General features: G+C 57.2%; 97 protein-coding genes, 2 tRNA genes, 3 rRNA genes and 1 riboswitch (1 of these 103 running past the window's edge). Of the genes, 55 read left to right on the top strand and 47 right to left on the bottom strand.

Translation table 11 applies throughout. The annotated features are described in order from the left end of the window. Positions 1–1,117 carry the 3' portion of a hypothetical protein gene (locus HY010_21585; protein MBI3478332.1) on the top strand. Its footprint begins 440 nt before the window's first position, so 1,117 of the gene's 1,557 nt are visible here — the last part of the coding sequence; its start codon lies beyond the left edge, outside the window; its stop codon occupies positions 1,115–1,117. A 107-nt stretch (positions 1,118–1,224) separates the two neighbouring features. Here HY010_21585 and HY010_21580 read toward each other — a convergent pair whose 3' ends face one another. The 3 genes from HY010_21580 to HY010_21570 all read right to left on the bottom strand — a co-directional run bounded on the left by HY010_21580 (position 1,225) and on the right by HY010_21570 (position 3,910). Further along, the gene (locus HY010_21580; GenBank protein ID MBI3478331.1) at positions 1,225–1,749 is read right to left on the bottom strand and encodes a DinB family protein; all 525 of its coding nucleotides are present in this window, start codon (positions 1,747–1,749) and stop codon (positions 1,225–1,227) included. A 23-nt stretch (positions 1,750–1,772) separates the two neighbouring features. Next, positions 1,773–2,963: a hypothetical protein gene (locus HY010_21575; GenBank protein ID MBI3478330.1), complete on the bottom strand. Its 1,191-nt coding sequence runs from the start codon at positions 2,961–2,963 to the stop codon at positions 1,773–1,775. Between the two features lie 188 nt (positions 2,964–3,151). Continuing rightward, on the bottom strand, positions 3,152–3,910 hold the full coding sequence (locus HY010_21570; GenBank protein MBI3478329.1) for an ATP-binding protein: 759 nt from the start codon (positions 3,908–3,910) through the stop codon (positions 3,152–3,154). A gap of 406 nt (positions 3,911–4,316) precedes the next feature. Between HY010_21570 and HY010_21565 the strand changes: the two genes are divergently transcribed. From HY010_21565 to dusB, 5 genes are all read left to right on the top strand, one after another. Beyond that, entirely contained in the window at positions 4,317–4,598 is a 282-nt protein-coding gene (locus tag HY010_21565; GenBank protein ID MBI3478328.1) for an HU family DNA-binding protein, read from the top strand. Positions 4,599–4,753: 155 nt separating this feature from the next. Next, positions 4,754–5,164: a hypothetical protein gene (locus HY010_21560; protein MBI3478327.1), complete on the top strand. Its 411-nt coding sequence runs from the start codon at positions 4,754–4,756 to the stop codon at positions 5,162–5,164. 29 nt (positions 5,165–5,193) lie between these two features. Then, on the top strand, positions 5,194–7,173 hold the full coding sequence (locus HY010_21555; protein MBI3478326.1) for a S9 family peptidase: 1,980 nt from the start codon (positions 5,194–5,196) through the stop codon (positions 7,171–7,173). Between the two features lie 79 nt (positions 7,174–7,252). Further along, a complete protein-coding gene (gene rpmE, locus HY010_21550; protein ID MBI3478325.1) occupies positions 7,253–7,501 on the top strand; it encodes a 50S ribosomal protein L31 in 249 nt (82 codons plus the stop codon). A 280-nt stretch (positions 7,502–7,781) separates the two neighbouring features. Continuing rightward, positions 7,782–8,717 carry a tRNA dihydrouridine synthase DusB gene (gene dusB, locus HY010_21545; protein MBI3478324.1) on the top strand — a complete coding sequence of 312 codons (936 nt, stop codon included), beginning with the start codon at positions 7,782–7,784 and terminating at the stop codon, positions 8,715–8,717. Here the strand turns inward: dusB and HY010_21540 are convergent. The 4 genes from HY010_21540 to leuC all read right to left on the bottom strand — a co-directional run bounded on the left by HY010_21540 (position 8,704) and on the right by leuC (position 14,369). Next, positions 8,704–9,543, bottom strand: coding sequence for an MBL fold metallo-hydrolase (locus HY010_21540; GenBank protein MBI3478323.1), 840 nt, complete (start codon positions 9,541–9,543; stop codon positions 8,704–8,706). The genes dusB and HY010_21540 overlap by 14 nt on opposite strands. 104 nt (positions 9,544–9,647) lie before the next feature. After that, positions 9,648–11,909 (bottom strand): DPP IV N-terminal domain-containing protein, encoded by a 2,262-nt coding sequence (locus HY010_21535; GenBank protein MBI3478322.1) that lies wholly within the window; start codon positions 11,907–11,909, stop codon positions 9,648–9,650. 333 nt (positions 11,910–12,242) lie between these two features. Further along, positions 12,243–12,866, bottom strand: coding sequence for a 3-isopropylmalate dehydratase small subunit (leuD, locus tag HY010_21530; protein MBI3478321.1), 624 nt, complete (start codon positions 12,864–12,866; stop codon positions 12,243–12,245). Positions 12,867–12,959: 93 nt separating this feature from the next. Continuing rightward, a complete protein-coding gene (leuC, locus tag HY010_21525; protein ID MBI3478320.1) occupies positions 12,960–14,369 on the bottom strand; it encodes a 3-isopropylmalate dehydratase large subunit in 1,410 nt (469 codons plus the stop codon). Between the two features lie 249 nt (positions 14,370–14,618). Here leuC and HY010_21520 point away from each other — a divergent pair, with 249 nt between their 5' ends. Beyond that, positions 14,619–15,428, top strand: coding sequence for a glycosyltransferase family 2 protein (locus HY010_21520; protein ID MBI3478319.1), 810 nt, complete (start codon positions 14,619–14,621; stop codon positions 15,426–15,428). Between the two features lie 7 nt (positions 15,429–15,435). Here HY010_21520 and HY010_21515 read toward each other — a convergent pair whose 3' ends face one another. Further along, complete coding sequence (locus HY010_21515) at positions 15,436–16,875, bottom strand: hypothetical protein (GenBank protein MBI3478318.1); 1,440 nt, start codon at positions 16,873–16,875, stop codon at positions 15,436–15,438. A gap of 259 nt (positions 16,876–17,134) precedes the next feature. Here HY010_21515 and HY010_21510 point away from each other — a divergent pair, with 259 nt between their 5' ends. The 3 genes from HY010_21510 (at position 17,135) to HY010_21500 (ending at position 20,723) form a co-directional block, all read left to right on the top strand. Beyond that, the gene (locus HY010_21510) at positions 17,135–18,370 is read left to right on the top strand and encodes an ABC transporter permease (protein MBI3478317.1); all 1,236 of its coding nucleotides are present in this window, start codon (positions 17,135–17,137) and stop codon (positions 18,368–18,370) included. Between the two features lie 102 nt (positions 18,371–18,472). Continuing rightward, positions 18,473–18,982: a hypothetical protein gene (locus HY010_21505; protein ID MBI3478316.1), complete on the top strand. Its 510-nt coding sequence runs from the start codon at positions 18,473–18,475 to the stop codon at positions 18,980–18,982. A 475-nt stretch (positions 18,983–19,457) separates the two neighbouring features. After that, on the top strand, positions 19,458–20,723 hold the full coding sequence (locus HY010_21500; GenBank protein MBI3478315.1) for a c-type cytochrome: 1,266 nt from the start codon (positions 19,458–19,460) through the stop codon (positions 20,721–20,723). 172 nt (positions 20,724–20,895) lie between these two features. Here the strand turns inward: HY010_21500 and HY010_21495 are convergent, their stop codons facing one another. After that, a complete protein-coding gene (locus tag HY010_21495) occupies positions 20,896–22,779 on the bottom strand; it encodes a RecQ family ATP-dependent DNA helicase (protein ID MBI3478314.1) in 1,884 nt (627 codons plus the stop codon). 114 nt (positions 22,780–22,893) lie between these two features. Here HY010_21495 and HY010_21490 point away from each other — a divergent pair, with 114 nt between their 5' ends. Next, positions 22,894–23,361, top strand: a complete 468-nt coding sequence (locus tag HY010_21490) for a metallophosphoesterase family protein (protein ID MBI3478313.1) — start codon at positions 22,894–22,896, stop codon at positions 23,359–23,361. Positions 23,362–23,447: 86 nt separating this feature from the next. Here the strand turns inward: HY010_21490 and HY010_21485 are convergent, their stop codons facing one another. After that, entirely contained in the window at positions 23,448–23,744 is a 297-nt protein-coding gene (locus HY010_21485; GenBank protein ID MBI3478312.1) for an HU family DNA-binding protein, read from the bottom strand. 464 nt (positions 23,745–24,208) lie between these two features. Here HY010_21485 and HY010_21480 point away from each other — a divergent pair, with 464 nt between their 5' ends. Then, positions 24,209–25,054, top strand: coding sequence for a hypothetical protein (locus tag HY010_21480; GenBank protein ID MBI3478311.1), 846 nt, complete (start codon positions 24,209–24,211; stop codon positions 25,052–25,054). A 136-nt stretch (positions 25,055–25,190) separates the two neighbouring features. On the opposite strand, the gene HY010_21475 is transcribed toward HY010_21480, so the two are convergent. From HY010_21475 to HY010_21465, 3 genes are all read right to left on the bottom strand, one after another. Next, positions 25,191–25,928 carry a DUF2071 domain-containing protein gene (locus HY010_21475; GenBank protein ID MBI3478310.1) on the bottom strand — a complete coding sequence of 246 codons (738 nt, stop codon included), beginning with the start codon at positions 25,926–25,928 and terminating at the stop codon, positions 25,191–25,193. Positions 25,929–25,983: 55 nt separating this feature from the next. After that, on the bottom strand, positions 25,984–26,493 hold the full coding sequence (locus tag HY010_21470; GenBank protein ID MBI3478309.1) for a hypothetical protein: 510 nt from the start codon (positions 26,491–26,493) through the stop codon (positions 25,984–25,986). Positions 26,494–26,681: 188 nt separating this feature from the next. Further along, positions 26,682–27,746: a hypothetical protein gene (locus HY010_21465; protein ID MBI3478308.1), complete on the bottom strand. Its 1,065-nt coding sequence runs from the start codon at positions 27,744–27,746 to the stop codon at positions 26,682–26,684. 213 nt (positions 27,747–27,959) lie between these two features. On the opposite strand from HY010_21465, the gene HY010_21460 reads away from it, so the two are divergent. Further along, positions 27,960–28,511 (top strand): TetR/AcrR family transcriptional regulator, encoded by a 552-nt coding sequence (locus HY010_21460; protein ID MBI3478307.1) that lies wholly within the window; start codon positions 27,960–27,962, stop codon positions 28,509–28,511. On the opposite strand, the gene gluQRS is transcribed toward HY010_21460, so the two are convergent. Further along, positions 28,495–29,355: a tRNA glutamyl-Q(34) synthetase GluQRS gene (gluQRS, locus tag HY010_21455; protein ID MBI3478306.1), complete on the bottom strand. Its 861-nt coding sequence runs from the start codon at positions 29,353–29,355 to the stop codon at positions 28,495–28,497. The two genes, HY010_21460 and gluQRS, sit on opposite strands and share 17 nt — an antisense overlap. Then, complete coding sequence (locus HY010_21450; GenBank protein MBI3478305.1) at positions 29,352–29,738, bottom strand: hypothetical protein; 387 nt, start codon at positions 29,736–29,738, stop codon at positions 29,352–29,354. Before HY010_21450 ends, gluQRS begins: the two co-directional genes overlap by 4 nt. A 172-nt stretch (positions 29,739–29,910) precedes the next feature. Here HY010_21450 and HY010_21445 point away from each other — a divergent pair, with 172 nt between their 5' ends. Next, positions 29,911–30,825 carry a hypothetical protein gene (locus HY010_21445; GenBank protein MBI3478304.1) on the top strand — a complete coding sequence of 305 codons (915 nt, stop codon included), beginning with the start codon at positions 29,911–29,913 and terminating at the stop codon, positions 30,823–30,825. Positions 30,826–30,928: 103 nt separating this feature from the next. Continuing rightward, a complete protein-coding gene (locus tag HY010_21440; GenBank protein ID MBI3478303.1) occupies positions 30,929–32,068 on the top strand; it encodes a sterol desaturase family protein in 1,140 nt (379 codons plus the stop codon). Here the strand turns inward: HY010_21440 and HY010_21435 are convergent. Continuing rightward, on the bottom strand, positions 32,057–32,911 hold the full coding sequence (locus HY010_21435; GenBank protein ID MBI3478302.1) for a fatty acid desaturase: 855 nt from the start codon (positions 32,909–32,911) through the stop codon (positions 32,057–32,059). The genes HY010_21440 and HY010_21435 overlap by 12 nt on opposite strands. 300 nt (positions 32,912–33,211) lie before the next feature. On the opposite strand from HY010_21435, the gene HY010_21430 reads away from it, so the two are divergent. After that, positions 33,212–34,642 carry a hypothetical protein gene (locus tag HY010_21430; protein ID MBI3478301.1) on the top strand — a complete coding sequence of 477 codons (1,431 nt, stop codon included), beginning with the start codon at positions 33,212–33,214 and terminating at the stop codon, positions 34,640–34,642. A gap of 247 nt (positions 34,643–34,889) precedes the next feature. Continuing rightward, entirely contained in the window at positions 34,890–35,774 is an 885-nt protein-coding gene (locus HY010_21425) for a hypothetical protein (protein ID MBI3478300.1), read from the top strand. A 148-nt stretch (positions 35,775–35,922) separates the two neighbouring features. Here the strand turns inward: HY010_21425 and HY010_21420 are convergent, their stop codons facing one another. The 3 genes from HY010_21420 to HY010_21410 form a co-directional block, all read right to left on the bottom strand. Further along, positions 35,923–37,164 (bottom strand): DUF1624 domain-containing protein, encoded by a 1,242-nt coding sequence (locus tag HY010_21420; protein ID MBI3478299.1) that lies wholly within the window; start codon positions 37,162–37,164, stop codon positions 35,923–35,925. A gap of 196 nt (positions 37,165–37,360) precedes the next feature. After that, the gene (locus tag HY010_21415; GenBank protein ID MBI3478298.1) at positions 37,361–38,350 is read right to left on the bottom strand and encodes a VWA domain-containing protein; all 990 of its coding nucleotides are present in this window, start codon (positions 38,348–38,350) and stop codon (positions 37,361–37,363) included. A gap of 59 nt (positions 38,351–38,409) precedes the next feature. Then, the gene (locus tag HY010_21410; GenBank protein ID MBI3478297.1) at positions 38,410–40,203 is read right to left on the bottom strand and encodes an amidohydrolase; all 1,794 of its coding nucleotides are present in this window, start codon (positions 40,201–40,203) and stop codon (positions 38,410–38,412) included. Positions 40,204–40,651: 448 nt separating this feature from the next. Between HY010_21410 and rplU the strand changes: the two genes are divergently transcribed. The 3 genes from rplU (at position 40,652) to obgE (ending at position 42,740) form a co-directional block, all read left to right on the top strand. Further along, complete coding sequence (gene rplU, locus HY010_21405; GenBank protein MBI3478296.1) at positions 40,652–41,110, top strand: 50S ribosomal protein L21; 459 nt, start codon at positions 40,652–40,654, stop codon at positions 41,108–41,110. Between the two features lie 96 nt (positions 41,111–41,206). Continuing rightward, complete coding sequence (rpmA, locus tag HY010_21400) at positions 41,207–41,476, top strand: 50S ribosomal protein L27 (GenBank protein ID MBI3478295.1); 270 nt, start codon at positions 41,207–41,209, stop codon at positions 41,474–41,476. 217 nt (positions 41,477–41,693) lie between these two features. Next, complete coding sequence (gene obgE / locus HY010_21395) at positions 41,694–42,740, top strand: GTPase ObgE (protein ID MBI3478294.1); 1,047 nt, start codon at positions 41,694–41,696, stop codon at positions 42,738–42,740. 53 nt (positions 42,741–42,793) lie between these two features. Here obgE and HY010_21390 read toward each other — a convergent pair whose 3' ends face one another. From HY010_21390 to HY010_21380, 3 genes are all read right to left on the bottom strand, one after another. After that, positions 42,794–44,320: a hypothetical protein gene (locus tag HY010_21390; GenBank protein MBI3478293.1), complete on the bottom strand. Its 1,527-nt coding sequence runs from the start codon at positions 44,318–44,320 to the stop codon at positions 42,794–42,796. A 407-nt stretch (positions 44,321–44,727) separates the two neighbouring features. Continuing rightward, complete coding sequence (gyrB, locus tag HY010_21385; GenBank protein MBI3478292.1) at positions 44,728–47,322, bottom strand: DNA topoisomerase (ATP-hydrolyzing) subunit B; 2,595 nt, start codon at positions 47,320–47,322, stop codon at positions 44,728–44,730. Between the two features lie 248 nt (positions 47,323–47,570). Continuing rightward, entirely contained in the window at positions 47,571–48,158 is a 588-nt protein-coding gene (locus HY010_21380) for a hypothetical protein (protein MBI3478291.1), read from the bottom strand. 166 nt (positions 48,159–48,324) lie between these two features. Here HY010_21380 and HY010_21375 point away from each other — a divergent pair, with 166 nt between their 5' ends. From HY010_21375 to HY010_21365, 3 genes are all read left to right on the top strand, one after another. Continuing rightward, positions 48,325–49,365, top strand: a complete 1,041-nt coding sequence (locus tag HY010_21375) for a DUF4105 domain-containing protein (GenBank protein ID MBI3478290.1) — start codon at positions 48,325–48,327, stop codon at positions 49,363–49,365. An 87-nt stretch (positions 49,366–49,452) separates the two neighbouring features. After that, complete coding sequence (locus HY010_21370) at positions 49,453–50,109, top strand: YceH family protein (GenBank protein ID MBI3478289.1); 657 nt, start codon at positions 49,453–49,455, stop codon at positions 50,107–50,109. Between the two features lie 18 nt (positions 50,110–50,127). Then, complete coding sequence (locus HY010_21365) at positions 50,128–50,799, top strand: CPBP family intramembrane metalloprotease (GenBank protein ID MBI3478288.1); 672 nt, start codon at positions 50,128–50,130, stop codon at positions 50,797–50,799. Positions 50,800–50,920: 121 nt separating this feature from the next. On the opposite strand, the gene HY010_21360 is transcribed toward HY010_21365, so the two are convergent. Beyond that, positions 50,921–52,129 carry a threonine ammonia-lyase gene (locus HY010_21360; protein ID MBI3478287.1) on the bottom strand — a complete coding sequence of 403 codons (1,209 nt, stop codon included), beginning with the start codon at positions 52,127–52,129 and terminating at the stop codon, positions 50,921–50,923. Between the two features lie 227 nt (positions 52,130–52,356). Here HY010_21360 and HY010_21355 point away from each other — a divergent pair, with 227 nt between their 5' ends. The 3 genes from HY010_21355 (at position 52,357) to HY010_21345 (ending at position 56,799) form a co-directional block, all read left to right on the top strand. Continuing rightward, on the top strand, positions 52,357–53,073 hold the full coding sequence (locus tag HY010_21355) for a PilZ domain-containing protein (protein ID MBI3478286.1): 717 nt from the start codon (positions 52,357–52,359) through the stop codon (positions 53,071–53,073). A 127-nt stretch (positions 53,074–53,200) separates the two neighbouring features. After that, positions 53,201–53,953 (top strand): lysophospholipid acyltransferase family protein, encoded by a 753-nt coding sequence (locus HY010_21350; GenBank protein ID MBI3478285.1) that lies wholly within the window; start codon positions 53,201–53,203, stop codon positions 53,951–53,953. 374 nt (positions 53,954–54,327) lie between these two features. Then, a riboswitch (cobalamin riboswitch) is annotated at positions 54,328–54,553 on the top strand. A 26-nt stretch (positions 54,554–54,579) separates the two neighbouring features. After that, positions 54,580–56,799 carry a TonB-dependent receptor gene (locus tag HY010_21345; protein MBI3478284.1) on the top strand — a complete coding sequence of 740 codons (2,220 nt, stop codon included), beginning with the start codon at positions 54,580–54,582 and terminating at the stop codon, positions 56,797–56,799. Positions 56,800–56,837: 38 nt separating this feature from the next. Here HY010_21345 and HY010_21340 read toward each other — a convergent pair whose 3' ends face one another. Then, a complete protein-coding gene (locus HY010_21340; GenBank protein ID MBI3478283.1) occupies positions 56,838–57,518 on the bottom strand; it encodes a class II aldolase/adducin family protein in 681 nt (226 codons plus the stop codon). Between the two features lie 132 nt (positions 57,519–57,650). Between HY010_21340 and queA the strand changes: the two genes are divergently transcribed. The 4 genes from queA to HY010_21320 all read left to right on the top strand — a co-directional run bounded on the left by queA (position 57,651) and on the right by HY010_21320 (position 61,598). Next, positions 57,651–58,751, top strand: a complete 1,101-nt coding sequence (gene queA, locus HY010_21335) for a tRNA preQ1(34) S-adenosylmethionine ribosyltransferase-isomerase QueA (protein ID MBI3478282.1) — start codon at positions 57,651–57,653, stop codon at positions 58,749–58,751. 67 nt (positions 58,752–58,818) lie between these two features. Further along, positions 58,819–59,388: a cysteine dioxygenase family protein gene (locus HY010_21330; protein MBI3478281.1), complete on the top strand. Its 570-nt coding sequence runs from the start codon at positions 58,819–58,821 to the stop codon at positions 59,386–59,388. A 98-nt stretch (positions 59,389–59,486) separates the two neighbouring features. Further along, entirely contained in the window at positions 59,487–60,179 is a 693-nt protein-coding gene (locus HY010_21325) for an outer membrane beta-barrel protein (protein ID MBI3478280.1), read from the top strand. Positions 60,180–60,467: 288 nt separating this feature from the next. After that, the gene (locus HY010_21320; protein ID MBI3478279.1) at positions 60,468–61,598 is read left to right on the top strand and encodes a deoxyguanosinetriphosphate triphosphohydrolase; all 1,131 of its coding nucleotides are present in this window, start codon (positions 60,468–60,470) and stop codon (positions 61,596–61,598) included. 153 nt (positions 61,599–61,751) lie between these two features. Here the strand turns inward: HY010_21320 and HY010_21315 are convergent, their stop codons facing one another. Further along, positions 61,752–62,684 carry a PQQ-dependent sugar dehydrogenase gene (locus HY010_21315; GenBank protein ID MBI3478278.1) on the bottom strand — a complete coding sequence of 311 codons (933 nt, stop codon included), beginning with the start codon at positions 62,682–62,684 and terminating at the stop codon, positions 61,752–61,754. Between the two features lie 537 nt (positions 62,685–63,221). Here HY010_21315 and HY010_21310 point away from each other — a divergent pair. From HY010_21310 to HY010_21280, 7 genes are all read left to right on the top strand, one after another. Then, positions 63,222–64,100, top strand: a complete 879-nt coding sequence (locus HY010_21310; GenBank protein MBI3478277.1) for an OmpA family protein — start codon at positions 63,222–63,224, stop codon at positions 64,098–64,100. A gap of 109 nt (positions 64,101–64,209) precedes the next feature. Continuing rightward, the gene (locus HY010_21305) at positions 64,210–64,728 is read left to right on the top strand and encodes a methylated-DNA--[protein]-cysteine S-methyltransferase (GenBank protein ID MBI3478276.1); all 519 of its coding nucleotides are present in this window, start codon (positions 64,210–64,212) and stop codon (positions 64,726–64,728) included. 68 nt (positions 64,729–64,796) lie between these two features. Beyond that, on the top strand, positions 64,797–65,594 hold the full coding sequence (locus tag HY010_21300; protein MBI3478275.1) for a prolyl oligopeptidase family serine peptidase: 798 nt from the start codon (positions 64,797–64,799) through the stop codon (positions 65,592–65,594). 40 nt (positions 65,595–65,634) lie between these two features. Next, positions 65,635–66,969, top strand: coding sequence for an APC family permease (locus HY010_21295; GenBank protein ID MBI3478274.1), 1,335 nt, complete (start codon positions 65,635–65,637; stop codon positions 66,967–66,969). Between the two features lie 188 nt (positions 66,970–67,157). Then, entirely contained in the window at positions 67,158–68,258 is a 1,101-nt protein-coding gene (locus tag HY010_21290; protein ID MBI3478273.1) for a hypothetical protein, read from the top strand. Positions 68,259–68,576: 318 nt separating this feature from the next. Then, the gene (locus tag HY010_21285) at positions 68,577–69,023 is read left to right on the top strand and encodes a hypothetical protein (GenBank protein ID MBI3478272.1); all 447 of its coding nucleotides are present in this window, start codon (positions 68,577–68,579) and stop codon (positions 69,021–69,023) included. A 173-nt stretch (positions 69,024–69,196) separates the two neighbouring features. Next, positions 69,197–70,573, top strand: coding sequence for an amidase (locus HY010_21280; GenBank protein ID MBI3478271.1), 1,377 nt, complete (start codon positions 69,197–69,199; stop codon positions 70,571–70,573). Between the two features lie 189 nt (positions 70,574–70,762). Here the strand turns inward: HY010_21280 and HY010_21275 are convergent, their stop codons facing one another. Then, the gene (locus HY010_21275) at positions 70,763–72,778 is read right to left on the bottom strand and encodes a Zn-dependent oligopeptidase (GenBank protein MBI3478270.1); all 2,016 of its coding nucleotides are present in this window, start codon (positions 72,776–72,778) and stop codon (positions 70,763–70,765) included. Positions 72,779–73,014: 236 nt separating this feature from the next. Here HY010_21275 and HY010_21270 point away from each other — a divergent pair, with 236 nt between their 5' ends. Then, positions 73,015–73,674, top strand: coding sequence for a hypothetical protein (locus tag HY010_21270; GenBank protein ID MBI3478269.1), 660 nt, complete (start codon positions 73,015–73,017; stop codon positions 73,672–73,674). Between the two features lie 102 nt (positions 73,675–73,776). On the opposite strand, the gene HY010_21265 is transcribed toward HY010_21270, so the two are convergent. From HY010_21265 to HY010_21245, 5 genes are all read right to left on the bottom strand, one after another. Further along, positions 73,777–75,816 (bottom strand): M13 family metallopeptidase, encoded by a 2,040-nt coding sequence (locus HY010_21265; protein MBI3478268.1) that lies wholly within the window; start codon positions 75,814–75,816, stop codon positions 73,777–73,779. A 49-nt stretch (positions 75,817–75,865) separates the two neighbouring features. Then, on the bottom strand, positions 75,866–76,654 hold the full coding sequence (locus HY010_21260; protein ID MBI3478267.1) for a DUF4097 family beta strand repeat protein: 789 nt from the start codon (positions 76,652–76,654) through the stop codon (positions 75,866–75,868). Between the two features lie 107 nt (positions 76,655–76,761). Further along, positions 76,762–77,208 (bottom strand): DUF2231 domain-containing protein, encoded by a 447-nt coding sequence (locus HY010_21255; GenBank protein MBI3478266.1) that lies wholly within the window; start codon positions 77,206–77,208, stop codon positions 76,762–76,764. Between the two features lie 69 nt (positions 77,209–77,277). After that, complete coding sequence (locus tag HY010_21250) at positions 77,278–77,610, bottom strand: cupredoxin family copper-binding protein (GenBank protein ID MBI3478265.1); 333 nt, start codon at positions 77,608–77,610, stop codon at positions 77,278–77,280. 162 nt (positions 77,611–77,772) lie between these two features. Beyond that, positions 77,773–78,741 carry a metallophosphoesterase gene (locus HY010_21245; protein ID MBI3478264.1) on the bottom strand — a complete coding sequence of 323 codons (969 nt, stop codon included), beginning with the start codon at positions 78,739–78,741 and terminating at the stop codon, positions 77,773–77,775. 92 nt (positions 78,742–78,833) lie between these two features. Here HY010_21245 and HY010_21240 point away from each other — a divergent pair, with 92 nt between their 5' ends. Both HY010_21240 and HY010_21235 read left to right on the top strand, forming a co-directional pair. Further along, entirely contained in the window at positions 78,834–79,457 is a 624-nt protein-coding gene (locus HY010_21240; protein ID MBI3478263.1) for a sigma-70 family RNA polymerase sigma factor, read from the top strand. Continuing rightward, on the top strand, positions 79,454–80,212 hold the full coding sequence (locus HY010_21235; protein ID MBI3478262.1) for an anti-sigma factor: 759 nt from the start codon (positions 79,454–79,456) through the stop codon (positions 80,210–80,212). Before HY010_21240 ends, HY010_21235 begins: the two co-directional genes overlap by 4 nt. Before the next feature lie 182 nt (positions 80,213–80,394). On the opposite strand, the gene HY010_21230 is transcribed toward HY010_21235, so the two are convergent. Further along, positions 80,395–81,117: a S24 family peptidase gene (locus HY010_21230; GenBank protein MBI3478261.1), complete on the bottom strand. Its 723-nt coding sequence runs from the start codon at positions 81,115–81,117 to the stop codon at positions 80,395–80,397. Between the two features lie 287 nt (positions 81,118–81,404). On the opposite strand from HY010_21230, the gene HY010_21225 reads away from it, so the two are divergent. Then, entirely contained in the window at positions 81,405–82,307 is a 903-nt protein-coding gene (locus tag HY010_21225; GenBank protein MBI3478260.1) for an IS1595 family transposase, read from the top strand. Here HY010_21225 and HY010_21220 read toward each other — a convergent pair. Further along, on the bottom strand, positions 82,297–82,935 hold the full coding sequence (locus HY010_21220; GenBank protein MBI3478259.1) for a hypothetical protein: 639 nt from the start codon (positions 82,933–82,935) through the stop codon (positions 82,297–82,299). The genes HY010_21225 and HY010_21220 overlap by 11 nt on opposite strands. 151 nt (positions 82,936–83,086) lie before the next feature. Here HY010_21220 and HY010_21215 point away from each other — a divergent pair, with 151 nt between their 5' ends. The 3 genes from HY010_21215 (at position 83,087) to HY010_21205 (ending at position 84,238) form a co-directional block, all read left to right on the top strand. Beyond that, positions 83,087–83,317, top strand: a complete 231-nt coding sequence (locus HY010_21215; protein MBI3478258.1) for a hypothetical protein — start codon at positions 83,087–83,089, stop codon at positions 83,315–83,317. Positions 83,318–83,573: 256 nt separating this feature from the next. Further along, entirely contained in the window at positions 83,574–83,801 is a 228-nt protein-coding gene (locus HY010_21210) for a zf-TFIIB domain-containing protein (protein ID MBI3478257.1), read from the top strand. 71 nt (positions 83,802–83,872) lie between these two features. Further along, positions 83,873–84,238, top strand: a complete 366-nt coding sequence (locus HY010_21205; GenBank protein ID MBI3478256.1) for a hypothetical protein — start codon at positions 83,873–83,875, stop codon at positions 84,236–84,238. Between the two features lie 397 nt (positions 84,239–84,635). Here HY010_21205 and HY010_21200 read toward each other — a convergent pair whose 3' ends face one another. The 3 genes from HY010_21200 to HY010_21190 form a co-directional block, all read right to left on the bottom strand. Beyond that, complete coding sequence (locus HY010_21200; protein ID MBI3478255.1) at positions 84,636–85,448, bottom strand: hypothetical protein; 813 nt, start codon at positions 85,446–85,448, stop codon at positions 84,636–84,638. A gap of 45 nt (positions 85,449–85,493) precedes the next feature. After that, entirely contained in the window at positions 85,494–86,066 is a 573-nt protein-coding gene (locus HY010_21195) for a hypothetical protein (GenBank protein MBI3478254.1), read from the bottom strand. Between the two features lie 451 nt (positions 86,067–86,517). Further along, positions 86,518–87,504 carry an IS1595 family transposase gene (locus HY010_21190; protein MBI3478253.1) on the bottom strand — a complete coding sequence of 329 codons (987 nt, stop codon included), beginning with the start codon at positions 87,502–87,504 and terminating at the stop codon, positions 86,518–86,520. Between the two features lie 148 nt (positions 87,505–87,652). Between HY010_21190 and HY010_21185 the strand changes: the two genes are divergently transcribed. The 6 genes from HY010_21185 (at position 87,653) to HY010_21160 (ending at position 94,365) form a co-directional block, all read left to right on the top strand. Beyond that, positions 87,653–88,099: a hypothetical protein gene (locus HY010_21185; protein MBI3478252.1), complete on the top strand. Its 447-nt coding sequence runs from the start codon at positions 87,653–87,655 to the stop codon at positions 88,097–88,099. 28 nt (positions 88,100–88,127) lie between these two features. After that, positions 88,128–88,577: a dual specificity protein phosphatase family protein gene (locus HY010_21180; GenBank protein MBI3478251.1), complete on the top strand. Its 450-nt coding sequence runs from the start codon at positions 88,128–88,130 to the stop codon at positions 88,575–88,577. A gap of 84 nt (positions 88,578–88,661) precedes the next feature. After that, positions 88,662–92,471, top strand: a complete 3,810-nt coding sequence (locus tag HY010_21175; protein ID MBI3478250.1) for a hypothetical protein — start codon at positions 88,662–88,664, stop codon at positions 92,469–92,471. Positions 92,472–93,380: 909 nt separating this feature from the next. Further along, positions 93,381–93,602 (top strand): hypothetical protein, encoded by a 222-nt coding sequence (locus tag HY010_21170; protein ID MBI3478249.1) that lies wholly within the window; start codon positions 93,381–93,383, stop codon positions 93,600–93,602. Positions 93,603–93,632: 30 nt separating this feature from the next. Beyond that, complete coding sequence (locus HY010_21165; protein ID MBI3478248.1) at positions 93,633–93,809, top strand: hypothetical protein; 177 nt, start codon at positions 93,633–93,635, stop codon at positions 93,807–93,809. Between the two features lie 364 nt (positions 93,810–94,173). Beyond that, positions 94,174–94,365, top strand: coding sequence for a hypothetical protein (locus HY010_21160; protein ID MBI3478247.1), 192 nt, complete (start codon positions 94,174–94,176; stop codon positions 94,363–94,365). Between the two features lie 60 nt (positions 94,366–94,425). Here HY010_21160 and sucB read toward each other — a convergent pair whose 3' ends face one another. Then, the gene (gene sucB / locus HY010_21155) at positions 94,426–95,685 is read right to left on the bottom strand and encodes a 2-oxoglutarate dehydrogenase, E2 component, dihydrolipoamide succinyltransferase (protein ID MBI3478246.1); all 1,260 of its coding nucleotides are present in this window, start codon (positions 95,683–95,685) and stop codon (positions 94,426–94,428) included. A gap of 106 nt (positions 95,686–95,791) precedes the next feature. Here sucB and HY010_21150 point away from each other — a divergent pair, with 106 nt between their 5' ends. Further along, positions 95,792–98,920 carry a hypothetical protein gene (locus HY010_21150; protein MBI3478245.1) on the top strand — a complete coding sequence of 1,043 codons (3,129 nt, stop codon included), beginning with the start codon at positions 95,792–95,794 and terminating at the stop codon, positions 98,918–98,920. A 27-nt stretch (positions 98,921–98,947) separates the two neighbouring features. On the opposite strand, the gene HY010_21145 is transcribed toward HY010_21150, so the two are convergent. Continuing rightward, positions 98,948–99,832, bottom strand: a complete 885-nt coding sequence (locus HY010_21145) for an aldo/keto reductase (protein ID MBI3478244.1) — start codon at positions 99,830–99,832, stop codon at positions 98,948–98,950. A 196-nt stretch (positions 99,833–100,028) separates the two neighbouring features. Here HY010_21145 and HY010_21140 point away from each other — a divergent pair, with 196 nt between their 5' ends. The 3 genes from HY010_21140 (at position 100,029) to HY010_21130 (ending at position 103,849) form a co-directional block, all read left to right on the top strand. Then, entirely contained in the window at positions 100,029–100,928 is a 900-nt protein-coding gene (locus tag HY010_21140; protein MBI3478243.1) for a hypothetical protein, read from the top strand. A gap of 116 nt (positions 100,929–101,044) precedes the next feature. After that, a complete protein-coding gene (locus tag HY010_21135; protein MBI3478242.1) occupies positions 101,045–102,202 on the top strand; it encodes a DUF1624 domain-containing protein in 1,158 nt (385 codons plus the stop codon). 135 nt (positions 102,203–102,337) lie between these two features. Then, positions 102,338–103,849, top strand: coding sequence for a hypothetical protein (locus HY010_21130; GenBank protein MBI3478241.1), 1,512 nt, complete (start codon positions 102,338–102,340; stop codon positions 103,847–103,849). 142 nt (positions 103,850–103,991) lie between these two features. Here HY010_21130 and HY010_21125 read toward each other — a convergent pair whose 3' ends face one another. The 3 genes from HY010_21125 to HY010_21115 all read right to left on the bottom strand — a co-directional run bounded on the left by HY010_21125 (position 103,992) and on the right by HY010_21115 (position 108,324). After that, on the bottom strand, positions 103,992–106,076 hold the full coding sequence (locus tag HY010_21125; protein ID MBI3478240.1) for a M13 family metallopeptidase: 2,085 nt from the start codon (positions 106,074–106,076) through the stop codon (positions 103,992–103,994). 58 nt (positions 106,077–106,134) lie between these two features. Further along, on the bottom strand, positions 106,135–107,604 hold the full coding sequence (locus HY010_21120; GenBank protein MBI3478239.1) for an amidohydrolase family protein: 1,470 nt from the start codon (positions 107,602–107,604) through the stop codon (positions 106,135–106,137). 222 nt (positions 107,605–107,826) lie between these two features. Beyond that, on the bottom strand, positions 107,827–108,324 hold the full coding sequence (locus tag HY010_21115) for a hypothetical protein (protein ID MBI3478238.1): 498 nt from the start codon (positions 108,322–108,324) through the stop codon (positions 107,827–107,829). A 150-nt stretch (positions 108,325–108,474) separates the two neighbouring features. Between HY010_21115 and HY010_21110 the strand changes: the two genes are divergently transcribed. Beyond that, positions 108,475–110,214, top strand: coding sequence for a winged helix-turn-helix domain-containing protein (locus HY010_21110; GenBank protein ID MBI3478237.1), 1,740 nt, complete (start codon positions 108,475–108,477; stop codon positions 110,212–110,214). A 353-nt stretch (positions 110,215–110,567) separates the two neighbouring features. On the opposite strand, the gene HY010_21105 is transcribed toward HY010_21110, so the two are convergent. The 6 genes from HY010_21105 to HY010_21080 form a co-directional block, all read right to left on the bottom strand. Then, a complete protein-coding gene (locus HY010_21105; protein ID MBI3478236.1) occupies positions 110,568–111,023 on the bottom strand; it encodes a DIP1984 family protein in 456 nt (151 codons plus the stop codon). A 328-nt stretch (positions 111,024–111,351) separates the two neighbouring features. Continuing rightward, positions 111,352–111,468 (bottom strand): 5S ribosomal RNA (gene rrf / locus HY010_21100). Positions 111,469–111,796: 328 nt separating this feature from the next. Continuing rightward, positions 111,797–114,757: ribosomal RNA gene (locus tag HY010_21095) — 23S ribosomal RNA — on the bottom strand. Positions 114,758–114,883: 126 nt separating this feature from the next. After that, positions 114,884–114,960 (bottom strand) — tRNA-Ile (locus tag HY010_21090). 16 nt (positions 114,961–114,976) lie between these two features. Beyond that, positions 114,977–115,052, bottom strand: a tRNA-Ala gene (locus HY010_21085). 158 nt (positions 115,053–115,210) lie between these two features. Next, a 16S ribosomal RNA gene (locus HY010_21080) occupies positions 115,211–115,343 on the bottom strand; the annotation flags it as partial.

Raw genomic sequence — 115,343 nt, 5'->3', positions numbered from 1 at the left:
GCAAGGGCAAAGTGCCCTGGCGGTTGTGGGAGTCAATGCGCAGGAGACGCAGACGACGATCGATGGCGCTCTGACCTGTGGCTTGCTCTGGCTCGACTATTGCCGGATCGCGCAACAGGATCGGCGAGTGGTCGAGGGACTGGTGATCATCCTACCGAAGGGGACAGCGGTCTTGACGCAGCAGCGGATGGCTCACTTGCATCCCGCGGCCGCGAAGTGGCAGTTGTATGAATTCGACGAGCGCGAGGATGCGCTAAACCAGGCAGAGGTCACTGCGAGCGGCAATCTAGCGACCCGGCTCGTACGCGCGACCGACGACCAGGCACCGCGCGAACGTTTTGCCGAGTCCATCGCCCGGATACGCGGCATTCTTCCGCAATGCGATGTGGCAGTGCTCTCCTCTGCACTGATTTCGTTTCGTTTGCGAGGACTGGAGTTTGCCCAGGCGCGGGTGGCGCATGATCCACGAACGTTTCAAAGTAGACAGGAAATTGCGTTTGGGATCGGAGCGGAAGAACGCGTTCTTGATGAAAACAACGAAGCGCAGTTCGTTGAACTGTTGCGGCTGGCTGCGTCGATCCGGCACAAAGATGGGCCGAAGCCGCACCCGCTGTGGCGGATGCATCCGGAGCGCTGGCTGGAGTCGCTGGTGTTCAACAAGCTGGAAACGCTGGATGGGCGCCTGCGAACGGACTGTGTCTATTCCCAGGTGCCCGCATTCTCGGCGGCGGACCGCGCCATGATCGATGTCCTCGGGCTGACTCGCGAGAACCGGCTGGCGGTGGTGGAACTGAAGGCCGATGAAGATGTTCATCTGCCCTTGCAGGGCGTGGACTACTGGTCGCGCGTCGCGTGGCATCAGGAACGCGGAGAATTTCGCAAGTTCGGATACTTCCCCGGCGTTGAAATATCCGACCGGAAACCGCTGCTGTTCATGGTTGCTCCCGCGCTCCATGTGCATCCGGCAACGGACACGATCCTGCGCTACCTGTCACCGGAGATTGAGTGGGAATTGTTTGGCATCGACGAGCACTGGCGGGATGGCGTCCGCGTCGTGTTTCGCAAGCGCGCGAGCGACCGCGGACGAGACGAAATCGATGCGCAGCGGAGCGCTTGACCTCGTTGTTTTTGGGTGGCGCAGCGGTTCACCGCTGCGGTAACAGTCTTACGTGTGATCCGGCTTAAGCCGCTGAGGTCAGACTCGCGCCAACCCGCGTACGTTTCTCAGATTCCAATGCTTTTTCGCAGCATCACGAGTTGTCCGAGGTGATAGGCATTGTGATCGGCAACCAGCAGCGCTTCCCGAAGTACGGTTTGCCCGTCGCCCCACGGTAGCTTCGCGTACAAGTCTGTCTTTGGATTCGCGACCAGCAATTCGACAGCCCGCAGATCCTTCTTGAAGGCGGCCATGCTTTCCTGCCAGGCCTTTTCGCTGGGCGGCGCTTCGGCCGTGGGCCAATATCCCTCGGGCCACGGTGGCGAGACATGCTTGGCAGTGCGGCTGAATTCCAGGATGTCATGTTGCGCGATGCGCATGTGTTCGAGCAGCATCCACGCGGTGTGCGGGAAGTTCGCCACTTTCACGCCCGCCAGCTGCGCGGGCCAATCACCCATGGTGGCATCGAATCCGGCATGCGCACCACCGTCGCGAAGCAGGTAGAGAAGGTGAGCGCGCAGGGCGTGATCGCGTGTATCCGACGGCTTCAAAACCTTCCGCGCGGCAACTTTTTTCTTGGCGTTGGTCTTCATCTTCTTCAGAGCAGTTTTCTTCTTCATGATTCCTCTTTGCTGTTGCTATTAGATTGAGCGGGAACGGCTGGCGTTGCAAGAGTGGGGACTTCCGGCGCTTCACCGCGATACACGCGTGCGATTCCGCGGACGATCCGGCGCATGGGCAGATCGTGATTCGCGTCGGCGAAGAATATCTCGCCCACGCGGCTGCCCCGGTAATACCAGCGCTTCAGGATCGCGAGATGTTCCATGCGTTCGGTGACGCTGTCCAGTTCTGCCATCGGTAAGGTGGCGAGTGCGGATTGAATACGCGCTTCCATGGATTGTGATTTGGTGTGCTCGGCAGAGGAAATCGCAAACTCAAGCGGTCCTGCGATCGCGCCTGCGTCCACTCGAAAAAACGTGACACTCTCAGGCTGGAACGAACGCTGCACGATCAGGGCGTGCATCTGGTCGATGCGTCGAACCGCTTCGGGCAATTGCTGCAGCACAGGTGTCAGCTTGTCGAGGCGGGCATGCAAAGCAGCGGCGCCTTCGAACTCCAGCCTGGTTGACGCCTCGTCGCGCTCAATGCCGAGCTGTCGCTTCAGGGATTCGCCTTGCGAATCCAGAAAAGTTTCTACCTGCACCACTTCGGCGCGGTACTCATCATCCGTGCAGCCCTTGAAGCAGGGGGCAAGGCACATCTTCATCTCGGAATACACGCAGCCGGGAAACTTCGGATCAGGATTCAGATCGTCGACACAGCGGCGCATCTTGAAAAAGTCGAGCGCATCGTTTAGAAATTTTTCTGCCGCCACTCGTGAGAAAAATGGACCGTAATAGACATTCTTGCCGGGCAGACGGCCAAGGCGGGTCGTGATCGAGGCTCGCGGGTATTCGTTTTCGAGATGCAGTTTGACCAGTGGGGGGAAACGCAGCCTGAGCCGGTTTTCGTAGGTCTTGGGGAACGCAGTGCGCAGCACTCGATAAAGCAGGAACCCGGATTCGAAATCCGATCCGGTGGGACTGTATTCGATCGAGCGAACACGATCGCGCAGGTTCAGGCGCTTGGTGCGCTCTTCGGGAGCGGAGAGTAAACGCTGCAAGCGACGGCGCAGATTGGCGGTCTTGCTGACATACGGCTCGGTGCCCTCGACGCCGTGGAGCATAAATACGGCAGGGGATGCGGGGACGGACGCAAACAGTTCCGCATCATGCTCGGGATGGAAGTCGAGGCGCTCCGTCAGCACCAGCCGATTGTAGAGTGGAATTGCAGAAGGCAGAAGTCAGACGGCCACTTTTTCAAACTGTCATCCCGAGCGAAGCGAGGGATCTGTTGGCCTGTGCAGGGAAAGAACAGCAGGTCCTTCGCTTCGCTCAGGATGACAATTTATTGGGAGTGCTGTGCACACAGCTGGCACTGTAACTGGTGCCACGTTCATCCGAAGCTGGCGCTGCGCAACTTCTGGCGGAAATCGGCGCCGTCCATGCGGACGATGCGGCACATTTCGTGCAGGCGGGAGCGCATGCGTTCTCCGATACGGTCACCGAGAGTTTCGTCGCGGTTGGCACGGGCGGGTGACAGAGTACGGGCCACAGCAGCGGCAGGATCGTCAGAGAAGTTGGTGGTGATGATGGTCGTACGATTGTCGTTGTAGCGAGTGTTCAGGATCAGGCTCACCGTATCCCAAACCCATTCGGTGGGGCGAACGGCGCCGAGTTCGTCCAGGATGAGCACTTCGGCCTCAAACACGGGACGCAACAGCGCGAGTTCGGTGGTTTGCACCGACGCGTTGTAGGAATTCTGAATTTCCTTGAGCAACTCGCGATAGTCGTAGAAGAGGCAGGCAATGCCCTTTTCGCGGATCAACGCTTTCGCGATCCCAACGGCCAGATGCGTTTTCCCGGTGCCGATCGTGCCAACCAGCATGAGTCCTGTTTTGTCGACCGGATACTCCTCGACGAAGCGGCATGCGGCCATGCGGGCGGGCGCGAGGTGAAGTTGCGATCCTTCAAACTCGAAGTTCGAGAGTTCGCAATGTTCATAGCGTTTCGGGATGCGGGCCGCGGAGACCATGGCATCGGCGCGAGCGCGCAGCTGGCAATCGCAGCGCGTGACGCCGTGTTCAGGATCGTCGGGGACGACCTTCCATCCGGAGCCAGCGCATTTGGGACAAACTTCGATGACGGATTTCATGGGACGGGCAACTTCTCTTTCAATCTCTGATCTCTTGATCTTAAGCTTTCCGGTTGTGTGAGCCAAGGTGCGGACTCATTGATTCCCTGCTGGCGTGCCTGTTTGGTTCTCGCTTCTTTTACTGTGCAACGGACTCGACCGTGACGACAACGTTAATAAGGTCTTTACCTGTGTAGAACCTGTGGAGGAGAGGAAAGGATTGTGGAGAACGTCGGAAAAAAGTGACTTTGATCGATCGGCTGAGGTTATAACCAAGGTTCAAGGATTCGCGAAACGCGGCATCTGGCACGTGTTTGCCATTGACATTCAACCAATAGGGTAGAGAATGGCTCCCGCGTTCCAAAAACAGATGCCTGACTTCCCCGGTGTCTGATGCCGGAACGGAAACACTTCGTCAGGAGAGAGCATGAATAAAGCTGATCTGGTTGACCGTATCGCCGGGGCCTGCAGTATTTCGAAAGCAACGGCCACGACCGCGATCGATACCGCCGTGGACAGCGTAACCGCTGCCCTTAAGAAAGGGGACCGGGTAGCCTTGATCGGATTCGGTACGTTTTCCGTCTCGCAACGCAAGGCACGTAATGGCCGGAACCCGCAAACCGGAGCGACCATTAAGATCGCCGCTCGCAGAGTTGCAAAGTTCACCCCTGGAAACGAACTCAAGAAAGCAGTCAACAAAGGCAAGTAAGGGCCCCGTAATTTCGCGCGTGTGAGACGGCAGGAGGTCGGTCCTGCCGTTTTTTAACAGCAGGTCTCAGGTGTTAGGTCTTAAGGGGGCAGGACGGCGTGGCTTTGTCAAACCGAGCCTCAAAGGCCTAAAATCCCACTGAATGTGGTCATGAGATGAGATCCCTCCTTGGCACCGCAGTGTTCCTCAGTTTGCCTGGAGTCTACTTCCTTTGGCAGTTGGCGATGATAGCCATCCTGCGACCATTTGGTATTTCACTCCCCATTTCGTTCCCCTTTCATTTCTTCCCTCGAAGGGAACGGGAGTTACGTATGGCGCTTGAGGGGAGAACGGCAGGGGAGTACATCCTCGTTTCTGGGTACTTGCTGTTTGCCTGTCCTTGGCTCGCTGCAATTACCGCGTTCGACTACTTCACCGATCACTACATTAATCAATTTCCCTATCATTGGAATATATTCGCAGTGCAAGCTGCCGGTTTTTTGATCGTCGGAGTTTGGTATGGCTTCAGCCAATGGAAGAAATCGGCGGCGCACGCCAAGTCGGCTCTGCCCTCGGCTAGCCGATGAATCGTTCCTAGTGATATCTTCTCGGGCAGATGACTCCGAGATGCAAGCTCCTCCTCCCCGTACTTCTTTCCGTAGTTTTTGCGATTCCCACCGCGGCCGAAACTAAGGTTCGCAACTTCGATCAGGCCGCCATCTCGCCCGACGGCAAGCGCGTGGCCTGGATCGGCCCGGCGGACCGTGACTCCTCTCCGGATGCGGGCGCCGGCCTGTACGTGCAGGAACTCGAAAAGTCCGGGGCGAACCCGGTTCGAATCAACACTGGTGATTTCGCGAAATCTGCAACCGAGGGAGTGGCGTGGTCGGCGGACAGCAAGATGCTTACGTTCCTGTGCCAGGCTGCCGAACAGATGCAAGTCTGCATCGCCAGCCCGGATGGAAAGTCGCTTCGCAAGCTCACCGGCGTGAAGGGTGCGCTCGCGAATCCCGTGTTCTCGCCCGACGGGAAGAAAGTTGCATTCCTCTTTACTGAGAATGCTCCGCGCAAACCGGGGCCGCTGGAGGCGATGACGCCAGAAGTGGGCGTGATCGAATCGAAAATTTACGAGCAACGCCTGGCTGTCGTGGATGTTGGCACCGGCGCCGTGCAACAGATTTCACCGGCGGATATGTATGTGTACGAATTCGACTGGTCGCCGGACGGAAAACAGTTTGCCGTCACCGCCGCTCCGGGAGAAGGCGATGCCAACTGGTACTCGGCGCAACTCTACCGGCTGGCGGCATCGGGAGGAGCGCTTGCTCCCGTGTATAAACCGCCCTTGCAGATCGCGGTGCCGCGTTGGTCTCCTGACGGGAAGAACATCGCGTTCATTGCCGGGATCATGAGTGACGAAGGATCGACGGGTGGCGACGTCTTTGTGGTCTCTGCCACGGGCGGACTCGCCCGTAACCTCACACCTGCGATTCCCGCCTCGCCCAGTTGGCTTACCTGGGAGTCCGCGGACAAAATCCTGCTTGCAGGCCGCATCGATGGTGATTCCGGGATAGGCAGCGTTGCAGTTGGGTCAGGGGAAATCACCCAGGTCTGGAGAGGCCCCGAATCCATCCTGAAAGACGAGGCGATCTCAATGTCGGCTGACGGCACGCGCTCGGCTGTAGTCCGGCATTCGGCCGCGAAGCCTCCTGAGGTCTGGGCTGGCGCCACGGGAGCATGGCGACAGACTACCCACGTCAACGACGCTGTCCGGCCAGAATGGGGAGAGGTCAAGAGCGTCCACTGGGTCAGCGACGGAATGACGATCCAGGGATGGCTCGCCTGCCCGGTGGGCTTTGATCCGAATCATCCCGATCCCAAGAATCGTTATCCGATGGTGGTCGTTGTTCATGGCGGACCGGCGGGAGCAGCGGGCTCCGGCTGGCCGGGTTCTTTCTTCTCCTCTCAGCTTTACGGCCTCACGAGACAAGGCTACTTCGTTCTGTTTCCGAATCCGCGCGGAAGCTTCGGACAAGGCGAAGCATTCACGGCGGGCAACGTGAAAGACTTCGGCTACGGTGATCTGCGCGACATTCTGACTGGCGTCGACTCCGTCGTCAAAACGCTGCCTATCGACAACGACCGCATCGGCATCACGGGATGGAGCTACGGCGGCTACATGACCATGTGGGCGATCACGCAGACGAACCGTTTCAAGGCGGCTGTGTCGGGGGCAGGACTCTCGAATTTCCAGAGCTATTACGGACAAAACGACATTGACCAGTGGATGATCCCGTATTTCGGAGCGTCGGTGTACGACGATCCGGCGGTTTATGCCAGAAGCTCGCCGATGACCTTCATCAAGAACGTGAAGACGCCCACGCTGATTGTGGTCGGCGAGCGGGATGGCGAAGTCCCGGCGCCGCAGTCGCGGGAATACTGGCATGCACTCAAGACCTTGGGAGTGGAAACGCAGTTCGTGGTCTATCCGAATGAGGGGCATGCGATCCAAAATCCTGAGCACCGCCAGGATATTGGGGATCGCCTGACCGCATGGTTCAACCGCTTTTTGAAGCCGGAGGCAGGGAAAACACAGTAAGCAAAGGGCTTGCGGGCTTGCTGAATCCTTACCAACTCCAGTAGAATCTAAGTTTCGACTAGAGCCAAAGGAACCGTATATGAAAGCAGCGATCCATCCCAACTACACCGAAGTGCGCGTACACTGCGCCTGTGGAAATGCGTTTGTAACCCGATCCGCCCACAAGGGCGACATCAGCGTAGAAATTTGCTCGGCCTGCCACCCGTTCTTTACGGGCAAGCAGAAGCTGCTGGATACCGCCGGCCGCATCGAGCGTTTCCGCCGCAAATATGCCAAAAGCGATGCCGGCAAGGCCGAAACAGCCAAGGTTGAGGCGGCGAAGAAGTAAATGTGGGGCGGGCACCCTTGCCCGCCACAGTTGACTCTGGGTTTGGCTGAAGACCAACTGCAACAACGTCGGACAAGAGTGTCCGACCTGCAAAATCAGGCCCCCGCCTCGGCGGGGGCCTTTGATTTTGCTCTCCAGCTAGAATAGAACCGTGAGCAAGTACTGGGACAGTCCGGCGAGTGCAGCGGGCGAGGGCGGCCACTCCGCATCACCGGGAGTGTTTCCCAGCAGCTTCCAGATCGGCGGCGTCAGGATCGCCCCGGCTACCGTGCTCGCCCCCATGGCGGGTGTCACCGACACGGTCTTTCGCCGGTTCATCAAGAACCTGGGCGGATGCGGGCTGATCATGACCGAATTCACTTCCGCGGACGGGTTACTCCGAGACCACACGATTCGGGGACGGTATCTGCATTTCTACGAGGACGAGCATCCGGTTTCGGCACAACTTTTCGGAAGCGATCCGCGAGTACTTTCGGAGGCGGCACGAATGGTCGAAGGCCTGGGCTTTGATCTGATCGACCTCAACCTCGGATGCCCGGCGAAGAAAGTCGTCAAATGCAATGGCGGTTCGGGCCTGCTCCGCGACTTGCCGCTGATCCGGAAGATTTTCGAATCGGTGCGGACGGCGGTGAAGATTCCGTTTACCGTGAAGTTCCGCGCGGGATGGAACGATGAGGAAATCGTCTGCGTGGAACTGGCTCGACTCGCTGAAGAGTGCGGCCTATGCGCAGTGGCATTGCACGCGCGCACTCGCGAACAGGGCTACAGCGGCACGGCACGATGGGAGTGGATCGCGTCCGTGAAACAGGCAGTGAAGATTCCGGTGATCGGCAACGGCGATATCCGGTCGCCTGAAGATGCGTGTGCGATGGTCGCGCAGACGGGATGCGACGCGGTGATGATCGGGCGCATGGCTCCGGCGAATCCGTGGATCTTCCGGCAGATCGAGGAGTATGCGCGCTCCGGTTCCTATGTTGAGCCCAGCGAAGCCGATCGCTACCAGATGATCCGCACCTATTTCCAGATGCTGGTGGAAGAAGAAATTCATGGATCGGAAGGCAAGATGAAACAGTTTGCCTCCTGGTTCACGCACGGCGTCCCCGGCGGAGCGGCGCTGCGGAAGGCGATCTACGAGGCCAAGAGCGCGGCGGAGATCCTGCAAAACGTGGATGAATTCTTCGAGAAGCGGCTACACGCCCAAGTCACGCCAGCTTAGCCAGTCCCAGCTTTCCTTTTTCGTCGCGCTTGACATATCCCCAAGGCGTCTGCGGATCATGGGTAAACACCGTCAGCCATTTTTCCGGGATTGCTTCCTCGTAATACTTCTTGCGGCTTTCGATCGTCTGGAGTGGATACAGATCAAAAGCCATCACCCATGTGGGATGAAGATGCGCGCTGGTGGGGATCAAATCTGAGATATAGCAGGCCTTCTTGCCACCGCTTTCGACGATCACCGCCTGCATATTTGCAGTGTGGCCGGGAAAAACTTTCACCGAGATTCCAGGCAACAGTTCGAGATTGCCGCTGAGGAGTACCATCTGTCCGTTTTCGAGGAGTGGATCGTAGTTCGGGCTCATGTAGCTGATCGCGTCGCGTTCGAGTTGCAGGCGGCTGTGGTCCCACTCTTTTTCCTGCACGTAGTACTTGGCGTTGGGGAAGGTGGCGACAAATTTGTCTCCGCGTTGCACCGTATTCCATCCACAGTGATCGAAGTGCAGGTGCGTGTTGATGACAATGTCGATGTCTTCGGGGGCGATGCCGGCAGCATGCAGATTGTCGAGCAGCTTTGCAGGCTGTCCGTAGACGGCGATCAGTTTGTCCGAAAGTTTGTTGCCGATGCCGGTCTCGATGAGGATGTTCTTTTTGCCGGTGCGGACGAGCAGTGAATTCAGTCCGACGACAATGCGGTTCTGATCGTCGGCCACGACCTTCTTCGACCACATCGTCTTCGGAACCACGCCAAAGAATGCGCCACCATCGGACGAATATGTCCCATCAGAGACAACCGTTAATTCGAAATCGCCGAGAGTGGTGCGGTGCATAAATCAGCTTCTAGCTGCTAGCTCTTAGCTTCTAGCTTGTTCTCCGTGAAAGCCGGCTTGCCGAACTGGTGCGAACCGCCGGTGCTGTGCGCTCACAGCTGCTTCTATTTCAATTCCTTATTCCAAAAATCTTCCATCATGTGAAACAGGTGGGACCGGGCATCGGCTCCGGAGATGCCGTGCGTTTTGTTTGGATACACCATCAGGCGGAATGGCTTGCCGGCTTTGATCAGCGCGTCGGTCATCTGGATGGTGTTCTGAAAATGTACGTTGTCGTCGCTCGTGCCGTGCACGAGGAAGAGCGACCCATGCAGGTTTCCGGCAGCGCTCACGATGGAATCGTCGTAGCCCTTGGAGTTGTCCTTGGGCAATCCCATGTAGCGCTCGGTGTAGATCGAGTCGTAATTGCGCTGGCTGGTCACGGGCGCTACTGAAATCCCGGCTTTGAAGCGTTGGGAATGGGTCAGTGAATAGAGAGTCATGGAGCCGCCGTTCGACCAGCCCCAGATCGCGGTGCGCGCGGGATCCAGTTGCGGATATTGCGACTGCAACTGGTCGAGCGCGGTGAGTTGATCTTTCAATTCGACCCCGCCAAATTGATTGCGCAGAGCGGTAGAAAATTTCTTGCCCCGATTCGGGCTACCGCGGTTGTCAAGCGAGAAGATCGCAAAACCATCCTTGACGAGCATCTGGTGGAACAGCGCAGTGGTTCCGCCCCAGGATCTATTTACGGTTTGGCCGGCAGGGCCGCCGTAAACGTAAATGATCAATGGAAGTTTCTGATTCGCATCCGCATTCGGTGGCAGCAGCAGCGAACCATACAGGGTGGTGCCGTCGTCGGCTTTGAACTCGAGATACTTGGGAGCGACGGATCCGTATTCATCAACGCTGCGAGCTTCCCAGATCTTTTGGCAGGCCGCGCTCGTCGCACAGACCGAAAGCCGCGGCGGCTGCAAGTTGTTGGAGCGGCGTTCGACATAGTGCTTGGCATCGTCCGCGAAATCTCCGGTGGTGCTGCCGTCTTCGGTGGAAAGCGCTTGCATCGATGAGCCATCGAGCTTGGCGGAGAACAATTGCTCGCGCCGCGCATCGCCCTTGTTCGCGGTAAAGAAGACGGTGCTGGAGACTTCGTCCACGGCGCTGATTTCGAGTACTTCGTAGTCTCCGCTTTCGACCTGGCGCTCGAGCTTCGCATCGGCCCCGAGCGGATCCTGCCCATTGAAGCTGTAGAGATAAATGTGAGTGTGGCCGTCGTGCCAGCTGGTCCAGAGAAATTGGTTGCCGGATTTCAGGATGCGGAAATCGTCGTTGACGTTCACCCATGCATCGGGAGCCGATTCGGTCAGCATTTTGTGAGTGCGGCCCGATTTCGTTTCGATGAAGTAAAGATCCATCGTGTCTTGCTTGCGGTTGAGGACCTCGGCCCATGCCCATCCTTCGCGAATCCAGCCGAAGCGCGGAACGTAGGTGTCTTCGTCGTCGGTGAGCTTGATCCAGCGCGGCTTGCCGCCAGTACTGTTCACCACTCCCAGCTTCACGACCGGGTTTGGATCGCCGGCCTTGGGATACCTTTCCTGATCGAGATGAGGATGAGTCGGGATCCAGTCGGTGATGGGGTAGGTGGGGACGCGCGTCTCGTCCATCTGCAGGAAGAGAATGTCGTGTCCTTCGGGAGACCAGAAAAAATTGCTCCGCACGGCGAGCTCTTCGGCGTAGACCCAGTCGACTTCGCCATTCAGGATATTGTCTTCACTGTCGGCCTTCTTATTTTTATCTTTCTCCTTGTCCTTGCTGTCGTCGCGAGTCAGTTGGTATTCGCCGAGTTCGTCCGAAACGGGATGGATGTACAGGTTGTGTTTGCGAACGTAGGCGAGGCGTTTTCCGTCGGGAGAAAACTTGGGATCGTCGCTGGAATCAGCTGCTGACGTGAGCTGAACGCCGGTGCCGGTGTCGAGATTGAAATACCAGAGTTGTCCCTGCGAGTCGAATAGTAGGTGCTTGGAGTCGGGCGACCACAGGTAGGCGGCGACGTGATAGCGCGTGACACGCTCTTTTTCGCGCTCGTCCTTGATCTTGCTGAGCGGCGGCGAAAGTTGCGCCAGCTTGCTCTCGCTCACCAGGATCTTCTTCTCGCCGGTGGTGGTGTCGACATACCAAAGCTCTCCGTGCTCGCCGGAGTCGTCGCGCTGCACGAACGAAACCTTGGTCCCGTCGGGACTCCACTTGATGGTCTCCGGGGCGCGGCCGGTGATGCCGCCGTCGGCGAAGATGGCTTCAATCGTAAGCTGCTTCGAAGGGGCGGCGGTTTGAGCGGAAAGCGTGGCGAGCAGGGCAAGACAGGCAAGGATGAGAAGTGGCTTCTTCACGAACAGCTCCGGTTGGTAGATCTAGCCAGCACTAGGTGGACAAGTATAAAGGCTGATGTCGGTTCGCGAGAATATTCCCGACAGAGCGGTAGTGGTGCAGTTATCCCGGTTCAAACTGCACCACTACCGACAGAGCCCGAAGGGCGGAACAGGACAGCCCGGCTCGGCAGTGCCGGGTAAGGTGCGACTCATGAACCGAGTCCCGTAAGGGACGATACTCCCGGCAACGGTGCCGCCGTGCCGTGCCTTCCTGTTCCGCCGCTTCGCGGCTGAGGCGCTGTTCGGGAGATCGTTTGCGATTGGTCCTGCGACATCAGTCAACGAGCTTCACTGCTAGCGGGAATGCAAAATTGCCGCCATCTCCGCCGCCACAGGGTGTGTCGCCTCATAGGCAGTGATGTCGGATTCGTGCTGAAGAGTGAGGCCAATGTCGTCGAGACCGTTCAGCAGGCAGTGGCGTGAGAAGTCGTCCATCGTGAATTTCGCCGAGAATCCTTGCTCGTCTTCGACGCTCAGCTTTTCCAAGTCGATCGACAGCTGGTAGCTTTCTTTTTGCTTCGCATTGCGGAGGATTTCAGCGACCTGTTCCTCGGGGAGCGTCACCGTGAGCAGACCGTTCTTCAGACTGTTGTTGGCAAAAATGTCGGCAAAGGAGGACGCGATCACGACGCGGAATCCATAATCGGCCAGCGCCCACACGGCATGTTCGCGGGATGATCCGCAGCCGAAATTTTTGCCTGCAACTAGAACCGTCGCGTTTTTGTAGCGAGCCTCGTGCAAAACAAAGTCCGGCTTCGTTATTCCATTCCCGTCGAAACGCCAGTCATAGAAAAGGAATTGCCCAAATCCAGTGCGCTCGATACGTTTCAAGAATTGCTTGGGGATGATCTGGTCAGTGTCGACGTTGACCCGGTCGAGCGGAACAACAAGGCCGGTATGTTTTCGAAAAGGCTGCATGGTTTTGTTCAAACGCGTCGTTTGTCGATCGTCGTTGGTCGTTCGTTAAGCAAGGTTGTTGCGAACGACGAAGGACGAACGACCAACGACCCCCTACTCAAACTTCCAATGCCGAATATCGGTAAAGTGCCCGGCAATCGCTGCCGCCGCTGCCATCATCGGACTCACCAGATGCGTGCGTCCGCCGCGGCCCTGGCGTCCTTCAAAATTTCGATTGCTGGTGGACGCGCAGCGTTCGCCGGGTTGCAGGATGTCGGGATTCATTCCCAGGCACATCGAGCATCCTGATTCGCGCCACTCAAATCCAGCTTCCTGGAAGATCCGGTGCAGCCCTTCCTGCTCGGCTGCGAGCTTGATGGCCTGCGATCCGGGAACCACCATGGCACGCACGTTCTTATCGACGTGATGTCCCCGGGCCACGCGGGCGGCAGCGCGTAAGTCTTCGATGCGCGAATTCGTGCAGGAGCCGATGAAGACGCGATCGACTGCAATCTGCTCGATCAGAGTGCCGGGCTGCAAGTCCATGTAGGCAAGGGCCTGCTCGGCGGCCCGGCGATCCCCGTTTTCAACGAACGTGCCAAGTTCGGGCACACGCGCGGTCACGGGCACAACCATGCCGGGATTCGTTCCCCAGGTTACAAACGGCGCGAGCTGGGCCGCATCCATCTGGATCACGCGGTCGTACTTTGCTCCGGCATCGGTCGTAAGGTTGCGCCAGGCTGCGACCGCGTCGTCCCAGGCTTTTCCCTTGGGCGCGAACCGGCGCCCTTTGACGTAGGCGAATGTGGTGTCATCGGGCGCAATCATTCCGGCGCGCGCTCCGGCTTCAATGCTCATGTTGCAGAGCGTCATGCGGCCTTCCATGGAAAGGCTGCGGACGGCTTCGCCGGTGTATTCGATGACGTGTCCAGTGGCGCCGTCGGTGCCGATCTGTCCGATGATGCCAAGCGCAATATCTTTTGCAGTCACGCCTTCCGGCAATTTGCCTCGGACATCAATCTGCATCGTCTGCGGCTTCTTCTGCGGCAGACACTGCGTCGCAAGAACATGCTCGACTTCGGAAGTGCCGATGCCAAAGGCCAGCGATCCAAAAGCGCCATGGGTCGAAGTGTGGCTGTCGCCACAGACAATAGTCATCCCGGGCTGCGTGATGCCCAGTTCCGGGCCGATCACGTGCACGATTCCCTGATCGGGCGAATCCATATCGAACAGTGGGACGCCAAACTCGCGGCAATTTTTTTGCAGGGCTTCGATCTGCTTGCCGGCAATCGGATCAAGAATCGGCAAGCCGCGCGGAGTAGTCGGGATGTTGTGGTCAACGGTGGCAACGGTACGCAGGGGCTGACGGACGCGGCGTCCATTGGCGCGCAGGCCATCGAACGCCTGTGGCGAGGTCACTTCATGCACCAGGTGCAGATCGATATAGAGCAGTGGCGACTGCCCTTCCGGCGACGTGACCAGATGAGCGTCCCAGACGTTTTCAAATAGAGTACGAGGGGCCATGAAGGAGATTGCAGAGGTTAGAGGTGAGATTGCAGAAATAAGGCTCCGAGCTTCGAGCTGCGCGCTTCGAGCATCCTGTGCTCGCGCAAAGCTCGTGACTTGCGGCTCGAAGCCTTTTTTCTGCAATCTCACCTCTAACCTCTGACCTTACCTATTATTTTATCAGTGCTCCGCGCTCGGATGGGCCACTTGCGTTTGGAGACTGGGCTCGCCCCGTTTATGATCTAAAGAACAGACAAGGAAAATTTCATGATCAACGGCAAGCGTATCGCCGTCGTGTTACCCGCGTATAACGCGGAAAAAACGCTGGAAGCGACAGTTCGGGAATTGCCCGAACTGGTGGACATCCGCATCCTGGTGGATGACAACAGTTCCGACCGGACCGTCGAAGTGGCGCACCAGCTGGGATTACAGTGCTTTGTCCACAACCGCAACTACGGCTACGGGCGCAACCAGCAAACCTGCTATCGCGAAGCTTTGTCGGCCGGCGCGGACATCGTGATCATGGTGCATCCGGATTATCAGTACACTCCTTTGCTGGTAACGGCGCTGGCGAGCATGATCGCCTATGGCGTCTACGATGTGGTGCTGGGCTCGCGCATCATCGGCGGGACGGCAATACGCGGAGGCATGCCGATCTACAAATACATTTCCAACCGCCTGCTGACGGCGTTTGAAAATCTTTTCTTGAGGATCAAGCTGTCGGAATATCACACGGGCTATCGCGCATTCAGCCGCGAAGTTCTCACACGACTGCCGCTGGCGGAAAATAGCGACGACTTCGTCTTCGATAACCAGATGCTGGCGCAGTGTGCGTACTTCGGGTTCCGCATTGGCGAGGTATCCTGCCCCACCAAATATTTCGAGGAAGCCTCCTCGATCAATTTCCGTAGAAGCGTGCAATACGGATTGGGCGTGGTGGGCACGACTCTTCGCTTCGCGCTGCAACGTGCGGGGATCCTGCACAGCGCAATCTTCAACAAGCAGGGGAAGACGTTGGAAGACAGCCCCGAGGTCTATTACAACAGCGGAGTTCCGGCGACCACGCCGCGCGCCTGAGTCAGCATTAGTCCAGTCGACACACGCGCACTGTCGAATTTGAGTAAGGGCAATCAAATCCAGGCGGACCGGGCTGCTGCAGCACGATCCAACTGACGCCATATTTCTGTCGCAGGCGCTCGAAATCTTCTTTCTGAAATTGCTTCCAATTTTTCTCGTCGTCCACCTGCTCCAGCCATTTCACTGCTAAGGGTGGAAACATGGTGGTCGCTCCCTTGTCTTTCACAGAGTCGGCCAGCATGCTGCGCTCGGCGCAGGCGCGAAAGCCGGCTTCATCCTCTCCGGGCAAATCCATGTGCTTGGGATCAAGGGCAAACAGTGCGTCAGACGGCGTGTTCAAGCGAATCCACGCAAACGCCTGCTCCCACGGATTGCGGGGCGTGGCTCCCGGCCATTCGATATGAGCGCTGGCTGGAAACAACTGCTTTTGCGCTGCAAACATGCCGACACCGAGGGGAACGAAGAGAACCAGCCATCGCCACCAGTGATTTTTGAGGACAAACTGTCCCAGCAACCCTGCTCCCGCGATGACCAGCAGCATGTAGCCGAGAGCGAGGCAGCGCAGCGGCTGCAGGCGTGCCAAGGCTTCAAAGCGCGGCGGCACGGACAGCACAAACGAGGCGGCGAGCGCGATCAGAATGAACGGGATCATCGCCCGTGAGATTAATTCCAGGTTGCGCATCTTGCGGCGATTCGCGAGACGCGCGATCCACCAGAACAACAGCACCGGCGCGATCACTCCCAGCCACTCGTACCATTCCCAACGCAAGATGTAATGCGAAGGCTGGCGGAGAGCGACCTGGTGGTATGCGGCAGGCGGCGGATCGAGAGTGAGTCCGAAGGGTAGCAGCGCCGCGAATCCCAGGACGCGCGGTGGAAAACGATCGAGCAACACGAGCCACAGGCAGAACATGATCGCGAAGCTCGACATGAGAGGATGGACAGTCGCCGCGAACACCAACCACAACGCGGAGATCCAATATTTCCGACGCAACACTTCCGCAATCGCAAACAAGCCCGCAAACGCTGCCAGATTCCGCGGGTTCAGATATTGATCGAAGATGTAGAGCGCCGTTCCCGCAACCGGCAGCGTGAACAGGGCGGCCATCAAAGCGACGGCGGCCCAATGAGCGCGCTTGTCCTCGAAGAGAGTCTCGGCCAGGCGCAAGGTTGCGGCCAGAAACAAGATGATAGCTGCGATCTGCCATAGGAACATCACCCAGGTGAGCGGGAGGTGGCTGAGCCGCGCCGATGTGGCAATCAGGTTTGGATACAGAGTGTGCCCGGCATGTTCGGAAAAGAATTCTGCATTCACCGGGAAGAGGCTGGGGTTGAGGATTTTCAACACGCCCGGAACATAGATTTCGGCGTCCTCGGCGTAGGGGTGATAGCCATGAATCAGCAATGCCAGCGCCGTGATGATCAGCATGCCGACGATCCGTTTCATGGTAGAAAACACCTCTTCCTACTTTGGTTCTAAAGAGTGCTGCGACTGTGTGCGAACCACGGAGCATACCTGCCGCGTGAATCCCGGGTCAACGATGGGGTTCAATCTCGGCGGCAACAATACAAAGCCTTGACCACGAAGGGCACGGAGGTTTCACGAAGGATCACGAAGGAGACCGCTTCGCCAGAGACTGGTTTGCCCCGGAACCTTGCAGAGGCTTGCAGGCTCCGCCAACTGTCCGTAGCATCTAAGTGGAGAGATGACTGACACCGTCGTAAACCGTCGCAACCCGCTGGCAATTGGGGAGATTTTCAGTTTCGCGTATGAGACCTTTATCAGCAACAAGGTGCGATTCGCGCTGACCGCGCTCGGCATGGTGATTGGCACCGCGTCGCTGATTCTGGTGACGACCATCGGCTTGACCGGCAAACAGTACATCTTGAATCAGATCCAGGCGATCGGCGCGAATTTGATTTATGCAGAGTATGAAAGCGGCGGGCAGCGCATCACGAACACGGGCAATGACGCACTGACGATCGATGACATGCTGGCCGCGCAAACCCAGGTCTCGGGCATTGCCGCTGCTTCCCCGGTAGTTCCGTTGAGCGAACGAGTTCCAGTCGGCAATGGTAAAGAGCGGGATCTGCAGGTTCTTGGCGTGTATCCGGAGTACTTGCAGGTACGGAACCTGGTCGTGCTATCTGGACGTTTCTTCGATAAGCAGGATTCGCAGGCGCACAACAAAGTCGGCATCGTCACGCAGAAACTGGCAGAGCAACTTTACGTCACGCAGGAAGCTGCTCTCGGAAAAACAGTAAAGCTAAGCGGCCTGCCGTTTACGATTGTTGGAATTTTCCGGGAACGTGTCGATACATTTGGGCAATCGGAAGTCAGCGACAATACCATGCTGATTCCCTACTCCGTAATTCGTTATTTTCAGGACACGCCAACCGTAAAGCAGATTTATTTTTCGACCACGGATGCTTCCATGGTGGTCCCCGTGACCGCCCAGATTCAGCGCGTGATCCAGGCGCGCCATCGTCCGGAGTCGGTGTACAAGGTGGAAAACCTGACCCAACTCGTCGCCGTTGCTGACAAGACTGCGAACGCTCTCACCATGGTTCTGCTGGCGGTTGCGTTGATCGTGCTGCTGGTAAGTGGGATCGGGATCATGAACATCATGCTCGCCACGGTCAGCCAGCGCATCCGCGAGATCGGGATACGGAAAGCAATTGGCGCGACCAATCGCGAGATTCGATTTCAGTTCTTGTCAGAGGCAGTGCTGATCTCTCTGATCGGCGGGTTGATCGGAATCCTGATTGGACTCGCCATTCCATTTTCCGTCCGCTTCTTTACGGAGTACCGGATCCCCATCTCCGGCCTGTCGGCGATTATTGCGATTGTCGTGTCGTCGCTGGTGGGAATCGTTTTTGGAACTCTGCCCGCCAGTCGAGCCGCCGATCTCGATCCGGTGGAGAGCCTGCGTTACGAATGATTTTCCGGCGCGCATGTTTTTCAATCTCTTCGCGTAACTTTTCCAGGTCCATTGGGTTTTCTGTTTAAGCCTTCGTCCGACTGAACAATTAGGAGAGATTCAATGTCACGAAACAATCACTGGTTGCTGGCTGCGCTCTTGGCAGTCAGTTTGAGCGGCATGGCATTTTCGCAGGCAGTCGGCCGGAACCCTCACCGTCGCCAAAAACCACTGGGAGTGCCCGACAAGAACGGGGCCCATGATACGGGCGCCTGCAAGGGACTGGAAGCGCAAGCCAAGCAGCTGCAAGCGCAGGAACGGCAGTTGCATCAGCAGGCCAAGCAGCAGGAAGCCCAGGCCGTATCACTCCGCAAACAAGCCAAGGGGATCGAAGCGCAGCGCGTGGCCCTGGAGCGCTCTCACCGTGGCACGAAAAGCCGCGGTGCTGAGGAGCAAGCGAAAGCTGAAGAGCAGCGGCGCGTCGGACTCGAACGCCAGGCGGACGAGATCTCGAAACAGCGTGAGCAAATCGAGCACCAGGCTCACCAGTTGAACGAGCAGCGCCGCTCTCTGGAAGCGCAGCACAAGCAGGAATGCGGCGGACACGGCGGGAATCGCCGCAAGGTTACGTAACGAATCTTGCACCGCGCGCACTTATGAATTGTCGGCATTGAGCGAGGCGGAGGGCCTGATTAATCTGCTGCTGAAGACAGCAGGTCCTTCGTTTTGCTCAGGATGACAACTCCCAGTTCGACAATCTCCAACTAAATCGATTCGCGCCCCAGACACCGCGCCAGTGGCCGATTTCGCAGGCCTCGTTGCCCGGTTGGTCAGGTGTGCGACATTGTGCCCTTCTCATTCCCCCGATGTACTTCTTCCTTCTTGTGTCCTGCATCGACTGTGCGTAAAGTGCCGGGAGCTTCTAGCGAAATCCAAAACAGGCAAAACGTGCGGATGGGCCCGCCACAAAGCTGACTCCCATCCGTGGGACGCGTTTTCCCAATTCGCTGACGCTGGCCGAACAAGTGGGAAGGAAGCGGTTGCTGCCGACCCGTCCGTGCAACGTACGTTTTTCTGGGGCCTGGCCGTCCCCTGCTTGGAGAGAAAAATGAAAACCTGGAAAGTATGGACTGCCCCATTGCTGGCAGCAGGGCTCATCATCTTGCCTGCCGCCGTAACCCGACTCTCTTCACAACCAGGAAACGAAGCTCCTTCTGGATTTGAAACTCCTACACTCAGTGAGAATCCCGGCAGCCAGAGCCATGGCAACGGTCTTGTCGACGATGCTACCTTTGGCGCCGCGCAAGCTGTCTTCGAGGAATCCGACGGCGTCGACAAGGGACTTGGCCCGCTGTATAACGCCCGCTCCTGCGCCGACTGCCATCAGAACCCTGTCACCGGGGGAGGCAGCCAGGTGGCGGAGTTCCGTGTCGGGCACCTCGACAACGCGGGGAACTTCGTCAGTCCGACGCTGATGATCAACAACGGACAAGACTCCGTTCCCAACCGCTCCCTTGCCAATGACCGTTCGATTTGTGCCCAAGCCCAGGAACGCGTCCCGGCGTCGGAGAACATCCGCACATTCCGCATGTCGCTGGGGATTCTGGGAGATGGCTTCGTCGAAGCGATTGACGATTCCACCTTGCAGAATATCGCTGCGCAACAGTCGGCATTAAGCAAGGGCAAGATCCACGGCGAAGTAATCCAGGTGCCGGTGTTGGAAGCGGGCGTCCTGCGCGCTGGACGATTCGGCTGGAAGAACCAGCATGCCAGCCTGCTCTCCTTCGCTGCCGATGCCTATCTCAACGAGCAAGGCATCACCAGCCGCCTCAACCCCATCGATACGACACAACTCTGCAAGACCACAACCGATCCCGAAGACGTGGACAACGATATCGACCAGTTCGCCACCTTCATCCGCGCCACTAAGGTTCCGCCGATCGACACCGTATTGCTCGCCACTCCTGACGCGCAGGCTGGACAACAACTCTTCACGCAAATTGGCTGCGCCACTTGCCACGTCGCTTCCATCACCACAGCTCCCACCGGCACCCAGATCAACGGGGGAGCGTTCACCATTCCGGACGCACTGGGCAGCAAGGTCATCCACCCCTATGGCGACTTTCTGCTGCACGACGTCGGAACCGGCGATGGCATCGTACAGAACGGCCCTCCCGACACCATGAACAAAGTGCGAACTGCTCCCTTGTGGGGGCTGCGAACTCGCGATCGGTTGATGCACGATGGCGCATCTGCTACTCACGAGCAGGCTATCCTCCGCCACAAAGGGGAGGCCTCTGCCACGAAGAACAAATTCGCCGCTCTCAACGCTCAGCAAAAAGCGCAACTGATCACTTTCCTGAATTCGCTGTAGGAGGCGAGCAGGGATTGCTCTTAATTCCGAGGAGGCCTCGTGCTCGATCAACGAGGCCTTCTGTTGTTCAGGTTTGAATGAAAAGAAGCGTTTCGCCGAGATGGGGCTTGGCCTGTCTCGGCGGCGGAGGGGAGACGCGGCCAGCCGCGTCTCTGCTCTGCTCCTCGAACACCTACGCGCTTTTTTCTTCGAGTCGTCGCCGTGCGCGTATGTGGGCTACGACTAACCGCACATCGTCGTAGCTGACGAAGAGAGGCACGGCGGCTTTGATATCCGCTAGACGTTCTACTCCGACTTTGCCGCATGCTTCTTCAATGTGCGGTTGAGCGCCGGGCGAGATCCACTCTGGACGCAATTCCACGCGGCTACTTTCGACGAGGTTGGCCACTGTGCAGACGATCGTTGAAACCTGACGGTCGCGCGCTCGCGCGATTTCTTCGAAGCTCGCGCCCTCATTCAAAAGAGCGAGCGTGTGTTCTGCAGCCGATTGTTCCTTGCCCGCGGGTGCAGCGGCGCGCTTGCCGCCATCGAATTCACGGAGCACTTGCAGAATTTCGCCGCCGTACACTTCCGCCTTGCGCTCTCCGATGCCGGGGGTGTGGCGCAGTGCGGCGATGCTGGAAGGGCGCTGCCTGCAGAGCTCTTCGAGCGTGCTGTCATGGAGCACGACGTAGGCGGGCACTTTTTGTTCGCGAGATTTGTCCCGGCGCCATTCGCGCAGGTTTTCTGCGAGCGCTGGATCGTACGGAACAACTGGCAATGGTTCGCCGAAGATATCTGGCTCGGGTCGCGGCAGTACGATCCTTTTCTTTCTTTGCGGACGCGCCGGCGCTCTGAGCAGAGTTGATCTTTCGGTGAGCCATTCCGGATCGGCTCCGCAATTGTCGCAAGTGCCACAGCGGTCCCATTTGGGAGTTTCGCCGAAGTGCACGCAGATTTGCCGGTGGCGGCAGCTCGGTGAATCCACGAAGCGCGACAGAACACGCTTCCGATCCCAGGAGCGCTCGCGTTCTGCTTCGTCAGAAATTTGTTTGATGAAGTATTCCAGCAGAATGTGATCGCGCTTTTGCCAGAGCAGAACGCAGTCTGCCTGCCGGCCATCGCGTCCGGCGCGTCCGGCCTCCTGGTAATACTGTTCGATCGACTTCGGCAACGACAGGTGGATCACCGCACGCACGCCGGGCTTGTTGATGCCGAGGCCGAAGGCAATCGTGCCGACCAGCACGCGGACTTCGTCCGACATCCAGCGCTCCTGATTCTGGCGGCGCAGCGATGCTTCCATCTTTGCGTGATAGGGAATCGCCGCGATACCCTCGTCTTCAAGCCGCTCGACAGTCTCCTGCACGCGAGCAATTGTCGGTGCATAGACGATGACGCTACCCTCGGTGTAGTGGCGCAGGCCACGAAGCAGCAAATCCAGTTGGGTCTGCGAATCGGTTTCACGCGTAATGTAGCGCAGATTCTCCCGATGAAAGCTGGCGATATAAAGGTCGGGATTGCGCAACTGCAATTGCTTGAGGATGTCGTGACGGACCTGCTTGGTGGCGCTGGCAGTGAAGCCCGCAATCGGTATCTTGGGAAAACTCGTGCGCAGGCGGCTGAGCTGGCGGTAATCCGGGCGAAACTCGTGGCCCCATTCGGAAATGCAATGCGCTTCGTCGACCGCGAAGAATCCGACCGGCACCTGGCTTAACCAATCAAACGTGTCGGGCCGCGCGAGACGTTCGGGCGAAAGATAAATCAGGCGATAGTCGCCGCGCTTCGCATGGACCATCACCTTGCTGTACTCGGACGCTGTTTGAAAACTATTGACGGCGGCTGCGGGAATTCCCATCTGCGCGAGTTGCGCGGCCTGGTCCTGCATGAGCGCGATCAGCGGAGAAACGACGATGGCAGTCTTACCGGATATCACGGCCGGAAGTTGGTAGCAGAGCGACTTGCCTCCACCAGTCGGCATGACCACGCAGGTGTCGTGCCCTGCGAGCAGGCTGCGGATGACATTCTCCTGCCGCGGGCGAAAGGAGTCATACCCCCAATAACGGCGAAGCGTCTCCATCAAATCAATGTCAGGGGGCACAAGATCAGTATATGGAATGTGGCGGACCGAGTGTCTGTGACACAATCGCTGTGAGATTGTGATGATTTGGCTTCCTCAAGGAGGGTTGTCGATGTGGCGGTGATTGGCGTCATCTCCGATACGCACGGACTCCTTCGCCCCGAAGCCGTAGCGGCTCTGCGCGGCGTGGATCGCATCCTGCACGCGGGCGACGTGGGAGAACTTGAAATTCTCGACACGCTGCGCAACGTCGCTCCCGTCACCGCGGTGCGCGGCAATGTCGATCATGGCCCGGTGGGCGCAGTTTTGCCGGCGACGGAAGTCGTCGAGATCGAAGGCGTCTCGATTTACATGCTGCACGAACTTCAGAAACTCGATTTGATGCCTGAAGCAGCAGGCTTCCGCGTCGTCGTGTACGGACACAGTCATCGGCCGATGATTGAGGAGAAGAAGGGCGTGGTCTACTTCAACCCGGGAAGCGCCGGTCCGCGGCGGTTTCGTCTGCCCGTGAGCGTGGGGAAGTTATTGATTGACGGCGGTGTGGTTCGCGCAGAAGTGATGGAGTTGGAGATTGGAGAGTAGCGCGGAGTTACGTCGTCTCGCTCGCAGCTTTGCAAAATGAAAAAGGCCGGCGCATGGCCGGCCTTCTCTGCTGCTGATTCTCGAAACTACTTGCCCTTGGGGGCGATTGCATCTTTCGCGGCCTTGGCTACGCGGAATTTCACGACGGTCTTGGCCTTGATCTGAATGGGTTCGCCGGTTTGCGGATTACGTCCCATGCGGGCTTTGCGATGCGCCTTCACGAGACGGCCGAGGCCGGGAACTACGAATACGCCATTCTTCTTGGTCTCTTTGATCGCGGTGTCCGCGAGGTTCTCTAAGAACGAAGCGATGGTCTTGTTGTTGGTGTCGAGTTTCTCTGCCAGGTGACGGGTCAGTTGAGTCTTGGTCATGCCAGATGCCATGAGTCCTCCTTGGGGGACAGTCAAGATTTCTTGTGGAACTCACGCATCTTAACGCACTGGGGCTGTGGAAAAATAGCGTTTTGTACAGATTTTATGCGGTTTTCAACGAGGTACCCCCTCAAAAACACCGGAAAACACTACTTTTTCGGATTCGGCAGCGGCGGAACCAGCAAAATCGCCAGTTTTTATCACAGTTGGACGTGATCCTCAGCACATTACAAAAATGGGAATCGCGAATGTCGCGTCCGAATTTTGCTGGAAGAAAAGTTGAGCCACGCTCTTCTACTAAGGTTCCCGCTCTAGCTGGATTAGCACTTCAAAGCGCACTCGTTCTGCCTGTCGGTCACGTCCTCGACAAAAATATTTGTCCACAACTAGCCGCGAGCAGGCCCGGTTCGTTACACTGAATCTCCGTTTTTCCGGCATTTTTCAGGGAAATCAGCAAAGAATTCAGGAGGATGTTTATGCCCGACGCGGCACTGAGTGGTGGAGAATTCAAGAAACAGCTACGGGCAGGAACGCCCAAACTTGGCCTGTTCGTAAACTCGCACAGCCCGACCGTCGCCGAGCAACTCGCACACAGCGGATACGACTGGTTGCTGGTCGACACCCAGCACGGTCCGATGAATTACGAAAAACTTTCTGCGATGTTGAGCGGCATTTCGAACGGCGGCGCGCAGTCGATGGTGCGCGTAGGCGGATATGACGATCGTCCCGGCATCCAGCAGGCGCTCGATCTCGGCGCAGGGGGAGTGCTCGTTCCATACATCAACACGGCGGAAGAAGCGCGCCAGGCGATCAGTTGCACGAAGTATCCGACGGTCGGCACGCGTTCGGTTTATTTTCCGCAGCGCAGCATGAATAAAGGCGGGCTTCTCGGATACGCGGGCAGCGCGAACACCGACTCGATTGTCGCGTTGCAGGTCGAGACTGCTTCCTGCATCGAAAACATTGCCGAGATTGCTGCTGTTCCGGGCGTCGATATTCTTTTCCTGGGTCAGAACGATCTTTGCATGTCGATGGGTCTCTACAACAAATACGAATTCCCGCACATGTACACGTCGCCGGAACTGGGAGCGGCGACTCAGAAGTTGATCGATCATGCGCGCAAGAACAACGTGATCCTGGGACTGTTCCTGTTCGGTACTTCTCGCGTGGGCGAATTCCTCGACAAGGGATTCACGTTCATCAGCCTGGGCAACGATCTGCACCACGTCTTGACGCAGACGGGCGCCTACGTGAACGACGTCGAGAATATCGCGAAAGAAAAAGGCAAGAACTGGAAGCGCCGATCGACCGCGCTGTTCTAGGAACTCGCGAGATAGACAGATACTTCTAGAATACTGTCATCCCGAGCGAAGCGAGGGATCTGCAGTTGTGCGGCGCCAAGACACTGCAGATCCCTCGCTCCGCTCGGGATGACAGATCAAAGAGCCGATGACAGAATCAAAGAGTGTCGGCCCCAATCTTCATGCCGCGCATCACGGTGACTTCCGACCCGTCGGCCAGGAAAGCGGACGCGGGATGCTTCTTCAGCACCTCCGCTAACTCTCGTCCGTAGAGTCCTTCGACATCGCCTTCGAATTCCGCCTGCGTCGCCGACCATATTTTCCATGAAGGGTGGTTCACCCGATATTCCACGCAGCCACCATCGGGCTGAGCGGCGTATCCCCAGTAGTGCTCGGTGGTGAATTGCTCATGCGAGCCTTCGCGTGCCCGTTCAGGATTGCCCTGCACCTGCATTCGGATCGCACTCCACGCTTGCGTGCGCCAGCGATATTCGGCTGACATGCCTCCATCGGGCCGTAGTTGGATTTCATGCGCCATGGGCAGAGCGATGTAGTTCTCGTTATAGAAAGTGCGCGCCACGAAGGCGATCGCCCAGCGAGGCACAATCTCACGAATGAAAACAACGCCGCGCCGGATTTCGTCACCGTGCTTCCGGCGGACATAGAAACGCAGATTCACTTCGTCGAAGTTTGTGTGGAAAGGGATCGCGATGCCGAGAGTGCGCGTTTTCAGAAAGCGAAACCCGACGAGGCTGACAAATACTTTTCCGTCGGAGCGATCGAGTTCGGTCCCGGCAGGCACGAAAGGAAGTAGAAAGCTGGAGTCTACTTCGTAGTTCAGCATGGCGAGAGAACGCCATTCCGCGGTAAGAAATACTTTCTCGGAGGCCACCAATCAGAATGACTGCAAGTACGGACGGATTCAATCGAAAACTACGCGGAGCGGGATTCTAAGGTTCGTAAACCCCAGCGCCCATACCGTCTTTGCGGGCGGCTTCCTGTAATTCAGCCAGTTTCTTGTGTTGCTCTTCGAGTTGCTTCTGCAGGTTCTTGACTTCCTGCTGCTTCTTCACCTGGTACTGGTTGTACTCGGCACCGTTGACGTAGGCGTTGGCAGTCACGAAATGAATGGACTCGCTTAACTTGTTGATCTGGGCCTGCAGATCGTCGATACGATCCATCTGCGCGATGATGATGCTGCGCCATTCGCGTGCGGACCGGGAAGTGGAAGGACTTGGAGACGATGAATTGGTATCTGCCTTCCCGCTTGACTCGTGCGCGGATGAATTGGAAGTCGGAGTCGGACTCTCCGGGATCTCGTCGTTAGTGATGACTTTCTTCGGAGCCTTCGCGCTCGTTTTTTCTTTTTGACGGTTCTGGCGAGCGGCATCGCCGAGCGACTGTCCCAGGGCCGCGCTGCTGACAGCGAACAAGATACCTATCGCTAAAGTTCGGCGCATAACTCCTCTCCCCCGCCGTTGCAAGCGGCTATGGTAGCGATGTTAGCCGGAAGGCCTGCCCCGCCTCTAGTTACATCTGTACCTCGCCTCCTGGTACTGAAGAGAGTGCCTTTTCCGGCCACGAAAAAGGACCACGTTCAGATTCGAACGTGGCCCAGTGTGTTACTCCAGGAAGAAGCTGTTCGTAGTTATCGGGTATGCGCGATCCAATTTCCCTGATTGAAGTTGTTGTCCAACCAGGTGCCGACGATGGTCTTGCCGTCGGCCGAAATCGCCAGCGCGGTGGTGAGATAGATTCCATCCGGAATAACTGCACCTGCCGATTTCAGAAATTTCGCCATGGAGCGCATCTGTGCCGTGGGATTCGACGAACTCCAGATGAACGCTTCCGGCATGCCAAAGAATGGATCTCCGCTCCAGCCCACGACCTTGCCTTTCTCGGAAACTCCGTTGGCGACACTTTGATCGGAAGGGATTCCAGAAGTGGTGCCGAGCGAAATGACGCCGGCGGCGGCGGTGTAGTAGAAGGCATGAAATCCAGTGGCGTCGACCGCCTGACCGACGATCTGCGATCCGTTGGCGCTGACCGCAGTTGCTTCGCCGGGGGTCATGACGCCGGTGAACAGATCACCCTTCGGAGTCCAGCGGATAGCGCGGCGAAATCCCTGCTTGGGATGTTCGTAGAATCCGACAATCGTCGAACCATCGGCCGAGATCGCGCTCGCCCGGCTGCTTGCGCCCTTGGGGTGACTGAGCCCGACCATGCCTTTGCCTTCGGTCCAGCGGAATCCCTGCGCGCCCGGGCAGTACCAGACCAGCCCAACGACGATCGATCCATCGTGATTCAGGCTATAACCGCTGCCCCAATTGCCATCCATCTGGCAGCCTTTGGCAAGATGGCCGAGGCTGATCCAGCCGGTTGATTCTCGCCAGCGGCCGGGATTGGTGAGACCATCCGGGCCAATGATGGTGGCCGCGATGGTCGAGCCATCGGCCGAAATGCCGATGCTGGAGTTGAAAGGATCGCCGGCGCCCAGATCCACGTAGCCCTGCGCCGCAGTCCAGCGGAAAATTTCTCCGCCCACGTTCGCCGCCAGCACGCTGCCATCGGCGGAAAGAGCATAGTTGACCCAGGTATCAACCGGCGGAGTCAGCATCTGAAAGGTCGCGCCTTGCGGCTGTTTAGCAAAGGAGATGGTGGAAAGCCCTACACACAGGAAGACTGCGAGAAACAGGAAGAATTGTTTTTTCAAAAGTTCACCTTGGATATCGGAATTTTGCGCTGGCCAGCTAAACTCGGTTGTGCAATCGCAGAGTGTTCGCTCTGTTCCCTGAAAGGGCCGCTGCGCGCAGACTAACAACGCAGCGGATGATGGAACCGGGGGAGGACGCCAACGACCGCATTATGTATACAGTGTTAACGTAACAGTGTCAACGTTAAAATACCTGGAGACGGAGGCAGGCAATTGCCCAGGCAAGCTGATCCCGAACTGGAAGACCGAGTTCTGAAAGCCGCCCAGAAGCTTTGGACCGCCGGAGGGCAACAGAGCCTCACCATGCGGGCCGTAGCCAAGACGGCCGGAACGAACACGCCCGCTGTTTATCGCCGCTTTAAGGACCGCCGGGCACTGTTGCGCGCGCTCCTGCAACGGCATCAGGCCGCGCTAGCCGTGTTGATTCAACGGTGCCAGTCCCTGCAGGAAGTGTGCCATTGCCTGCTGGACTATGCCCTCAAGCATCCGCGCGAGTACGAATTGATCGCGTCGCGGATCGTGATCACCAGTCATAAACCTCGGCCCAATTTCGAATACGTCGTTCAAAAAGCCGGGGAGTGGCTGGGCGGCGAGGGCGAACGATATCGTCCCCTGATCATCGCCCTCTGGTCACTGGTGCACGGCACGGCCATGCTGCTGATCAACGACGTCATTCCCGAACATGAGTCCACCGTGCGTTCCGCATTCAAGGCGGCAGTCGAGGAACTGGTGCGAAATCACGCGCGGCTCAGGAAGAGACGCTAGTTGCCGATGCCAGTAGCTGCGCGGCTGACATCCCACTCTCACGCAAGTGCCGGATGCTGAGGGCATCGTGACGCTTTGCCAGGCGCACGCCGGAAGCGTCACGCACCAACTCACAATGAAAATAGTCAGGAGTGGAATACGCGAGCGCGCGAATCAGGAGCAATTGCCGCGCCGTCGACTTGAGCAGATCGGCGCCGCGGACAACTTCCGTAATCTTCATGGCCTCGTCGTCGACAACCACGGCTAACTGATAGGCGGGAACATCATCGCGACGCCACACCAGGAAATCTCCGAAGTCATCCCCGGCAACGTAACGTTGCGCACCGAGATTCAGATCAGTGAATGAGAGCGCTTCGCCATCGGGCACACGAAACCGCCAATTTACTCCCGCCGGTTGCGCGAAATCGGCAGCATCAGTACGACTGCGGCATCGGCCGGGGTAAATCGGCTCGTCGTCATCGTCATTGTCATTCGGCGCGTTTGTTGCTTGCGCGAGATCCTTGCGCGAACAGGTGCACGGATAGATGACGCCCGCGTCGCGCAACCGTTGCCACGCTGCGAGGTAAAAAGTGCGGCGCTGGCTCTGCGCGTACGGGCCATACGGACCGCCGCAATCCGGACCTTCACTCCATCGGATCCCGAGCCAGTGCAAGTCTTCGATCATCGCAGTGGCACAGTCTGAGCGGGAGCGCTGTGGATCCAGATCTTCGTTGCGGAGGATCAGAGTGCCTTCGCGTTCGGTCGCGCGCTGCGCGGCAATCCAGAAGGTGCGCGCATGGCCCGCGTGGAGCAGGCCGGTCGGCGACGGGGCCAGGCGTCCGCGATAGGAGTCTATGTTGGTCATCGGCTATGACTGGCTGCGGACGATGGAAACGCCGCGACGACTGCAATCTTCCCAATGATGTTCTGATTGAGCTCTTCCAGCCGTTCCGCCGGAATCCATAGCTCGCGATGACCGGCATCGCCAACCTGCTTTACGGCGAATTGCGACACAAACTCGGCCCGAACTTCGAATCGAGTTACATAACCTTCATAGCCTGATTGCTCATTACGGACGTTCCATTTTTCCGCGATCTCGCGGGCATATTCTTCGTTCAGGACTGGATAGAAAATCGGTTGCTGCGCCAACCGCGGCGGGAACCGGGCGAAGCCGCTGTCTCGGATTAGCTCCATCTCGCCTTTGCCGACTGGACGATAGAGCGTGAGCGACTCTTTCATGCCATACATGATACGAGACCCGCGAAAGCCTGCGCAGTGTGTCTCACGGGACACGCTGAGTGACGCCGCCCACAGCTCCGACGAACTCCTTCGCAACTAACCGGCGTGAAATCAATCTATTCTCACCTGGCACTGCCCTTGCCCTATCACTTGCGTCTGCATCAGCAGCGGAGGTGACACCATGACAAACTTTGAGAAATTCCCCCACAAGACCAACAACAACTATTCCGGTACGACGCTTTCCGCCTGGTCGCGCCAACAGAAGATCGCGATGATTGCCGGGTTCGTAATCCTGGGAATTCTGATCGCACTCAGCGCCTGCTCGAAACAGTCGCCCAAGAAAGCCTTGGTCGGCATTTCGACCCCAGACACGCAAACCGCCGGCACAACGCCAGCACCATCGCTAACGCCAACTCCTGCGCCCGTTACCCCGGTCGCGGTCGAAAAGAAGAAGACGACGAAGAAGCGGCCGGCTGCGATCGTGACCTATAGCGATCCGAAGTCGGGCGTATCGTTCCGCTACCCGCGCAAGTATGAACTGGCTTCTGGCGACAAGATTCAGCCGGAAGTTGCTGGAGTCGGCGGGGTACCGATGAACTTCGTGCAGCCCGGCGGAGAGTCCGTCGCCATGGTCGCCGTGCCGGCGAAGACCTATAAGGGCACCGACTTCACGACTGCATTCTTTCATGTGAACGTGAATCGCAGCCTGTCGGAGCAGGAATGTTCGGAGTTCGCCGTCGTGGATGCGAGCAATCCCGACAGCGAGCCGATGAATGCCGAGAAGTTGCAAGTCGGAACGGCCACCATGGAAAAGACTTCCAACTTTTCCGGCGACGCCCTGAAACAGTCCGAAACGCAGTACTACCATCGCTATGAAAGCGGTGCGTGCTACGAATTCGTACTCGGCCTGGGCACTGCGGGCTACGGCACCGAAGAAGATGTCGTCGCCGTCAATCACGACGAAGTGTTCGGCAAGCTGGAAAAAATCCTGGAGACGGTGAAGATCCAGCCGGTCGAGCAGAAGCAGGCGGCCGTGCAGGCAGAAACGCCGGCTACAACCGCCTCAGCAACGACCGAGCAAGCCGCGCAACAGTAAGTCCATGTCACGCACTAGACTCTGGGGCCACGCGTCAATCGCGTGGCCCTTCGCTATTTTCCACTAGCCTGCATGAATCGAGAAAAGTAAGCTAGGAGGCATCGTGATCGAGCAAAAGATCAACGAATTTTTTGGCGATGCCGAGTCCACTGGTTTCGGAACAGGCTGGTGGAGCGGGATACTTTCAGTTTTCTTTGGATTCCTTTCCTTCGGAGCAGTGTTGTGCCTGCATTTCCCTCAGTTCCTGACCTCTCCTGAACTGCGGACGCATTATCCATTGCATACCCTGCGTGTCTTGATCCAATGCCTCATCGTGGGCGCCATCTTGTTCGGAATTATTTCTTCCATTAAGCGCAAGAAAAAGATTCTGTCATTGACGGGAATGTTGCTGGCCATCGCAGCGACGGCATGGGGCGGATCAAGCGTGCAGATTAACGGTACGTTGCACAGCGGGCCCGCAATCGGCCTGGACTGGTTCCTGCTTGACATGCTCCTGATGGCGATTATCTACGTGCCACTGGAAAGAATCTGGCCCCAGTATCCACAACAGGGAACTTTTCGGAACCAGTGGACTTTGGACGTGGTCTATTTCATGTCCACTCATCTCCCGATTCAAATTCTGTCTTTCCTTGTTTTATTGCCCGCTACTCAGGCCACGAAATATTTGGGTGTTCCGGTTTTGCAACAAGTCATTGCTCGCATGCCCTGGTTTTTGCAATTCTTTCTGGCCGTTGTGGTGGCGGACGTCGCCGAATACTTCATTCATCTGGCTTTGCATAAAGTGCCTTTTCTGTGGCGCTTTCATGCCGTGCACCATTCTTCGAAGGCGCTGGATTGGATCGCTGGCTCACGCTCCCACTTTGTAGACGACACGCTCGTGCGCGGATTTATCCTTGTCCCTCTCATGTTTGGATTTTCGCAATCGATCATCCTGGCGTATTTGATTTTCGTCACCCTGCACGCCACCTGGACTCATTGCAATTTCGGTCCCAACGCCGCATGGCTTGAAGAGTTTCTGGTGATGCCCCGCTATCATCATTGGCACCATACCTCGCAAAAAGAGGGGATCGACAAGAACTTCGCGATTCATTTTCCGTGGATCGATAGACTGTTCGGAACTTATTACTATCCTGATGAATGGCCGGAGCGCTATGGCCTGGACGGCGAAGAGATTGCGCCTGGTTTTTTCAGGCAGACGATCGAACCATTTATGAAACAGCCAAAGAACACGCTAAAACTCTAGCGCTTGCAATGGGACGTCCTTCGGTAATTCTGCACCCTTGGCAGTGGCCTTCACCAGGTGAAGCTGTTTCATAATCTTGACAGTCAGAAATCCGAAGTCATATTCCGATTCGTCGTGGCTCAACCGCAACAGGCCCGGATAGTGGTGATGATTATTTTGCAGACAAGCGCTGAAGGTCGCGGTTACCGGTAGCCAATCGCCGATATTCATGGCGTTGTCGTCATCGTGATAGCGCCGGTATCCAAATGTTCGAGTGTGGGTCCAGTAGTTTTGCACCATATTGACCCACCACGCAAAAATCCGCATTCCAAACCACATCACGAGCACAAACTTCAGGGAACCAACTAACTTCCACAACAGATAAAAACTAGCAGCCTGTGCAACGATTGCGAACAACGGGTGCGCGGTGACGCGAAAAGGCCAGGACTTCAAGATCTTGTCGGTGGCCACATCCTCAATGCATCGATAGGGCATGACACAGAGATACAGAGTTCGCCAAAAACCATCGCTCGCAATTTTATTGGGATCGCCATCATGGTCCGCGTGTCGATGATGCAGTCGATGGCGATTCACCCAGGCGATCGGATCGACATAAATCCCGAAGGAGTTGTTCACGACCGTGACAGCTTGCATGAACCATTCCTTGTAGTCGAGTGAACGATGAGCGATTCCCAAGTGAAGAACATCCGCCAGATACACGCCCGCAAGAAACCAGCAGGACACAAAATAAACGCCGCCGATTAGCAGGCCGTTCCAAGGTCCCAGGTGAGATGGGGCGGAAACCATACACGCCAGCATGTACGCCAAAATAATCAGATACCCTGTGACGTTGTATATCTTCATAGTGACTCCCGTGGGATGATCCAATCAGAAACCGGGGTCTGCTTTCGAACAACAATTTAGAGCAGACAAAGTGTAATCGCCAGCCCGACTCAACTGCCAGAGTATTTTGCTGCGCCCGCGAGTGAACGTTTCTCCGTTTGCGATATCCTGCCCCTCGCCGCCCATATCTCGAACCCACGAGACGAGGGGCTCCTTCATTTGTTACTGTGTCAGCAATTGCAAGAACTCGCGTTCTTGTTACGCTCGAAGAAATGGGTCCCCCGCCGATTTCTTGATCCCGATCGCGAGTTGAGGATTGCTATGAGAAGTTTGACCGTATTGCTCGTTGTCTGCGCCGCCATGGCCGCGCAACCTGCGCTCGCACAAGATCCGATGGCTGCGATTCGCGCCGCCTGCACAGCGGATGCGCAGAAACTGTGCGCGGGAGTCCAACCGGGTGGAGGCCGCATCGTGGCGTGTCTCAAGGAGCATAAGGACTCGCTGTCCGATCGCTGCAAACAAGCCGTCGGGCTGGCTGCAAACTCGACTAAGGGTGATTCGCCCAGCGTCCCGAGTTCCCCGGCTCCCTCGTCGCACTCCGCTGCCACGCCGAGCGCTCCGGCACCGAAAGCAGCTACGTCCAAAGGCACCCCTGCCAAAGGGACAGAAAAATTCGCGGAACGCGTCATCACGGATACAGAACACGGCGGAATGCGCGCCGCCACCATCCATCTGCCCGAGAAGTGGCACTACGAAAGCAAGATCGAGTGGCACTATGGCTGGGTTGAATACCCTCTTTCATTTTCTTCTCATGCGGAGAATCCCGACAACGCCGAGGCTTATTTCCAATACCCGCTTTTGCGGTTTGATTTCACCGAACTTCCGCCTCAATCGAGGCAATACGAAAAAGGCCGCAAGCCTGGACCTGGCGAGCGCCTGCCCACTGGCGCATTTTCCTCTCCTCCGCAACCTCCGATGCAGGCTCTGGCCAAGTTCATCAAGAAGACTCGCCCCGACGTCGCCAATTTCAAATGGCTTGGGCAGCAGGACCTGCCGGGTCTGGCGAAAGCTCTGCATCTGGACCCCAGGCCGAACCAGCACGGCGTGGCCATCAAGATCGGCTACGACCTGAACGGACAACCCGTAGAAGAAGCCTTCTTCGGCGTTTACTACCTCTCGCAAGGGGCGAACGCGGGAGTGAACGCAGGCACGATCAAGCAGACCAACTGGGGATTGCAGGCCCTGCAAAGTTTCCGGGCGCCAGCCGGCACTCTCGAGAAGCGCATGCCGATGTATTGCGTGATCGCCAAGTCGATGTATGTGAATCCGCAATGGACGCGGCTTTCGAAGGCGATCAACGACAAGATGGTGGCCGACTTCAACCAGAAACTGAAGGAAGGCTACGATCAACTGCGTGCGGCTCAGGCGATTGTCGAGCAGACGATGAGGCAACAGGCCTCTCTTCTGGCAAATTTCAACAAACAGGAAGAGGCCTTCCGTTCCAGCGGCGGGGTCGACGACAGTTTCTTACGGGATGGCGGCGCTCGCAGCGCTGCCGACCACTGGGACGATGTGATCCGCGGCGTCGATACACTCAACGATCCCAACGGCGGTACAACGCAACTCTCCAACCTCGGCCAGTATCACTTCACCGACGGCTTCGGTAACTACCGCACCACTGATGATCCCAATTACACCCCAGAAAAGGCTGGTGAGGTCGGGAGCTGGACACAGATGACGGTGGCGCAGTAAGTACTGCGAGGCAGAGCCCGGAAGACTTCACTTAATTGATCTTTCTCCGCGCCGCGCCGCCCTGCCGGAAAAGCACGTCTCAAGCCTAGTGCGCAGAATTACCTTTGTACCGTTGTGGATGTGTCGCAAGCAACTTATCCTCTGACCTCCGCACGCCTGTCTTCCAGTTCCTGCCAGGTTTGCCAGCCCAAATGTCGGACATGAAATGGCGTTGCCGGTAGCGGCCGCCAATTCCCTAGGAGAAAGTTTGAGAAAGCATAGGATTGTGCTCTCGTTATTGGTTCTGGCCATCGCCGCTTCCGTAGGTTGCGGTAATTCCACGACTTCCACATTCACTAAAATCGCGTTGTTATCGACCCAACCAGTTGATCCGCCCACCTCGCTCTTCACCGCGAACCTGGACGGCACCAATGTAACTCCAATTCCCAGCAGCCTGACCGACGTCTGGTCGTTGTCAACCTCGGCAGATGGAAAGACGGTGGCGTTCATCGCGCGCAACGCCGGCGCATTCCAGCTTTGGGTGAGTAAATCAGATGGCAGCGGTCAACAACAAGTGCCCGGACCGGACAATGCGCGTTGGGCACGGATTTCGCCGAGCGGCAAAGAGATCGTCTTTTTTGACTTTACAGTGTTTCACGTTGTCTTGATCCATCCGGACGGGACCGGCGTTCTTGACTTGACTCCGACTCTCCCCGAGGGCGTGACTGAGTGTTACGACGCCAGTTTCTCCGCCGACAGCTCGCAGGTAGTATTCGCCTGTTACGGCTCCTCGGTAGGCTATGGCGTTTACACCATTAAAACGGATGGAACGGGAATCAAACTGATCGAGACACGTTTGGCCAAGAGCGGTCTCAGCCTGCCTCAGCTCGCGCCGGACGGCAAGAAAGTTTTCTTCCTGGGCTACGTCGAGGGCACATGGGGCGTCGTCAGTGTGAACATTGATGGTACGGGTGAAACTATGGTTGTTCCCGACGTGGACGAATTCGTCGTCTTGAACTCAAACATCTACTACATGAACGATTGCTCCAACCCGGCGCCACTTTTCAAATCCAACCTGGACGGAACCAGCCCCGTACAGGTCAATGACGGTACCAAGGCCGTATACCTGTTCTATCCGACCGGCGGCTGCTAGCCGGTAGAGGGTAAGAGGGTAAAAGGAAGTGAAGAGCAAAGCCCGGTGACCATCCCCGGGCTTTTTTCCTGCGCCGATCTGGATACACTCCGGAGCCTCCACGTAATGCCGCCAAAACCACGCAATGACAAAGCGACACCCGCCGTCATCACAAATAGCTTAACCAACCCCAATCGCGATGCCGGCTGCGGAATTCCATGAACCATCGGCAGGGCAGATAGAGTATCGCAACTGCCAGCATCCACATGAGGTAGATGAAGGGCAGACCGTGGCCGTATCCGAGAGGCCGTTGCGCAAAGTCTGCGATGACGGTGCCGTGCCACGCCGGTTGGTGCATGGCTAGTGCCGCCAATCTCGCCATCACGTTCAGCAGATAAAGATGCAGAACGTAATACAGGAGCGGCACCCGGCCGTACACCATCAGGATGCGACTCAGCCCGCGCACTCCCTTGGTTCCGTCCAGCAATGCGAGCGCGATGAGGGCGGGTCCGAGGGTGATGAGGAGGTAATCGAGAGAAGGCGGATACTTCAGCACGTTAAAGAATGAGGTCACGCTCAGCGAAAGAGTCGGCTGGAGACTCCACGGGCCGGCGGAGCGAGGGTATCCGAAATGCAGTCCGGCGATGCCGTTGCCGTATAGATTGAATCCCCGAAGGATGAAGAACAGCGCGGTCGCGCAGATTCCGACAGTGAGAATCCATTTGCGGCGGTCGGGATGAAGCAACAGTTTCCCGAAGGCAAAGCCCGTGGCCATAACACCGACCCAGGGGATCAGGACGTACCTCACGGTAAATGAGAAGTGATCGGTGATGGGAATGCGGCCGGGCGTATGCAGGAGCATCCACACCCAGTAGAACTTTCCGAACCACGCGGGATTGATTGGATCGAGCAGGTTGTGGGCGGCGATCATGCCCAATCCCAAAGCCGCAATCCAGCGCAGCGGAAGGAACACGATCAGGGCCATGGCTACCATGCTCCAGCCCAGGATCCAGATCACTCCAGCCTGGGCCCATGGGACGAAGCCCCATCCGAAATCGACAATGGTCAACTCGAGAAGCACCAGCCACAATCCGCGGGTCAGAAAAAATCGGGACACCTGCGCGATCGATTTTCCGCGGCGGGTCGAGAGATACGCTCCCGTGCCCGCCAGGAGCGCGAAAACCGGCGCGCAATAGTGAGTGATGAAGCGGGTGATGAAGAGCGCCCCGTAGGTGTGAGCCATGTCCTCCGGGGGAAACCGAAGATAGGTCATGAAGTCACGGGTGTGGTCGAGCGCCATGATGATCATGACGATTCCGCGCAAGACGTCGACGGAGACCAGCCTGGAAGCCTGCTGCGGGGCAACGGGAGCAACGGGAATGGGGGCGGCAACCGCCACCGGCCTCGCCATCGTTACCACGCCGCAACTCGAGGATGACCTGTAAGGATTTCTTTCATAAGGCTCCGGGTGTTCCTGCAGAGGTAATCGAAAATGAGGGGGAGAAGACGACACGGCGATGAAAATAAATTCCGCGGGGCCGCGGAATGTCGACGAGCTTTTGACCTGTCAGCGATTTAGGGCTTGCGGCAGAGTCCTCACCTGCGAATCAGTCTGCGGATCGTGAGAAGTATCCCGTCCTTGAGCGCACGGTTATGCCAGCCGTTTTCGGTCGGATCGCGATCTTTCGGAAAGTATCATCCCGGACTGGGTTCGAGGGATAGTAGGCCAGTTCATACGATGATCGAAGTTCTTCCGCGATCTGACGAAAGTATGTTTTCGGGTCGGTGGCTTCCGCATCAATGTGCTGGCCACCCGTCTCCTTGGCGATGCGGTCCATCACGCGGATTCCGTATTTGTTGCGGGCCGTAAGGTTACCGTGATTTTTTTCGGTGTACCGGATGGTGAAAACCAGAACGTTGGCGCTCTGGGCAGCCTCGATCGCGGTCATCATGTCATGGGAACTAGAGTTGTCTTCTCCGTCGCTGAAAACGATCAGAGCGCGACGGCCGGTTTCACCAACCAGTTTCTCGGTAATGGAGTAGAAGATGGAATCGTAAAAAGCGGTGCCGAGAGCGCGACTTTCGGGTGGGCCCAATTCAGGGAAATGTGCGTCCTTGTGACGGTACATGTCGAGTTTTTGCATCGCCTGCTCGCCAGATTGCGAAAAATCACTGACCAGCCGAACGTGATTTCCAAAAGCGACGAGAAATACCCGGTCCTTGGGGCCCAGGACATCTTTCAAAAAGACTTGCAGGTCATGTTCATGCTGCTTGGTGAATTGATCCTGGCTGCCGCTGAAGTCGACGACCAATCCAAGCGTGAGGGGAACATCGACACTGTGAGCAAAGAAGGAGACTTTTTGCTGCACCGCGTCTTCGAAGACCTCGACGTCGTCTTTGCTCAGGTTCTCAACCAGAGCGCCTCGCGAATCGCGCGCGGAGAAGGCGACGTTCACTAGCCTGACGTTAACCTTGATTGGCTCCTCAGCAAAGGCGCTGGCGACGAAAAGGCAGGAAAGCAAGGCAAGCACAACGATCAGAGCACAGCCTTTTGGTCCGGGCTGGAGTTGTGAAAACCGAGGGCGGCGGATACGCATATCGAGCAATACGACGGAATCAACGTGGCAGTTCCCCGGTTCGCTCCGGGACCCGCGAACTATCGAATGGTATTCGTGATGCCCGACTCCGGAGCGCTGTAGACCACTACGCCATCCATCAATGTCATCAGGCATTTCAAGTTTTTGATTTCGCCGGACGGGATTTCGTAAAGGTCGCGCTCCCAGATCGCGATGTCGGCTTTCTTTCCCACCTCGATGGTCCCGATTTTGCTTTCCAGAAACATTTGCCGCGCGCCCCAGGCGGTATAGCTGCGCAGGGCGGTGCGCATGTCGATGGCTTCGGCGGTGCCGAAGGGCTGGAGTCCAAACGTGCCCTTCGCGGTCTGGCGCACAACCGAGGCCCAGAGCCCGTAACGCGCGGGAAGAGGAGTCACTCCGTAGTCCGATCCGCCGGACCAGAGGATGCCCTGGGCGAGCAGAGTATGGAAAGGCTCGAGATGTTGTCCGCGTTTGGGTCCGTAGTTGCCGGCGTAGATATCGCCGATCCACCACATGAATCCGGGCTGCATCTCGGGGTAGCCTGCGTCGTATTTCTTTTGCAGCGCGCGCATGACGTCAATCGCATGCGGAGTGGGCAGGTTGGCGTGAATGATGCTGTGGCGCAATCCGGGCCGCGGTAGTTCTTCTTCAACGAGAGCGTAGGTATCGACAACCCAGTCCATGGAGCGGTCTCCCACGGCGTGGGTTCCCACCGGTACGCCATTCTTCTGGAACAGGCGCATCATCTCGCGATACACGTCCGGATCCACTTGCGGGTAGCCGATATTCGGGGCTCCCGCAGCGGTCGCGTCCGGCGTTTTCGCATCGCGCAGCCAGTTGTCGTATAGCCATCCTGTGCGGGCACCGCCGGAGCCATCCATATAAATTTTTACGCCGCACGAGAGCAGATGATCGTCGCCAAGAGCGGCAGGCAGGCGTGGAACGGAGTTGATTTCGGCCAGCGCTTCTTTTGCCGACGCAAACGTGGACCCCGCGTGCCAGAGCACGCAGATGCGCTCCTTCAATTGGCCTTCGTCGAGCAGGGACTTGTAGGCATCCCAAACCACGCGACTGATATCGGGATCTTTGACCGCGGTCATGCCTTCGCTGAGCAGTACTTTCTGGACGTGCAAAATCCCCTGCCGGATCTCCTCGCGAGTGGCCTCGGGAATCAGTTCCATGATCGGATCCATGGCGGAGTCCTCTTTGAGAACTCCGGTAGGATTCCCGCTCGGGTCGCGATCGATGGTCCCGGCGGGCGGGTCTGCAGTTGCCGCCGTGATGTGCGCCAGCTTGAGCGCGAGCGAGTTGGCCACTCCGTAATGGCCCGTGGTGTGCGTGAGCCATACCGGGTTCTGGGGAGATACCGCATCCAGATCGGCGGCGGTGACGTAGCGGTGATCGCTGAGCTTGCCTTCATCCCATCCCGCGCCAGTCACCCATTCTCCCGGCTTGACCTGCGCGATTTTTTCTTTCAAGCGCGCCACGATCTCGGCCACGGAGGTGGCGTCCGAAAGCTGGATCCCATAGATTTCTGCCATGCCTGCATAGGCGATGTGGGCATGGGTATCGATCAATCCAGGAGTCGCAGTACGGCCCTTGAGATCGATGATGCGGACGCCGGGAGCATTGCCCGCAAATTTCAGGACCTCGGCATCGCTACCCACTTTCACGATCGCGCCGTTGCGGATGGCAATGGCCTGCGCGATGGAATCCTGGGCGTCAACGGTGAGGATGCGTCCGTGCAGAAGGAGAGTGTCAGCCGCAGGACCTTCAGCGAGAACCGCGTGGCTGCAAAGGAACAAGAAACACATTGCGGCGGCGCAGACGAGCTTGTTCGCAGTTGCAGGCATTGGCTTCCTTCTTTCGTCGCTCGATAGGCTATAAGTCATAGAAAAAATACGGCTTGATCTTTTCCCCAACAGTCCCGGAGGGACAATTGAAGCCCGACCCGGCGTTGAAACGCCGGGCTATTGTCAGCCGTTCCTCTGGAACTCGCTGCGATGGATTGAATATCAGCAATCCCGGGCCGCATAACAGCGGGCTGCATGGGATGGGATTCGAGTTTCAACCTGACCCACTACCCGCCCCCCCGTTTGACCGATTTCCACAGCACACGATAAACTAGTTGGGTTTGCCTGTACATGCGGACCCGTTCTGGGACCGCGCCGCCTTTCCGGTCACAAGCCGCAGCGGGAAACAGCAAGCACATGCTTGAGATTTGCGGAGCTTTGCTCCGCTGGGCCGTCCCGGGCAGGTTGCAATGGGACGAAGCCCCCGACGCGAGTCGTGGAGAAAACTATGTACGCGGTCATCCGCGCTGGTGGTAAGCAGTATAAGGTTTCCCCGGGCGACGTCGTCCGGTTCGAGAAGGTTAACGGCACCGATGGCCGTGTCGAGTTCGCCGACGTGCTGGCGGTGTCCGCGGAAGCGGGCAGCGTGGTGCGTCCGGGCGCCGAAGCGCGCGTAAGCGGCGACGTGGTCGAAGAAGGCCGCGGCGAGAAAATCCTCGTTTTTCACTACAAGCGCAAAAAGCAGTACAAGAAGCTGCGCGGACATCGGCAGGACTACACCGCCGTCCGCATCACTGAGATCGCTTTTGACGGGCAATCGTTCAAGGCTCCCGAGCTGCCCAAGAAGACGCCGAAAGTGAAGAAGGCCGCTGCGGAACACACCGAGGCGAAGGGATCCGCGAAACCGGCGAAGAAGAAATCCGCCAAGAAAGCGGTTGCGAAGAAGACGACGCCGAAGAAGAAATAAGCGGGCAGCAAGTCCTGCCCCTCGCTCAGGGTCAGGATGACAAATGATTTTGGATTGAATTTACTGGCCACCGGCCACTGAGAACTGGGTGCAATTATGGCGCATAAAAAAGGACAGGGAACATCACGAAACGGGCGCGACTCGAACGCCCAGCGGCTAGGGTTCAAAGCTTTCGGCGGACAGCTGGTGCCGGGCGGAACCATCATTGTTCGGCAGCGCGGCACGCGCGTGAAGCCGGGCCTGAACGTGGGCCGCGGCAAGGACGATACGTTGTTTGCCAAGGTCACCGGCCGCATCAAGTTCCTCGACAAGGGATCGATGGGCAAGTTCGTCATGGTCGAACCGGTCGACGTCGAAAAGAACTAGGTGGGCCTGGGTCTCTGACCCGGCTCGATAGCTGGCATCCATAGCCCCTTTTGTCAGAGGGGCTATTCTCTTTTCCGGCAGGGCGGACAAACGGCAAGCCGCAGGGGCTGGAAGCCCCGATCTTCGGCAGGCTGGGCGGCACGGCTGAAGGCGTGCCCTCCCAAGAGTTTCCGCAAGAAAGTTTTCACTAACCACCAATCACTAGCCACTAACCACTGTGTTTATCGACGAGGCAAAAATTCGAGTCAAGGCGGGCGACGGCGGCAACGGCTGCATGGCGTTCCGGCGCGAGAAGTTTATCCCGCGCGGTGGTCCGTCCGGCGGCGACGGTGGCCGGGGCGGCGATGTGTGGATGGAATCCAGCGAGCGCCACAATACGCTGGTGCATTTCCGCTTCAATCCTGAGTACAAATCCGAGCGTGGACGCCATGGGGAAGGCTCCAACAAAACCGGGCGAGACGGCGAAGGCATCACGCTGAAAGTTCCGGTCGGCACGATTGTGTACGACGAAGATACCGGGGAAGTCGTCCACGATTTCGCGAATGCCGATGACCGCATCGTGATTTGCCGCGGTGGGCGCGGTGGACGCGGCAACGCGCAGTTTGCCACCTCCACGCACCAGGCCCCGCGCGAGCATGAAGACGGCCGTCCCGGAGAAGAGCGCACTTTCCGGCTTGAGCTCAAACTACTCGCCGATGTCGGCCTGGTCGGGTATCCCAACGTGGGCAAATCCACCTTGATCTCGCGCATCTCGGCCGCGCGGCCGAAGATTGCAGACTATCCGTTTACGACTCTGGAGCCGAACCTGGGCGTGGTTGCCGTGGGCGACGCGAGAAATGAAATCAGCTTCGTGGTCGCCGATATTCCCGGGCTCATCGAAGGCGCGCATACTGGCGCGGGACTCGGAACGCAATTCCTTCGGCACATCGAGCGGACGCGGTTGCTGGTGCATCTCGTCGATGTTTCGGATGGCAGCGGGCGTACGGATGTGCTCAAGGATGTCGAAGTGATCCTCGGCGAGCTCTCCAGTTTCGGAGCGAATCTGGAAAACAAGCCAATGATCATGGTCGCCTCCAAAATCGATGTCGCCAATCCTGAGAAGCTGAAGAAATTGAAGCAGTGGTCGACCCGCAAGAAGCTGAAGTTCTATCCCATCTCAGCGGTCACCGGCGAAGGCATCGACAAATTGAAATTTGCGATGGCAGAAGCGGTTGAGAAGCTGCGCGCAGCAAGCCTTTCGAAGGAACCCTCCATCGCCCAGTAGTGGCAGAACCGGCGCCCCGATTTTCTGCCAGAGCGCCGGCCCGAACTTACTCCCTACCACGAATAGTGCACGGTATAGGTTACGACCTGTTCGCCGTCCGGAGCGACGGTGACGGGGAACTCGATCGTCTGCGCATCGCGTTTCTTGAATTGACTGGACTGCTCCGTCAGTTTCCAGTTCGTCCAGCGGTACAGGTGCTCGACCACGCGCACGTTCGCGGATTCCTTCTTGTGATTGCGCACGCGGATTTCAAAGGTCTCGTCCATCCAGTGCGCATTCGAATCGACGCGATAATTCGTCCGCTTGCGTTCGCCGACGATGTCGAAAGCGTTGCCGGTGTAGATGCGGAGCATTTCATCCTTGGGCGTGTGGTCGATCGTGTTCTCGCCGACGAACTGCAGGCTGCCGTCGGTGTCGCGGCGATAGAAGCGCAGGCGTCCTTTGGGCAGCGCGATCCCAAGATGATTCGCTTCTGAATTCTTGAACTCCTGCAGAACCCAGACTTTCTTGTTCGACGCCGTTCCGTAGCTTGGTTCGTTACGGATCTGCTCGGAATTGTAGTAACCGTACTGCGCGATCTGGGCGCCGTCATACACGTAGAGCCGTTGGGACTGGATGCCGTTTGTGCGCACGAACTCTACCTGCTTGGTCTCGTTGTCGCGCAGGGTCGCTGGACGTTCGAGCGTGTAGAGATGGAATTCATCGAACGACTTTTCGCGGACTACGGGCGCGGCCGCTTCTGCCCGCATCGCCTTGTCCTCCGCCAAATACAGTCCTCCGGCAATGTTGCCGGGCTGGATCTTGCTCACATCGCCGGCGAGCAGTTTGAGGCGGGCGTTCTCGAACGTCTTGCCGCTCTGGTTGCGCATGGTGATCCAGCCGACAAGGTCAAGTGAATTCATGCCGCTGTTTTTCGGGCCGTCGGCGACGACCAGGTTGTAGTCCGACTGCCAGGTCATGCCGCCGGAGACATAAGAAATTTCCGCCTGCGACTTTCCCGACTGGGTCGTGGAAAGTTCCCAGCTCAATGTCGGCTTCAGGATCGAGTCGCCGCCCAGCGCCGGGAACAAAGGCTGGCCGGGCAATCCGAAGCGCAGGATGCCGTCGACTTCGATGATCGGCTGACCGATGTTGGGTTGCGGGTAGCCGTAGTTCGGTTGCTGGTAGTAGGAGATCGGCACGTATCCGCTGCGGACAATCTTGCCATGGATCGTTTCCGACTTCTCGCCGCGCTGCACGAGGAAGTCGATCGTCTTGCCTTCGTAGAACGACAGCAGCAATTCCTGGGAGACGGGATCGTTGCGGTAACTCTGCTCGAGAATCTGCAGGGGCCGTCCAGTGAGATCGCGCAGGATGACCGAGTCCGGCTCGAGGTGTGAAGTGATCCCCGCGAAGTTCACATGGTTGACGCCGTTGTTCAAGTCGAGCGGAAGATACTCGCGCGCGACAAAGAAATTCTGGTTGTAGATGGTGAGCGCCGGCGCTGAATCGCCCTCAGTTAGAGACGCGGCTTGCCGCGTCTCCGCGTGTGCGTAGGCAAGAATCGTAAAGCTCAACAGCGCGATCAGAAATTTATTCATGGTCCCTTTCCCTCATGTGTGGGGACGGGTCTCTGACCCGTCCAACCGGGCAAAGCCCGGTTCCCGCCGGCTCGGGGAAAGCCAACGGGTTCCATTCAACGACGCAGCGTGCGGCGTCTAATCAGAGAACGGGGGCGGAAGTGGAACTTGCGTGGAAAGCCTTAACCACGGGGGCACGGGGGCACAGAGGTAATGCGGGAGTAACAAGCCACAGCCGCGAAGCGGCGGAATAAGAAAGCCCGGGGCGTAAGCCCGGGTAAGGCGCATCGTGAATGATTCCCGGCAGGGACGGCACGCCGGGCTATTCAACCGGCCGTCCAGAGGCAGTGCGGGCAACCTCCGGGAGCTCAAGGCTGCGGAGCTTTGCTCCGCGAGGACAGGTCGGAGACCTGTCCCCACACAGCCGGTTAGATGTCTAGGTTCTTCACATCCAGCGCATTGTCTTCGATGAACTTGCGCCGCGATTCGACGTCTTCGCCCATGAGCGTGGTGAAGATGGTTTCGCACTCGGCGATGTCTTCGAGTTTTACGGACAGTAATGTGCGGCGCTCGGGATCCATAGTCGTTTCCCAGAGCTGCTCGGCGGTCATCTCACCCAGACCTTTGTAGCGCTGCACTGTGTACTCTTTTCGTCCTTCGTTCAGGACGTAGTCGAAGAGATCGCGGGCATTCGTCTTTTCGACGATCTCCGCTTCTTTGGCGCGACGGGCGGGCTTAGCGGACTTCTTCGGCGCGGCTTCGGAGTCGGCGCCATCTCCCTCAGCTTCTTCCGCTGCCTCCGCTTTTGACGATGCACGCGGCACGCTCTCCACCACGAAGGGCGGTTCCATGTACTGCTCAATCTGCTTGAACTTCGCAATCAGCTGGCGGCATTCCGGAGTCGCGGCAAGTTCCCAGCTGATCACGTGCTCGGAACCCTGCGAATTCACGTAGTGCACTTCCCACAGGCTGTGCTCTTCGTCGAAGTGCGTTCCAACGCTCTTCAGGCCCAGGTCTTTGGTCAGCTTTTTGAGTTCCTTCTCGAGCTTCTCAATTTTCTTCGACGCATTCGCCTTGTCGCCTTCGAAATCGACGCGTTTGGAGAAGTCGAGCCTCGGTAGCAACTCCGTGATCTTCTCTTCGCGCAGCCGCTTGTTCAGCTTGTCGAGGAACCCGAGGTACTCGTTGAGTACGGTAATGAATTTTGTAAGGGCAGAGCCTTCCAGCGTCGCGGCGCCTTCGCCATAGCGGATGACGAGGCCTTCGGAAGCGCGCTTAACCATCACTTTCACGAACTCATGCTCATTTTTGATGTACTGATGCGACTTGCCCTTCTTGATTCCGAAGAGCGGCGGCTGCGCGATGTAGACGTTGTTCCGCTTGATGAGTTCCTGCATGTGGCGGAAGAAAAACGTCAGCAGCAGGGTACGGATGTGCGAGCCGTCAACGTCGGCATCGGTCATTAGGATGATCTTGCCGTAGCGGACCTTAGTCGGGTCAAAATCTTCTTTCGAGATGCCGGTGCCGAGCGCTGTGATCATCGCGCGGATTTCTTCGTGCGCCAGCATCTTGTCGTAACGCGCTTTTTCTACGTTGAGAATTTTTCCCTTCAGAGGCAGGATCGCCTGAAAGCGGCGGTCGCGGCCCTGTTTCGCGGTTCCACCTGCGGATTCGCCTTCGACCAGGAACAATTCGCAGCGGCTGGGATCTTTCTCGGAGCAGTCGGCGAGTTTGCCGGGAAGCCCGCCACCATCGAGGGCACCCTTGCGGCGCGTCAGGTCGCGAGCCTTGCGGGCTGCTTCACGGGCGCGGGCTGCATCGATCGCCTTGTTGATGATCTTTTTTGCGACGGCGGTGTTCTGCTCAAAGAATCCGCCCAGGCGTTCGTTGACCACCGCCTGCACGACGCCGGCGATATCGGAATTCAACTTGCCTTTGGTCTGACCTTCAAACTGGGGCTGCGGCAGTTTCACGCTGATGACCGCCACCAGTCCTTCGCGGACATCGTCGCCGGTCAGGTTTTCTTTTACGTCCTTGAACAGGCCCATTTGCTGGCCCGCGTAGTTGATGGTGCGGGTGAGCGAGGTGCGAAAGCCGGAAAGATGCGTGCCGCCGTCAATCGTGTTGATGTTGTTCGCGAAGCTGAATACGGATTCCGAATAGCCGTCGTTGTACTGCAGGCCGATTTCGATGTGCACCTGGTCTTTGTCGGCTTCCATGTAGATCGGCTTGTCATGTAACACGGCCTTGCCGCGATTCAGATGCTTGATGAACTCGGCGATGCCGCCCGTGTACTTAAACTCCGACTTCTTGGCTTCGCCGGTCTTCGAATCGGTTTGCCTGTCGTCCGTGAGCGTGATGAGCAAGCCTTTGTTCAGGAACGCCAGTTCTCGCAAGCGCTGCGAGAGCGTATCGAAGTTGTATTCCGTCGCGGTGAAAATTGTTTTGTCCGGGACAAAGTGGACTTTGGTGCCGGTCTTCACTTTCGCGGCGCCCGCTTTTTTCAGTTTGCTGGTGGGTTCGCCCTTGGAGTACGTCTGCTCCCATGTGAAACCGTCGCGCCAGATTTCGAGATCGAGTTCTTCGCTGAGCGCATTGACGCAGCTCACGCCGACGCCGTGCAGCCCGCCGGAAACTTTATAGGAATTGCTGTCGAACTTGCCGCCCGCGTGCAGCGTAGTCATCACCACTTGCGCGGCAGGAATTTTTTCTCCGTCGATATCCATGTTGTCCACGGGGATGCCGCGGCCGTTGTCGATGACGGTGATGGAGTTGTCGAGGTGAATCGTGACTTCGATCTTGTCGGCGTAACCGGCGAGCGCTTCGTCCACCGAGTTATCGACCACTTCGTAGACGAGGTGGTGCAATCCCATTTCGCCCGTCGAGCCAATGTACATCGCGGGCCGTTTGCGCACCGCTTCCATGCCGCCCAAGACTTTGATGGAGTCGGCAGTGTAGCCGGCGGGATTGCCGTTCTTATTTTTCGTTTCTGCGACCGGGGTCGGTATTTCTTTCGTGGCCATTCCGCTCCGTGGAAATGCCGGTTCGAGCGCTCCGGCTGGGTAGGCGCTACCAGGGTGCTCAGGTGACCTCAAACTATTGAAATTTCTGCTAGTTAGCTGTCACCAGAGATGTTTCTATTTTAGCACAAAAATGCACGCTCACGGAGCCCGTTTTGCACCTCTAACTCATGCTTTTTCTAGCTCTTAGAGGGGTGCTTTTTCGGTAATCAGAGGGGACGAGTGAACATCACGTTGCAGGGCCGTGCGACTCACTTTGTTTTCGATTTCAACGCGCTAAAACTGAGGCCGTCGATCAGATCGTCGACTGCGTCCACGCTCTCTGCGATGAATGTGAACGAAACGATTTGTCCCTTGCTGAGCAGCACGAGCGTGGACTGATGCATGGTCAGTTTGTCGTTCAGGGCTTTCGAAGAATCCACGCGCACCAATCGTTGACCGCTGATTTCCGCTTCCGAGGGATCGCCCTCGACTTTGAAACCTTGTGCTGTCGTGAGTTCCGTTAACGGCGCGAGGTAGTCTTCCGCTCTTTTGAGTCCCGGAGACGCAGTAGCTTTTTCCGAGGCAATCACGACCGCGGAATTCACCGTGTTCCCGGCCGCCTGTGGGGGACGCTCAAAGATGGCCAGCAGGACTTCTCCCTTGGCCGCGTCGTTGCCATCCTGCATTTCCTTGGTGCGATCCACCCATCCGTAGGGGATGCGATAGCGGAAGCCGAACGTGGGGTTGCGGTAGACGGTGAGCGCAGAATCCTGGGGTGCTGATTTCTGCGCGAGCGCGGACCCAACCAAGATCGCGACGGCCAATGCGAACGAAGAACGGAGAACTGCAGAGAACATCTTTCTCAGTGTACTGTGATTTGCAGAGATGCCGAACTGGGTCCGACTTCGCTCAGAATAGCAGTAGGGCCACAGAGGGAATCGCTGAAAACAGCGAGATCAGGAAGAAATGTCAGGACTTGACTCAAACTGGAGAGGTGATGCGCGCACAGCGACAGGCGCTGGCATGCGGTGCCTTCGGCATTGCGCAGTCGCGCTGGCTTGGGTTTGGGCGCTGGCGCTTACGACATGGTCTGCGGCGGCTTTGTACTTCGACCTTTCGCCAGCCGCGTATGCCCTGATCGTCGCCACCGTTTACCTGGTGGCGTTCGCCGCGGCGGTGGCGGTGGTCAAGCGGAGGGTGTGGCGGCTTGGAATCTGTCATGCGGGATTCTTCGTGGTACTGAGCTGCTGGCTCGCGTTGCGGCCTCCGAATGATCGCCCCTGGCAGGCGAACGATGCGCAAACGCCGTGGGCAGAGGTGGCGGGCGACCGGATCACGATCCACAATTTTCGCCACTGCTTCTACCGTAAGGAAACAGATTTCACGTGCGAGTGGCTCACGAAGGAAGTCTCTCTCGCGGACCTGCGGGGCGTGGATTTGTTCGTGGATTACTGGGGGTCGCCGTGGATTGCGCATCCGATCATCAGTTTTCAGTTCGGCGACCATGACTATGTCGCCGCGTCGGTGGAAGCGCGCTACGAGATGGGACAGGCGTACTCACCGGTTCGTTCATTTTTCCGGCAGTTCACAATCATTTACATATTCGCCAGTGAAGGCGACCTGATCCGCCTGCGGACCAATTACCGCTCGGGTGAGAAGGTGTACCTGTTTCACATGAAAGCCAGCCCGGAGTGGGCGCGAGCGCTGTTTCTGCAATACCTGGCACAGGCGAACCGCTTGCATGAAAAGCCGCGATGGTTCAACGCCGTGACCAACAATTGCACGACCAACATCTTCGCCAACATGGCCGCTACGGGGCGGATGCCGGCGGGCAGCTCGCGCTACGCTTGGTGGGTGCTGCTCAACGGTCGCGCTGCGGAGCATCTTTATCGCGGAGGCAACCTGGCTGGCGATCTGCCTTTCGCGCAGCTGAAGGAACGGGCGTATATCAATCCGGTAGCGAACACGTTGGGCAACACGCCGGAGTTTCCGGAAAACATTCGCGCGAAGCGGCCGGGATTCGAGTCTCTGATCCGGCCCGAAACCACCGGGCCGCAGCCGTGACCGGTCTTCGGAATCTGCCGAACCGGGCAACCTTCACCGCAGGCTACAATTCCTTAACGCCAATTCGCGTGGTGCAATTCGAACGTTATGGAACTGACACTTTCCGCCAATGAAGTCCGCGTGCTCGGGTCGCTCGTTGAGAAAGACAGTACGACTCCTGAGTACTATCCGCTTTCGCTCAATGCGCTGGTGAATGCGTGCAACCAGAAGTCGAATCGCGATCCCGTGATGCAGCTAGACGAAAGTGCCGTCCGTGACGCGCTGGAAGCACTGCACGATCGTCGCATGGCCGGCCCCGCTGGAGGCGCGGATAGCCGCGTCACCAAATATGAACATCGCATGCAGGAAGTTTTCAACTTCACGCGTCCTGAGATTGCGGTGCTCTGCGTATTGTTGCTGCGCGGACCGCAAACGCCCGGAGAACTTCGAGGACGCACGGAACGCCTGCATTCGTTCGCGGCGCTTGATGACGTGCAGTCGGCATTGCAGAAACTCGCGCAGCGGGATCCGTCACTCGTGAAAGTATTGCCGCGGCAGCCGGGGACGAAAGAGTCGCGCTGGGTGCATCTGATGTCGGGAGACGTTGCGGGGACGGAGCCGACGCATCAGGCAATGCAAGCAACGGATGGTAGCGCGGAAGTCGGAGAACGTGTAGCGCGTGTCGAAGAAGAAATCGCCGCGCTCCGTCGTGAACTCGGGGAAATCAAAGATCAGATGGAGCGGTTTCGCAAGCAGTTTGAATGAGGCTCTGGTTCGACGCCAATGAACGATCAAAGAACTCGGCAAATCTGCTTGTATGGAGTGCTGGCAATCGGTTTCTTCTTGCCGGTTGTGAGGTCTGTTGGCGTTTTGGTGGGCCAGATTCACTTGCATCCCGCAACGCAGGGGCGTCTTTTTTTCAAAGTCGTCTATCAGATTGTCGGTCTGTTGAGCCTGTACTTCGCTCTCAGATATCAAGGGTGGCGGCTAAAGGATATCGGCCTTTTTCTTGAGCCACGGCTCCTCGAAATTGGGCACGCATTTGCGCTGTTCTTTGGAGCAATTTTTCTAAGTCTGATTCCTTACTTTGCTCTGGGTCAGTTCGCTCCCCACAAGACTTACGATTCTGCGGCGCTGTTTGGAACCAGCGTAGGCTTCTTATCAATTCTGTTTGTGCTACTAAATCCCTTCCACGAAGAACTTCTTGTGCGCGCGTATCTGATCACCGAGATTCAAGGCCTCTATCGCAGTACGACCTTGGCAGTAATCCTGAGCGTGACGCTGCAGACCTCCTACCATCTTTATCAGGGGCTACCCGCCGCGCTCTCGCATGTCCCGGCCTTCCTGTTGTTCTCGGTCTATTACGTGCGCACGCGCCGCATTTTGCCCGTCATTCTGGCTCACATGTTTCTCGACGTCACCGCCCTGGCTGCATATGCTCGCGGCCTTCATTAAACCGATTCGTCATGCGCAATGTAGAGACGGGGCTTGCCGCGTCTCCGGCCATCACTGCGGCCGCGTGGCGCTGCTGAGACGGGGCAAGCCCCGTCTCTACATACAGACCCCGATTGGATTTTTACAGCACCCTCTCCTGCGCATACCCGCTCGCGCCCAACGCCGAGATAATCTCTGCGATGTGATCGGGGCCACGCGTTTCCATTGTGATTTCAATCGCGGTCTCGCCCAGATTTACGCCGTGGTAGGCGCGATCGTAGGCAGTCTCCACGATGTTGGCGCGATGCTGGGCGAGGATCATGGTCAACCGGTTCAGGGCACCGGGGTAGTCCGGCAGATGGACGCGCAGGCGCACCAGTCGCCCGTCTTTTACCAGGCCGCGTTCGATGATCCGCGACAGCAACGTGACGTCGATGTTGCCGCCGCAGACCAGCACAGCAACTTTCTTTCCCGTGAACGGCAACTTGCGATTGACGAGGGCGGCAAGGCTCGCCGCGCCCGCGCCTTCCGCCAGTGTCTTCTCGCGCTCCAGCAACAACAGAATCGCGTTGGCGATTTCTTCTTCTTCTACGGTGACGATGTCGTCCACGTATTTCTGGACGAGTGGCAGCGTACGTTCTCCAGCACGGCGCACGGCGATGCCGTCGGCGATGGTTGAGGCCGCGTTCAAGGTCACCGGCTTGCCTTCGGCGACCGCAACTTTCATGGACGGCAGCCGCGAAGGCTGCACGCCGAAAACCTGAATCTTAGGATTGGTTTCTTTCAACGCGCACGCGATACCGCCAATCAAGCCTCCGCCGCCAATCGGGACCACGACGGCTTCCAGATCGGGATGTTGCTGCATCAATTCCAGGCCGATCGTGCCTTGTCCCGCGATGACTGCATCATCGTTGAACGCATGAACGAAGGTGATGTTCTCCGCGTTGCTGCGGCGGAGCGCTTCCTCGAAGGCCTCGTCGTAGTTGGCGCCATGCAGGACAACATCGGCGCCGTAGCCGCGCGTGGCCGACACTTTAATCAGCGGCGTCGTCAGCGGCATGCATATCTGCGCCCGGATGCCGAGCTTTCCGGCATGGTAGGCCACGCCTTGCGCATGGTTGCCGGCCGAGGCCGCAATCACGCCGTGCGCGCGTTCTTCCGCATTCAACAAGAGGAGTTTGTTTAATGCTCCACGTTCCTTGAAAGCGCCCGTCCGCTGCAGGTTGTCGAGCTTCAGATAGACATGATTCCCGGTTGATTGCGAAAAGGTCTCCGAGCGCGCACAGGGAGAGAGGTAGATTGAATTGCGTATCCGGCCGAGGGCCGAATGGATGTCCTGCAGTGTGATCATGGGATACCACAGCCAAGCCGTAAGAGAATCTCAACATCTTACCTGATGGAGGTGGAGGACCTGGTGTTCTACACAGGCAAACAGCACGAAAGATGGTGTCGGGAGGGCCAATGGGGCGATACGGTAACCTGCCCTCCGGCGGGCATTCCCCTAGGCCCTTCGAAACCTAGCCATCCTTCAAACCGCCCGTCAGAATGGACTTTTAGGAGCTCAGCCCCCTGGGACTCATGAAGAATACATTTGGCGCCTCCCCTGCCCCCGTTCCTGCGCATGTTCTCCGCAAAGTCAACGCGCAGGTCGCTTTGTACAACTTGCCTCAGCCCACGGCCACCCTGTTGGCGGAGTGTTTCCGCCAGTTTGGTATCGATACCGTGCCCATTTCCGATGCCGACCAGGACCGCCTCCACCGGCAGAAGTTCGATGCCTGCGTGCTGCCCATGGGAGAGTCGGTCGGCCACATCATTGAACGGGCGCGCAGTTCCGCCTCCAACAGCCGCCTGGTGATTTACGGCGTGGGTGGGACTTCGCAGGATGCGTTGCGATATTCCAAGCACTGCATCAACGCATTCTTCCACGAACCGCTGGAACGGTCGGCGACTCTGAAGCTGATGCGCTCGACTCGTCCGCTGGTCCTGCATGAATTCCGGCGCTACGCTCGCATCCCCGTAATGACCGAGGTCTCCGTGATCTTGGGAGACAACTCGAAGGTGATGGTAACCAGCCAGGAAATCAGTGCAGGCGGCATGTCCGTGAAAGGTACCGCCACGCTGGATGTAGGTCAGTTGGTGGAAGTGTCCTTCTCGCTGCTGACGCTGCCGCGCATCCACTTGCGAGCGCATGTCAGCTGGAAGAAGCCGAACAAGACTGTCGGGCTTCGATTCGATCCCGCGGATGAGCGGCGCCGTCGACTGAAAGATTGGGTCGTGGCGTATCTGGAGTCGTAACAAGACAGGTCTTAGGTCTCAGGTGTCAGGTTTCAGGAAATGCCAATTGTGCCCGGCTGTCTTCCTGGGACCTGACACCTGACACCTTCTTCCCCGCCTTTCCTCAATTCGCGACTAAAATACTCGCGTGAGTTCTTCTCCTGTCGCGGCCGAGCCATCGCATCAATCAAATTCGAAAACTCGCGATTTTTCTTTTCGTGAACGAATCCTGCTCTGGCTCATCAGCTGGGCCGGGTATCTCGTGATCACGCTGATCGGTTGCACTCTGCGCTGGTCCATTTCCTGGGAAGACGAAACACTGCCGCCCAACGCGCCCTTCGAAAAACCTGCCATCTATTCTTTCTGGCATCGCTCGGTTCTGGCGGCTTCGTGGATCTACCGCAATAGCGGCTTGGTTGGCATGGCGAGCCGCAGTTTTGACGGCGAATACATTGCGCGCATTATCGAGCGCCTGGGATTCACCGCTGTGCGGGGCTCGAGCAGCCGCGGTGGTGTTGCAGCCCTGGTTGGCATGAGAAGCGAGATCGAGCGCGGCGCTGCGGTCGCGCTCACGATCGACGGGCCGCGCGGTCCGAAGTATGTTGCCAAACTGGGACCAGTGGCGCTCGCGAAGGCGACTGGACGCCCCATGATGAGTTTCTACGTCGCGGTGAGCGGTGCATGGGTCCTCGATACATGGGACGAACTCGTGATCCCGAAACCGTTTTCCAAAGCGCTGGTCCGCTTCAGCAAAAGGACTCTCGTTCCTTCCGACGCAGACGAAGCGGCGATCCGCGACTACCATGCCCAACTGCAATCGTCGCTGGAGCGGGTGACCCGGTTCGCCGAAGAAAACGTGGCGCGGGTGGGATCGGATGAATTTCCGATCTGGAAGAAGTGAATGGGCCGGATGTTTGCATTGTGACAGCCACGGAGGTCACGCGGCTCTGGCTTTTGGGTGACGCAGCGGTTCACCGCTGCGGTTGCAATCGCCTCTTGAGTGGGGCTTCAGCCCCTCAAGAGAACACCCGGACATCGGAGCTAAATGAGGCCTCGGCGGCTGAAGCCGTCAGGTGAGTCTTTCCATCGCAGCGGTGAACCGCTGCGCCACCCAAGAACGTCTGCAGCCCTCGAAGTTTGCATTGGGTCCACATCACCTGTTTCTCCTTCAAGTCCTTTTTCCAAATCTCAATCTCCGACTTGATTTTGCTTCTCGCCACGCGGGCGTTTGACTTGCGCAGGTGCTCCCGGTAGATTTGCGGAGGTAGTTTGCTCTTTCCAATATTGGGTTCGCGCCACATCGTAAGCAGGCGTCATGCCGAATTTACGAGGGAAGCGGGTGTAAATCCCGCGCTGCCGCGCAACTGTAAGCGAGGACACAGCGGACGTCCACTGGGAACCATCTTCGAATATCGAAGGCCTGGGAAGGACGCACGCAGAAGACGGACTGAAAGGTCCTTACTCGCAAGCCAGGAGACCGGCGTGAACCATCACCAAGAAACCCTTTCGCGTGTAAAGGAGAATGGTATGGTCCGCTTTTCGAATTTCTTTCTCGCAATTTCCTTCCTGCTTTTTGTGCCGGCGGCTTTCGCTGGCGAATTTCAAATCAAAGTCGTCGATCCGCACTCGGCAGCCGTGGCCGGCGCACAGGTATTTGTCTATCGGGCGGAAGACTCCGCGCCCGCCCAGGTGCGCAGCACTTCGGGTGAAGGAATTGCCGTGTTCAATGTGGAGAGTGCGAAACCGCTGCGCGTGGAAGTGCTTACGCCGGGCTTCGCCGTCGGGCGCGCGGACGTACAGCCTTCGTCTCCGCTTGTGACCGTTTCACTCACCGTTGCCAACGCGTCGGAGACCGTGGTTGTCACCGCGACGCGTACCCCGGTTCCGCAACTGGAGACCGCCAGCAGTATTTCCCTGCTCACATCGGATGAGCTGAACACCATGCAGCCCGGTTCGTTCGGCGACGCACTGCGTTTCCTCCCGGGCGCAGTTGTGAATGTCGCGGGGGAGCGCGGCGGTTTGGGTTCTTTGTTTGTGCGCGGCGGAGATTCGCGCTACAACAAAGTGCTGGTTGACGGCGTGCCTGTGAATGAACCGGGCGGTACGTTTGATTTCGGGAGCGTGCCGATGGGGCAGGTCGATCGCGTGGAATTTGAACGCGGCACGCAGAGCACGATTTATGGTTCCGACGCGATGACCAGCGTGTTGCAAGTCTTTACGCGCAACGGATCGACTGCAGTACCTGAACTTCGTTTCGGCGCCGACGGCGGCAACTTCGGCACAGCCCATGGATATGTTTCGCTGGCGGGAGCGCGGTCTCGGTTCGACTACAACGCATTCGCTGATCAGTACCAGACCAACGGCCAAGGCCCGAACGCCGATTACGGAAATGCATTGCAGGGCGGGAACATCGGCGTCCAAATCAGCCCGACCGTTCTGTTTCGCGTGCGGGCGCGGCATTCCAACCGACGCACCGGCGTGCAGGGAGAGTGGAACTTCAACGGACAGCCACTGCTGGGGCCAGATCTCGATCAGCGGGCGCGTTCCAACAATTTCCTGGCGAGCGCAGAATTATCCATCTCAGGGCCGTCGCACTGGCAACATCGTTTAACGGGATACGAGTACAACACGCGCAGACTGAATGAGGACGACACCATCGATCCCGGCCGCGATTGCGGTGCCAGCTTCACAGATTGCCCGATTACGACTACTGCTCACATCAACCGCGCGGGCTTTCTGTACCAGGGCGACTACACTCCCCGGAGGTGGGCGCAAACAACCGTTGGGTATGAGTTCGAAGATGAAAACGGACGCTTCTTTACGAACTCGCCACTCTTCGACTTTACCCAGACAATTTCCGGATTGCGATTGAATCATGCGGCGTACCTGCAACAGCGCGTGAACTGGAAACGGCTTTTGGCGATTGCGGGCGTACGCTACGCCCATAACGCGACCTTCGGCGACAAGGCGGTGCCGCGAGTAGCATTGAGCCTTCTCGCACTGCGCGGCGGAAACGTCTTTTCTGGAACGCGCCTGCGATTCTCCTACGCGACCGGAATCAAAGAGCCGCGTTTCGAAGAATCTTTCCCGAACGATGCATTTACGAAACCCAATCCCAATCTCAAAGCGGAAGAGACCCGATCATTTGAAGCAGGGTTCGAGCAGAACCTCGTTGCGGGACGATTCTCATTGAGCGCGATCTATTTCAACAATCTCTTTCACCGGCAGATCGACTTCAGCTGCTGCGACGAAGACTTTCGCGGGCAGTATGTAAACGTCAATAGTTCGATGACACACGGAGCGGAAGTACAGATCAATGGACGGCTCACATCGCATCTGTCGCTGAATACCGGTTACACCTACACTTCGACACAGATCGTCGAAGCGCCGCTCTGCACGCCGGACAATTTTTGTGATCCAGCACTGGCAGTTGGAAATCCGCTGCGGCGGCGTCCTAAGCATCTTGCGAATTTGCTCTTCACCTATCAGGGAGCACGTTGGGGAGCAGATCTGGGTGGAACGTTCGTGGGCCGAAGGCCGGATTCTGACTTTTTCGGCTTTAACATCAATCATGCAGCCGGTTACGGCCGCGCCGATTTTGGCGGTTGGTACGCCATCAACTCACGCGTGACCGCCTATGCCAACGTGCAGAACGCGCTGAACAATCACTACAACGAGGTGGTGGGATATCCGGCGCTATCGGCGAACTTCACAGCCGGGATGAGGTTTCGGATCGGCGGAGAATAAATCCCTCCGCTAAATTTCCTGGTGACTGTTGATTTGCGTTAGCGGCGTCGCACAAGGGTGTCCGGCGTGCATTTTCCGGCGCTGTTATAGCTGTGGCGGACGGCCCAGAGTTTTTCAACTTCCTTTTCGCCGAGCGGTTGCGCGCGGCCGAGCAAGTGCGCGACCAGGGCGATGTGCGCGAAGTGCTCGACGGTTTCCATTTTCATGTAGGCGTTTTCGAGCGTGGAACCGTAGGTCACGACGCCATGATTGGCCATCAGCAGAGCGTCATGGGTCGGAATGAGCGGTTCGAGAGCACGCGCCAGTTCTGGCGTTCCGGGAGTGCCGTAACGGGCCAGTGGAATTTCGCCCAATCCGACGACCACTTCACAGACCAGCGGCTGATTCAAGTCGAGTCCCGAAGCGGCGAACCCGGTCGCGGTTGGAGGATGGGCATGCACGATCCCTTGCACATCCGGTCGCAGGCGGTAGATCAGCAGGTGCATGCCAATCTCGCTGGAGACATTTCTCTTGCCCTCAAGCCGGTTGCCGTCGAGGTCCACAATTACCAGGTCGGAAGGTTTCATCCGGCCCTTGCTCATGTAGGTAGGCGTCACTAGCAGGCGGTTTTCGTCCAGGCGGACAGACAAATTCCCATCGGTCGCGGCCACAAAGCCGTTACCGTGCAGCAGTCGCCCGAACTCCACTATCGCCAGACGGTGTTGTCGCTCGCTCGCCATGCACCCAAGCCCCGCCGTCATGGTATCGCAGGTTTTGGAAACCGCACAATCGAATTGAACGCCCGGACCTGCAAATAGTTAAGGCCGCCGGACAATACGGGCCGATGCCACCCGCACCCTATAATTTCCCCCGTGCTTGTTTCCGAGTTCCATTACGACCTCCCGGCGGCGCTGATCGCCCAGGACCCGACGGCGGATCGCGACGGATCGCGTATGTTGCATCTCAGCCGGTCCGCGAGGTCGTGGCAGGACCGCGTGTTCCGCGATTTCCCCGACCTGCTTCGGCCGGACGACCTGCTGGTTCTGAACAACACGCGGGTATTTCCGGCCCGGCTCTATGGACGCCGGAGTGGAGAACGATCGCATCCCTTGAGTCCGCAGAATCCGGCGGCGCGGGATTTTCTCCAGGGCCGCGTCGAGGTGCTGCTGACCCGGCAAACTTCTGCTGATCCGGGCGAGCACGAGTGGGAGTGCCTGGTGCGGCCGGGAAAGAAAATCGGCATCGGCGAGAAGATCTATTTCGGCGATCCGGTGGCACTGGAAGCGGAGGTCGTCGCGAGGGGCGAATTCGGTGAGCGCCGCGTCCGGTTCAAGCCGGTGACGGATTTCTTTGAACGGGTAGAACGCCTGGGACATGTGCCGTTGCCTCCCTATATTGATCGTGAAGACCAAGCTTCGGATCGGGAGCGCTATCAGACGGTGTATGCGCGGGAACGCGGGTCGGTGGCTGCGCCCACGGCAGGCCTGCACTTCACGCCGGAAATCATGCAACGGATTCGAGGTCGAGGCGTGGCAATTGCCGAGGTCACGTTACACGTTGGACTGGGAACATTTCAGCCGTTGCGCGTCGAGAAGGTGGAAGACCACAAGATCCACCGTGAGCGCTACGAGATTTCGGAAGATGCCGCACAAGCCATCAACCAGGCGAAAGAGCAGAAACGCCGGGTGGTAGCTATCGGGACTACGACGGTGCGCACGCTGGAATACGCTGCTCTCCAAGGGGAGGCGGGCCGCGTGCAAGCGGGTAATGGAGAAGCTGACTTGTTTATCTATCCCGGATTTCAATTTCAGGTAGTGGATGCGTTGTTGACGAACTTTCATCTACCGGAATCCACCTTGCTGATGCTGGTGTGCGCGTTGGGTGGCAAGGACTTTGTCATGAACGCCTATCGGCACGCGGTCGACGCGGGATACCGGTTCTATTCTTACGGGGATTGCATGCTGGTGGAATGAGGTGCCTTCTCTGCGGCGTTGGCAGGCAGCAGCGCTCGCGAACCGATATACTCATTGGTTTGTGCCTATGCGCGTGTCCATTGACGAATTCGTACGCCGGCTGAGGGAGTTCCCGCCAACGGCCTTCGACCAGACGGAGGCGGTCCGTGCGTTTATGCAAGACGCGCCGGTCGAGGAAAACAGTCTGTCGCCTTATCTCACGTGGAACCGCCAGCATTACACGCGCAACCTGATCGATAAGACTGCACTCTATGAGCTGATTGCGATCTGCTGGGAAGTTGGGCAAGCGAGTTCGGTGCACAATCATAAAGATCAGAATTGCTGGATGGCGGCGCCGATCGGCATTCTGGTCGTCGAAAATTATCGCGTCGGATTTCAGAATATTGAGGCCGGGGAATGCCGTCTGGAAGCATCCAACCGAGTGGAGTTGACGGCTGCGAACCCGTGCGCCGTAGATCCGCAGGAACCAGTGCACCGGGTCGTGAATCCACGGGAAGCAAACCAGCGCGCGGTTTCTCTGCACGTGTACTCGCGTCCTTTTGATACGTGCGTGGTCTATTCGCCGGACCAGGGAACATGCGGCGAAATTCAACTTCATTACAATACGATGTTTGGGAAAGCAGTACCCAGTGCCTAGTTGCCAGTTGCCAGTTGGCAGTTGGCAGTTGGCAGTGAAACCCGGTGGTCCCAGCAACTGGAAACTGGAAACCAGCAACTGATTCTTAAGGAGGAATCGTGAGGAGAATGTTGGGAGTGTTGGTGGGTGTGGCTGCGCTGTGTGCGAGTTCGTGGGCGCAGCAGCTTCCCGGAGAGAGGCCCGAGCCGACGGTCCTCCCCTATCCTCGCGCGGAACTTTTTGGCGGGTACTCGTATGGAATGACGCAATCGTTCAACTCCGGACACGTTGCCCGTCCAAATGGTTTCAATGTTTCGCTCGGACTGAATGTCGCGAAGTGGCTGGGATTTGTTTTTGAAGGGAATGGGCTGTACGGACCGTCGAAAATTCCTCTGGCCGTTCCTAACCCGTTTCCGACGTGTCCGCCGTTTTGCCCGAATGGCACGGACACTTTCAATGTCGACACTAAGCTGTACAACTTCCTGGTGGGAACGCAGTTCCCTTATCGCAAGTCCGAACGCTTTACGCCTTTCGGCGAACTGATGTTTGGACACGCCGGTGTTCGAGGCGAGGCCCATTCACAGGATGGACGCCTGTTCGCGGAGACAGCTGGCGGCCTCGGTCTGGTGGCCGGTGGCGGTGTGGACTACAACATCAATCCGCGCTTCGCACTGCGTTTCAAGGCTGACTATCTGCAGACACGCTTGTTCCGACAGAAACAGGACAACGGTGTGTTCTCGGTCGGGATCGTGATCCGCACCGTGCACAAGAAGAAGAAGACGCTTGAGGATGTCGATCAGCCGACCCCGTAAAGTTAGCAGCGCCAGCTTTTGGGTGGCGCAGCGGTTTACCGCTGCGATTGGTGCGCTTTTTTGAATTGGGCTTTAGCCCCATGGTCGGGCAGCGAGAAATCCCTAAGCGGCTGAAGCCGTCTGGTTTCTGAATCAAATCGCAGCGGTAAACCGCTGCGCCACCCAAAAGCACGACAGCATGAAGCGCTCTCTGAAGCACGCTCCCACCAAATGCTCCGGCGCCCCGTTCCGCGATGAAGGAACTCGGAATTTCCAAGGCAAGCGGTAAACTGGCAACTGGCTCTGCTAGTGTCCACCGACTCCAAGCTCGCTGAGTACGCGGTTCGCGCGGAAGATTCCCGCGGACGGCGTTATCCGGAAGCGCCGCACCCCTATCGCAATGACTTTCAGCGTGACCGCGATCGCGTGGTCCATGCGCGCGCGTTTCGACGGCTGGAAGCGAAGACGCAGGTCTTTACGCGGCGCTACTCCGATCACTTTCGCAATCGCCTGACCCACACCATCGAAGTCACGCAGATTTCACGCACCATTGCGGCACAGCTTGGCCTCAACGGCGATCTGGTGGAGGCCCTGGCCCTGGTTCACGACATTGGACATCCCCCGTTTGGACACGCCGGAGAGAAGGCGCTCGACACGGCCATGCGCCAGCAAGGATTTTCTTTCGACCACAACCTGCACGCCCTGCGGATCGTGGAAGATTTCGAACTTCGTTACGCTGCATTTCGCGGATTGAATCTGACATTTGAAGTGCGCGAAGGAATCATCAAGCATTCCCACGATTACTCCACGGAGACTCATCCGGAACTCGCGGAATATCTCCTCGACTTGCGTCCGCCACTGGAAGCGCAGCTGATCGACCTGACCGATGAAATTGGATACAACACGGCCGATCTCGACGACGGGTACGAAGCCCACCTGCTTACGATTGAGCAGATCGCGAGCAGCGTGAACATATTTGACGAGAACTACCGCGAGGCGCAGTCGCGCTATCCCCATGCGCCGGAGAAATTGCTTTTTAACGAGGCGCTGAAGGGCATCTTCAATTTCCTGGTAAGCGACCTGATCACAAATTCACGCTTGCGACTGGAGCAGGCGGGTGTGCGATCCGTGGACGCAATTCGCCGCCATCCCGAAAGGCTCGCCGCGTTCAGCCCGCCGGTGGCGCAGCAACGGAAGCAGCTCAAGCATTTCCTCTACGAAAATCTTTATTTCAGCCCCGCGCTGGAAGGAGAAAAAGAAGACGCTGAGCGCATCATCGGAGAACTCTTCGCGCACTGGATGGAGGAACCCGACGATCTCCCGCGAAACTATCGCGAGAAAGCCGGCCACGAACCCTTGCCGCGGGTGATCTGCGACTACCTCGCGGGAATGACAGACCCGTTTATTCATCAGCAGTACGAGAAGTATTGCCGGGAGTAGTCAGCAGATGTGGGGACAGGTCTCTTGTGGGGACAGGTCTCTGACCTGTCCCAGGCCCGCAGGGCCGACTTTTGTGGCGCGGCAAAAGCTGCCGAGCTGAGCTCGGCATGGACAGGTCGAAGACCTGTCCCCACAAAGACCTGTCCCCACGCTCTACCGCTGATACGTCACTCTGTAGATCACGCCTGCCTGGTCGTCGCTCACGTACATCGTCCCGTCCGCCCCAAACACAATTCCTGCCGGACGCCCGCTGCGGCGGCCCCGAGCATCCTGCCAGCCTGTGATGAAGTCTTCGGTGCTGCTCGTGGGCTGGCCCTTGTCATCGAGCTTCACGCGCACGACTTTGTCGCCGGTTGGGACGCTGCGATTCCATGATCCGTGGAAAGCGACAAAGATGTTGTTGCGATATTCCGCCGGGTAGGCTGTTCCCTCGTAGAAGGCGAGCCCCAGCGGAGCGGAATGGGCCTGCATTTTTACTTTCGGCAGGATGACGCTGTCACAGCGACCGTCACCAGGCTTCGTGAAATTCGGATCGGGCACGCGATCGCCATAGCAATACGGCCATCCGAAGTCACCGCCGCTCGCGCCGAGGTCGTTGATCACTTCGGGCGGCAGATCGTCACCGAGATTGTCTCGTCCATTGACCGTGACCCAGATCGAATCGGTTTTCGGGTTGACTGCCATGCCGACCGCATTGCGCAGCCCTTTGGCAAATATCTTCATGTTGGTGCCGTCGGGATTAAATTCCATCACGGTCGCGCGCCTTGGATCTTTTTCGACGCAGGCGTTACAACTCGAGCCTGCGGACACGTACATCTTGTCTTTGTGAAACAGAACGGTGCGGGTGGAGTGTCCGCCGCGTCCGGGAAGATCAGTCAGCAATTTAGGATTGGACCCGCGCAGGTTGGCTTCGTCCCAATCATAGCTGCGTACTTTGTCCCGTTCGGCGATGTAGAGTTTGCCTTGATAAAACGCGAGCCCGTGCGGTTCCGTAAGACTGTCGACGACGACTGCGGAACGCTCCGCCCTGCCGGTGTGTTTCGAATCCGGCAGCGCGACGATGCGGCCTTCATCGGGCTCGCTCACCAGCAGAACTCCGCCTGGACTGAAAACCATCATTCGAGGTGAACCGGTTTGGGCGAAGACAGAAAGATGAAATCCGTCAGCTACTGTGAGCCGGCTTGGATTGGAATCAGACTTCTGGGCCTGTGTGCACGCCGACAACAGAAGCGTGAATAGAAGAAAAGGGGTAAAAAGTCGCATGGTTCTGCAGATGATACCTGCTTGTTGCAGGATGTACCAACCTGCCGCGCCGATAGCAGTTTTTATATCGGAGGTCCCCAAAATTACCGCCAAAGCAATACCCGAGGAGCGCCAAACGCGGCAGCAAGGTAGAATATGTTTGAAAACAAAGCATTTGTATTCCCGTCTCCAACCTAGGCATTTGGCATGCAACCTGTACTTAGAGAGACGGCCGACAGGCCCGCTTTTTGAGGCATCCAATGCGTCGCCGATGCCTTCTGAGTTCCGGTAGGTTACGTAAGCGGTAGGAAGCGAGACGCAATTTAATGCGCTGTAAGGCGCCAGGGTGGAAAAACCACTCTTCACTTGGAGGAAGTTAAAATGAAGAATCACATTGTTCCCGCGTTGCTGCTGGCAGGAGTTATGACTCTCCCCGCATTCGCGCAGAGCACCACGCAGCCTGCGACCCAAAGCGCGCCCGCCGATCAGGCCGCTCCCAAGGCTGACAACGCCACCGGCAAGACTCCCTTGCAGCCGGACACACATGAAGGTTTCTGGGGCAAGATGAATCCGTTTGCCCGCAAGAAATATGTGCAGCGCCAGACCGCGCCGATCCGCGATCGCATCAACGAACTGGACGAACTGACGGCTTCCAACAGCAAGATGATCAAGGACGTCGACAGCCGCGCCCAGCAGGGCATCCAGCTGGCTTCCGCGAAGGCCAATGAAGCCGATCAGCACGCCGTCGAAGCGGGCAACAAAGCTACCGCCGCGCAGCAAACCGCGCAGTCTGCTCACACCCGCCTGAACACGGTCGAGCAGGTGGTTACGAATATCGATCAGTACCAGGCGTCGACCCAGACCGAAATCCGTTTCAAGTCCGGTCAGACCCTCCTCAGCCAGAATGCAAAGACGGCGCTCGACGAGATGGCGACCCCGCTGAAGAGCCAGCGCGGCTACATCATCGAAGTGCAGGGCTTCTCGTCCGGTCACGGACAGACGGCAATCGCGAACTCGCAGAAGATGGCCGAGTCGGTTGTCCGCTACCTGGTTCTCAATCATGAGATTCCGGTCTATCGGATTTACCTCGTAGGCATGGGCAACGCTCCGGCGCAGGCCACTGCCAGCGATGCGAAGCCGGTGAAGCGAGTCTCCGGTGGGCGTGTCGAGATCAGCCTCCTGAAGAACAACCTGGAGCAACTGGCTTCGTCGGGAACCGCCCCCGCAACCACCACCGACCAACAGCAGCCAGCAAAGTAACGGTACCCTCCCACAAGCGAACGAGCCTCCCGCGAAAACGGGAGGCTTTTTCTTTGCACCCTAATTCTCGCGCTGAGCAAGTTTGGGGAGATGGTATTCTGCTGCAACCATGGAACGGATTTTCTACGCCCGCACCGATTCTCCTGCTGGTCCGCTGCTTCTCGCACTTTCGCCCAGCGGCTTGATGAAGCTGGAGTTTGATCGCGGCCAGCGCACCGAAGGCATCGGCGTCGATCAGGACTGGCAAGAATCCCGCAGCGCGCTGCAACCGTGGCTGACCCAGCTCGACGAATATTTCGATGGGCAGCGGCGCGAGTTCTCCCTTCCGCTGGATTTGCGCGGGACGGAATTTCAACTCAAGTGCTGGCACGCGCTACTCGACATTCCTTACGGCGAAACGTGTTCCTACCGGGATATCGCGCACGCGATCGGGCATCCACTGGCTTTTCGCGCGGTGGGAATGTCGAACAACCGCAATCCCATCGCGATCGTTGTTCCCTGCCATCGCGTGATTGCCGCGGACGGCACACTGTGCGGGTACGGTGGCGGACTCGATATCAAGCGCAAGTTGCTCGATCTGGAAGAAGCGGGCGTCCGGCCACGGCTCCCGCTGGCGATCGGCGCCTAGTTCCTTGCACCGTTCCCTGCAGCCGACTACCGCGGACTTCCCTTCAAATTCCTGTACACTGTCCTGCCATGTCGAAATCAAGAGCGTTGGTGTGGTCCGTCCTGCTCGTTCTGGCTGCTGCTTTGCCGGAGTGGGGCCGTGTGCAGACGGGATTTCTGGATCGCGCCGTTACGGTTTCGGGGACAAGCTATCGCTACCAGGTTTTTGTCCCGTCGGATTTCTCGACGAAGAAATCATGGCCGGTCGTACTTTTCCTGCATGGCTCCGGCGAACGTGGCGATGATGGACTGATTCAGACGGACGTCGGCATCGGCCACGCAATTCGAGTGAAGAATTCGCGGTTTCCGTTCGTGGTCGTGATGCCGCAATGCCGGAACGAAAGACTCTGGGGTACTCCGGAAATGGAAGCGCAGGCCCTGGCAGCACTCGATGCTTCGATCAAGGAGTTCCACGGCGATCGCAATCACGTCTACCTCACCGGGCTCTCCATGGGTGGATACGGGACGTGGGAAATTGCGATTCGCCATCCAGGACGTTTCGCCGCGCTCGTGCCGATCTGTTCTGGACTGCGTCCTTTGAAAGAGATGCCGGAATTGTTCGTTAGCGTGGCCGGCGACCCGAAGATCGCAGACCCTTTCGCTGAAGTAGCGCGCCGGGTTGCGAACACTCCCATCTGGATGTTTCACGGCGGTGATGACGACACTGTGCCCGTGACCGAAGCGCGTCAAATGGCGGAGGCCCTCACTGCCGTCAAAGCGAAGTTCAAGTACACCGAATATCCCGGTGTCGGGCACAACGCCTGGGACAATGCGTACGCCGAGCCTGACCTGATTCCGTGGATGCTGGAGCAATCGCTGAAACATTAGACTTGTCTGCGGGTTGCGTTCTCGCGAAAGATCGCACACTTTGACCACGCCCAAACCATCGACGACTTCCACCGTCCGCAAAGCCAGTCTCTTCTACTTCGTCTTCGTAATGTTTTCGTATACGACCGGAGGCCCGTTCGGCCTGGAGACGATGGTGACCACCAGCGGACCGGGCATGACGCTGCTGTATCACCTGATCATCCCAATTTTCTGGTGCATCCCGGTTTCGCTGGTTTCCGCGGAACTGACCTGTGCGATGCCGGTTGAAGGCGGCTTCTATCGCTGGACCCGCGCGGCCTTTGGCGACTTCTGGGGATTCCTCGCGGGATGGTGGAACTGGTCGGCGTCATTTCTTCTGGGCGGTTCCTACGCAGTGTTGTTCGCGGACTACCTGACGTTCTACTTTCCGGGGATTGTTGGATGGAAGCACTGGCTGGTCTCGTTTGCGCTGATCGCGCTCATCACGTGGCTGAACATTCGCGGCATCCAGATGGTTGGCAAAGCCGCGACTGCGTTTGAGCTTTTCATTTTTATTCCGGTCATCGCGATGATTGTGATTGGCCTGACGAAATGGCATCACAATCCGTTCGTTCCGTTTGTTCCGCCAAACCGTCCGCTCTCGCAGGTATTTGGAGTGGGCCTGGCGCTGGGCCTGTGGCTCTATTCAGGATACGAACAGTTGTCTACGGTGGCGGAGGAAGTGGAGAATCCGCAACGCACCTATCCGCGAGCGCTCGCGCTGGTGGTGCCGCTTTCGATCGCTGCCTATTTCCTGCCGACCCTGGCGGCATTGGCTGCGCTCGGAAATTGGCAGGAATGGAAAGACGGGTACTTTTCGACGGCGGCACAGCTGATCGGCGGATCGTGGCTCGGCAACCTGATGACGCTGGGCGCGATGGTGAGTACGGTGGCGCTACTCAACAGTACGGTGCTGACCACCACTCGCATGCCGTTCGCACTGGCCGAAGATGGTTACTTACCGCCATTTCTTACGCGCAAACATGCGCGCTACGGAACTCCGTGGGTGGCGATTCTGATTTCGGCGGCGATCTACGCTTCGCTAGCGCAACATACGCTCGGACAGCTGATCAGCATTTATGTCTGGCTGCGGGCGGCGACGACCGTGATGACCGTGCTCTCGGCGTGGGGGCTGCGCCACAAGCGTCCTGACTTGCCGCGCGCCTTCCGGATTCCCGCCGGGAATCTCGGTTTGGTTTATGTGATCGCCCTGCCCACCGTGATGACGGTGGTCGCGCTTTTGTTCAGCGATCCGGTCGCATGGCGCTGGGGTCCGTGGGCACTGGCGGTTGGTCCGATCGTGTATGTGGTCGTGAAATGGTTCGCGAAGAGAGCGCGAACGCACCTCCACGGCTAGAGTTGATCGCTCCGACCCGCGTCGCATCTCCGCACTATTCCAATGGCTCGACTTTCGCGTCCCAGCCTCAGTGTTTTTATTTCCCACGGTTACTTTTGATCGGACGTGAGCATACCGCTATGGTGGGAAAACGGCCTGAAGGGCCGATAAATAGGCGGGAACCACAACCATAATTTGAAAGGCAAGTCGTGCTTAAGTTTCCGTTGACTGCAGGTTTCGTTCTGCTGAGCCTTTTTGCGGCCGCACAGACAAGCGACTGTCCGAGCCAGGTAACTCCAAATCATCTCCTCGACTACGTGGATGCTCTCGGTGTACAGCACTCGTGGCTGGGTATCGATGTCGTAACAGCAGACCCCGTCAACGGTCCGTCTCCCATACCCGGCACCGTCACCCTTTGCGCGCGAACTTTTTTCAACGACACCCACACCAAGCAGGGCTTCAAGAACTCAGCAGTCTCCATCAATCACCTTTTTGGCAGCGGAACACTCCACACCAATCAAGATCGAGCTCTGTCGGTATACGCCTTCAATAATGCCAACGATTCTGGCCCGTATTGGGGCCTTGAATCCATCCAGACAGAAATCGACCTGTGGGGAACGCCACAGTGGTTGCAAGTCCCTGATAGCGAAGTAGCCGGAATGAGCGTCCAAGCTTCCGATCACCACGTTGGCACCATTCCTTCCCCCAACCTTGGTTTTCACGCCGCTCGCTTCAATACCATTCGCGACGGCGGCAACATGGGCTCCTGCTATATGGCGATATGCTGGGCGGGCGTCACGTCGAATGTCATCAACACATACAACTCAGTTCCTGGCACCGGCCAGATTCTGGCGGCCTATGTATCCACGTATGTCGACTTCCAGGGATACGATCCAGCCAAGGATGGTTCCTTAACGGGAGTCGGCTTTTTTGCTGCCCCAGCCATTTCCGGCAATGTTTTTCCCAATACATGGGGCTTCTACTCTGCCGACCAGGGCGCCAAGATTGGGACATGGAATTTTTATTCATCCAGCAAAGATGTAAACAGTGGTCGATCGTACTTCGGCGGGCCGGTCGTGATCGCTCAGGACATTCGCACCAACACGTCTGCACCGACGGATTTGGCAGGTCAGGGTATCTTGCCTTTAACCCACAGATTCGCTGAGCCCTACACAGTTCCTCCAATTTGTGTGGCGCAAGACATCACGACGGGTCAGAACGTGCTGCAGAGCACGACCAAGACTCATATCCATTTGGAAGGCGTGACTGGAAACACGGTCAACTACATCTGCATCGGACGAAAAACTTAGTCGGGAACAATCTCCATTTCACTCCTTGCGGGTCAACGAGTGCTAACGTCTGATTCCAACAGCCGCGCATCGGACGTACAATGATGCCCGGCTATGCGCTATCAGTTCCGATCGATTCTTCCAATCGCACAATTGTTTGTATGCCTTCTGGTCTTGTGGCCTGCAAGAAGCGACTTGCTGGGTAGCGTATTACTGGCAAAACGAACCTACGCGTCAACACACCAAGAAGAGATTCCACTCTCAGAGCAGCCACGTATCATCGTGTCGCCACAATGGACCGAGGGCCTGCAAGAACTTCATGCCGCAGAGAAAAAGGCAATGGGGCGTATGAGGGTGCCAGTCGTGTTGAATTTTCCAGTCGTGGTTGCTCAGTTGCCCTACCTCCTCATTCGACGCCGGGAATGGCTTCCCCAAGGAATGCTTCTTGGGGCGTGGCGTGCGTTGACCTGGCCTTTGGCGGGCCTTATCTTTTGGTGGCTCGCAGGCAGAGGAATCGATGCTCTGCTAGCGTCTTTTCGGTCCACCGTGCGTCCGCGACTCAACTGGATGGAAGTCACGTGGGCCAGCATTCTCCTACTAGTCGGTGCGATGACCCTCGTGGGGATTCTTACGACCACTCCAGACGATCGGCGCGACAGCGACTTTATGGCTCTCCTGTATGGCGGATTGCTCTGGGGAGTTCTGGCCGCTTTGACCATCACAGCACGCTTTCGTCAGTGGAGAAACGGCAAAAAGCAAAGCAGCGGGCTAACGTTGTCGGAGTAGCTGACGAAAACATCGCGATTTCATATGAAATTAGTAGAGGCGCCACGCCGCAGCCGTCGCGAGTTTCTTGCCAACTGGCGATGAGCCCCCTGCTGGCCGCCGCCGTCGGCGGTGATTCCCAGAGGGATCCGTCAACACAGCCTGTAAAATCTGTTCGGTCAAGTGAGGCCTTCGTGCGCACGACGATCCAAGAACTGAGCCGCCAAATTCGCGACCGTTCCCTCTCTCCTGTGGAACTCACGCGCAATTGCCTGCAACGCGTCGAAAGTCTAAATCCGAAGTTGAATGCGTTCATCACCGTGCTGGCGGATTCTGCGCTTGCCGATGCGCGACGCGCGGAAGCGGAAATTCAAAGTGGACATAACCGCGGGCCGCTGCACGGGATTCCGTTGGGGCTGAAGGACATCGTGGATACGGCCGGTGTGCGCACCACCGCAGCCAGCGCGCTGTTCAAGGACCGCATACCGCCGGAAGACGCCGAAGTTGTGCGCCGGCTTCGCGAGGCCGGAGCGATCATTCTAGGGAAACAGAATCTACACGAATTCGCCTACGGCGGAAGTTGCATGGTCAGTTTCTTCGGCGAAGTTCACAATCCCTGGGATACGGCACGCATCACGGGAGGTTCCTCAGGAGGCTCGGCGGCGAGTGTCGCTGCGGGTATGGGCATTGCCGCGATCGGCACGGATACTGCGGGCTCGATCCGCTTGCCGGCGGCGTACTGCGGGCTGGTCGGGCTCAAGGCGACGCATGGACGCGTCAGTGCTCGCGGCGTGATTCCACTCTCGTGGTCGTATGATCACGTCGGCCCGATTGCGGCGTCGGTTCATGATGCGGCGGCGATGTTACAAGTTCTGGCCGGTTACGATCCTGCCGATCCGGCGAGCGTGGACATGGCTGTGCCGGACTATACAGTTGCGATCGATCGCGTCCCAACGAAATTGCGCATCGGCATTCCGCGGGCATTCTTTTTCGAGGCACTCCATTCCGAGGTCGCGGCCGCAATCGACAAAGCAATCGAAGTGTTCCGCGGTCTTCGCGTGGAGATTCGTGAAGTGAAACTCGACGTCCCAACGGACCGCACGCTCTCGAGCGCGGAAGCGTACGCTTTCCACGAACCGTTTGTTGCCAAGACACCGGAACTCTACCAAGCGGCGACGCTGGGGAGAATCCAATCGGCCGCGAATACTTCGGCGGCGGCGGCATTGCGGGCGCGCCGCGAACTTGATGCTGAGCGGCATTCCATCCGCAAGATATTTGACGAGGTGGACATTCTGCTGACGCCTGCAGTGCCCGTACCGCCACCGGCGATTGCGGATCTGAAGGCCAAGCCTGAAACCCTGCGCCCGGCGGAGCTTCTCATGCTCCGCAACACGAGGCCTTTCAATGTGTGGGGACTTCCCACGATTTCGATACCGTGCGGATTTACATCCGACAAGCTTCCGATCGGATTGCAGCTCGCGGCGGCACCGTGGCGGGAAGAGTTGATCTTGCAGGTGGCGAGTGCGTATGAGAAGGCGACGGATTGGCACACGCGAACGCCTTCCGTCTGAGAATATCTCTTTCGCCCCTTCGGGGCTGCCGCTTGTCTCGCGTTACCCACGGCTTACGCCGTGGGCTGTAATCTTGCGCCGCTTCGCGGCTGGAACATGTCGGACGCCGCAAAATGTTTGCGTGCACCCGCGGACTGCTGAGCGCCAACTGGCATCTGCCTACTGAATGCTGAATGCTAACTGCTGCTCTTAAAATTCTTCTCCCATCCAGCCCTGGAATGCGGTCATGTTCTGCGGACGTCCCAGAAAGTTTTTTACCAGATCGTTCGCGGATACCGAGCCACCCGGTTCCAGCACAACCTTTCGATAACGCATGGGAGTCTCTCCTTCCAGCATTTTCTTCTGGTCGAACTGATGGAAGAAGTCCAAGGCAATCACTTTGTCCCACATGTAGGTGTAGTAGGCCGAAGAGTATCCGCTGAGATGCCCGAACGACGCGTACATGTGGGTGCCGGAAAGCGGCGTGAAAAGAGTGTAGCGTTCCGTGTCCGCGAGCGTGACGGCATCCAAGTCAACATCCTTGGGGTTGCCTTTGTAGAGATCGTAGGAAAGGGCGGTGTAGCTGACCTGCGCGGCAATCGAGTTCGCGCGCCCGAATGCTCCGGCGCGATTCATGCGCTCGACCAGTTCGGTCGGGATCGGCTCGCCGGTCTTGTAGTGATGAGCGAATGATGCCAGCACTTGCGGGCTGCGAATAAATTCTTCCAGCATCTGCGAAGGCGCTTCGCCGAAATCCGCTTCCATCGAGATGCCGCTAATCCCGGCCCAGGGCTGTTGCCCGCCGAGGATGTGGTGCATCAGGTGGCCGAACTCGTGGAAGAACACTTCCACGTCACCGTACTCCATCAATCCCGCATCACTCGCGGTCGGCTGCGGGAAATTGCAGACGAGAGTTGCTTCCGGCATTTGCTTGCCGCGGATACCATCCAGCACCTGGACCATCTCGGCGTGGCTGAACTTGCCAGGGCGCGGATGCATGTCGAGATAGAAACGCCCGACCATCTTTCCGTTGTCGATGACCTCCCAGGTCTCGACCGTTGGATCCCACGCCGGCACATTCATTTCCTGCTTGAAGGTCACGTGGAACAGTTGCGCAGCCGTATCCATGATGCCTTTTTTCACGCTCGGATATGGCAGGTAGGGGCGCACGGATTGGGAATCGAAGTTGTACTTCGAGCGGCGGAGCTGCTCGCGAATGAAGCTGGTCTCGTACTCCGAGATTTTCGTTGCGCCGGGATCGGCCTTCTGCTTTTCCGCCAACAGCATGGCGAATTCGCGTTCGGCCACGGGACGGGATGCGGCGTCCAGGTCGCGAATGAAATCGGCGATGTGCTGTCCGTTGACAGCCATTTTGTCGGCTGCGTTGTAGTCAGCCCATGATGCGTAGCCGAGCAGGGTCGCAATTTCGTAACGCGTCTGCATCATCTTCATCAGCAGATCACGATTCTTGGGATAGGCGCGGTTGTCGAATTCGGAATACAGGCGCTTGCGCAGATCCGTGCTCTTGGCGAATTTGAAGACCGGGAATGCGTCGGGATAGTCGGTTGTTATTTTGATTTTGCCGTCTGCGCCAGGTTTATGCCGGTCAATGTAATCCTGCGGCAGTCCGTCAAGTTCAGCGGCACTGGATATGTCCACGCTGCGCTGATCGTCGGCAATGTTGCGCTCGAACAGAGTCACTTCCCCGACGAGATCGTCATTGAGTTGTTTAAGGCGTGCGCGGGTAGCATCGTCTTTGTCCACGCCCGCCAAACGAAACTCGAGCAACTGACGCTGCACATAGTAACGGGTGACGGGATCGGTCTTGGAGAGATCCAGATCCGATAGCGCCTTGTAAACATCTCGATTCAACGATAACGCGGTGAGCACAGCGTTCGCTTTCTGCGTCATGGTGCTGGCGCGGTCGCGAAACGCGGCATCCGGATGCACCTGAAACATCAGGTTGGCGAGATAATTTCCCGTGTTGATCTGGCGGATCGCCTCGTCGTAGGGGACCAGCGTGTTCTCGATCGTCCTCGAGCCTTTCACGGCAACAATCTTGTCGATCGACTTCTGTCCGTCCGCCAACCGATCGTTCACGATCTTGTCGAAGGCATCTGCGTTGGGCCTGGTGGCCCACACGGTCGGTTGCGAGGCTGGTCCTTGCGCAAGCGCAACGACGGCCAGAAGGAATGTCAGGAAGAGAGCAATTGTGATTTTGGACATGAGAACCCCTTGGGACATGGCAGCCCCTGAACTCAGACGGATGAATCGGCAACAGGTGAGCGGCGGCGGCGATTTTGTGCCAGGAACGTTGCTTCGGGACACCCATTCCCCACCAAAACGGGACGATTTTCGGCCGGAGGCTCGCAAACCCAGGCGGGCGCGGATCGCGGTCCTCACACATCAGTTTTCCGGCGTGAATGTAAAATAGACGTTTCTTTCTGACAGGGGCTTCAAACATGAGCACACAATCCGCTGTTTCTCAAAAGACGATTTACGTCACGCAAAAAGGGCTTCCGCTCAGTTTCAAGCTGGAATGGCCGTTTCACCCATCAACCTCGGGCGCGGATTTTCACGTTCTGCATAGCGAGATAACGCTCGAAGGCTCCGACGGGTTGCGGGCACTGGTCGCAGTGAACCTGTCCGCTACGCTGCGGGAAGTGCTTCCTTCGATGGAGCCGAAAGACGCAGAGGCGCCGATCATCAACGCGCTCCGCAAAGATGTTGACCGCAAGCAGATTGAATTTGTGAAATCGGGGAAGCTGGTTCCGTTGCCGTTTTCCAGCCGGCACTATGACTTCAAGCGCAGCCAATGGGTATTCGGAAAAGCGACCGACGAGGATATGGTCCGAATGATCGAGCGCAAGGTCTACTGGCAGACTCGCCTGGTGGGTGGCGATGTGTGGCTGGGAGATCCAACGGAAGCACTCTATGTGCAGACGACTACCGATCATGTTGCCGGGATCGCGGCGGGGATCGCGCAAAAAGGATTGTTCACAATGGCCCGGCAGTACGCGACGGCGTTGCCCGCGCTGATGGATCAGAAAGAAAGATTCGAATCCGAGATGGCAAGCGCGTTGGGAGAGTTGGAGAGGAAGCACGCGTTCGAACGCGGATAACCGAAGATAGAAAAGGGCAAGGATGATCGCAGCGGTGAACCGCTGCGCAACCCAAGAGCAACGACGACGTTGCGGCCGGAGCCGCACCCTTTCAAAACACCCTCACCAGACGCGACACGATTTTTCCCGCACCATGGGCTGGCCCTGCTTGCACTGAAAGGCCTCGCGAAATTCGGGGAGATTGGATACGACTCCGTTGGCGCGATAGTTGTCGGGAGAGTGCGGATCGAGAGTGGCACGCAGGCGCTTCTCTTCTTCGCGGGTATTGGCGCACCAGCTCTGGCCATATCCGACAAAGAAGCGTTGCTCGGGAGTCAGGTCGTCGATGGGTTCGAGCTTTTGATTCCTGGTATCGCCCTTCCACGCTAGATAAGCCAGCAATGTGCCGCCCAGGTCGGCAAGATCTTCGCCGTTGGTCAGCTTGCCGTTGATCTTGATGTCGTCGACGATGGTATATCCGGAGTATTGGTCGACGACGCACTGGGCTCGCTCTTCGAAAGCTTTGCGGTCGGCCTCGGTCCACCAGTTCCGCAGATTTCCTTTTTCGTCGAACTGGCTGCCTTCGTCGTCGAAGGCGTGCGTCAGTTCGTGGCCCATCGTGGCGCCGGTGTTGCCATAGTTGGGAGCCGCATCGGACTTCGCGCTGAACAATGGTGGCTGCAGGATTCCGGCGGGAAAGTTGATGTCGTTTTTCTGCGGATCGTAGTAGGCGTTGACGGTGGGCGGAGTCATCGTCCACTCCCCGTGGTCAACGGGCTTGCCGATCTTGGCTAAAGTCCGGCGGATCTCAAACCACGCTGCGCGCTGTGTGTTCCCCATTTCATCGCCACGCACGATCGCCAAGGTGCTGTAGTCGCGCCATTGATCGGGGTAACCGACTTTGTTGGTGATGGATTGCAACTTGATCAGTGCCTGTTGGCGGGTCGCAGCGCTCATCCATGGCAGAGCCTGAATCTCACTCTGCATCGCGGCTTCGATTTCTTTGACCATGTTCACGGCTGCGAGCTTCGCGTCTGGACCGAAATATTTTTTTACATAGGCCTGGCCGAGAGCTTCGCCAAGGTCGTTGTCGATATCGTTCGTGCATCGTTTCCAGCGCGGCGGGAGTTCCTGGCGTCCGCGCAGCGTCTTTCCGTAGAAGCTGAAATTTTCCTGATCGAAGGCGGAGGAGAGATTACTGGCGGCGTTGTGCGTGGCATGCCAGCGCAAGTATGTCTTCCAGTCGGAGAGACTCTCCTTCTCGACCACTGCATTCATGGTTCGGAAGAAATCGGGAACAGCGACATTCAACGATTGGATCGAGCCCAGCCCATTCTTAGCCAGGTAAAGTTTCCAGCGGAAGGCCGGCGCGAGTTTCGTGAGGTCCTGCACGCTCATCCGGTGGTAGAGCTTTTGCGGGTCGCGACGGTCGACACGGGTGAGATGGCCCTTAGAGAGCGCGGTCTCGATGCGCAGCACCGTGGCCGCTTCGGCTGCAGCTTGCTCCGGCTTGTCGCCGAGCAATTCGAATATTTTCTGGACATGGGCCACGTAGGCTTTGCGAAGTTGTTGCGACTTGTCATCGTCCTTGAGGTAGTAATCACGATCCGGGAGACCGAGGCCGCCCTGGTCGGCTTCGGCGATTACTTCGGCGGAATTCTTGCCGTCCTGGGTCGATCGAAAATTGAGGAGTGGCCCACTGCCTCCGAGGGCGGTCGGGTACTGCGCGGTGGCGAGATATTCGGCGAATGCATTCTTCGTTTTCAGGTTGGCGATGCGTTTGAGTTCGGGCGCGAGGGGCTCGGCACCTTTCTTGTTGATCGCCGCTTCGTCCATGCAGGATGCGTAGTAGTCGCCGATTTTTTTCGCGACGGGGTCTGCGGGCGCTGTGCTGGCTTCTTCGAGGATCGTGCGCAACTGGGCAAGGTTCTCGTCCTGAAGTTTGCCGTACCCGCTCCAGCTGGACTGATCGGGCGGGATGGGGTTGCGCTTCATCCAGCCGCCGCATGAGTAAGCGTAGAAATCGACGCAGGGATCGACACTCTTATCCATTGACGACTGGTCGAGCACCGGTTGGTCTGGTGCGGGCGTATTCTGCGCGGAGAGAGAAAACAGAGAAACCAAGACGAGGGCCAGGAGTAACGCAAAATTCTTCAGAGACATTTTCTATTCCTTAAAGAAATCGGCGAACTCCAGACCCTAACATCGCGGGCTAGGATTTATCCACCGTAATCGATCCGTCACCGGTGTGGACGACGACCCGGTTGCCACCACCATTCAGCTTGCCGTGAACATCCTGGTTGTTGAACTTTCCTTCAACGGCGAGTGGAAGATTCAAAGTAATGTGGCCGTCACCGGTGTGAAGATCCATATCGGCAGCGAGATCGGTCGGGATTTCCAGGTTGACGCTGCCGTCGGCAGTTCGGACATCCCAGGAATGCGCAACCTGGGATCCACGCCGGACAGAAAGGGAGACGTGGCCATCGCCGGAAGTCACGTCGACCGAGTCAAAGCGTCCGGCAGCGCGGATGGAGCCGTCGCCGGTGCGCGCGCGCAAGATCCCGTCCGCGTCGTCGACTTCGAGACGACCGTCGCCGCTGTAGAAATCCATTTCACCTTTCAAATGGTTGACCGAGATGCGGCCATCGCCAGTCCGCAGAGAGACTTTGCCTTCACGCGGCATGTGGATCTCAACCTGCACGCGACGCCTGCCAACGTCGAGCACAAAATTGCGGTGCGGAAAGCGTACTTCGATTTCGACAGCATTGCCGGTCTGGCGTTCGAGAATCTTGATGCCGTTTTCGCCGATCTTCCAGTTCTCGGTGACGACATGGGCTTCAATTTTGTTCTGGTCCCAGGTATCGAGGCGAATGTCCGCGTCGGAGGTGTCGACGCGCAGCTGCGGAGCATGCTCGACGGCGTAAGTCTTATTCCACTCGTCGGCGCGAGCGACGGTTACGAGCAGAGCGGCTGCGAATAGGGTAATGGCGAAAGTGCGCATAGTCGGATTCTCCGGAACCTGGAGACATACGAGTACCCCAGGTAGTCAGACTTAGGTACGGAGCGTTGGTGAGGTTGGTTCCGGAGAAATTGTTGGGTTGAGCCAATTTAAGGGTGATTCACGCCGCTGAGGAAGCCCCCAAGATGTCCGGTCAGGATGACGAGAACCACAGCCAAGGCCTGCAGAGGCCAGCGAAAAGCTGGCAGGAGGCCATCGTGGCGGCGATGGCTGCGGCTGTGAATCCACGCAACGACGAGGATCAACAACGCAGAGGATGCCCCGAATAGGAGATGGAGAAGAAGGATTCCTTTGAGACGACGGCCTTCGAGTTCCCATTGCCAGGCCAGCAGTCCGGTTAGCGCTGCTGGGACGGCCGAGGCGGCAGCGAAGATGAAGTTGTAGCAGGCGGCGAGTGCCCATTCTCTGCGCCGAGTGATGGTGGCAACGAGATCGAACCCGACACCAGCGAGGAAGAGTGCAATCGGAAAATGAATGAGCACGACGTGTTGGGCGTGTTTCGCGGTCAGTAAGGCGTGGATATCCCAGGGATTCATTGTGGTTCTCCGGTAAGAATTTGGGACGGGCTGGTCCTTGAGCGTGCCAAGGTGCCCGTCCCGCGAGATTTATTCGACGATCACTTTCGCGGTCATCTTGGGGTGGATCGAGCAGAAATAGTTGTAAGAGCCGGGCTTGGTGAATGTGAAGGTGAATTTTTCGTCGGTGTCGAGAGCGCGCGACTTGAAGGTGGTCTTGTCGTCGCTGACGACGGTGTGCGGGATGTCATCCTGATTTGTCCAGGTGATTTGCGTGCCTGCGGGTACCGTGATTGTTTGCGGGCTGAAGCTGAAGTTGTCGATCTTGAGGGCGACAGGTGGATTGTCGGCGGCGAATGATTGTTGCGGTGACGCGATCACCAGCGTCAACAGCGTGAATGCGACTATTCCCAAGTACTTCATGCGCGATTTCATTTACTTCCTCCGTAAGATATTTTTCGTTTTGGAGCGAGGCTCCGCCGTGCAGCGTCGTAAGGACAGCAGGTCCTTCGCTTCGCTCAGGATGACAACTTCTCTTTTTCTTCTTTCTCTTTACTCTTCTCTCTTCTGGTTTTGTGGCGACCTTCAGCCGAGTGTTGAGTCGGTGATGGCGAGAGAGTGCTGGCCTTTCTTAAAGTGCACGTCGGTTACTCCCAGCAGACTGCGCAGTTGCTCGGCGGGGACTTTCATTGGACCGGGAGATGGTGCCGCGCCCGGCTTCGGTTGCGGGAATGCTGTGGAACATGCGGTATGAAACGTGATGTTCCCTTCCACTTTTTGCATGGTCTGATGGATGTGTCCGTTGAGAACGGTAACGGATCCAAAGCGCTTGAGATAGCCGAGGGCTTGAGCGCTGTCTTCGGTGCCCCAGCCCCAGTCGGGATAGATCGTCCACAGCGGAATGTGAGCGAAAACAACGATCGGCGTGCTCGACTTCAGGTGCCTGATATCGTCTTCGAGCCATTCGAGTTGATCGGCACCCAGTGATCCGAGGCCGCCCGCTTTCAGGTTGGCGACGTTGACGAGTCCAATGAAGTGCACGCCGTTCTTGTCGAAGCTGTACCAGCCGGAGCCCTTGCTGGATTTGCCGAAGCGATCGAGATACTGCTTGCCTTCGTCACCCACAAAATCGTGTTCCCCGGGAACGTAGAAGATGTCGGAAGTGTTCGCAGATTTCAAAATCTGCTCGACGTTATCGAATTCGGCGGGTTTGGCCAGGTGGCTGATGTCGCCGGTGTGGAGAATGAATTCCGGCGCGATGGGAAGCGCATTGATCTTATCGATCGCAGCTTTGAAGGTGCCGATCACGTCGGTGTTGGCCGGCTTGTCGAATCCCATGTGGCTGTCGCTGATTTGTACGAATGCAAGTTCTCCTTTGTGAATCTTGCCCGGCATGTTGCTGCCATGGCCGAGAGCGTAGCTTTTCAGGACTCCGCCTTCGAGGATGCAGAGAGCGCCGGTGCCGGCCCAAGCCATACAGCGCAGGAATCCACGCCGGTCGATGCCGTCATGCTGGTGGTCGAAGAGAATTTTGTCTTTGCCTGTTTGTGTCATATTTCCTCGGGGGATACGTAATTTGATGGATCGCTGCCGAAGGGGTCTTGTTGGCCCTGTTTCATTGCCTGCGGTGACAATCCGTCTACGGTATGAACCAGCGGGCTCTGGATTTATTCCGAAGAAAGAAAACTTTTCTGGCTGGGAATAAATCAGCAGCTCACTGGTTTACTCTTGTATGCGTGGCAGAGAAGCGGTCATCGGCGGTGTTCGAGCAGTTGGCAATGCCCCTGTTTGACCGGATGTACAACTTCGCGCACTGGCTGACGCAGAATCGCGACGAAGCCGACGACCTGGTGCAGGAAACCTACGTCAAGGCGCTCAAGGGGTTTGCGTCGTTTGAGCTGGGCACCAACTTCAAGGCGTGGATATTTCGCATCCTACGGAATACGTTTCTAAATTCGCGGACGGGGCTGAAAGCGGCAATGGTCCCGCTGGGCACGGAAGACGACGATCCAACGCTGCCAACGGAAACCGAAACGCCGGAAACGATTCTGATTGATCGATCGAATGAACGAGTGATGCAGCACGCGATCGAGGAACTGCCGGTTGTGTATCGCGAAGTGCTCCTGTTGTGCGAGGTGGAGGAGATGTCGTATCAGGAGATCGCTGCGACTCTGACGGTGCCGATCGGAACTGTGATGTCGCGGCTGTCGCGGGCGCGGAAGGCATTGCGCGTGGCGGTAGAAGGAAAAATGAAAAGGAGTCTGGCGTGACACACGGGACATGGCTGGCCCAACTCGATGCTTACCTCGACGGAGAGTTGGAGTCGCGGGCGATGCAGGAATTGGATCGCCATCTGCGGGAGTGTCCGGAATGCGCGGCGGAGAGCTTGCGCAGGCTGCAATGGAAACGGTCGGTACAAAGCGCGGGACGGCGTTACACGGCGGATGCGAGCTTGCGCGAACGCGTGCGCAAGGGCGTTGGAGGAGAACGATCAAACCGATTTTCCTTCTCGTGGCGGTGGGCATCATTTGCAGCAGTAGCCGCGATGGTGATAGTAGGGGTGGGTGGGTTCTTCATGCAGGAGAGTTCGCGGCGGGTGCGGGACAACCAGGTGATCAGTGAACTGGTTGACTTGCATGTATCGACGCTGGCTAGTGCATCGCCCGTAGATGTGGTGTCCACGGACCGGCACACGGTCAAGCCATGGTTTGAAGGGAAAATTCCATTCAGCTTCAATCTGCCGGAGTTACAGGGATCGCCATTCGAGTTAATCGGAGGGCGAGTCAGCTACCTGGAACAGTCGGCGGGCGCGGAGCTTATCTATCGCGTACGCAAGCATCAGATTTCGGTATTCATTTTCCAGGAACGGGCGGTGAATACAGGCTCCCGCTTGGGTGAAGGCACGGATGCGAGATCGTTTCATCTGGAAAGCTGGGCGCAGGGTGGACTGCGGTATTTCGTGGTCGGAGATGTTGGTGCGGAGGATTTGCGGGCTCTGAGGGAGTTGCTTAGCAAGGCTGGGTAGGCTTAGAGTTCCTGGCTAACACTTTGTTTCCCAGCAAATCGAAACCGTAGATCAACTGCAAAACTAGGCAACAACAAAACCAACAACAACTTCAACCCCAACACCAACCCCATCCCCAACCCCATCCCCAACCCCAACGGCAGCGGGCGGGGGCGCCCGCTCCACATCCATCCATCCATCGATTAGGTTTCTATTCCTACGTGACAGACGCGGCCGACTATGTAGTCGCCGGGTTTGGTTCCTTCTTCGATCGGCAGAACTTCCACTGGGTAGGCGGGGTTGTGAGGGCGCAGGACCAGGTTGGCGTTGGCCACTTCCACGTACTTGATGGTGCAACCCTGCTCTTCGTTCTTGCGGACGGCGTACATGTTCTGCTCGCCCTTGCGGTAGGGAGTGAGGGAGTTGTAATGGCGATCGATGAGCAGCGTAGCACCGGGGAGCATGCGGGGATACATGCTCATGCCCTCACGAGCGTCGACTTTGATCACGACGAAACGCTCCCAGGAATCGCGGTCGCCCTGCATGTCGTCACGAAGGCGGCGAAGGAAGGTTTTCTTGAATTTCAGGATTTCCTTCACGTGCATGCTCATGATGAGTGGTTCCTGCGCGGCGACCTGGGGGTCGGCGACTACGACGCTGTCGAATTCGTCGGCACTGGGAGCAACGATGGAGGCGCGCTTGTTCACTTCTGACGGGTCGAGGAGGTCGAGCACCGAAATACGCTGGACAGAAAGGACCTTGTCCATGCCTTCGATGCTGAGTCCGCGCTTGCGATTGAGGAAGTTAGAGATATGGGCCTGTTTGAATCCGGTCTGACCTGCGAGATGGAGGCCGGTGAGCTGGCCTTCGTCGATGCGCTGCCACAAGGCCTTGCGCAGGTTTTCCTGTAGAGTGCGGAATTTCATGGCGAGAGTATAACAGGCGTTATAGCACCAAGCTATTACTTAGATAACTACAACATCCACAAGGAAATAAAATTCTTGACCGAGATTATATACTTGACACAGGGTTGATCCATCCGCTATATTCCTTTCATGGACTTGCGGCTCACAGACTTAGCAGGCTTTTTGGGGGATTCGTTCTCCGCCAAAATGCGCTCTAGGGCCTTCCGAACAGGCCGCTTAAAAACCCGTTTCAACGCTTGCTCCGTAGTTAATTCGTGCGCTTTTTTCTTAGCCAAGGGATAACTCCAATGAAACCGCAAATGGACTTGATGAAGTTAATGGAAGCATTCGATACAGAGTCAGAATGCCGTGAGTATCTTGAAGGCTTGCGCTGGCCGAAGGGACTCTCTTGCCCGCGTTGCAGCGGTAAGACGATCTCCAGAATTGCGAAGCGCGACCAGTTTGATTGCGATTCATGCCGCTATCAGTTCTCCGTAATGAGTGGAACGATCTTCCATGATTCCCACTTGCCCCTTCCGAAGTGGTTTGCTGCTACGTATCTGCTCTGCGAGTCGCGCAAGGGAATGTCCGCGAATCAGATCAAGCGAATGCTTGGTATCTCTTACAAGACCGCGTGGTACCTCTGCCATCGCATCCGTGCGGCCATGACCGAAGTCGAACACAAAATGACTGGCGTAGTCGAGATCGACGAAACGTACATCGGCGGCAAGCAGCACGGTCACAAAGGCCAGCTTAAGAACAAGGCCGCTGTAATCGGTATCCGTGAGCGCAATGGGCATCTGCACTTCATTAAGGCCGAGAACGTGAATCAGGCCACAATCTACGAGATCATCAACCGTAACGTGGATACCTCGGTTGATGTAATCATGACCGACGAATCCAAGCTCTACAATTTCAACCTGACGAAGTACCGCAACATTCGGCACGAGAGCGTGAACCATAGCGCAGACGAATATGTCCGTGTCGAAGGCGATCTCTGCGTCACCACGAACGCGATTGAATCCGCATTCTCGTTGCTCAAGCGCGGGATTGTGGGAACTTGGCATCGCGTCTCTACAAAGCATCTCGGAGCCTACCTGCAAGAGATGACGTGGCGTTTCAACAATCGCAAGAATCCTTACCTGTTTCGGGACACCATGCTCAAACTCATTGCGTCATCAAATGTGGAATATAAAACCCTCACCGCATAACCCGTCTCTGGGAGAGCTGGATTTCTACTTGATAAAACGTCAGTGCCATATCAAACAGAAAATCTAGTTCATATTTCTTTCCCTTATAGTCATCGAATGTTAGCGAAAGTGGAAACTTGACATGATCGTGACCGCGCACATCACGAAAGAACATATCCTGAGGAAGTTGATCCCAAGCCTTTTTAGCTCCAAAGATAATCATGTCAAAGTCATCGCCATATTCAGGGGAAAAATTATCTCCTTCCACTTGAACAATAGGCGTATCCGTTTGTCCGCGTCCCAATAGTGGGAGTAATTTGAACGATGCTCTCGCGAACCCATCTCCTAAAGCAGCGTCCGCAATTTGCACGTTGTATGCATCTTTGTCGGGACTACGATTTTCAACCTTAAGTTGATGCCGATGCATTCCTCCCAGCGGCACATACAACAACCACAGCTCTGCCCCTTCGTCTTTTTGTTCCGCTCCAATTCGCGCTTTGTGCTCCAGGTATAGAGCGCGATAAACCGTGCCCACGAACAGGATGAAACAAAGACCGATAGCAGTTCTGCTATTAGGCCATGGAGGCAGCCCAATATAAGAAGCAACGTCGCCCGCCGCAAAAACCAGCGATGAAATCGCGAACGTCATCGATGAGTCCCAAAATTGTCGTAGAGTTGACATGGTTTTGGAGTATACCACCCTTGCGTGAAGGTGATAATCTCGTTCTTGACTAACAGTCAGTCGAGCTATAGTATGCCGCAATCATATAACTCATATCTGCAGGGAAAGGTTGTTGGCCATGATTGCAGTCCAGCCTCATGAAAATAATGAAGAACAGAGCTTTGGGGAGTTTCGCCGCAAGGTGCGCTCCGCCGAAGTATTGTCGGCCGCGATGGAGCGGCTGCTTCGAAACCTCCACTTCAGCGGGAAGTTGAGCGTGGTTGTGCAGAACGGCAGTGTGCTGAAATCGGGATACGAGGAAGGTTACTTCCGGCAGCCCGAGCCGAGTGTGGCGTGCAGCCCGGAGTAAGCTAGTAGTTCCCAATTACATAAAGAAGCAGGTCATCGTAAGAGAAACGAGCCCTGGGCCGAGAGATCGGCGCCGGGGCTTTTTCATTTTTGGCGTTGTGTGAGGGGTGTCAGCCCCTAAAGGGGCGCTTGGTTGCGGGCATGCGGCATCGCTAAAGCGATGCCCTGATACGAAGCGGGATTTCGATTCCGTTCCAAGAGCGGGTTTCGGTGAGTTGTTGGTTTCATACGTTTCTTTCATATCCGGAGATGCCTTTATGAATTTCATCAGCATGATGCGGCAAGAGGAGTTAGCAGTGGAGTTGAAGTATTGCGAGCGGTGCGGCGGATTGTGGTTGCGGCGATCGGAGCAGGATGGGGTGCATTGCGAACGGTGCCAAGCGCAACGAGCGGCGTTGCTGCAAACAGGCCGAGGGCGAACGGCACAGAACCCCCTGCAAGTCGAATGTTTGCGTGGAGTGGCGGAGATGGAGGTGCGTCCATGACGGGGGCGGGTGCGTGGTTGATGGCACAGAACAGGAATCAGGAGATGCCCCCGTGGCTGGGAGAAACGGAAATGGACATGTGGCCTTATCGCGCCCGGACGGTGGCGCTGTTGCGGCGCTATGCGCGGGCGTCCGTCGAAGTGGGACGGCTGCCGTCGTTGTTGGGACGGGAATATTTTCGAGCACGGGCCAGTTCTTATCCGATGGCCAGTTTTGAAGATGTGGTGATCTTCGTGCATGACATGGACACGATGCTGCACCGGTTGAATCCATTTCAACAGCAATTGATTGCGATGAATGTGCTGGAGGAGTACAGCATGCCGGAGGTGGCGCGGCTGGTGGCGTGTCCGCTGCGGACGGTGGAGCGGGAGGTGCCGGATGCGTTGGATGTGTTGTCGCTCGCGCTGTTGGAAGGAGGGTTGATTCGGCGGATGTGATCGCGGCGAGAGTGCCGTCCCTGGCGGGACTCGGTCTTAGCTCCTGCTTACCCGGCACTTCCGTGCCGGGCTTTCCTGTTTCGCCGCCTCGCGGCTGGGATTGGAGCGACTCCGGGGGAAGTTGGGGCCACCGAAAACTGATTTGTCTTTTCAAGATGAAGTTGTTCCGCTGGTGCGTTTCGACTTCGCGACCATAGACTCGCTCGAAGTCGCGCAGACATCAAGAAACGGGCGCTTATGTGGGGATGAACTGCCGGTTCAAAAACGTGTCAAGAGGCGAGAAGATGGAAAATGGATGTAAGTGGTAGCAAGCAGGGCAGAAATAAGGGCAAATATATACTTGACGCACATGCTGTTCTGCGTCATGCTTGCCCTTGCCGTGACAGGGTGGGTGGCGCTATTGAGCGTCTACCCAAGGGTTCGGGTCAATCTCGGAAATGGAGTGATCGAGCGCGTAAGTGATGTGGTAAATAATTCGGGTTTTGTAGACTTTCCCAGTAGGCCCCTTGTAGATGACGCACCCAGAAAGGTAGTCATACAGAACGGGGCTGCTGTGTGGGAACCCTTGGCCGACTTGGGCAATGATTTCTTTCGGTGCCTTTGGGAAAATTGGAATGGGAAATCGAGTCCATCCCTCTGGACCTTCCACCCCCGGCATTCTTTCAACGTAGTCGCAAACATCTTTACCGCCGTTGACGGTCCACATACGAGGCTCTTTCTTGAGCAGATCCCCAAGGGTGAAGTGTGGCCACCCGGCGACAATAGCCGGGGAGTTCCCGTGGTTCGTGAGGATCACGTCAAATCCTTCCATGGACTTAGGGTTAGGAAAATTCCCTACCATTTCTATCCATGGTCGGCTAGTGGCCTCAAGTTGGTCTTTGGCGGTGCTCCATTGCTTCGCAGCGATTCCAGCATAAACAGCGGCGGCTATGAAGGTGAGCCACGTTCCTACCGTCAGCCATATTTGTACGGTGTGGCTATCGTTGTGCTGTTTGCGCTTCTCAGCCTGTTCTGCTTCTGGAATCTGCAATTCAGCCTTAACTGGCAGAGGTATTGGCAACTGGTTTTGCTTGCCCTCATTTGCTGCTTTTTTGCATTGGTCTATGGCTTCAGTTTGATTCTCGATGCTTCGCTGGATCGCAGAGAGTTGCGAGGGGATTCCGGCCAACTCCTTCATCTTGTCGGCAAAATCGAGCCACAGTCTATTCATGGTGGCGTACCGCAAGTATCGAATCGTTCCTTGACAGGGACAGCGCTATTGGGCATTGGCATATTCCAGAGTGAAGTCGCTCAAGGTGGTCCCCACTTCGAAGGACTTGGGAGTGCCTACGTATCTCACTACAGTCCGATGCATGTCTTTCGGGTCTCTACCGTAGTACCAAACACACCCGATTATGTGAACCCGAGTACCTGCGGAAAAGATGGACTTGAAGCCTACCGGGTATGCAGAAAGAACTTGCTTTCCAGATTCTCCAGGGAAAATTATGTTCGCCACTGGAGTGACGGATTTAGCATTGTGCTCCTCAACCTCGTTCCGGGCAGCGGAACATTTGGTTTCGTTGTAGAGAAGTCCCTCCTGTCCCTCTACCGGATCTTGGACAAAGGCGAATCCTGCTTTGAGGGCTGGGTGGATTCCGGAATTCATCAGGGCAGCATCCACGGAATATCTAAGCTGCGCCTCAGCGCCCTCTTTCCCGCTGATCTTAATACCACTTATAACCAAGTTTACCCATGGCCTAGTTTGAATATCCAAAGCATCTCTGGCAGTATCCGCTGCACTCTTAGCAGCCGTGGCAGACTTCTCAAGTTGGGGGTATTGCTTGATCATTTGATCGAGTTGGCCTTTCATGGTGTCCAGTTGCCGCCAATAGATGATGGCTACGGCAATGCCGACGAGAACAGCGGAAATTTCGAGCGCATGCTTCCACCATGGCGTTTGATCTGGACGGCACTCGCATCTTTCGCTATCGCCTTTTGGGGGTGGAGGAACATAAGAACTCGGAGAAGGGAGGCCTTCGGATTCTTTGCCTTCATTTGCGGGTGTATCTTGTGGGGGTACAGCATCAACGAGATTATCAAGTGGAGTATCCATAGCAAATGACAATTAAAAACGAATATCTAGAAGGGCCGAAAGCACTTGAGAACTTTGAACAGGGAATGACAGCCCTATTCAGCGTTTCCAAAGACGCAGTTGTACGGGCCGAGAAGAAACACAGGGGGAAGAAGAAGGCTTCTTCTCGCGGCCAGAGTATACGTAAACCGAAGAATTCCGACAAGGACTAGAAGGGGATTTGCGTTTCCCCCGCCCCTGTCGCTTCGTGGCGCGGCGATTCGTCTTTGCCTGTCAGTTCGCTGTACGTGAGACGCTTCGCGCCGATGTTGGACATAGCTAGAGCGAAGCGCTGAGAGTCGCTTATGTTTTTGCGGTTGTTGAAACGAAACATCTGTTCGTCAAGGTAGCGAAACAAATGGAATGGCTCAACGCTAACGTAGGTACCACCAAGGCCGCGCTTCAACAGCGACCAGAAGTTCTCCATTCCGTTTGTGTGCACGCCTCCATTCACGTACCGTTCGAGATGGTTCACGATGCTGTGAACGTACTCCGGAGAAATGTCCATGTAGCCAACGTGCTCATCGGTATAAATATTCGCTCCATGTGCAATCACTTCTGCGATGGCTCCATGGAGTGCAGGCTTCTTGCGGTTCGGGATCACCTTGGCCTTGACGTGACCGCCGCGCTCCAACATGCCCATGACGATGGTCTTTCCGAAGTTCCCTTCGCGCACCTTGGTCTTGATGCGTTTCGCCTTGTGCATGTTCCGCGCTTTGCCACCAATGAACGTTTCGTCTACTTCGACTTCGCCACCACCGCCGCCCAGTTTCGATCCGTAGAATTCATCGCGCAATGCCAAGCGCAGACGTTGGAGCATGAACCATGCCGACTTCTGAGTAATGCCCAGAGTCCGCGCTACTTCGCAACTGCTCACACCATTCTTACAGTTGACCAGCATCCAGAAAGCAGTCATCCACTTATCGAGTCCAAGCGGGGAATCTTCGAAGATCGTGGCCAGCTTAAGCGTGAATTGTTTCTGGCATGTGTAGCAGAACCAGATTTTTCGCGTCTTGATAAACGAGTGTTTGTCCTTGCCGCAACGGGGACAAATCACCTTTCCATTAGGCCACCGGAACTTCTTCGCATACTCAAAAGCGCGGTCAGGATCGGCGAAGTAAACGATGGCTTGCTGGAGTGTTCGGGGTGCTTCCATGCTTAAAATGTACGCTCTTTGTTCGTGTGTGTCAAGTATATATTTACCGAAATAAGTTTGGGAAAGTTGGCGGGATTGCCTGGTTGAATTTGATATTCTAAAAATAAGGGCAGAGAAAATAAATACAAGTTCTTGGGGCGCGATCAAGATGGAATCGGGCGAAGGCTCGATCCAATCGATTGCGCTCTTTTCTTTTGGTGGAACGATGGGTCAAGCAAAGGCAAGAAAAGCGACATCGAAAAAGGACACGCCAAAATCAGATTCACCGGGCACCCACGGCACGGGATCCAAGGCAAAGACGGCAGACGAGGTCCAGCAAATACGGAACGTGGTTACGAATCTGATCCTTGATGGTTCCGAGGACATGGCGAAACGCGTGATGAAATCGGTGACCGAGGGCGGGCAGGTCACGGCGCTGAAGTTTCTGTGGGAAATGTCGGGGATGTTTCCGTTTGAAGAAGGGGAAAACGGAGAGAGAGAGTCGCTGGCAAAAATCCTATTGTCGCGAATGGGATTACAGGGGCAGGTGCCGGTGATCGCGGGGGATGATGAGGGTGACGTAGAATCAGAAGACGAACTACGGAAACCTGATTGACGATTCGAGGATAGGAGAAGACGTTCGCATGGATATGTCGTGGGTGACGGACCGGATCGCGCTGGGAGGCGGGATATGGAATGCCAAGAACATGACCGAAGTGGCGCAGAGCGGGATCAGCCACGTGATCGACATGCAGATCGAGTTCGATGACACGCCGCTGGGAGAAGCGGCGGGTGTGCAAGTGTTGTGGAATCCTACGGACGATGATTTTCTGCCGAAGCCGGCGGCGTTGCTGGAGCGGGGAGTGGAATTCGCGCAAGATGCGCTACAAGATCCGGGAACGAAGGTGTTCATCCATTGCGCGGCGGGAGTTCACCGGGCGCCGATGATGACGCTGGCGGTGATGGGCGCGATGGGGTGGGACCTGGAAGAGGCGATGGTTTTGATCGAGACGCGGCGTCCGGAAGTAGATTTTGCGGACGTGTATGTGGAGAGCGTGCGGCGGTACCTGGGATCGACGAAGGCGAAGGTTTAAGGTCAGAGGTTAGAGGTCAGATTGCAGAGGTGAGAGCCTCTGATCGGAACGCGGAGTGACAAGGGATCAGGAGTGGGAGGGGATATGCATAACAGAGGCCGCTCGGTGGAGCGGCTTTTTTATTGGCCGTCGCGGATTCTGTTGGGACTGAGTTTACTGACACTCGCGGCTGTGGCCGGGTGGGCGCAGGGGCCTGGGGTGACGACGATCAGCGACACGGTGTATCGCGCGGACGGGACGATGGCTCAGGGTGTTGCGCTGATTTCATGGCCGGCGTTTCTGACTGCCGAAGGCAACGCCGTGGCAGCCGGTACGAAGAGCGTCGCGATTGGAAACGCTGGAGCATTTTCAACTGACCTGGTTCCGAACGTGGGAGCGATGCCTGCCGGGACTTACTACACAGTGGTATTCCAACTGGATGATGGCACAGTCCGTGGGGAGTACTGGGCGGTACCGACGACGTCGCCGGTGACGCTGGCGGGAGTACGGACGACGCCGGGGTCCGGCCTGGCAAGCGGGTTGGTATCCAAACAATATGTTGATTCGGCGGTGGCGAATCGGGCGGTGGATACGGCGGTGGTACATCTGTCGGGAGCGGAGGTGATCCAGGGGGCGAAGCAGTTTGCGGCAGCGCCAGCGATCCCTCCACCGACGGGAGCAAGCAACGCAGCCAACAAGGCGTACGTGGACGCGGCAGTAGCAAATGTCGGCGCAGGGAATTTTGTCGCGAAGGCGGGTGACTCGATGACGGGACCGCTGACTCTGGCGGGTGATCCGACGGCGCTGAATCATGCGGCGAACCGCCACTACGTGGACACTGGGTTTGCCAGCAAAGCGAACCTGGTGAACGGAGTAGTGCCGACGAGTCAATTGGGGTCGGGGACAGCGGACGGGACGTTGTGCCTGAAGGGGAGTTCGTCGTGGGGCGCGTGCGGCACGAGTGCAGATGCGGTTTCGATCCGGGGAACGACGGTGGGCTCGCTGGTTCCGACGGAGGGACAGGTCATCACTTATGAGGCGGCGTCCAATACTTACAAACCGAAAGCCGGTGCGAGTGCAGGATCGGCGTACCAGGTGACCAAGTACGCGGTGGACTTTCAATTTTCCGCGACTTCAACGACTGACTTGCTCACGGCAGGAGCAAAGACAGTGACATTGAGCGCTTGCGCCCCAGGCGTGCGAGGGGACGACGCTGACTATTGGGTCTACGTGGCGGGCACCGGAACAGCGGAAGCCGTGAAGGTCACGGGCGGGACGTGTGCGGGTGATGGAAATCCGGGAACGCTGCAGTTCACGACGGTAAACGCGCATGGGGCTGGATACACGATCGGTTCGGCGTCGGCGGGAATTGCGGAGGCATCGATCGCGGCACGTTACCGTCCGCGGGGAGTGGGACAGTTGACGGGTGGGTGGATCGTCGCGCCGACAGGAGACATTGCAATCTATGGCCAGCTGACGATCAAGAGCGTGGGGCAGACGGTCGAGTTCAACGGTGGAACACAAGCGTGCTACTCGGCAACGACTCCGTGCGTGTTTGTCGGAGACAAGAGTAATTCCAACATGGTGTTGGATGTGACGTTGCTCGGCTTTCGAGGCCGACCGATGGTGGTGGGCGGAACAAAGCCGATGATCGAGGTGAATGCGCAACACACGCGTATTCAAAATGTGCAGGGATTGTTTGAGCCAACCGGAGGAACATTTGGCAGCTGGGTGAAAGTGGATGACGATCAGTCGTTTCTGCTGGATGGATTGGATACTTCGGGAGGGTTGGGGACGATTAAGTGCGACACAACTTTTTGCGGGGCGTATGTCCAGTCAAACGGAACGTTCAGCGGGAATCCGCAGGTTGCGCCGGTGGGATGGTTGCAGCATCTGAACCTCAATATCCAGTGCAATGGAAACGGTGTGGACTGGCTGTCCGGCAATACGCTCCGGATCTCGGACTCGGTGATCCAAGGGTACGCGCAATTCGGAGTTCGCTATTCGACTTCGACAGGTGGATACGGCGGATTGAGTCTAGAGAATGTGTACGAGGAATATGGATCGGGCTGTGGCGCCGGGTTGGGACCAGGGGCGATCACGAATGCGGCGGCCGGCGTCATCATGCAGGGCGGCAGCAGCTATACGAATCCATCGATGAGCATACGGGGAGGAGAGGGTCCGGCGGGAAACATGCCGGCGTTTGCGAGTGGAGGCAGCACCTTTTCTCAGTACTATGTGATCGCGCGGAGAGCTGACGGAGCGGTGACGATGCCACTGTATTTTGGCAACGCTTCGCCAACCGGTGGAGCGGTTCCGATCCCTCTGCAATGGTATGACCTGGCTCCGGCCACTTCGTACGACATCCTGGTAGTGAGCAGCAGTGTCATTCCGGCGCCGCCGACGGGGACGGGGAATTTTGCGGTGGTGGCAAACGTTCCACAATCCTCCGTGTGTTCGAACGGAATTTGTTCCTACACCGACACACAGGCCGCGCGGAGCAGTTACACAGTACCGGCTTACTGGCAGGGGACGGCATCGTTCTGGGCGCCGAAACTTAACCTGTGGCCGGGAGGCGTAATCCTGTCGCCGCCAGTGAATTCTGATTTCAATACGTCGGGCCATCCGGTCCTTTATACGGACCTGCTGAGTTCGTCAGTGCCGTATATCTCGTCGGCGGGTGGAGTATTTCCGCAGGTATTTGCGTTGCAGTGCCAGAGCGGATTTGGGACCGCTACGTATGTGTGGCCAGTATGTCTGGGATCTTTTTATCCGCAAAATCAGATGCGGTTGATGGCGGGCATGCCGATTGGGGGTAATTCCGCTCTTCAGAACCTGAAGGGTGTGCTGAACGTCGGAGGCAATACGGCAGTGACTGGTCCAACGCATCTGATCACGCTGTTTGATTTTGAACCGGACAAGTCGGCGGCTTACGGAAATACTCGGGCGCCAAATTCGACTCACGATAGCTTCATCGGGATTGATTCCAACAATACAAATGTCGCGGTGGGACTTAGCTTCGGCTCGTTCGGATCGATCAGCCAGTACATCGCGAATAATGGAGACGGAACGAATTGGCTGGAGCGCCTGACCGCGTCCTTGAAGGAATTCAAGACAGCCACGAAGTTCGACAGCTCGGTGACGATCGCAGGACTGACGGCGGGATGCCTGACGATTGCGAGCAACGGAGTGGTGGGATCGACTGGGGTCGCGTGCGGCAGTGGTGGTGGCGGCGGGAACGTTTCGTCGGTGTTCGGCCGCACTGGGGCGGTCGTGGCCGCGACCGGTGACTATACGGTGGCACAGGTGACGGGCGCGGCGGCCGATTCCGCAGTGGCGCACAACACTGGGACCGAGACGATTGCCGGGGCGAAGACATTTTCGAACGACATGACGCTGGGAGGGAATCTGAATATCGCGGGAAACATCGTGCAGACAGGGTCGGGGCCATGGAGTGTAGAAGGGGCAGCCGGGACGATGACGGCGGCAGGCTCCGGGAAATCGAAAATTGGATTCATGCCGGGCGGAAAACTGGCGGTCTCGGAAAACGCGGGAGCCGTCACGGAAGTGGCGAAAAATTATCCGCAGGAATTCACGTACACGTTTTTCGATGCGAATAACTTGCTGACGACCACGTTGCAGGTGCCCTCCATTTATGTGAACCGGGCGGCGGCTTTTCACATCGTGGAGGTGTATTGCGAGATTGATGCGGGAGCGATGACCATCAATCTGCAAAACGCTGGAGCGAACTTGCTGAGTTCGGATCTTGCATGTTCGACGGCAGGGGCAACTTCCACCTCGTTTGTCGCGGGGAAGGATGCGGTGGGTTCGGGCGTGAAGATCGGACATGCAACCGTATCGGCGTCCGGAAGCGTACATCGGGTGAATGTGGTGGTGAAGTATATGGTCGACTGAGGAACCAGTTCTCGGTTCTCGGTTCTCGGTTCTCAGTTCTCGGTTCTCAGTATTTGGAGGCGCGCTGCGGCGCGCTTTTTTTATTGGGATTGAGAGTGCTCTTCTTTGTAGCAAAGATGAGATTCGTGGGGAGATTGAATGATGCACATAAGACTTGTGCTTGCGGTCGCCAGCGTGTTGGCGGTCGCGGGGTCGGCGGGGGCGGCTACGTTCTATGTGGATTCTGCGGGCGGAGTCGATGCGAATGATGGGCTGTCTCCGGCTACTGCCTGGAAGACGGTCGCGAAGGTGAATGGGAGCACTTTTGCGGCGGGCGACCAGATTCTGTTCAAGCGGGGAGGGGTTTGGAATGAGAGCCTGGTGCCGCCGTCGAGCGGGGCGTCGGGGAATCCGATTGTGTTTGACGCTTATGGGACGGGAGAGGCTCCGACGCTGACTGGATACGTCGGTTTGCCGGCGGCGAGTTGGACGCTGGATTCAGGGAATATCTGGAAGACCTCGATCACTTCCAGTTCGTTCAACTACGTGCTGTTTGGGTATATCGGGAGCGACGGCAGCGTGGGAAGTGTTTGGGGAACGAAGTTTACTACCAGCAAGACGGCGCTGGTGGCTCCGTACCAATTCTTCTTTGCCAGCAACGTGTTGTATGTGTATGCGCCTTCGAATCCGGCTACCTATTACGGAAGCATGGCGGCGATGCTGATGACGAACGGACAAATTATCTACGTCAATGGCAAAAACTGGCTGACGATCCAGCATTTCAAGGTCACGTACTTCGATACGTATGGGGTGAGGATTGGCGGGGCTTCCGATCACATCACGATTGCGAATGTGTATTCGGATGGCGTGATTCCGGCGGGGACTACACCACATGGGTTTTATGTGAGCGTGAGTCCGGCAGCGACGGACATGAAGTTCTACAACGTTGAAGGGCTGTTTGGAACACGAGCGGGACAAGAGAAGAAAGAGTCTGCAATTTCGTTTGTCTCCGCGGCGCTTCAGTTAGGCGAGGCCGTGAGCAACCGCGACATTGTTGACGAGGAAAAATTCAAAGCGGGGTTGTCGAAGGTGATCGACGGAACTGTAGATTGCCTCAATGCCTCCATTTGGTCGCAAGCGAGTAAACCCTGATTTGCGAACAGTTTGATCAAGGAGAATCCAATGTCAGTTGGGTACAAAGGGAAGGCAATTTTGGCTGTCATTCTTGCGTTACACGCAGCGGCGTTGGCCAAGCCAACGCACGTGCTCTATCACGCCGGAAAGAGTGTCGCTCATTCGACTCGTCATCCCCGGAACATGACACGCGGGTTGTGGAACTTACTGAAGGTGGTGTTTTGATGAGAGGACTGACTGTAGTCCTGCTTGTGACTTGCCTGCTGTCGATGCTCGGTTGCTCTCCAGTGGAGAGGCGGGCGCGGGATACGGCTGCAGCGTTGTCGGGGTCGATTGTCGCTGCGCAAACGAAGTATCAGGCAAGCTGTGCGATACAACCCAAACAGGAGATCTGCCAGGTTATCAACCGAGGAGTCTCGGGACAGAACGCTCTTGTTACCGCCATCGAGACGTACTGCGGGTGGGCGCTCGCGCCTGTACCTCTCGAGCCGACGGCGACCTGTATCCCCGTCAAGTCAGCCGAGATGGCGCTGCAGGTAGCTATTGCTAACGCCACAACTCTAACGTTGCAAATCAAAGGAGCACTCTGATGGGGGCAACGACCTTGATCAGCCTGATTCTTACTTTGCTTCAGTCCGTTCTAGCCTCCGCCAAAGTTGGAGGAGCAGCTCCGGAATTAGTCGCAAATATTGAAGCGGCGGTGGCGAGTTTGCTGGCCGTGCAAGGAACTCCGGTCACGTTCGCGCAATTGGAAGGGCTGAGAGTGACGACGAAGTGGTGAGAGTTACCGAAGCCCACGATTGTGGGCCTCGTAGAGAACGCGCCGTCCCTTGGTTGCACCTTAGCCGACGTCTTCGCTCCAATTTTCCAGAGTCTTCTTTACTACGACCATGAATTGGTCGGCGACGGCGCCGTCAAGGATGCGGTGGTCGTAGCCAAGAGTAAGGTGGACGACGGAACGAATGGCGATGGAGTCGGCACCATCCTTGTCGGTAATCACGAGCGGTTGTTTGGTGATTCCGCCTACGCCCATGATCGCCACGTTGGGCTGGTTGATGATGGGCAAGCCGAAGACAGCGCCGAATTGTCCAGGATTCGTAATCGTGAAGGTGGCGCCTTCTACATCGGCTGGCATTAACCTCTTGGTGCGAGCGCGCTCGCCGAGATCGGTGATGCCGCGTTGCAGTCCGAGGAAGTTGAGTTCATCGGCGTTCTTGAGGACGGGGACGATCAATCCGTTATCGAGTGCGACCGCAATGCCGGCATTGACGTGGCGGTGGTAGCGAACGTTGTCGCCTTCGAGGGAGGCGTTCGCGATAGGGTACTGCTGAAGTGCAATGATGGCGGCGCGCACGAAAAAGGGCATGAACGTGAGCCGGGCACCGTTGCGTTGCTCGAAACCGTTTTTCAATTTGTTGCGAAGGTTGACGATGCGAGTCATGTCCACTTCAAACATGCAATGGACGTGAGCGCTCGTCCTGCGGGACTCGATCATGCGCTGGGCAATGATGCGCCGCATCTGCGACATCGGAACGAGGTCACCGGGAATCGAAACCGGGGCCGGAGTGGGCTGGGGCCGGGAAGCCTGTGCGGGAGCAGCCGCGGGTGCCGAGCTACGGTGCTCAACGTAATCGAGGACGTCCTGCTTGGTGACGCGGCCGTCAGTACCGGTGCCCTGCAACTGACTCAGATCGACGTTGTGCTCACGAGCCAGTTTTCGAACGAGCGGTGAGGAGCGAACGTCAGATTCACCATCGGACAGGGCAGCGGAAGCAGGCGGCGCAGCAGCGGGAGCTTGCGCTTCCTTTTTCGGAGGCGCGGGTGCGGCGGCAGCAGCTGGCTTCGCAGAAGAGGAAGCTCCGGCGCCGTCGCCAATTACGCCGACTACGGTGTTCACCTGGACGGTGTTACCTTCCGTGACTTTGATTTCCTGGAGGACACCGCTGGCCGGGGCGGGGATCTCGGCGTCCACCTTGTCGGTGGAAATTTCGAAAAGTGGCTCATCGCGCTGAACCTTTTCGCCGGCCTTCTTTAACCACTTGGTGATCGTGCCCTCGAAAATCGATTCGCCCATCTGGGGCATAACAACGTCTGTCGGCATAGCTTCCTTCCCGTAAAAAGGCCCCGCGAAGAGCGGAGCATGCGTAAAACAACATTATAGCGAAGGCAGGGATTGCGCGAGTTTGGCGCGGGAGACACAAAAGCAAATGAAATTGTTTAACAGGCTGTTGGCAATCTGGCTGCTTGGCGGACTGGCGGTCGGGCAGGCTACGTTCAGTGGCGGGAAGTATTCGGGGAACGCTACATACCGCGCGCAGAGCCAGGAGATGATCGGAACAGGAGAGAACTTCTACTGCCCTGCCGGGGTAGGCGAACTTACCGAGGGGACTCCGAACTGGGGAATCACAGATGGCGCGGCCTCCATGCCTACTCGCTGCATGAATACTGCGATGAGTTCGACGCCGGGCGGAACCCACATCGGAGGTGGCGCGGCTTCGACCTATACTCCGGCGGATGCCACGGCTTTGAACACTGCGCTGTCGGCGTTGCAGTGCGGGGACACGATTGTCCTCGCGGCCGGGAACATCTACACCGGCAGTTTCCTGATACCCGCTCCGGCGTGCGATGGCGGGCACTGGATTACGGTGAAGTCTTCCGGTGTCAACAATTCCAATTTCCCTGCCGAGGGCGTCAGAGCCACGCCCTGCATCGCGGGAATTTCGAACGATTCGGCGAATGGACGGGGCAACCCGGGGTACCCGGATTACGCGTGCCCCTCTTATCCCGCTGTTTTGAGTGCCCGGATTACAACCGGCAGCAACAATCAACCCGCGGTCATCTTCGCAGCGGGAGGGAATCACTACCGGTTCATTGGTATTGAGTTCACGAAAGTGCCGGAAACGAAGATGGGGGCTGGGATCGTGTCACTGGCTGCCGATGGCGTAACGCTGGGAGCGAACCACATCATCTTTGATCGCAACATCATTCATGGGCAACCTTGGAACCTTTCGACCTCGACCAATGCGGAGACGCAGGACGGCGTTTCGGCGAAGAATTCACAATGGATTGCAGTGGTCAATTCATGGATTTACGACACCTACTGCAATTCCGCTTGCGTTGATTCGCACACGTTTGGAGGCGGGACGGGTCTATATCAGGATGGGCCATTCAAGCTCTATAACAATTTGCTGGCGACTTCGGGTGAGACGTGGCTTTTCGGGGGTGGCGGCCAAGGGGGCAACACTCCAAACACGAAGGATTTTGAGGCGCGCGCCAACCATGCGATGAAGCCTCTGGTGTGGATGGTTCCGATTGAGAAGTGCTCCCTCTATAACGCGGTGACGACGAAAAATCTGGGCGAGTACAAAAACATGACGTACGCGCTGGTCGAGGGAAATTACTTCGAAAACTCATGGCAAGGGTGTCAGTCGGACCAGGTTGGATACGCGCTCGCGTTGAATCCGAGCAACCAGAACAATCACCAGTCGATGTCAGTCACGTTCGACGGCAGCACAGTAGTGCAGTCGGCGGACGCAAATAGCTTCTCGCATCACAATGGAAGTCCGGCAGACGCGGTCAATTGTCCTCCCGGTGGGTGCGTGCTGGAGATTTCCGATCCTACGCGCGTGGGTGTGGATCAGAACGCGGATTACATCTTCTGCAATGGCGCGAATGGCTGCGATCAGAGTGGGATGAACCTCACCGACCACGCGCGGCTCACTTCCGCTCCGCCGGCAGGAACGGCGATCGGCGTCAACGCTTGCGTGCCCGGGGACTGTCCTTCGTGCAAGGCGGAGAACGTGATCTGGCGGTACAACGAAATCTATAACACCACGAACGGTTTTCAGGTTAATTCAGGATTGTCATCGCACTGCCACGACGAGGCTTCCGGGATGGATCGTGTGACCATCCGCGACACGCTGCTGCATGGACTGTCCCGCGAGTTGTCGAATGGGAGCGATCCTTACCAGGCGAGCTCATGTGCGGTGATATCTTCCAACACGCAACGATCGATCAATTCGATCGAAGTGGCGCACAACACATGTGCGATTGAAACGGGGAACGGTTCAGGATTCGGCGGGCTGGGCAATCAAATCGATCACACCGACATTCGTTATCTTCGTGCGCTCAATATCCACGACAACATTGCGCCGGCCCCATGGATCATTTCGCGTACATCAGGTTCGATTGTCACGAAAGGCATCGGCGGTGCGAGTGGTCTGGCGAACACTTATGCCACAGACAGCTGCCATGCTTACTATCCGGCGCAGGCTCCAACGGGGATTGTGCAGGCAGGGAATCTTTCGGCATTCACGTTTTCGCCTTCGTTGACGTCCTACATGGTGACGCTGAATGGACAGTATCGAGCGATCAACGCGGGCTTTACTGGCACGGGGTTCACGCTTACGGCGGCCGCGTCGCCGGGAGATACGATTGCTGTGCGCGATCTCACAGATTGCCCGTGGACATTTCGCGAAAACCTGCTGGGCACCAATCTCGCGGGCAGTGGCAGTGGCTATGATCCTTATCCTTCGACAAGCAATACGAATTGCGGGGTGACCGGGACAGCGAATTGCATCCTGGATGGGGCGGCATTTACCAGTCTATTTTCGAACTGGGGTACGGGACGAACTGGCAACTTCGCTGTCACCAGTGCAACGTATCTGAACTCGGCTAGCGATGCAGCATCACGCGCTGCGACCGGCCAGAGTCCGGGAGCGGATCTTACGATCGCCGCGCAGCTACTTCAGGGTGTGCACGGTGCAACGTTTTATCCAACGTTGACGATTACGACCTCCACGCTGCCGGCTGCGACTGTCGGGACGGTTTACCAGGCCGCTCTGCAAGCGTCGCCGGGTGCCTCACCCCACAAGGCCTGGTGGATCGAGACTGATCCGACACAGTGTGGAGGGAATTGCGGAGTGTTCCCGCCGACTGCGGGAATCATCATCGGAAGGGGCGGAGTGGTCAGCGGTCCGTTTATCGTGGGAACGGTTTCGCGGACTTCGAACGTTTCGACCTTTGCTGCGCAGCAGACGATCATTGCCGGCACCTGGCAACCCAATCAGACGATCACCCTGAGCGGATTTCTCAATGGCACAGGCAGCCTTGCCAATGACGGCTCGTTCAATGGCTCTTGCGTCATCTCAGCGGTGACCACAAACAGTTTTGCGTGTGTGCAGAACGGAGTGGATGTTGCCAGCCATAGCCCGAAAGACGCGTCAGTCGTCAGTTTCGCGCCCGTGACTTCAGGGAGTTACAGCTTCTGGGTCGGGGCGCGGGACGGCGGTTTTCAAGTTGCCCGTCAGGCAATCACTCTGGTGGTTACGCCGTGAAGCGCTGTCTCCCAATCGATCGTCAAGTTATGCGGCCGCGATGCGCCGCATCAAGTCTTCCTGTTCCTTTTGGCTCTCCGCGCCGATCGTAATAGCGTCCAGCACGCCCAAGGACAGCGCGTAACGAAGCGCATCATCGACTCTGCCGCGAAGATCGCCCTGCCCAAGTATCTTCATGCCGATTACGCCCTTCCCCGCAGCCTTCATTTCCTTCAGCACGCTGACCACTTCCGCGGGCGACGCATCCATGTGGGAGCCAATCGGGTTGATGCGTGCGAGGTCCACTTCCACCCATGGAGATTTCGCAGCAGCGCGGAGTGCTTCGATTGAGTGACAGGAGCATCCATGCGCACGAATGATTCCTCTCTCCTTGGCTTCGGAAAGCACATCCATCACGCCTCGGTAGCGTTCGGTCCAGTCCCCTTCGGTTAAACAATGCATGAGACAGACGTCAATCATCTCCGTGCCAAGCTCCCGACGAAAGCGGTCGAGATCTTCACGCGCGGTCTTCGGATCGCGTGCAAAAGTCTTGGTTAGGACGGTGACTTTGTCGCGAGGCACATGTTTCAGCGCCTCGGCGACGTGGGGATGACTTCCATAAGCATCGGCGGAATCGAAAAAGCGCAGACCATGGTCGTAGCCATTGAGTAGAAGATCCGACAAGCCTTTCATTCCGAGCGCTGTTTGATTGGAGTGATGACCGGTCCCGATGGTGCCGGTCCCCATCGCGAGACGACTGGTGCGAATGCCAGTCTTGCCGAGGACGACGACATCCGAAGCGGAGACTTTGGTCGCAAGCGGCGCGGGAGAGGCGAAGGTGCGCGAGAAGACGCGCGAACCCAGTGCTTCCACTCCGACCCATGCGCCCGCTGCTGCCCCGGCGCTGCCGAGAAGAAAACGTCTCCGATTCATGGGCCACTCTCCCCGAATGGGATGTCCTTACTTTACAGCGTTAGACGCTGGTCGAGCGGGATTGGTTACCGGGTCACGCGAATCCTGCGATTCGAAATGCCAGAGGCGAAATGGCCATGTTTTCAGGTACTTATGTAACTGAATCCCGGCATTTTGTTTTGTGGACCTCCTCGCCCACTGAATACTCTTTAAGGATATGAAAAACGTGGGCCTGCTCGGGCTGTTGATGATTCTGTGCGCTTCCGGTGTATGGGCGCAGCCGCCGAAGACTTTCGATTGGGTACGGGCGAGCGACGAAATCGTGCAGCTCGATCCCATGGATTTCCACGCCGGCCGCGTCTACCACGCCGGTCCGGATGGCGGGAACATGCACGTCATCATTCACTCCAAGCAGCCCGTCACCATCGCGATGACCTGGGCACGCTCTTGGGACCAGGCGCTATTGCATCCGGAGTCGTTGGGGAGTCTGGAGTACCGTTGCGTTCGGGAACATGTCACCGACACGACCTACGAGTGCCACCTGCCTCCGTCTACTCCGATGGTCCTTGTGTTACACGATGAACGAACCGCGGACCGCGTCATTGTCCAGGGCATTCGAGCCATCGTCGGCAAGGCGGGCGGACGGCAGCTGGTTTCTCCGAATGATGTCCAGATCACTTACCACAGCTGGTCCTGCGTGCAGAACTGCATACAGCCGGAATACAAATGGATTCTGCTGGCGCGCGAAAAATATGATGTCTCGACCTCAGCCAAGCTCTACAGTGTGATCCCCGAATACGACGGACAGCGCGTCTGGGTAAAGATCAAGGCGAAAGTTCCCATGACGCTTGCGATTCTTCCTTCGGCTGCAGCAGATCAGGCCTTCGACAAGCCGGACACGATTGCATCAGCCCTCGCGCAGACCAGTTGCAAGCAGCGGGGCGTCCAGACCATGGAATTTGAGTGCAAACTCAATCGCGGCGACGGTCCGCAGTCCTTGATCGCGATGCCGGAGTCACCAACCCGGTCGCGAAAGAAAGCGGAAATTGAGTTTCAGACGTTGAAGTGTGTGGAGAACTGCGATCTGATCGCAAGCGAAACAGCGGATAACAAGTAGACAGCCAAAGTCGAAAGTCGCTGCGCTGGATGCTGCGGACTCGCCCCATGGCCTAACCTGTAGCGTCACAGATAGTACAATCCCTGCTCTACTCCCACGCGGGGACTGGTGACCTCATGACAGCAGCAGTAACGATACCTACGGAGTCCGCACGCCCGACTTCCACGCGACTGCTGTCCGTGGACATCTTTCGCGGCATCGCAGTGGCAGGCATGCTGCTGGTGGACTATCCCGGCGACGAAACTGCCGGCTACCGCCTCATTCGCCATGCTCCATGGAACGGATTAACGCTCGCTGACTTGGTCTTTCCGTCGTTCGTGTTTTTGATGGGAATTTCGATCGTGTTGTCGTTCTCGGCTCGACTGGAGCGGGGTGAGAAACGCCAGGATATCGCCTGGCATGCCGCCAAGAGGTGTCTGATCCTCTTTGCGCTGGGCGTATTTCTGAACGGGGTCCCGCAGTTTCACTTGGCCACCTGGCGCATCGAAGGAGTGGTGCAGAGAATCGCGATCTGTTACCTGGCGGCGGGACTCTTGTTTCTCTGGTCGGACCTGCGTGGATTAGTTGTCGCGGCGCTAATTTGTCTGCTGGGATATTGGGCGTTGATGCGACTGGTTCCGGTTCCAGGATTCGGGTTGCCCGGTCGTGATATTCCCGTGCTCGCACCCGATCAGAATCTCGTCGACTGGATTGATCGCGCGCTTTTCCCCGGCCGCCTCTACAACGGCACGCGCGATCCGGAGGGCGTGCTCAGCACCATCCCTGCCATCGCCACCGCGTTGATTGGCGTTCTGACTGGGCTGTGGCTGCGTGGTGCGCGAAGCGCACGCTCGAAAGTTCTGGGAATGCTCGCCACCGGCGTAGTCGGATTGGTCGTCGGCGTAGTTTGGAATCAGTGGTTCCCAATCAACAAAAACGTCTGGACGAGTTCATTCGTGGTCATCACGGCAGGGTTTGCGCTCATCTTTCTATCGCTGCTTTACTGGATCGTCGAAATTCGCTCGTCGCGTGGCCGCTGGACCATGCCATTTCTCGTATTCGGGATGAACGCCATCGTCGGGTTTTGTTTGGATGAACTCCTATGGGTGCCATTGTCCTACGGTCACGCAATCGCACGGGATGGAAGCGCAGTCACCTGGCAACAATACCTGAACGGACTTCTGAAGGTCGCCAGCCCGACTGTCGCTTCGCTTCTGTTTGCGATTGGGACTGTTTTGTTTTGTTGGCTGTTGATGGGGCTGCTCTATCGGCGCCGGATTTTTATCAAAATATGAGAACGATGCCTGGTAGTTGCACACTCTTTTTTACGTTCTGTTGACACCCATCTGGCCTTTCCCCTGCTATGCTGCTAGTCGCTTGAGAGCGCGGGTTTCGGTGCCCAGCGCCTGAAGTGACGGGGGAGTCACACCATGTGCCAGTCTGCGCTGCGGTCCTTGATCCTTACTTTCTTGCCTGCAATCATCTTTTTTGCTTTGGCATCGAATGCCAACGCGCAAACCGGCGCGTGGCTCACGCACTCTCACGACGAGCAACACACGTCGGTCTCCTCCGTTGCAGCGCAGCCACTGTCTACAGTTCACTGGCATCTGCCGGTCGACCTCGCCCCTCCGCAAGGCGAGATTTTTATTCACTACGGCTCGCCGCTCGTGACGGCGGCCAACACGGTCGTTGTGCCGGTGAAGACCACGACCGGCTTCCGCGTCGAAGCTCACAACGGCGCGACTGGCAAAAAGATGTGGACGCAGGCCACCAAATACCAGGTGCCCAGCGCATCGTTCTTGCCCGCGATGAGCCCCACGATCTCGAATAATCAATTGTTCGTTCCTGACTATGCGGGACGCGTGATTGTGCGGCAGACTCCAGACCAAACGAAAGGTACAGTCTCGCGCCTTGTTTTCTATGGCAAGAAAAATTACGCGAAGAACCCGACCACCTATCAGCAAAACGTGTTGATCAATACTGGATTGACCACCGACCCGGCCGGCAATCTCTATTTTGGGTTTCTCGTGGTTGGTCCAACGCCGATCGGGCTCCAAAGCGGCATTGCACGCGTCGCTCCCAATGGCACGGGCACGTGGGTATCCGCAGCTTCGATCAGTGCCGACGCCGGCGTCACCAACGTTGCCATGAGCTGCGCGCCCGCACTCTCCAATGATGGAAACACCCTGTATCTGGCGACCACCAACGCCAACGCCGGATACGGATACCTGGTGGCGCTCAACAGCACCACGTTGGCCGTCGTAAATCGTGTTCGCCTGAAAGATCCGTCGTCGAATCTCGACGCCCTGATTTTCGACGCGAGCAGCTCTTCTCCAACCGTTGGGCCGGACGGCGACGTGTACTTCGGCGTGCTCGAAAATCCCTTCCCTGCTCATAATGACCGGGGATGGCTCCTGCACTTCAACAGCGATCTTTCCGTGAAGAAAATTCCCGGAAGTTTTGGATGGGACGATACCGCGTCGGTTGTTCCTGCTTCGATGGTCCCCAGCTATCACGGCACTTCGACTTACCTTCTGATGAGCAAGTACAACAACTATGCCGGAGCGGGCGGCGACGGGCGCAATCGGGTTGCGATCCTTGACCCGAACGCAACCGAGCACGACCCCATTCTCTCCGCGACACTCGTGATGAAGGAAGTTCTGACCGCCCTCGGTATCACTCCTGATCCCGAATTCCCGAACGTTCCCGGAGCGGTGCGCGAGTGGTGCATCAATACTGCGGCGATTGATCCCGGCACGAAGTCGGTCATGGTAAACAGCGAGGACGGCGCTCTCTACCGCTGGGATATGACGACCAACACACTGTCTCAGTCGATTCAGCTAACCACCGGGATCGGCGAAGCCTATACGCCGACCGTCATCGGCGCGGATGGCACGGTGTATGCCATCAACGGCGCAATCCTAGACGCAATCGGAAAATAGCCAATGTGGAGCGGGCGCCCCCGCCCGCTGCAGTTGCGGTTGATGTTGTTTTTGGTTTTGGGTTCCCTCTCCAGTACCCTTTAACCCGACGATGCATCTCCGCCGCTAGCTTTTTCGCGGGCGGGGGCGCCCGCGCCACACGTTACCAGACGCGGCACGCATTCGCGTGGACCATCGACTGCCCTGCTTTGCAGCCGAATGCGTGGGCAAACTCGGGCATGTTTTCGAGTACGTTGTTCACACGGTATCGCCCGAGCGAATGCCCCTGCGACAACACGGCGGTGCGCGCTGCCTCCGGACGTAATTGTCCGCACCACACGTGGGCGTAGGACAAGAAGAACGTCTGCAGTTCGGTGAGACCGTCTTTGGTCATGCTGTCGAGGTCCCTGCCTTCGGCTTTGAGTCTTCCTTCCAGTCCGTTCAACGCGATGTGAACACCGCCATTGTCGGCTGTGTCTTCCCCGGCGGAGAGTTTGCCGTTCTGCTTGACTCCCGCCTCGGGTACGTCTTGCGTGTATTCGTCGGTGATGCATTCGTCGCGTTTGTCGTAGTTCGCTCCATCTTCCGGCGTCCACCAGTCGCGCAGGTTTCCCTGCGCATCGAACTTTCGGCCCTGATCGTCATATCCGTGGATGATCTCGTGACCAATCACCGCGCCAATCGCGCCGAAATTCACAGCGTCAATTTGCGCGACCTCGAAGAAAGGCGGCTGCAAAATTCCGGCAGGGAAGTTGATCGTGTTCGACGTCGGATCCTCGTACGCATTCACCGTCGGCGGAGTCATATTCCACTCCTGCCGGTCCGAGGGACGCCCGAACTTCGACAGGCGGCGATTGATCTCGAAAGCGGAAGCGTGTTGGACGTTGCCGAGATAATCGTCGCGCTTGATAGCAACCGATGAATAATCGAGCCACCGGTTGGGATATCCGATCTTGTCTACCTGTGCCGCGAGTTTTTCGAGCGCCAGCTTCTTGGTTTTCGGCGACATCCAGTTGGAGCTTTCGATATCCGCTTGCAGAGCTGACTTGATGGCTTTCACCATCTCTAACATTCGCGCTTTGTTTTCCGGCGGAAAATAGCGCGCGACGTACGCTTGTCCAACCGCGTCGCCCAGATCGATGTCGGCACTGAATGAACATCGCCGCGCCCGAGGCTGCATGGTTTGCGCCCCGTTCAGCGTGCGCCCGTAAAAGGCAAAGTTTTCCTCTACAAACGCCCGGCTGAGAAAAGGCGCGGCGTCATGCAGTGCCGAATAACGTAAATAGGCGCGCCAGTGATCCAGTGATTCCGAGGCGATCAGTTTGTCCAGGCCGCGGAAGAAGTCCGGAGCGATGACCAGATACTGAGAAGAAGACGGGGCCCGCATGGCGGCAAAGTAACGCTTCCAGTTGAACGCCGGTGTCAACGCCTGTACTTGTTCAGGCGTCATCTTGTTGTTCTGATTCTTGGGATCGCGTCGCAGGACGATATCCATGGCCGCATTCGCGAGCGCAGTTTCAATCGCCAGAACAGATTGCGCATCCGCCGCGGCTTTCGCGTGGGACTCACCGCTCAACTCGAGCATGCGCGTCACGTGCTGGACGTATTGGCCGCGGATCTCCGTCGATTTCGCGTCGTCCTTGAGGTAAAACTCCCGCGCCGGGAGATTCATGCCCGCCTGATCGAGCGCCGGCAGTGTCACGCTCGCATCGTCAAAGCCCGGCTGCGAGTAGATTCCAAACAGTACTCCCTGATATTGCGCTTCGATGAAATTCAAATTGGCCGGACGAATGCGTTGCTGAATATACGCAATCAGTTCCGGGAGCGCCGCTTTATCGTTGAACTTGGCAATACGCTCCAGCATGGGCTGCAATGGTGCCAACCCGGCCCGGTTGATGCCGGCTTCGTCCACGCAGGACGCATAGTAGTCGCCTACTTGCTGCTGCACGGTTGTGCGATTTCCAGTAGACGTGGCCGCTTGCTCAAGCGTCTCTCGCACGGCCGCGATGTTCCATAAGGCCAGCGAATTGAAAGTACCCCAACTGGGCTGGTCGGATGGAATTGGATTCGCCTTCAACCACTTGCCGCACGAGTACTGGAAGAAGTCCGCGCAGGGATCGAGATCTTTATCCGCCATCGCCGGCGAGAAGTGTTCCAGCGTGGGCATCGGTTCAGCTAACGAACGCGTCTGAGTAAGTAGTCCGCAGCAAAGGGTCAACACCACAATCAGGGTCTTGGGCAGGCGCACAGATAGATTCCTCCGAACACGGGTGATGGACGGCGTACCTGCGAAAAGGTAACCGAAATCAGTACTGTCCGTATCGTCCCTTCACCGAATCCAGCAGCTTCTGCGAATCATATCCAACGCCATCTTTAAACACGATCTCAACATTCTCAACATCCGAGATCTGTTTCGAAGGATCTCCTTTGATCACAACCAGGTCGGCGTGCTTCCCCGCGGCGATGGATCCGATCTGATCTTGTCGTCCCAGGTATGTCGCTCCGTTGAGTGTGGCGATCTTGATCGCATCGACCGGCGAAAATCCGGCTTCAACCAGCAATTCAATTTCGCGCTGGTCTCCGAAGCCGGGCAGGACGTCGCCCGCGCCGGTTGGATCGGGGCCTGCGATCAGCAACCCGCCAGCCGCAACGAATGCACGTTCCAGATCCATGTCACGCTTGAAAAGCATGTCGCTATCGATCGCGGGCGCTGGCCGCGACGCAGGTCGTTGCCGCAGATAGAAGAAGTCCTGCCGCGCCTCGGGAGTCATCGCATCCAGTGCCTGCTGGCGCACCGGCGGGCGTCCAAATTTGCCGCCACCCTCAAATACCGGCAAAGTCGATGTGATCGCGACGTGATGTTTAACCAAAGTGTCGATAAGATCCCGCGCATCCGCGCCACCGGGCTCCATATGCGCGAGCGTGTATTCTCCAGCACTCTGGCTGCATTCGTCGGGCTTCTTCCCCGGATCAAGTTGCGTGTTCACGAAGAAACCGTGCTCGAGATCGTCGATGCCCAACTCCGCAGCTTCTTTGTACGTGACCGAGCACAGATGCCCGGTGACCTTGATGCCGCGCTTGTGAGCCGCATCGATCGCAGCCTTGAGTTCAGCGCGCGTGATATTCATGTACGCCTTGAATGAAGTCACGCCCCGGTCGGCCCAGTAGTCGACGAGTTGGCGAGCCTCGTCCGGATTGTTCAAGTGAGGCATCTGGACGAAATAACTCTGGGCTCCTTCGAGATATGGGCCCGTCACGTCGATGCGTGGGCCGGGAAGTCTTCCAGTGTCGATGTCGTGTTTCAAATTCAAGTCTGCGTACGTTTCCACGCTGCCGGTTGTGCGCATGGTCGTGACGCCAGCCGCAAGATACATTCGCGGAGCCGAGAACGTCATCTGCGGGACCACCACGGGTGCCGCGTATTTCCACTGGCTGTTCAGATTCGGGCGGGCAATATAGAAAAGATGATTGTGCATGCCAACAATACCCGGCATCACCGTGTATCCGCGCAGATCGAGAGCCGTTGTACCCTGCGTGGCCGAGACGTCTGCTCCCCTCTCAATCGCCGTGATCCTACCCGCTTCAATCACGACGTTTTGATCTTCCACCGCGGCGGCGCCTGTGCCGTCGATCACGCGCACGTGCGTCAGGACAACTTTCGACGACTGTACCCGAACAAATTCCGTTACCGTCTTGGAAAGCTCCGGCGCCTGCGCCGAAGAAAGAGTTCCGATCCAACACAACGTCAGCACAGTCACTAGTCTGCGAAGCTTCATCGATACACTCCTGGCGTCCGGCTTGCGTCGGACATTGTAGCCGATGCAGGGCAAACGTCTGCCGCCATGTTCGGGCTAACCTGCAGAACCTTGCCGTACCAAATCTCCGTACCGGACTTCTCCGTAGCGCGGCAAAGCAGCATAGCCCAAGGCAAAGGGCCACGCCTCTTGGACGTGGCCCTTGATCTGGCTTTGACACAATCGACCGCGCGACTTGGTTATCTACTTGAACCGCTGAGCGGTAGCCACGGCGCAACCGCTCGCCAGCAGGTTTCCGTTGGGATCGAAAAAGCTGACTGTTGCGGTACTCGTGAATTGATTGCCGTCGTTCCCCATCTGAATCGCCTGAGCGATCTTCTGCGTCTTGACCAAGACCCCGTTACTCGTAATGAACGCAGTGGAGACTGCTGTAAAAGCGTGGTGGTCATACGCCCACACACCGTGCCCCGGGCCCCGTTCCGCAGGAAAGAAGGCGGGATTTGCGGTAGTTTCCGTCAACGCCCCGCCGCGCGCAAAGGTCAGCAGTGACGGAAACGGATTGCCCAGCGTCTGGCCGCTCGTACAATCCACGATTGATACCTGGACGGTCCATGTCCCCTCCAACAGCCGCACTTCCGGTGCGCGGTTCTTCACGTCGGCGGCGAAGCTTTGTCCCAGCAGTAGAAACAATGTCGCGGCCACAGATAGAGCGAAGCTTCGGTTCACAAACTTAGCAGTCATATTCATTTTTCCTCTCTCGAATTCGTTGCCGGGTTGCTCTCCGGCTGATCTTCCGCAATACTCGTTCAGGTCCCGAAAGAAAGTCCTTAGGCGGTTCTGAAAGTTTCTGAAATCGCTTCTGAAGTGCGCTCGGGCAATCCAGGTCTGATCATGGTCGAACCACCGCAGATCTACGAATTTGGAGATTTCCGCATCGATGCCGCGAAGCGCCTTCTTCTGCGGGGAAGCGAGACTGTGCCTCTCACTCCCAAAGTGTTTGAGACGCTGCTCTACCTGGTAAGGCGCCCGGGGGATTTAGTCCAAAAAGATGATCTGATCCGTTCCGTGTGGCCCGACACGATCGTTGAAGAGAACAACCTCAACCAGAATATTTCTACGCTCCGCCGCGTGCTGGGAGAAACGCGCGGCGAGAACCGCTACATCGCGACCATCCCTGGACAGGGCTACCGTTTTGTTGCGAATGTGCGCAGGCATGCTGTGTCCGGACCCACTGCGTCGGTCGCGCACTCTGCCACTCGCTCGCTTGCGGTGCTGCCCTTCAAACCTCTGACGGCGGATCTGCGAGACGAAGCCCTCGAACTGGGCATGGCCGACACTCTGATCGCCCGCCTCAGCAGCACTCGAAGCACCAGCGTCCGTCCCCTTAGTTCCGTGCGCAAATATGGAAGCCTCGAGCAAGACGCACTGGCCGCCGGTCGCGAGCTGATGGTCGAGTCGGTTTTGGACGGCAGCATCCAGCGCGATGGCAGCCATATACGAGTGACGGCCCGGCTGCTTCAGGTTTCTGACGGCACATCCTTGTGGACGCGAAAGTTCGACGAAGAATTCACCGACGTCTTCACGGTCCAGGATACGATTTCCGAAAAAGTTGCGGCCGCTCTCGCTCTCCGCCTGAGCCAGGAAGAAAGAAGGAAGCTTACCCACCGGAATACCCAGAACATCGAGGCCTATCACAGCTATCTGAAGGGCCGGTACCACATCGGCAAAGTCATTCGTCCCGCGATCGCAAAGGGAATTGAATTCTTTCAGCAGGCGATCGACGCCGATCCCACCTACGCGCTCGCCTACGCCGGGATTGCCGACTCGTATCGCAGGCTCCCCATCACCAGCGACGTCGCCCCGAAAGACGCCTTCCCGAAAGCCAAAGCCGCCGCGATCAAGGCCCTGGAGATCGACCCCAACATCTCCGATGCCCACCTGGCACTTGGCTTTTGCAAGCTCTGGTTCGATTGGGATTGGTCCGGCGCCGAACAGGAATTTCAACACGCCATTGAGTTGAATCCGAACAACGGCGAAGCCCACATGGGATACGCCGTCATGCTCACCGCAGTAGGCCGCCACGACGAAGCCATCATCGAAGGCCAGCGAGCCATCGACGCCGATCCCCTCTCCCTCATCGTGAACGCCAACCAGGCGCAATTCCTGCATTGGGCAAGACGCGACGACGAAGCCGGAGTCCAAGCCCACAAGACGCTCGAACTCGATCCCAACTTCTGGGTGGCAAACCTCGCATTAGCTCGTGTGCAAATTCAGCGGGCCGAATATGAAAATGCAATCGCAGTGTTGACGAAAGCGCGAGATTTTTCGGGCGGCAACTCGGAAACAATTTCTCTGATTGGATACTGCTGCGCACGAACCGGGGATCAGCCTCGAGCGCGAGCCGTGATTGACGACCTGAAAACGCGCTTCGCGGACCGCTACTTGCCTCCGCAAAGCGTTGCGGTAATCCATTGCGGCCTCGGCGACGCGGATGGAGCATTAGATTGGCTGGCGAAGGCTCACTCCGAACGCGATGTGCGGCTGACATTTCTCAAAGTCGATCCCAAGTGGGATTCGATCCGCACCGACCCAAGATTCGGAACTCTATTGCGGCAAATGTATTTGGGATAAAACCCCCATGAAACGCCCACGACAGAATAGATTTTGGGTGGCGCAGCGGTTCACCGCTGCGGTAACTGCCGAGTGTGGAGTAAGGCTTTAGCCGCTGAGGGCATGCCCAGTCCTCATCACAAACGGAAGTAGGTCGACTAGAACGAGTGCCCCTTCCCCACCCTCACCGACGCTACGAGACCAGCACATGGTCGTACACGGTTACAATACGCCGTGCATTTGTGCGCCTTGCTGGGCATACGCTGTTCTGGTCGGAATCGAACCGACTAGTGCTTGCCCTCGCACTACCCGAGTCGGCATTGCCCCGCCGGAGGGTTGTGCTCACTTCTCGTGTCGCCGACTACCTTCTCGCCCTAGTCCAACAAAACGGTCAACCAATCTGCTTCTTGTATGCGCGTGTCGAGTTCACGATACTGCTTGGCAAGATCATCTGCCTTCCGCTGTGTGGCCGCGACGCTCACCGTGCTGACGTACTTCACTTCGGAACGTGTAGTACGGCTTTGACTGGTTGAGGCCGCGGTCGCAAGCTCTCGATATGTGTTGTATCGGATCTTCAGGACATCGCGTTCCGCCAGCGCGTCCGCCAGCGTTCCGTCCCCGAATCGCGACGCTGCATTCGTCCGGTTAATGCGCTGAATCAGTACCGTCAATTCTTTCGCCAACCTTTCCAGCTCAGACTGGAGTTCCGCCGGATCTTCCTCCGGCTTGTCGCCTTCCTGAATGCGCGCGTTCTTGACCAGACGCTGCTTCAACTGCTCCAAGCGCCTTTGGAGGTCGGCGCGGAGCGCCAACGCTTCTGCGATTTTCATCCCGAGATTTCCTTTCCGCCGGGGACAGTCTAGCAGGATACTGAATCCAGACTATTTTAAGCGCCTACGTTCCGCCACAAAGCAATAGGTCACGCTGATTTCTCAAACGTGACCTTTATTTATGGGCAATGACCTACTCTCCCACACACATGTGGCGCGGGCGCCTCCGCCGGCGAGAAGGCTAGCAGCGCAGATGCACCGTCAGGTCGAGTGCCTGGAAAAACCACACCAACCCCAACAGCAGCGGGCGGGGCGCCCGCTCCACATCACAAACACATCAAATCCCAAAAGGAAAAGGCCGACCATTTTCATGATCGGCCTTTATTTATGCCGGCAACGACCTACTCTCCCACACACTTTCGCGTGCAGTACAATCGGCCCAGCGGGGCTTAACTTCCGTGTTCGGGATGGGAACGGGTGGAACCCCCGCGGTAAGATCACCGACAACTTGAGGCGCTTGCGCGGCGTTTGAGCCGCGCGCCGAAATCCCGAGCGCCTTGCGGCGAGGGATCTCTACGCCATCTCGGTGTCGCTTTCGCGACGAGCTTTCAAAGATCCTGAGGACGAAACCTCACAACTGAATAGATTGGGTTGAAGCGGTGTAACCCGCTTCGATATTACTTTGGCAAAATTTCGTCGGCGCACAGTCATCAGTATTGCTTCTCAGTCATCCAGGTTCGAACGACTTCCTAACAACATTGCTGGTTCCAGTTCAGGTTCTAACTGAGAACTGGCAACTGAGAACTGATCACTGTTTTACTGCACCGAGTAAATTTTATGGTCAAGCCGAACGGGCGATTAGTACAGGTAAGCTACACGCATCACTGCGCTTCAACATCCTGCCTATCAACCAGGTAGTCTACCTGGGCCCTTCTTGACCCTTATGGGTTGGGAGATCTCATCTTGAGGAGTGCTTCCCGCTTATATGCATTCAGCGGTTATCACAACCGAACTTCGCTACCCAGCGGTGCCACTGGCGTGACAGCTGGAACACAAGAGGTTCGTCCATCCCGGTCCTCTCGTACTAAGGACAGGCCCTCTCAAATCTCCTGCGCCCACAACAGATAGGGACCGAACTGTCTCGCGACGTTCTGAACCCAGCTCACGTACCGCTTTAATAGGCGAACAGCCTAACCCTTGGAACCTTCTACAGCTCCAGGATGCGATGAACCGACATCGAGGTGCCAAACCGGAGCGTCGATATGAACTCTTGGCTCCGATCAGCCTGTTATCCCCGGCGTACCTTTTATCCGTTGAGCGATGGCCCTTCCATACAGAACCACCGGATCACTAACGCCTACTTTCGTATCTGCTCGACTTGTAGGTCTCGCAGTTAACCACGCTTATGCGTTTGCACTCGTCGGCTGATTTCCAAACAGCCTGAGCGTAGCTTCGCGCGCCTCCGTTACAGTTTAGGAGGCGACCGCCCCAGTCAAACTACCCGCCTTAGTATGTCCCTTTCCCGGATCACGGGAATAGGTTAGAACCACAGAACTCGCAGGGTGGTATCTCACCGGTGGCTCCCCCAAGTCCGAAAACCTGAGTTCCAAGCCTCCCACCTATCCTGCGCAGCAAGTGCCATAGTTCATACTAAAGGTATAGTAAAGGTGCACGGGGTCTTTCCGTCTAGTTGCGGGCAACCGGCATCTTCACCGGCACTACAAGTTCGCCGTGTCAGTCGGCAAGACAGTCGCACTTTCGTTACGCCATTCGTGCAGGTCGGAACTTACCCGACAAGGAATTTCGCTACCTTAGGACCGTTATAGTTACGGCCGCCGTTCACTGGGGCTTCAGTTCAAAGCTTCGCCTTGCGGCTAACCTCTCCCTTTAACCTTCCAGCACCGGGCAGGCGTCAGCCCCTATACGTCGTTTTCGACTTAGCAGAGACCTGTGTTTTTGTTAAACAGTCGCAGTGCGCATTTCTCTGCGGCCTCTTCGGGCTTGCACCCTAGTGAGGCACCCCTTCTCCCGAAGTTACGGGGTTATATTGCCAAGTTCCTTACCAACTGTTCTCACGAGCGCCTTAGAATATTCTTCTCGTCTACCTGTGTCGGTTTGAGGTACGGATCCCACATGTTCTCCTTAGAGGATTTTCTCGGCAGCGTGGAATCAGCAGCTTTCCTCCATACGGAGTACTGTTTTGCGTCTCAGTGATAACTCCTCGACGGATTTTCCTATCGAGAACACCTTACACGCATCAACCGTCATAGCCATAGGACGGCCTGCTTATCCTTCTGCGTCTCCCCATCGTATAACGACCACATGGGAGGTCCGGAATATTAACCGGATGTCCATCAGTTACGCCTTTCGGCCTCACCTTAGGAACCGCCTGACCCTGAGCGGATTAACCTTTCTCAGGAAACCTTAGACTTTCGGCGCGGAGGGTTCTCACCTCCGTTATCGCTACTTATGCCGGCAGGGTCTCTTCCCAACCGTCCACCAGTCTTCTCAGTCTGGCTTCTAACTGTTGAGAATGCTCTCCTACCACGCATGGCTGTTACACCATGCATTCGCTGCTTCGGTAATCAGCTTAAGCCCCGTTAAATTGTCGGCACCGGACCGCTTGACCAGTGAGCTATTACGCTTTCTTTAAAGGATGGCTGCTTCTAAGCCAACCTCCTGGCTGTCTGGGCGTTCCGACTTCCTTTCCCACTTAGCTGATATTTTGGGACCTTAGCAGGCGATCTGGACTGTTTTCCTCTCGACAACGAAGCTTAGCCCCCGCTGTCTGACTGCCGTATTGGTTGTTCAATGGCATTCGAAGTTTGATTGGATTCTGTAAGCTGGAAAGCCCCATAGTCCATTCAGATCTCTACCGCCACGACAAATCATACGACGCTAGCCCTAAAGCTATTTCGGAGAGAACGAGCAATCACGGAATTTGATTAGCCTTTCACCCCTACCCTCAGCTCATCGGAGCTTTTTTCAACAAACACCCGTTCGGACCTCCAGTAGGTTTTACCCTACTTTCATCCTGGCCAAGGGTAGATCATCCCGCTTCGCGTCTAATCCCAGCGACTGAACGCCCTATTCAGACTCGCTTTCGCTGCGGCTCGCTTTCGCTTAACCTTGCCACTGAGATTAACTAGCCAGCTCATTATTCAATAGGCACGATGTCAGGCGTTCCCCTTGCGGGGCATAGCCCTCCAACTGCTTGTAGGCGTGTGGTTTCAGGTACTATTTCACTCCCCTCGCAGGGGTTCTTTTCACCTTTCCCTCACGGTACTGGTTCACTATCGGTCGCAAGTCAGTATTTAGCCTTGCCGGATGGTCCCGGCAGATTCCCGCAGGGTTTCTCGTGTCCCGCGGTACTTAGGATACCCCTAGGGAGACTCGGATTTTCGTGTACGGGGCTATCACCCTCTTTGGCCGGCCTTTCCATGCCGTTCGACTAACCCTTGTCTTCCCACATCGAGGTCCTGCAACCCCCGGCTCTCCTTGCGAATCGCCGGGTTTAGGCTGTTCCGATTTCGCTCGCCACTACTTTCGGAATCACGGTTGTTTTCTTTTCCTCCGGGTACTGAGATGGTTCACTTCCCCGGGTTCGCTCCGCCGCCCTATGGATTCAGGCGGCGGTGGCGGGTGTTCTCACCCGCCGGGTTTCCCCATTCGGACATCCCCGGATCACAGGTTGCTAGCACCTTCCCGAGGCTTATCGCAGCTGGCCACGTCCTTCTTCGCCTACTTGCGCCAAGGCATCCACACACACGCCCTTAGTAGCTTGACCATAAAATCAACTCTGAACACAGAGTGTACTTCTTGAGCGCTATGCACTTACTTGTAGTTGTAAATGCCCGTCAATATTCAATTGTCAAAGATCGGCGCCCGAACCCCTCCGAGGAGGGGCGGGCGGAAACTTGTGGTGGGCCTGGGTAGAGTCGAACTACCGACCTCACCCTTATCAGGGGTGCGCTCTAGCCACCTGAGCTACAGGCCCGGGCTACTCCCAGAACTGGTGGAGCTGGTCGGGATCGAACCGGCGACCTCCTGAATGCAAATCAGGCGCTCTCCCAGCTGAGCTACAGCCCCTGGTAAGAAACTAATCGAGGCCAGTTGGACGCAGGGTCGCGGGACCAGCCCGCTTCCCCTACTGAAAACCGAAACTCCGAGCAGAGAATCCGGAACGACGATTTGGAGTGGAACGGCTGCCGCCGTGTACTTTGTCGGCGGCTCCACCCACGGTCTCTCTTAGAAAGGAGGTGATCCAGCCGCAGGTTCTCCTACGGCTACCTTGTTACGACTTCACCCCAATCATGAATCATACCTTGGGCCGCTGCCCCCCTTGCGGGTTGGCGTGCAGACTTCTAGTACAATCCACTT

The sequence above is a fragment of the Acidobacteriota bacterium genome, assembly GCA_016196065.1.
Lineage (GTDB): Bacteria > Acidobacteriota > Terriglobia > Terriglobales > Acidobacteriaceae > Acidiflorens.
Note: the sequence above shows the minus strand (reverse complement) of the source record. Positions and strands in the feature narration are given on the sequence as shown.

Bases quoted from the DNA above. Each gene is read 5' to 3' on its own strand.
- HY010_21580 (MBI3478331.1), bottom strand. From the start codon at position 1,749: ATGAAGACCAACGCCAAGAAAAAAGTTGCCGCGCGGAAGGTTTTGAAG.
- HY010_21570 (MBI3478329.1), bottom strand. From the start codon at position 3,910: ATGAAATCCGTCATCGAAGTTTGTCCCAAATGCGCTGGCTCCGGATGG.
- HY010_21565 (MBI3478328.1), top strand. From the start codon at position 4,317: ATGAATAAAGCTGATCTGGTTGACCGTATCGCCGGGGCCTGCAGTATT.
- HY010_21560 (MBI3478327.1), top strand. From the start codon at position 4,754: ATGAGATCCCTCCTTGGCACCGCAGTGTTCCTCAGTTTGCCTGGAGTC.
- HY010_21555 (MBI3478326.1), top strand. From the start codon at position 5,194: ATGACTCCGAGATGCAAGCTCCTCCTCCCCGTACTTCTTTCCGTAGTT.
- rpmE (MBI3478325.1), top strand. From the start codon at position 7,253: ATGAAAGCAGCGATCCATCCCAACTACACCGAAGTGCGCGTACACTGC.
- dusB (MBI3478324.1), top strand. From the start codon at position 7,782: ATGGCGGGTGTCACCGACACGGTCTTTCGCCGGTTCATCAAGAACCTG.
- HY010_21540 (MBI3478323.1), bottom strand. From the start codon at position 9,543: ATGCACCGCACCACTCTCGGCGATTTCGAATTAACGGTTGTCTCTGAT.
- leuD (MBI3478321.1), bottom strand. From the start codon at position 12,866: ATGCAGCCTTTTCGAAAACATACCGGCCTTGTTGTTCCGCTCGACCGG.
- leuC (MBI3478320.1), bottom strand. From the start codon at position 14,369: ATGGCCCCTCGTACTCTATTTGAAAACGTCTGGGACGCTCATCTGGTC.
- HY010_21520 (MBI3478319.1), top strand. From the start codon at position 14,619: ATGATCAACGGCAAGCGTATCGCCGTCGTGTTACCCGCGTATAACGCG.
- HY010_21515 (MBI3478318.1), bottom strand. From the start codon at position 16,875: ATGAAACGGATCGTCGGCATGCTGATCATCACGGCGCTGGCATTGCTG.
- HY010_21510 (MBI3478317.1), top strand. From the start codon at position 17,135: ATGACTGACACCGTCGTAAACCGTCGCAACCCGCTGGCAATTGGGGAG.
- HY010_21505 (MBI3478316.1), top strand. From the start codon at position 18,473: ATGTCACGAAACAATCACTGGTTGCTGGCTGCGCTCTTGGCAGTCAGT.
- HY010_21500 (MBI3478315.1), top strand. From the start codon at position 19,458: ATGAAAACCTGGAAAGTATGGACTGCCCCATTGCTGGCAGCAGGGCTC.
- HY010_21495 (MBI3478314.1), bottom strand. From the start codon at position 22,779: ATGGAGACGCTTCGCCGTTATTGGGGGTATGACTCCTTTCGCCCGCGG.
- HY010_21485 (MBI3478312.1), bottom strand. From the start codon at position 23,744: ATGGCATCTGGCATGACCAAGACTCAACTGACCCGTCACCTGGCAGAG.
- HY010_21480 (MBI3478311.1), top strand. From the start codon at position 24,209: ATGCCCGACGCGGCACTGAGTGGTGGAGAATTCAAGAAACAGCTACGG.
- HY010_21470 (MBI3478309.1), bottom strand. From the start codon at position 26,493: ATGCGCCGAACTTTAGCGATAGGTATCTTGTTCGCTGTCAGCAGCGCG.
- gluQRS (MBI3478306.1), bottom strand. From the start codon at position 29,355: ATGACCAACATAGACTCCTATCGCGGACGCCTGGCCCCGTCGCCGACC.
- HY010_21450 (MBI3478305.1), bottom strand. From the start codon at position 29,738: ATGTATGGCATGAAAGAGTCGCTCACGCTCTATCGTCCAGTCGGCAAA.
- HY010_21445 (MBI3478304.1), top strand. From the start codon at position 29,911: ATGACAAACTTTGAGAAATTCCCCCACAAGACCAACAACAACTATTCC.
- HY010_21435 (MBI3478302.1), bottom strand. From the start codon at position 32,911: ATGAAGATATACAACGTCACAGGGTATCTGATTATTTTGGCGTACATG.
- HY010_21430 (MBI3478301.1), top strand. From the start codon at position 33,212: ATGAGAAGTTTGACCGTATTGCTCGTTGTCTGCGCCGCCATGGCCGCG.
- HY010_21420 (MBI3478299.1), bottom strand. From the start codon at position 37,164: ATGGCGAGGCCGGTGGCGGTTGCCGCCCCCATTCCCGTTGCTCCCGTT.
- HY010_21415 (MBI3478298.1), bottom strand. From the start codon at position 38,350: ATGCGTATCCGCCGCCCTCGGTTTTCACAACTCCAGCCCGGACCAAAA.
- HY010_21410 (MBI3478297.1), bottom strand. From the start codon at position 40,203: ATGCCTGCAACTGCGAACAAGCTCGTCTGCGCCGCCGCAATGTGTTTC.
- rplU (MBI3478296.1), top strand. From the start codon at position 40,652: ATGTACGCGGTCATCCGCGCTGGTGGTAAGCAGTATAAGGTTTCCCCG.
- rpmA (MBI3478295.1), top strand. From the start codon at position 41,207: ATGGCGCATAAAAAAGGACAGGGAACATCACGAAACGGGCGCGACTCG.
- HY010_21390 (MBI3478293.1), bottom strand. From the start codon at position 44,320: ATGAATAAATTTCTGATCGCGCTGTTGAGCTTTACGATTCTTGCCTAC.
- gyrB (MBI3478292.1), bottom strand. From the start codon at position 47,322: ATGGCCACGAAAGAAATACCGACCCCGGTCGCAGAAACGAAAAATAAG.
- HY010_21380 (MBI3478291.1), bottom strand. From the start codon at position 48,158: ATGTTCTCTGCAGTTCTCCGTTCTTCGTTCGCATTGGCCGTCGCGATC.
- HY010_21375 (MBI3478290.1), top strand. From the start codon at position 48,325: ATGCGGTGCCTTCGGCATTGCGCAGTCGCGCTGGCTTGGGTTTGGGCG.
- HY010_21370 (MBI3478289.1), top strand. From the start codon at position 49,453: ATGGAACTGACACTTTCCGCCAATGAAGTCCGCGTGCTCGGGTCGCTC.
- HY010_21365 (MBI3478288.1), top strand. From the start codon at position 50,128: ATGAACGATCAAAGAACTCGGCAAATCTGCTTGTATGGAGTGCTGGCA.
- HY010_21360 (MBI3478287.1), bottom strand. From the start codon at position 52,129: ATGATCACACTGCAGGACATCCATTCGGCCCTCGGCCGGATACGCAAT.
- HY010_21355 (MBI3478286.1), top strand. From the start codon at position 52,357: ATGAAGAATACATTTGGCGCCTCCCCTGCCCCCGTTCCTGCGCATGTT.
- HY010_21345 (MBI3478284.1), top strand. From the start codon at position 54,580: ATGGTCCGCTTTTCGAATTTCTTTCTCGCAATTTCCTTCCTGCTTTTT.
- HY010_21340 (MBI3478283.1), bottom strand. From the start codon at position 57,518: ATGGCGAGCGAGCGACAACACCGTCTGGCGATAGTGGAGTTCGGGCGA.
- HY010_21330 (MBI3478281.1), top strand. From the start codon at position 58,819: ATGCGCGTGTCCATTGACGAATTCGTACGCCGGCTGAGGGAGTTCCCG.
- HY010_21310 (MBI3478277.1), top strand. From the start codon at position 63,222: ATGAAGAATCACATTGTTCCCGCGTTGCTGCTGGCAGGAGTTATGACT.
- HY010_21305 (MBI3478276.1), top strand. From the start codon at position 64,210: ATGGAACGGATTTTCTACGCCCGCACCGATTCTCCTGCTGGTCCGCTG.
- HY010_21300 (MBI3478275.1), top strand. From the start codon at position 64,797: ATGTCGAAATCAAGAGCGTTGGTGTGGTCCGTCCTGCTCGTTCTGGCT.
- HY010_21285 (MBI3478272.1), top strand. From the start codon at position 68,577: ATGGGGCGTATGAGGGTGCCAGTCGTGTTGAATTTTCCAGTCGTGGTT.
- HY010_21275 (MBI3478270.1), bottom strand. From the start codon at position 72,778: ATGTCCAAAATCACAATTGCTCTCTTCCTGACATTCCTTCTGGCCGTC.
- HY010_21270 (MBI3478269.1), top strand. From the start codon at position 73,015: ATGAGCACACAATCCGCTGTTTCTCAAAAGACGATTTACGTCACGCAA.
- HY010_21265 (MBI3478268.1), bottom strand. From the start codon at position 75,816: ATGTCTCTGAAGAATTTTGCGTTACTCCTGGCCCTCGTCTTGGTTTCT.
- HY010_21260 (MBI3478267.1), bottom strand. From the start codon at position 76,654: ATGCGCACTTTCGCCATTACCCTATTCGCAGCCGCTCTGCTCGTAACC.
- HY010_21255 (MBI3478266.1), bottom strand. From the start codon at position 77,208: ATGAATCCCTGGGATATCCACGCCTTACTGACCGCGAAACACGCCCAA.
- HY010_21250 (MBI3478265.1), bottom strand. From the start codon at position 77,610: ATGAAGTACTTGGGAATAGTCGCATTCACGCTGTTGACGCTGGTGATC.
- HY010_21245 (MBI3478264.1), bottom strand. From the start codon at position 78,741: ATGACACAAACAGGCAAAGACAAAATTCTCTTCGACCACCAGCATGAC.
- HY010_21240 (MBI3478263.1), top strand. From the start codon at position 78,834: ATGAACCAGCGGGCTCTGGATTTATTCCGAAGAAAGAAAACTTTTCTG.
- HY010_21230 (MBI3478261.1), bottom strand. From the start codon at position 81,117: ATGAAATTCCGCACTCTACAGGAAAACCTGCGCAAGGCCTTGTGGCAG.
- HY010_21225 (MBI3478260.1), top strand. From the start codon at position 81,405: ATGAAACCGCAAATGGACTTGATGAAGTTAATGGAAGCATTCGATACA.
- HY010_21220 (MBI3478259.1), bottom strand. From the start codon at position 82,935: ATGACGTTCGCGATTTCATCGCTGGTTTTTGCGGCGGGCGACGTTGCT.
- HY010_21215 (MBI3478258.1), top strand. From the start codon at position 83,087: ATGATTGCAGTCCAGCCTCATGAAAATAATGAAGAACAGAGCTTTGGG.
- HY010_21210 (MBI3478257.1), top strand. From the start codon at position 83,574: ATGAATTTCATCAGCATGATGCGGCAAGAGGAGTTAGCAGTGGAGTTG.
- HY010_21205 (MBI3478256.1), top strand. From the start codon at position 83,873: ATGGACATGTGGCCTTATCGCGCCCGGACGGTGGCGCTGTTGCGGCGC.
- HY010_21200 (MBI3478255.1), bottom strand. From the start codon at position 85,448: ATGAATAGACTGTGGCTCGATTTTGCCGACAAGATGAAGGAGTTGGCC.
- HY010_21195 (MBI3478254.1), bottom strand. From the start codon at position 86,066: ATGATCAAGCAATACCCCCAACTTGAGAAGTCTGCCACGGCTGCTAAG.
- HY010_21190 (MBI3478253.1), bottom strand. From the start codon at position 87,504: ATGGAAGCACCCCGAACACTCCAGCAAGCCATCGTTTACTTCGCCGAT.
- HY010_21185 (MBI3478252.1), top strand. From the start codon at position 87,653: ATGGAATCGGGCGAAGGCTCGATCCAATCGATTGCGCTCTTTTCTTTT.
- HY010_21180 (MBI3478251.1), top strand. From the start codon at position 88,128: ATGGATATGTCGTGGGTGACGGACCGGATCGCGCTGGGAGGCGGGATA.
- HY010_21175 (MBI3478250.1), top strand. From the start codon at position 88,662: ATGCATAACAGAGGCCGCTCGGTGGAGCGGCTTTTTTATTGGCCGTCG.
- HY010_21170 (MBI3478249.1), top strand. From the start codon at position 93,381: ATGAAGTTCTACAACGTTGAAGGGCTGTTTGGAACACGAGCGGGACAA.
- HY010_21165 (MBI3478248.1), top strand. From the start codon at position 93,633: ATGTCAGTTGGGTACAAAGGGAAGGCAATTTTGGCTGTCATTCTTGCG.
- HY010_21160 (MBI3478247.1), top strand. From the start codon at position 94,174: ATGGGGGCAACGACCTTGATCAGCCTGATTCTTACTTTGCTTCAGTCC.
- sucB (MBI3478246.1), bottom strand. From the start codon at position 95,685: ATGCCGACAGACGTTGTTATGCCCCAGATGGGCGAATCGATTTTCGAG.
- HY010_21150 (MBI3478245.1), top strand. From the start codon at position 95,792: ATGAAATTGTTTAACAGGCTGTTGGCAATCTGGCTGCTTGGCGGACTG.
- HY010_21145 (MBI3478244.1), bottom strand. From the start codon at position 99,832: ATGAATCGGAGACGTTTTCTTCTCGGCAGCGCCGGGGCAGCAGCGGGC.
- HY010_21140 (MBI3478243.1), top strand. From the start codon at position 100,029: ATGAAAAACGTGGGCCTGCTCGGGCTGTTGATGATTCTGTGCGCTTCC.
- HY010_21135 (MBI3478242.1), top strand. From the start codon at position 101,045: ATGACAGCAGCAGTAACGATACCTACGGAGTCCGCACGCCCGACTTCC.
- HY010_21130 (MBI3478241.1), top strand. From the start codon at position 102,338: ATGTGCCAGTCTGCGCTGCGGTCCTTGATCCTTACTTTCTTGCCTGCA.
- HY010_21120 (MBI3478239.1), bottom strand. From the start codon at position 107,604: ATGAAGCTTCGCAGACTAGTGACTGTGCTGACGTTGTGTTGGATCGGA.
- HY010_21115 (MBI3478238.1), bottom strand. From the start codon at position 108,324: ATGACTGCTAAGTTTGTGAACCGAAGCTTCGCTCTATCTGTGGCCGCG.
- HY010_21110 (MBI3478237.1), top strand. From the start codon at position 108,475: ATGGTCGAACCACCGCAGATCTACGAATTTGGAGATTTCCGCATCGAT.
- HY010_21105 (MBI3478236.1), bottom strand. From the start codon at position 111,023: ATGAAAATCGCAGAAGCGTTGGCGCTCCGCGCCGACCTCCAAAGGCGC.